Source organism: Priestia sp. 40, from assembly GCF_049368575.1.
GTDB classification, from domain to species: Bacteria; Bacillota; Bacilli; order Bacillales; family Bacillaceae_H; genus Priestia; species Priestia zanthoxyli.
On record NZ_JBMPZA010000005.1, the window covers coordinates 1208120 to 1323462 of the forward strand.

At 38.8% G+C, this 115343-nt stretch carries 122 protein-coding genes, 1 other RNA gene and 3 other annotated features (2 of these 126 running past the window's edge); of the genes, 14 read left to right on the top strand and 109 right to left on the bottom strand.

The genetic code is table 11. The features are described from left to right. From rpoD to gpr, 31 genes are all read right to left on the bottom strand, one after another. Window positions 1–991, bottom strand: partial view of an RNA polymerase sigma factor RpoD gene (rpoD, locus tag ACO1DI_RS07355; RefSeq protein ID WP_014458197.1) — the 5' portion only. Its footprint begins 143 nt before the window's first position; 991 of the gene's 1134 nt are visible here — the first part of the coding sequence; it begins with the start codon at window positions 989–991; its stop codon lies beyond the left edge, outside the window. Between the two features lie 65 nt (window positions 992–1056). Beyond that, complete coding sequence (gene dnaG, locus ACO1DI_RS07360; protein WP_014458196.1) at window positions 1057–2865, bottom strand: DNA primase; 1809 nt, start codon at window positions 2863–2865, stop codon at window positions 1057–1059. A gap of 41 nt (window positions 2866–2906) precedes the next feature. Further along, entirely contained in the window at window positions 2907–3377 is a 471-nt protein-coding gene (locus ACO1DI_RS07365) for a YaiI/YqxD family protein (protein ID WP_080564741.1), read from the bottom strand. Window positions 3378–3688: 311 nt separating this feature from the next. Further along, the gene (locus ACO1DI_RS07370) at window positions 3689–4492 is read right to left on the bottom strand and encodes a pyruvate, water dikinase regulatory protein (RefSeq protein ID WP_014458195.1); all 804 of its coding nucleotides are present in this window, start codon (window positions 4490–4492) and stop codon (window positions 3689–3691) included. A gap of 33 nt (window positions 4493–4525) precedes the next feature. Beyond that, window positions 4526–5164, bottom strand: coding sequence for a helix-turn-helix transcriptional regulator (locus ACO1DI_RS07375; RefSeq protein WP_025750542.1), 639 nt, complete (start codon window positions 5162–5164; stop codon window positions 4526–4528). 258 nt (window positions 5165–5422) lie between these two features. Continuing rightward, complete coding sequence (gene recO / locus ACO1DI_RS07380; protein WP_014458194.1) at window positions 5423–6187, bottom strand: DNA repair protein RecO; 765 nt, start codon at window positions 6185–6187, stop codon at window positions 5423–5425. Between the two features lie 27 nt (window positions 6188–6214). Next, window positions 6215–6358: a YqzL family protein gene (locus ACO1DI_RS07385; protein ID WP_014458193.1), complete on the bottom strand. Its 144-nt coding sequence runs from the start codon at window positions 6356–6358 to the stop codon at window positions 6215–6217. A gap of 155 nt (window positions 6359–6513) precedes the next feature. Beyond that, a complete protein-coding gene (gene era / locus ACO1DI_RS07390; RefSeq protein WP_013059225.1) occupies window positions 6514–7419 on the bottom strand; it encodes a GTPase Era in 906 nt (301 codons plus the stop codon). Continuing rightward, window positions 7412–7810 carry a cytidine deaminase gene (locus ACO1DI_RS07395; RefSeq protein WP_014458192.1) on the bottom strand — a complete coding sequence of 133 codons (399 nt, stop codon included), beginning with the start codon at window positions 7808–7810 and terminating at the stop codon, window positions 7412–7414. Before ACO1DI_RS07395 ends, era begins: the two co-directional genes overlap by 8 nt. A 91-nt stretch (window positions 7811–7901) precedes the next feature. Continuing rightward, on the bottom strand, window positions 7902–8273 hold the full coding sequence (locus ACO1DI_RS07400; RefSeq protein WP_016765589.1) for a diacylglycerol kinase family protein: 372 nt from the start codon (window positions 8271–8273) through the stop codon (window positions 7902–7904). Continuing rightward, window positions 8257–8727 carry an rRNA maturation RNase YbeY gene (gene ybeY / locus ACO1DI_RS07405; protein ID WP_014458190.1) on the bottom strand — a complete coding sequence of 157 codons (471 nt, stop codon included), beginning with the start codon at window positions 8725–8727 and terminating at the stop codon, window positions 8257–8259. The genes ACO1DI_RS07400 and ybeY overlap by 17 nt, the downstream gene beginning before the upstream one ends. After that, window positions 8724–10832: an HD family phosphohydrolase gene (locus ACO1DI_RS07410; protein WP_035335158.1), complete on the bottom strand. Its 2109-nt coding sequence runs from the start codon at window positions 10830–10832 to the stop codon at window positions 8724–8726. The genes ybeY and ACO1DI_RS07410 overlap by 4 nt, the downstream gene beginning before the upstream one ends. A 63-nt stretch (window positions 10833–10895) precedes the next feature. Next, window positions 10896–11870 carry a PhoH family protein gene (locus ACO1DI_RS07415; protein WP_014458188.1) on the bottom strand — a complete coding sequence of 325 codons (975 nt, stop codon included), beginning with the start codon at window positions 11868–11870 and terminating at the stop codon, window positions 10896–10898. Between the two features lie 3 nt (window positions 11871–11873). Further along, window positions 11874–13061, bottom strand: a complete 1188-nt coding sequence (yqfD, locus tag ACO1DI_RS07420; protein ID WP_014458187.1) for a sporulation protein YqfD — start codon at window positions 13059–13061, stop codon at window positions 11874–11876. Between the two features lie 16 nt (window positions 13062–13077). Continuing rightward, on the bottom strand, window positions 13078–13362 hold the full coding sequence (gene yqfC / locus ACO1DI_RS07425) for a sporulation protein YqfC (RefSeq protein ID WP_013059232.1): 285 nt from the start codon (window positions 13360–13362) through the stop codon (window positions 13078–13080). Window positions 13363–13421: 59 nt separating this feature from the next. Further along, a complete protein-coding gene (locus tag ACO1DI_RS07430; RefSeq protein WP_014458186.1) occupies window positions 13422–13883 on the bottom strand; it encodes a hypothetical protein in 462 nt (153 codons plus the stop codon). A 31-nt stretch (window positions 13884–13914) separates the two neighbouring features. Further along, window positions 13915–14898 carry a flotillin-like protein FloA gene (gene floA, locus ACO1DI_RS07435; protein ID WP_013059234.1) on the bottom strand — a complete coding sequence of 328 codons (984 nt, stop codon included), beginning with the start codon at window positions 14896–14898 and terminating at the stop codon, window positions 13915–13917. Next, window positions 14898–16229: an NfeD family protein gene (locus tag ACO1DI_RS07440; RefSeq protein ID WP_014458185.1), complete on the bottom strand. Its 1332-nt coding sequence runs from the start codon at window positions 16227–16229 to the stop codon at window positions 14898–14900. Before ACO1DI_RS07440 ends, floA begins: the two co-directional genes overlap by 1 nt. Before the next feature lie 178 nt (window positions 16230–16407). Further along, the gene (locus ACO1DI_RS07445) at window positions 16408–16851 is read right to left on the bottom strand and encodes a GatB/YqeY domain-containing protein (RefSeq protein WP_013059236.1); all 444 of its coding nucleotides are present in this window, start codon (window positions 16849–16851) and stop codon (window positions 16408–16410) included. 15 nt (window positions 16852–16866) lie between these two features. After that, window positions 16867–17040: a 30S ribosomal protein S21 gene (gene rpsU / locus ACO1DI_RS07450; protein ID WP_013059237.1), complete on the bottom strand. Its 174-nt coding sequence runs from the start codon at window positions 17038–17040 to the stop codon at window positions 16867–16869. A gap of 226 nt (window positions 17041–17266) precedes the next feature. Beyond that, window positions 17267–18625, bottom strand: a complete 1359-nt coding sequence (gene mtaB, locus ACO1DI_RS07455; RefSeq protein ID WP_013059238.1) for a tRNA (N(6)-L-threonylcarbamoyladenosine(37)-C(2))-methylthiotransferase MtaB — start codon at window positions 18623–18625, stop codon at window positions 17267–17269. Between the two features lie 5 nt (window positions 18626–18630). Then, on the bottom strand, window positions 18631–19383 hold the full coding sequence (locus ACO1DI_RS07460; protein WP_014458184.1) for a 16S rRNA (uracil(1498)-N(3))-methyltransferase: 753 nt from the start codon (window positions 19381–19383) through the stop codon (window positions 18631–18633). Window positions 19384–19402: 19 nt separating this feature from the next. After that, on the bottom strand, window positions 19403–20344 hold the full coding sequence (gene prmA / locus ACO1DI_RS07465) for a 50S ribosomal protein L11 methyltransferase (RefSeq protein ID WP_042992417.1): 942 nt from the start codon (window positions 20342–20344) through the stop codon (window positions 19403–19405). 117 nt (window positions 20345–20461) lie between these two features. After that, entirely contained in the window at window positions 20462–21592 is a 1131-nt protein-coding gene (gene dnaJ, locus ACO1DI_RS07470) for a molecular chaperone DnaJ (RefSeq protein ID WP_014458182.1), read from the bottom strand. 235 nt (window positions 21593–21827) lie between these two features. After that, window positions 21828–23645 (bottom strand): molecular chaperone DnaK, encoded by a 1818-nt coding sequence (gene dnaK / locus ACO1DI_RS07475; RefSeq protein WP_014458181.1) that lies wholly within the window; start codon window positions 23643–23645, stop codon window positions 21828–21830. 30 nt (window positions 23646–23675) lie between these two features. Then, window positions 23676–24236 carry a nucleotide exchange factor GrpE gene (gene grpE, locus ACO1DI_RS07480; RefSeq protein WP_014458180.1) on the bottom strand — a complete coding sequence of 187 codons (561 nt, stop codon included), beginning with the start codon at window positions 24234–24236 and terminating at the stop codon, window positions 23676–23678. A gap of 105 nt (window positions 24237–24341) precedes the next feature. Then, complete coding sequence (gene hrcA, locus ACO1DI_RS07485; protein ID WP_377572776.1) at window positions 24342–25370, bottom strand: heat-inducible transcriptional repressor HrcA; 1029 nt, start codon at window positions 25368–25370, stop codon at window positions 24342–24344. 91 nt (window positions 25371–25461) lie between these two features. Next, window positions 25462–26601, bottom strand: coding sequence for a radical SAM family heme chaperone HemW (gene hemW / locus ACO1DI_RS07490; RefSeq protein ID WP_014458178.1), 1140 nt, complete (start codon window positions 26599–26601; stop codon window positions 25462–25464). A gap of 175 nt (window positions 26602–26776) precedes the next feature. Beyond that, on the bottom strand, window positions 26777–28600 hold the full coding sequence (lepA, locus tag ACO1DI_RS07495) for a translation elongation factor 4 (protein ID WP_013059246.1): 1824 nt from the start codon (window positions 28598–28600) through the stop codon (window positions 26777–26779). Between the two features lie 128 nt (window positions 28601–28728). Beyond that, entirely contained in the window at window positions 28729–29064 is a 336-nt protein-coding gene (locus ACO1DI_RS07500) for a DUF3679 domain-containing protein (RefSeq protein ID WP_014458177.1), read from the bottom strand. A gap of 84 nt (window positions 29065–29148) precedes the next feature. Next, window positions 29149–30261 carry a GPR endopeptidase gene (gpr, locus tag ACO1DI_RS07505; protein WP_013059248.1) on the bottom strand — a complete coding sequence of 371 codons (1113 nt, stop codon included), beginning with the start codon at window positions 30259–30261 and terminating at the stop codon, window positions 29149–29151. A gap of 256 nt (window positions 30262–30517) precedes the next feature. On the opposite strand from gpr, the gene rpsT reads away from it, so the two are divergent. Then, complete coding sequence (gene rpsT, locus ACO1DI_RS07510; protein ID WP_013059249.1) at window positions 30518–30784, top strand: 30S ribosomal protein S20; 267 nt, start codon at window positions 30518–30520, stop codon at window positions 30782–30784. Between the two features lie 34 nt (window positions 30785–30818). Here rpsT and holA read toward each other — a convergent pair whose 3' ends face one another. Then, window positions 30819–31835 carry a DNA polymerase III subunit delta gene (holA, locus tag ACO1DI_RS07515; RefSeq protein ID WP_042991883.1) on the bottom strand — a complete coding sequence of 339 codons (1017 nt, stop codon included), beginning with the start codon at window positions 31833–31835 and terminating at the stop codon, window positions 30819–30821. A gap of 327 nt (window positions 31836–32162) precedes the next feature. Between holA and ACO1DI_RS07520 the strand changes: the two genes are divergently transcribed. Then, on the top strand, window positions 32163–32297 hold the full coding sequence (locus ACO1DI_RS07520) for a YqzM family protein (RefSeq protein WP_013059251.1): 135 nt from the start codon (window positions 32163–32165) through the stop codon (window positions 32295–32297). A 57-nt stretch (window positions 32298–32354) separates the two neighbouring features. On the opposite strand, the gene ACO1DI_RS07525 is transcribed toward ACO1DI_RS07520, so the two are convergent. The 3 genes from ACO1DI_RS07525 to ACO1DI_RS07535 all read right to left on the bottom strand — a co-directional run bounded on the left by ACO1DI_RS07525 (window position 32355) and on the right by ACO1DI_RS07535 (window position 36022). Continuing rightward, on the bottom strand, window positions 32355–34613 hold the full coding sequence (locus tag ACO1DI_RS07525; RefSeq protein WP_264195616.1) for a DNA internalization-related competence protein ComEC/Rec2: 2259 nt from the start codon (window positions 34611–34613) through the stop codon (window positions 32355–32357). Between the two features lie 101 nt (window positions 34614–34714). Next, window positions 34715–35281 (bottom strand): ComE operon protein 2, encoded by a 567-nt coding sequence (locus tag ACO1DI_RS07530; RefSeq protein WP_014458174.1) that lies wholly within the window; start codon window positions 35279–35281, stop codon window positions 34715–34717. A gap of 96 nt (window positions 35282–35377) precedes the next feature. After that, window positions 35378–36022 (bottom strand): helix-hairpin-helix domain-containing protein, encoded by a 645-nt coding sequence (locus ACO1DI_RS07535; RefSeq protein ID WP_014458173.1) that lies wholly within the window; start codon window positions 36020–36022, stop codon window positions 35378–35380. 87 nt (window positions 36023–36109) lie between these two features. On the opposite strand from ACO1DI_RS07535, the gene comER reads away from it, so the two are divergent. After that, window positions 36110–36940: a late competence protein ComER gene (gene comER, locus ACO1DI_RS07540; RefSeq protein WP_042991880.1), complete on the top strand. Its 831-nt coding sequence runs from the start codon at window positions 36110–36112 to the stop codon at window positions 36938–36940. Between the two features lie 40 nt (window positions 36941–36980). Here comER and ACO1DI_RS07545 read toward each other — a convergent pair whose 3' ends face one another. From ACO1DI_RS07545 to ACO1DI_RS07580, 8 genes are read right to left on the bottom strand one after another with little or no spacing between them, the layout of a single operon-like run. Next, window positions 36981–37739 carry a class I SAM-dependent DNA methyltransferase gene (locus ACO1DI_RS07545; RefSeq protein WP_014458171.1) on the bottom strand — a complete coding sequence of 253 codons (759 nt, stop codon included), beginning with the start codon at window positions 37737–37739 and terminating at the stop codon, window positions 36981–36983. After that, complete coding sequence (gene rsfS, locus ACO1DI_RS07550) at window positions 37736–38089, bottom strand: ribosome silencing factor (RefSeq protein WP_013085071.1); 354 nt, start codon at window positions 38087–38089, stop codon at window positions 37736–37738. The genes ACO1DI_RS07545 and rsfS overlap by 4 nt, the downstream gene beginning before the upstream one ends. Beyond that, on the bottom strand, window positions 38082–38654 hold the full coding sequence (yqeK, locus tag ACO1DI_RS07555) for a bis(5'-nucleosyl)-tetraphosphatase (symmetrical) YqeK (RefSeq protein ID WP_423145189.1): 573 nt from the start codon (window positions 38652–38654) through the stop codon (window positions 38082–38084). Before yqeK ends, rsfS begins: the two co-directional genes overlap by 8 nt. Then, window positions 38641–39213: a nicotinate-nucleotide adenylyltransferase gene (locus tag ACO1DI_RS07560; RefSeq protein ID WP_013059259.1), complete on the bottom strand. Its 573-nt coding sequence runs from the start codon at window positions 39211–39213 to the stop codon at window positions 38641–38643. The genes yqeK and ACO1DI_RS07560 overlap by 14 nt, the downstream gene beginning before the upstream one ends. Window positions 39214–39273: 60 nt before the next feature. After that, the gene (gene yhbY / locus ACO1DI_RS07565; RefSeq protein WP_013059260.1) at window positions 39274–39573 is read right to left on the bottom strand and encodes a ribosome assembly RNA-binding protein YhbY; all 300 of its coding nucleotides are present in this window, start codon (window positions 39571–39573) and stop codon (window positions 39274–39276) included. 18 nt (window positions 39574–39591) lie between these two features. Further along, window positions 39592–40431, bottom strand: a complete 840-nt coding sequence (aroE, locus tag ACO1DI_RS07570) for a shikimate dehydrogenase (protein ID WP_016765605.1) — start codon at window positions 40429–40431, stop codon at window positions 39592–39594. A gap of 19 nt (window positions 40432–40450) precedes the next feature. After that, window positions 40451–41557, bottom strand: coding sequence for a ribosome biogenesis GTPase YqeH (gene yqeH, locus ACO1DI_RS07575; RefSeq protein WP_014458169.1), 1107 nt, complete (start codon window positions 41555–41557; stop codon window positions 40451–40453). Window positions 41558–41560: 3 nt separating this feature from the next. Next, entirely contained in the window at window positions 41561–42073 is a 513-nt protein-coding gene (locus ACO1DI_RS07580; RefSeq protein WP_013059263.1) for a YqeG family HAD IIIA-type phosphatase, read from the bottom strand. Between the two features lie 549 nt (window positions 42074–42622). Between ACO1DI_RS07580 and ACO1DI_RS07585 the strand changes: the two genes are divergently transcribed. Next, window positions 42623–42763, top strand: coding sequence for a sporulation histidine kinase inhibitor Sda (locus ACO1DI_RS07585; RefSeq protein ID WP_013059264.1), 141 nt, complete (start codon window positions 42623–42625; stop codon window positions 42761–42763). A gap of 73 nt (window positions 42764–42836) precedes the next feature. Here ACO1DI_RS07585 and ACO1DI_RS07590 read toward each other — a convergent pair whose 3' ends face one another. Beyond that, entirely contained in the window at window positions 42837–43619 is a 783-nt protein-coding gene (locus ACO1DI_RS07590; RefSeq protein ID WP_014458167.1) for a phosphatidylserine decarboxylase, read from the bottom strand. A gap of 114 nt (window positions 43620–43733) precedes the next feature. On the opposite strand from ACO1DI_RS07590, the gene pssA reads away from it, so the two are divergent. Then, window positions 43734–44273, top strand: a complete 540-nt coding sequence (pssA, locus tag ACO1DI_RS07595; RefSeq protein ID WP_013059266.1) for a CDP-diacylglycerol--serine O-phosphatidyltransferase — start codon at window positions 43734–43736, stop codon at window positions 44271–44273. Window positions 44274–44449: 176 nt separating this feature from the next. Here the strand turns inward: pssA and ACO1DI_RS07600 are convergent, their stop codons facing one another. Then, on the bottom strand, window positions 44450–44599 hold the full coding sequence (locus ACO1DI_RS07600; protein ID WP_014458166.1) for a hypothetical protein: 150 nt from the start codon (window positions 44597–44599) through the stop codon (window positions 44450–44452). Window positions 44600–44815: 216 nt separating this feature from the next. Here ACO1DI_RS07600 and sigK point away from each other — a divergent pair, with 216 nt between their 5' ends. After that, window positions 44816–45544, top strand: coding sequence for an RNA polymerase sporulation sigma factor SigK (gene sigK, locus ACO1DI_RS07605; protein ID WP_013059268.1), 729 nt, complete (start codon window positions 44816–44818; stop codon window positions 45542–45544). A gap of 170 nt (window positions 45545–45714) precedes the next feature. Here the strand turns inward: sigK and ACO1DI_RS07610 are convergent, their stop codons facing one another. From ACO1DI_RS07610 to ACO1DI_RS07635, 6 genes are all read right to left on the bottom strand, one after another. Further along, window positions 45715–45855 carry a YrzI family small protein gene (locus ACO1DI_RS07610; RefSeq protein ID WP_014458165.1) on the bottom strand — a complete coding sequence of 47 codons (141 nt, stop codon included), beginning with the start codon at window positions 45853–45855 and terminating at the stop codon, window positions 45715–45717. A gap of 388 nt (window positions 45856–46243) precedes the next feature. Next, on the bottom strand, window positions 46244–46474 hold the full coding sequence (locus ACO1DI_RS07615; protein WP_028411668.1) for a YrhC family protein: 231 nt from the start codon (window positions 46472–46474) through the stop codon (window positions 46244–46246). A gap of 81 nt (window positions 46475–46555) precedes the next feature. Continuing rightward, on the bottom strand, window positions 46556–47689 hold the full coding sequence (locus ACO1DI_RS07620) for a bifunctional cystathionine gamma-lyase/homocysteine desulfhydrase (RefSeq protein ID WP_042991879.1): 1134 nt from the start codon (window positions 47687–47689) through the stop codon (window positions 46556–46558). 1 nt (window position 47690) lies between these two features. Continuing rightward, window positions 47691–48614, bottom strand: coding sequence for a PLP-dependent cysteine synthase family protein (locus tag ACO1DI_RS07625; RefSeq protein WP_042991878.1), 924 nt, complete (start codon window positions 48612–48614; stop codon window positions 47691–47693). Between the two features lie 143 nt (window positions 48615–48757). Next, window positions 48758–49453: a 5'-methylthioadenosine/S-adenosylhomocysteine nucleosidase gene (gene mtnN / locus ACO1DI_RS07630; protein ID WP_028411671.1), complete on the bottom strand. Its 696-nt coding sequence runs from the start codon at window positions 49451–49453 to the stop codon at window positions 48758–48760. A gap of 17 nt (window positions 49454–49470) precedes the next feature. Beyond that, window positions 49471–50112 carry a class I SAM-dependent methyltransferase gene (locus ACO1DI_RS07635; protein WP_014458163.1) on the bottom strand — a complete coding sequence of 214 codons (642 nt, stop codon included), beginning with the start codon at window positions 50110–50112 and terminating at the stop codon, window positions 49471–49473. A gap of 138 nt (window positions 50113–50250) precedes the next feature. Here ACO1DI_RS07635 and ACO1DI_RS07640 point away from each other — a divergent pair, with 138 nt between their 5' ends. After that, window positions 50251–50466, top strand: coding sequence for a YrzA family protein (locus ACO1DI_RS07640; protein WP_014458162.1), 216 nt, complete (start codon window positions 50251–50253; stop codon window positions 50464–50466). A gap of 12 nt (window positions 50467–50478) precedes the next feature. Here ACO1DI_RS07640 and ACO1DI_RS07645 read toward each other — a convergent pair whose 3' ends face one another. From ACO1DI_RS07645 to cymR, 21 genes are all read right to left on the bottom strand, one after another. Further along, window positions 50479–51144 carry a YrrS family protein gene (locus ACO1DI_RS07645; protein WP_226701632.1) on the bottom strand — a complete coding sequence of 222 codons (666 nt, stop codon included), beginning with the start codon at window positions 51142–51144 and terminating at the stop codon, window positions 50479–50481. A 117-nt stretch (window positions 51145–51261) separates the two neighbouring features. After that, window positions 51262–53028: a peptidoglycan D,D-transpeptidase FtsI family protein gene (locus ACO1DI_RS07650; protein WP_014458160.1), complete on the bottom strand. Its 1767-nt coding sequence runs from the start codon at window positions 53026–53028 to the stop codon at window positions 51262–51264. A gap of 122 nt (window positions 53029–53150) precedes the next feature. Continuing rightward, complete coding sequence (locus ACO1DI_RS07655; RefSeq protein ID WP_372462484.1) at window positions 53151–53708, bottom strand: isochorismatase family protein; 558 nt, start codon at window positions 53706–53708, stop codon at window positions 53151–53153. Between the two features lie 119 nt (window positions 53709–53827). Next, window positions 53828–54304, bottom strand: coding sequence for a transcription elongation factor GreA (gene greA, locus ACO1DI_RS07660; RefSeq protein ID WP_013059279.1), 477 nt, complete (start codon window positions 54302–54304; stop codon window positions 53828–53830). 218 nt (window positions 54305–54522) lie between these two features. Continuing rightward, on the bottom strand, window positions 54523–55158 hold the full coding sequence (gene udk / locus ACO1DI_RS07665; protein WP_013059280.1) for a uridine kinase: 636 nt from the start codon (window positions 55156–55158) through the stop codon (window positions 54523–54525). 7 nt (window positions 55159–55165) lie between these two features. After that, window positions 55166–56428, bottom strand: a complete 1263-nt coding sequence (locus tag ACO1DI_RS07670; RefSeq protein WP_013059281.1) for a peptidase U32 family protein — start codon at window positions 56426–56428, stop codon at window positions 55166–55168. Between the two features lie 39 nt (window positions 56429–56467). Continuing rightward, window positions 56468–57397, bottom strand: a complete 930-nt coding sequence (locus ACO1DI_RS07675; protein ID WP_014458158.1) for a peptidase U32 family protein — start codon at window positions 57395–57397, stop codon at window positions 56468–56470. Next, window positions 57394–58050 carry an O-methyltransferase gene (locus ACO1DI_RS07680; RefSeq protein ID WP_042991876.1) on the bottom strand — a complete coding sequence of 219 codons (657 nt, stop codon included), beginning with the start codon at window positions 58048–58050 and terminating at the stop codon, window positions 57394–57396. The genes ACO1DI_RS07675 and ACO1DI_RS07680 overlap by 4 nt, the downstream gene beginning before the upstream one ends. 181 nt (window positions 58051–58231) lie before the next feature. Then, complete coding sequence (gene mltG, locus ACO1DI_RS07685; protein WP_014458156.1) at window positions 58232–59335, bottom strand: endolytic transglycosylase MltG; 1104 nt, start codon at window positions 59333–59335, stop codon at window positions 58232–58234. Window positions 59336–59747: 412 nt separating this feature from the next. Next, window positions 59748–60032 carry a DUF1292 domain-containing protein gene (locus ACO1DI_RS07690; RefSeq protein ID WP_013059285.1) on the bottom strand — a complete coding sequence of 95 codons (285 nt, stop codon included), beginning with the start codon at window positions 60030–60032 and terminating at the stop codon, window positions 59748–59750. Window positions 60033–60186: 154 nt separating this feature from the next. Next, entirely contained in the window at window positions 60187–60603 is a 417-nt protein-coding gene (ruvX, locus tag ACO1DI_RS07695) for a Holliday junction resolvase RuvX (RefSeq protein WP_014458155.1), read from the bottom strand. Beyond that, window positions 60604–60873, bottom strand: coding sequence for an IreB family regulatory phosphoprotein (locus ACO1DI_RS07700; protein ID WP_013059287.1), 270 nt, complete (start codon window positions 60871–60873; stop codon window positions 60604–60606). An 84-nt stretch (window positions 60874–60957) separates the two neighbouring features. Next, entirely contained in the window at window positions 60958–63591 is a 2634-nt protein-coding gene (gene alaS, locus ACO1DI_RS07705) for an alanine--tRNA ligase (RefSeq protein WP_116742518.1), read from the bottom strand. Window positions 63592–63716: 125 nt separating this feature from the next. After that, window positions 63717–63928 (bottom strand) — a binding site (T-box leader). 51 nt (window positions 63929–63979) lie between these two features. Next, window positions 63980–65041, bottom strand: coding sequence for an AI-2E family transporter (locus ACO1DI_RS07710; RefSeq protein ID WP_013059290.1), 1062 nt, complete (start codon window positions 65039–65041; stop codon window positions 63980–63982). Window positions 65042–65155: 114 nt separating this feature from the next. Next, window positions 65156–65290 carry a YrzQ family protein gene (locus ACO1DI_RS07715; RefSeq protein WP_013059291.1) on the bottom strand — a complete coding sequence of 45 codons (135 nt, stop codon included), beginning with the start codon at window positions 65288–65290 and terminating at the stop codon, window positions 65156–65158. A 25-nt stretch (window positions 65291–65315) separates the two neighbouring features. After that, window positions 65316–65507: a hypothetical protein gene (locus tag ACO1DI_RS07720; RefSeq protein ID WP_013059292.1), complete on the bottom strand. Its 192-nt coding sequence runs from the start codon at window positions 65505–65507 to the stop codon at window positions 65316–65318. A 141-nt stretch (window positions 65508–65648) separates the two neighbouring features. Continuing rightward, window positions 65649–68006, bottom strand: coding sequence for an ATP-dependent RecD-like DNA helicase (locus ACO1DI_RS07725; RefSeq protein WP_423145190.1), 2358 nt, complete (start codon window positions 68004–68006; stop codon window positions 65649–65651). Between the two features lie 24 nt (window positions 68007–68030). Then, on the bottom strand, window positions 68031–68690 hold the full coding sequence (locus tag ACO1DI_RS07730; RefSeq protein ID WP_013085089.1) for a tetratricopeptide repeat protein: 660 nt from the start codon (window positions 68688–68690) through the stop codon (window positions 68031–68033). Between the two features lie 157 nt (window positions 68691–68847). Further along, window positions 68848–69960 (bottom strand): tRNA 2-thiouridine(34) synthase MnmA, encoded by a 1113-nt coding sequence (mnmA, locus tag ACO1DI_RS07735; protein WP_014458148.1) that lies wholly within the window; start codon window positions 69958–69960, stop codon window positions 68848–68850. A gap of 106 nt (window positions 69961–70066) precedes the next feature. After that, complete coding sequence (locus tag ACO1DI_RS07740) at window positions 70067–71209, bottom strand: cysteine desulfurase family protein (protein ID WP_042991874.1); 1143 nt, start codon at window positions 71207–71209, stop codon at window positions 70067–70069. Window positions 71210–71232: 23 nt separating this feature from the next. After that, entirely contained in the window at window positions 71233–71649 is a 417-nt protein-coding gene (gene cymR / locus ACO1DI_RS07745; protein WP_013059297.1) for a cysteine metabolism transcriptional regulator CymR, read from the bottom strand. A gap of 225 nt (window positions 71650–71874) precedes the next feature. On the opposite strand from cymR, the gene ACO1DI_RS07750 reads away from it, so the two are divergent. Beyond that, complete coding sequence (locus ACO1DI_RS07750; protein WP_014458146.1) at window positions 71875–73152, top strand: replication-associated recombination protein A; 1278 nt, start codon at window positions 71875–71877, stop codon at window positions 73150–73152. A 46-nt stretch (window positions 73153–73198) separates the two neighbouring features. On the opposite strand, the gene pstA is transcribed toward ACO1DI_RS07750, so the two are convergent. The 8 genes from pstA to ACO1DI_RS07790 form a co-directional block, all read right to left on the bottom strand. Further along, window positions 73199–74128, bottom strand: a complete 930-nt coding sequence (pstA, locus tag ACO1DI_RS07755; RefSeq protein WP_014458145.1) for a phosphate ABC transporter permease PstA — start codon at window positions 74126–74128, stop codon at window positions 73199–73201. Then, on the bottom strand, window positions 74125–75012 hold the full coding sequence (gene pstC / locus ACO1DI_RS07760) for a phosphate ABC transporter permease subunit PstC (RefSeq protein ID WP_013059300.1): 888 nt from the start codon (window positions 75010–75012) through the stop codon (window positions 74125–74127). The genes pstA and pstC overlap by 4 nt, the downstream gene beginning before the upstream one ends. Before the next feature lie 124 nt (window positions 75013–75136). Beyond that, a complete protein-coding gene (locus ACO1DI_RS07765) occupies window positions 75137–76021 on the bottom strand; it encodes a phosphate ABC transporter substrate-binding protein PstS family protein (protein ID WP_014458144.1) in 885 nt (294 codons plus the stop codon). Between the two features lie 422 nt (window positions 76022–76443). Beyond that, window positions 76444–77208: a tRNA threonylcarbamoyladenosine dehydratase gene (locus ACO1DI_RS07770; RefSeq protein ID WP_098626985.1), complete on the bottom strand. Its 765-nt coding sequence runs from the start codon at window positions 77206–77208 to the stop codon at window positions 76444–76446. A gap of 162 nt (window positions 77209–77370) precedes the next feature. After that, a non-coding RNA gene (gene ssrS / locus ACO1DI_RS07775) (6S RNA) lies at window positions 77371–77552 on the bottom strand. Window positions 77553–77670: 118 nt separating this feature from the next. Continuing rightward, window positions 77671–79449 (bottom strand): aspartate--tRNA ligase, encoded by a 1779-nt coding sequence (gene aspS / locus ACO1DI_RS07780; RefSeq protein WP_013059303.1) that lies wholly within the window; start codon window positions 79447–79449, stop codon window positions 77671–77673. A 12-nt stretch (window positions 79450–79461) separates the two neighbouring features. Continuing rightward, on the bottom strand, window positions 79462–80730 hold the full coding sequence (gene hisS, locus ACO1DI_RS07785) for a histidine--tRNA ligase (RefSeq protein WP_014458141.1): 1269 nt from the start codon (window positions 80728–80730) through the stop codon (window positions 79462–79464). 68 nt (window positions 80731–80798) lie between these two features. Continuing rightward, window positions 80799–81031 (bottom strand) — a binding site (T-box leader). A gap of 87 nt (window positions 81032–81118) precedes the next feature. Next, window positions 81119–81295, bottom strand: coding sequence for a hypothetical protein (locus ACO1DI_RS07790; protein WP_013059305.1), 177 nt, complete (start codon window positions 81293–81295; stop codon window positions 81119–81121). Between the two features lie 148 nt (window positions 81296–81443). On the opposite strand from ACO1DI_RS07790, the gene ACO1DI_RS07795 reads away from it, so the two are divergent. After that, entirely contained in the window at window positions 81444–82346 is a 903-nt protein-coding gene (locus tag ACO1DI_RS07795) for an N-acetylmuramoyl-L-alanine amidase (protein ID WP_182420468.1), read from the top strand. Here the strand turns inward: ACO1DI_RS07795 and dtd are convergent. The 6 genes from dtd to ACO1DI_RS07825 all read right to left on the bottom strand — a co-directional run bounded on the left by dtd (window position 82337) and on the right by ACO1DI_RS07825 (window position 90877). Next, window positions 82337–82798: a D-aminoacyl-tRNA deacylase gene (gene dtd / locus ACO1DI_RS07800; protein WP_014458139.1), complete on the bottom strand. Its 462-nt coding sequence runs from the start codon at window positions 82796–82798 to the stop codon at window positions 82337–82339. The genes ACO1DI_RS07795 and dtd overlap by 10 nt on opposite strands. Window positions 82799–82813: 15 nt before the next feature. Then, on the bottom strand, window positions 82814–85012 hold the full coding sequence (locus ACO1DI_RS07805) for a RelA/SpoT family protein (RefSeq protein ID WP_014458138.1): 2199 nt from the start codon (window positions 85010–85012) through the stop codon (window positions 82814–82816). Window positions 85013–85197: 185 nt separating this feature from the next. Further along, window positions 85198–85710, bottom strand: coding sequence for an adenine phosphoribosyltransferase (locus tag ACO1DI_RS07810; protein ID WP_013059309.1), 513 nt, complete (start codon window positions 85708–85710; stop codon window positions 85198–85200). A gap of 15 nt (window positions 85711–85725) precedes the next feature. Then, on the bottom strand, window positions 85726–88068 hold the full coding sequence (recJ, locus tag ACO1DI_RS07815) for a single-stranded-DNA-specific exonuclease RecJ (protein ID WP_423145191.1): 2343 nt from the start codon (window positions 88066–88068) through the stop codon (window positions 85726–85728). 140 nt (window positions 88069–88208) lie between these two features. Continuing rightward, window positions 88209–90446 (bottom strand): protein translocase subunit SecDF, encoded by a 2238-nt coding sequence (gene secDF, locus ACO1DI_RS07820; RefSeq protein WP_014458136.1) that lies wholly within the window; start codon window positions 90444–90446, stop codon window positions 88209–88211. A gap of 137 nt (window positions 90447–90583) precedes the next feature. Next, window positions 90584–90877 carry a post-transcriptional regulator gene (locus tag ACO1DI_RS07825; RefSeq protein ID WP_025750585.1) on the bottom strand — a complete coding sequence of 98 codons (294 nt, stop codon included), beginning with the start codon at window positions 90875–90877 and terminating at the stop codon, window positions 90584–90586. Window positions 90878–90941: 64 nt separating this feature from the next. Here ACO1DI_RS07825 and spoVB point away from each other — a divergent pair, with 64 nt between their 5' ends. Then, window positions 90942–92552 (top strand): stage V sporulation protein B, encoded by a 1611-nt coding sequence (spoVB, locus tag ACO1DI_RS07830; protein ID WP_014458134.1) that lies wholly within the window; start codon window positions 90942–90944, stop codon window positions 92550–92552. A gap of 20 nt (window positions 92553–92572) precedes the next feature. Here the strand turns inward: spoVB and ACO1DI_RS07835 are convergent, their stop codons facing one another. Beyond that, a complete protein-coding gene (locus ACO1DI_RS07835; protein WP_423145192.1) occupies window positions 92573–93226 on the bottom strand; it encodes a DUF421 domain-containing protein in 654 nt (217 codons plus the stop codon). Window positions 93227–93372: 146 nt separating this feature from the next. Here ACO1DI_RS07835 and ACO1DI_RS07840 point away from each other — a divergent pair, with 146 nt between their 5' ends. Beyond that, a complete protein-coding gene (locus ACO1DI_RS07840) occupies window positions 93373–93756 on the top strand; it encodes a TIGR04086 family membrane protein (protein ID WP_014458132.1) in 384 nt (127 codons plus the stop codon). Between the two features lie 35 nt (window positions 93757–93791). Here the strand turns inward: ACO1DI_RS07840 and yajC are convergent, their stop codons facing one another. The 7 genes from yajC to ACO1DI_RS07875 form a co-directional block, all read right to left on the bottom strand. Continuing rightward, entirely contained in the window at window positions 93792–94055 is a 264-nt protein-coding gene (gene yajC, locus ACO1DI_RS07845) for a preprotein translocase subunit YajC (RefSeq protein ID WP_013059316.1), read from the bottom strand. A 72-nt stretch (window positions 94056–94127) separates the two neighbouring features. After that, a complete protein-coding gene (gene tgt / locus ACO1DI_RS07850; protein WP_013059317.1) occupies window positions 94128–95267 on the bottom strand; it encodes a tRNA guanosine(34) transglycosylase Tgt in 1140 nt (379 codons plus the stop codon). Window positions 95268–95290: 23 nt separating this feature from the next. Beyond that, a complete protein-coding gene (gene queA, locus ACO1DI_RS07855; RefSeq protein WP_042991871.1) occupies window positions 95291–96319 on the bottom strand; it encodes a tRNA preQ1(34) S-adenosylmethionine ribosyltransferase-isomerase QueA in 1029 nt (342 codons plus the stop codon). Between the two features lie 23 nt (window positions 96320–96342). Beyond that, the gene (locus ACO1DI_RS07860) at window positions 96343–96543 is read right to left on the bottom strand and encodes a DUF2905 domain-containing protein (RefSeq protein ID WP_028411697.1); all 201 of its coding nucleotides are present in this window, start codon (window positions 96541–96543) and stop codon (window positions 96343–96345) included. Then, window positions 96540–97541, bottom strand: coding sequence for a Holliday junction branch migration DNA helicase RuvB (gene ruvB / locus ACO1DI_RS07865; protein WP_013059320.1), 1002 nt, complete (start codon window positions 97539–97541; stop codon window positions 96540–96542). Before ruvB ends, ACO1DI_RS07860 begins: the two co-directional genes overlap by 4 nt. 16 nt (window positions 97542–97557) lie before the next feature. Next, entirely contained in the window at window positions 97558–98169 is a 612-nt protein-coding gene (ruvA, locus tag ACO1DI_RS07870) for a Holliday junction branch migration protein RuvA (protein WP_013059321.1), read from the bottom strand. A gap of 297 nt (window positions 98170–98466) precedes the next feature. After that, entirely contained in the window at window positions 98467–99003 is a 537-nt protein-coding gene (locus tag ACO1DI_RS07875) for a BofC C-terminal domain-containing protein (protein ID WP_014458131.1), read from the bottom strand. A 291-nt stretch (window positions 99004–99294) separates the two neighbouring features. Here ACO1DI_RS07875 and ACO1DI_RS07880 point away from each other — a divergent pair, with 291 nt between their 5' ends. Continuing rightward, a complete protein-coding gene (locus tag ACO1DI_RS07880; protein WP_014458130.1) occupies window positions 99295–100374 on the top strand; it encodes a YsnF/AvaK domain-containing protein in 1080 nt (359 codons plus the stop codon). Between the two features lie 103 nt (window positions 100375–100477). Here ACO1DI_RS07880 and ACO1DI_RS07885 read toward each other — a convergent pair whose 3' ends face one another. The 6 genes from ACO1DI_RS07885 to nadB all read right to left on the bottom strand — a co-directional run bounded on the left by ACO1DI_RS07885 (window position 100478) and on the right by nadB (window position 107213). Continuing rightward, window positions 100478–101137 (bottom strand): YhcN/YlaJ family sporulation lipoprotein, encoded by a 660-nt coding sequence (locus ACO1DI_RS07885; RefSeq protein ID WP_423145193.1) that lies wholly within the window; start codon window positions 101135–101137, stop codon window positions 100478–100480. Window positions 101138–101231: 94 nt separating this feature from the next. Continuing rightward, complete coding sequence (locus ACO1DI_RS07890; protein WP_423145194.1) at window positions 101232–102212, bottom strand: phosphotransferase; 981 nt, start codon at window positions 102210–102212, stop codon at window positions 101232–101234. Further along, the gene (gene safA, locus ACO1DI_RS07895; RefSeq protein WP_014458127.1) at window positions 102187–103467 is read right to left on the bottom strand and encodes a SafA/ExsA family spore coat assembly protein; all 1281 of its coding nucleotides are present in this window, start codon (window positions 103465–103467) and stop codon (window positions 102187–102189) included. Before safA ends, ACO1DI_RS07890 begins: the two co-directional genes overlap by 26 nt. 214 nt (window positions 103468–103681) lie before the next feature. Then, window positions 103682–104782, bottom strand: a complete 1101-nt coding sequence (nadA, locus tag ACO1DI_RS07900; RefSeq protein ID WP_042991870.1) for a quinolinate synthase NadA — start codon at window positions 104780–104782, stop codon at window positions 103682–103684. Beyond that, window positions 104739–105632, bottom strand: a complete 894-nt coding sequence (gene nadC / locus ACO1DI_RS07905) for a carboxylating nicotinate-nucleotide diphosphorylase (protein ID WP_209367904.1) — start codon at window positions 105630–105632, stop codon at window positions 104739–104741. The genes nadA and nadC overlap by 44 nt, the downstream gene beginning before the upstream one ends. A 36-nt stretch (window positions 105633–105668) precedes the next feature. Next, complete coding sequence (gene nadB, locus ACO1DI_RS07910; protein ID WP_014458126.1) at window positions 105669–107213, bottom strand: L-aspartate oxidase; 1545 nt, start codon at window positions 107211–107213, stop codon at window positions 105669–105671. An 89-nt stretch (window positions 107214–107302) separates the two neighbouring features. On the opposite strand from nadB, the gene ACO1DI_RS07915 reads away from it, so the two are divergent. Both ACO1DI_RS07915 and ACO1DI_RS07920 read left to right on the top strand, forming a co-directional pair. After that, complete coding sequence (locus ACO1DI_RS07915) at window positions 107303–108439, top strand: IscS subfamily cysteine desulfurase (protein ID WP_209367909.1); 1137 nt, start codon at window positions 107303–107305, stop codon at window positions 108437–108439. Window positions 108440–108454: 15 nt separating this feature from the next. Next, window positions 108455–109000: a transcription repressor NadR gene (locus ACO1DI_RS07920; protein ID WP_047932161.1), complete on the top strand. Its 546-nt coding sequence runs from the start codon at window positions 108455–108457 to the stop codon at window positions 108998–109000. 28 nt (window positions 109001–109028) lie between these two features. Here the strand turns inward: ACO1DI_RS07920 and pheA are convergent, their stop codons facing one another. The 9 genes from pheA to ACO1DI_RS07965 all read right to left on the bottom strand — a co-directional run. Next, window positions 109029–109901, bottom strand: coding sequence for a prephenate dehydratase (pheA, locus tag ACO1DI_RS07925; protein ID WP_014458123.1), 873 nt, complete (start codon window positions 109899–109901; stop codon window positions 109029–109031). Between the two features lie 28 nt (window positions 109902–109929). Beyond that, window positions 109930–110379: an ACT domain-containing protein gene (locus tag ACO1DI_RS07930; RefSeq protein WP_013059332.1), complete on the bottom strand. Its 450-nt coding sequence runs from the start codon at window positions 110377–110379 to the stop codon at window positions 109930–109932. A 33-nt stretch (window positions 110380–110412) separates the two neighbouring features. Beyond that, a complete protein-coding gene (obgE, locus tag ACO1DI_RS07935) occupies window positions 110413–111699 on the bottom strand; it encodes a GTPase ObgE (protein ID WP_013059333.1) in 1287 nt (428 codons plus the stop codon). A 51-nt stretch (window positions 111700–111750) separates the two neighbouring features. Next, window positions 111751–112287, bottom strand: coding sequence for a Spo0B C-terminal domain-containing protein (locus tag ACO1DI_RS07940; RefSeq protein ID WP_423145195.1), 537 nt, complete (start codon window positions 112285–112287; stop codon window positions 111751–111753). Window positions 112288–112458: 171 nt separating this feature from the next. Further along, the gene (gene rpmA, locus ACO1DI_RS07945) at window positions 112459–112752 is read right to left on the bottom strand and encodes a 50S ribosomal protein L27 (protein WP_013059335.1); all 294 of its coding nucleotides are present in this window, start codon (window positions 112750–112752) and stop codon (window positions 112459–112461) included. A gap of 16 nt (window positions 112753–112768) precedes the next feature. Continuing rightward, window positions 112769–113101: a ribosomal-processing cysteine protease Prp gene (locus ACO1DI_RS07950; protein ID WP_013059336.1), complete on the bottom strand. Its 333-nt coding sequence runs from the start codon at window positions 113099–113101 to the stop codon at window positions 112769–112771. 9 nt (window positions 113102–113110) lie between these two features. Beyond that, window positions 113111–113419 carry a 50S ribosomal protein L21 gene (gene rplU / locus ACO1DI_RS07955; RefSeq protein WP_013059337.1) on the bottom strand — a complete coding sequence of 103 codons (309 nt, stop codon included), beginning with the start codon at window positions 113417–113419 and terminating at the stop codon, window positions 113111–113113. Between the two features lie 14 nt (window positions 113420–113433). Then, window positions 113434–113505: a sequence feature (ribosomal protein L21 leader region), on the bottom strand. A gap of 78 nt (window positions 113506–113583) precedes the next feature. Next, on the bottom strand, window positions 113584–115053 hold the full coding sequence (locus tag ACO1DI_RS07960) for an Rne/Rng family ribonuclease (RefSeq protein ID WP_115654955.1): 1470 nt from the start codon (window positions 115051–115053) through the stop codon (window positions 113584–113586). 83 nt (window positions 115054–115136) lie between these two features. Further along, on the bottom strand, window positions 115137–115343 hold the final stretch of the coding sequence (locus tag ACO1DI_RS07965) for a M50 family metallopeptidase (RefSeq protein ID WP_014458119.1). It continues 660 nt past the right edge of the window; the window shows 207 of its 867 coding nt (coding positions 661–867); the start codon falls outside the window, past its right edge; its stop codon occupies window positions 115137–115139.

Sequence of the window (115343 nt, forward strand, 5' to 3'; positions counted from 1 at the left end):
CCAGACCAAATCGGAGTCTAAGAACATTTTCTTCGCGATCTGTTAACGTGTCAAGAACGTCTTCTAACTGCTCTTTTAATAATTCATATGCAGCATGTTCAGAAGGTGATGTTGCATCTTGGTCTTCAATGAAGTCACCTAAATGAGAATCATCTTCCTCACCAATTGGTGTTTCAAGAGAAACCGGCTCTTGAGCAATTTTTAAGATTTCACGAACTTTTTCTGGTGTTAAGTCCATATCTTCTGCAATTTCTTCAGGAGATGGTTCGCGACCTAAATCTTGTAGAAGCTGACGTTGAACACGAATTAGCTTGTTAATCGTTTCAACCATATGAACGGGAATACGAATCGTTCTCGCTTGGTCAGCAATTGCACGAGTAATAGCTTGACGAATCCACCATGTCGCATACGTACTGAATTTATAACCTTTGCGATAATCAAATTTTTCTACCGCTTTAATAAGACCCATGTTTCCTTCTTGAATTAAATCAAGAAACAGCATACCGCGCCCAACATAGCGTTTAGCGATACTTACAACAAGACGTAAGTTTGCTTCAGCAAGACGACGTTTCGCTTCTTCATCGCCTTCTTCAATACGTTTTGCTAAATTGATTTCTTCCTCTGCTGACAATAAGTCAACGCGTCCGATTTCTTTTAAGTACATACGAACTGGATCATTAATTTTCACACCAGGAGGTACACTTAAATCATTTAAATCAAACTCTTCTTCTTTTGACAGTTCTTGAATATCGGGATCGGCATCGTCATCATTTGCTTCAGATTCACTCATTACTTCAACACCTTGTTCTCCAAGGTATTCATAATATTCATCCATTTGATCGGATTCAATTTCGAAGTTCGACATACGCTCTGCAATTTCTTCGTATGTGAGTACACCACGTTTTTTTCCGATTTCGGTCAATTGATCTTTTACTTGTTCAATTGTTAAATCTGAATCAAGTTGTTTTGATTGAGCTGATTTTTCAGCCATCAGATCCCCTCCTTCCAAAATTTTAAGGAAAACCTTCTAAAAGTGGGACTAATACGCAATATCGTTTATTTTAACGTTTTTTTCAACTGTAAAATTTCCATTGCTATTGTCGCAGCTTTTAAATAATCTTTTTGACGCTCTGCTTCTTGCTTTTCTGCTTCTTTTTTTTCTATCGCTACCCTTTGTGGATAAACCAATATCGTTTGGATATAATCATTCAAAGCTTGCTCCGACAATTCATCATTGATTGACATCATCGCCAATTCTGAAGCTAGACTAGACAACGAAGACTCGGGCAACCGTTCGATAAATCCGCTCGGATTAGGCTCGTGTCCTTCCTCGTAATAAGCATACAAATATAGAACAAGCGCACGATGTTCCTCGACATTGAACTGACCTTGAAGTCGGTCTTGAATTCTAAATGCTACATCCTTATCTTTCAACATATGAGCGATCAAAAAACGTTCTGCATTTTGATAAGCCGGTAATAAGCTTTTCTTTACGACTGGTTGTCTATTTATATTATTTCGATTTGGAGAATCATTATCCTTTTTCTTTTTTTCAGTTCGATACACTTGATACTGCTGTTCTTTAAGCGCATCTAATGAAATGGAAAACTCTTGGGCCAATTGGCGTAAATAATGATCTCGCTCTACGGCTTTCGTAAGGAGGCTTATTTCTTTCAAAACGTCTTCAATGTACTGCATACGTTCAGATTCATTTTGTAGATTTCGTTTTCGGCGGAGATACCTCATTTGAAATGCCATAAAGGTCAAGCTGCTATTAATAACATCATTTTGAAACTTCTCTGCCCCGTATTCTTTAATATAATCATCCGGGTCATAACCATCCGGCATCACAGCAATCTTAACGGTACAACCCACATTTGTTAAGATAGCAGTTGCTTTGTGCGCTGCTTCAATTCCGGCAGAATCTGCATCATAGCAAATGATAACGGACTCTACATTTCGGCGAATAATCTTGGCTTGTTCTTCTGTTAAGGCAGTTCCCATTGTTGCAATTGCGTTCGGGCACCCCGCTTTAACAGCCGAAATAACATCTGCAAATCCTTCAAATAAAATAACCTGCTGATTTTTGCGTATATGTTTTTTAGCGCGGTGAAAGTTGTAGAGTGTGCGACTTTTGTTAAAAATAGAAGTTTCGGGACTGTTTAAATATTTAGGCTGCCCTTTTATCTCTTTTAGCAGGCGCCCTGAAAATGCAATTGTTTTGCCTTGCAAGTCAGCAATAGGAAACATAATTCGATCGCGAAAACGATCAAAGTACGTTTCATCTTGGTTGCGTTTAATGATTAAACCTGCATGTTCCATCTCTTGCGGATCAAACCCACGTTTTGTTAAGAACTTACTTACAAATTCCCACGAATCTAAAGCAAAACCTATCTCAAATTCATCGATAATTTCTCGTGAAAACCCTCGATTTATTAAATAATCATAAGCATCTTGGCCTTCTTTTGTATTTACCAATAAATGATGGTAAAATTTCTTTAAAAGCTCGTGTGCTTCAATCATTTTATTGCTAGGCTTTTGATTATCTTCTTCATGAGGATGTATCTCATGTTCGAAAGGAATATCTCCTTTTTCAGCAAGCTGCTGAGCTGCTTCTGTGAAGGACAGTCCTTCTAATTCCATTATGAATGAAAATGAATTCCCTCCTGCACCGCATCCAAAGCAATGATAAATTTGTTTATCAGGCGATACTGAAAAAGACGGTGTGCTTTCCCCATGAAACGGACAGAGTCCAAAATAATTGCGCCCTTGTTTTTTTAGTTGTACATAATCGCTTATGACGTCGACAATATCTACTGAATGCCGAATACGGTCGATTACTTCATCAGGAATTCGATTTGCCATAGTAACAGCTCCGTATTTCATATAATATTCTTCACTAAGTGCTAAATTCCTGCAAGTTTCGACAACATTTTTTCAAAAGCTTGAATGAAATGCTGGCGATCTTCTTCACTAAATGCCTTTGGGCCTTTAGTATGACGCCCTGACCGTCGCTCTTTTGCAGAAACATAGCGAAAGAAAAGCACCGTATTCATTTCGTCGTCATTATAGTACTTTCCACGAGGAGACAGTGCGTAAACCCCTCGACTTACTAACATGCTTGCTAAGCCAGTATCTTGAGTTACAACAATATCCTGCTTGACTGCGTGATTTAAAATGTATAAATCTGCGGCTTCCTTTTCTGCATCCACATAGACCCATTTTCCTGGTGTAGGATTTGTTTGCATGTGAGCATAGGAAGCAACAAACACAAGCTCGATGTCATATGTATGTGTAAGTTCAACGATTTCTGCTTTAACAGGGCACGCATCAGCATCGACAAAAACTTTACTTTTTCTTTTGCTATAACTCTGTATTCTACATCCCTCCAGAGATTCCTTCTAACAATTTGTTATTTCCTGTAGATGGCATTTGTCGAATACTTTTTTCGATTTTGACTTGACTTTTATATAAATAGTTTATTCGTTCTTAACAAAGTCTAAACCTAAAACTATTCTTTTTTATCACAATTTTTTATTATAATATAAACAACCTATATTTTCTATACAAAAGTCACTTGTTTTTAAAAGTTCTGTCATATTCATATTACGTATATCTTCTTAGGCTTACAGTCTATAAACATAAGAAAGCAATCTCCTTTCTGTCACGCACAGAGGAGATCCATCGTTTATTTCTTTTTGATGGTATTAAGAATGATACCAGCTGTTTCTTCTACGGCTCTGTTGGATACGTCAACTACTTCACAGCCAATCTTATCTACAATCCCTTGGAAAAATTCAAGTTCTTCTTTAATACGGCCAATATTAGCATAAATTGCTTTATCGTTTAGCCCAAGAGACTTCAAACGCTCTTTACGAATATCGTTTAATTTTTCAGGACTAATAGTAAGCCCTATACACTTCTCAGGTGATACATGAAACAGCTCTTCTGGTGGATCTACCTCAGGTACAATTGGAACATTGGCTACTTTCAAACGCTTGTGTGCTAAAAATTGAGAAAGAGGTGTTTTAGATGTTCTTGATACACCGATTAATACGATATCTGCTCTAAGAATACCTCTCGGATCACGCCCATCGTCATATTTCACTGCAAATTCAATCGCTTCTACTTTCTTAAAATAATCTTCGTCTAATTTTCTAGCCATTCCAGGCTCATAGCGAGGAGAAAGTTGATAAGAAGATTGAATTTTATCAATTAAAGGTCCAATAATATCAAATACCTCTACCCCGTTCTTGGACGCTTCTTGAATTAAAAATTCTCTCATTTCGGGCTTTACTAACGTAAAGCCAATAATAGCGTTGTTCAACTTCGCTACTGAAACCACTTCTGAAAGTGTTGCGATGTCCTCTACGTAAGGTACTCTTTTAATTACAAAGTCCGTCATATTGAACTGACTTGATGCAGCCTTTACAACTAGTTCAGCTGTCTCACCTACAGAATCCGAAATGACATAAAGACATGGGTTGTTCATATTTTGTGCATCCCCTTTTTAATCCTTTTTCACTTATAATACTTCATCGTTTGCTAATGCTACTAGTAATTTTGTAATATTTGTTTTGGTAATGCGTCCCACCACTTCAAAATTGCCGTCTCCCTCTTTAATAACGGGCATAGCATCAATCTGTTTTTCAATTAAGATCTTAGCAATATCAATTAACAAATCTTCGCGATAGCAATATGTAATGTTGGGCATTCTCGTCATGATAATATGAACAGGAATAGATGTGAGCTCTTGCTTTCCGATACTTGCGCGCAATAAATCTTTACGCGACAGTACTCCCACTAGCTGGGATTTCTCATCCACTACAAAAAGGGTCCCCACGTCTTCTAAAAACATTGTACAAATAGCATCATATACCGACACATTTTCGTTCACGACTACCGGGATAGACTGATATTCTTGCACCTGTATTTTTTTTATTTTATCTGTAAGAAGCTGTGCTCCTGTTTTACCTGTGTAAAAGTAACCGACGCGCGGTCGCGCTTCTAAATAACCAGCCATTGTTAAAATAGCCAAGTCCGGTCTTAGTGTTGCCCGCGTAAGGCTAAGCTGATCTGCAATATGTTCGCCTGTAATAGGGCCTTCGTCTTTGACAATTTGCAAAATTTGTTCTTGTCGTTTGTTCAGTTCGATTGTACTCACCACCTAATCATTAAATGTGACATACTATTTATAAAACATTATATACTTTTTAAGCAAAAGTAAAAGCTATAACTTATTAATTTTAGCATTTTATCTTTTTAGAATGCCGTTTATTTTACCACGGCTTCTCAAAAAAAGCAGGCATTACGCTTACAATAAGCGAAACTATCCCTTCGCTCCACAGTAAAAAGGGTGTCCTCTACACACTACGAGGCACCCTAGCGACAGCAATTCCTTGCATATCACTGATTATCTTTTCTATTTCTCATCAGAGAGCGATTGTTTTAAAGACTCCATCTGATTCAAAAACCGCTTTGTTTTTAAAAACAATCCTGAATATTCTTCGTAATATTGATCAATTACAAACTTTAATTGTTTTTTTGTTTCAGGCTTAACAGAAATAGAACCTAACCGCTTTAAATCAATGTAATAAAATAGTCTTAATAGTTTAACCGTCATCGGACTAATTTTCAAATGATAAGGATCTTTTTCTAAGCATCGATGACAAATAAACCCGCCTTCTCGAATGGAAAAATGAAATGTTCCTTCACCTCGATGGCAGACTGCACATTCATTTAATGTAGGATGAAGACCTAGAACGTTTAACATTTTCATTTCATAAATAAATGTTAAGATCTCTGCATCATACTCTTCGTTCATATAATGAATAGTTTGGTGCAGCAACTCAAATAGAAATGGATTTGGTTTATTGTTCTCAGTAGCTTTATCCGTTAATTCAAGAATATAAGAAGCATACGCTGTTGTGAAGATATCTTCGCGTATGCTTCTCATAGATGAGATAACTTCTCCTTGATGGAGAGTACCCATTCCCGAACCTGCTTGTATAAAAAAGTATCCATACGTAAATAATTGTGTGACGGAAGCCAAGCGACTACTGGGCTTTTTTGCCCCTCTTGCCATGAGACCCACTTTTCCGAGTTCACGTGAATAAATGGTGACAATTTTATTTGATTCACCGTAATCATTCGTTCGAATGACAATTCCTTCACACTTTTTAAACAATCATCATCACCGCCATCTTACAGAAGGCTAAGACAAGGGAGAATTGAGACTTTCGCTGTTGTCCTCATATGTTTCGGGTCTTTCTTTCACTTCATTTTCAAGTTCCTTAAAAATGAGATAAGTATCAATGCTACCTGTTTGTGAAAAAATGTTCCAAGTAAAATTCAACATAGAACTCCCACCTTTCTAACCATAAAGATCAGATACATATTTCAATTCCTTATGTTTAGAATAGCCTTCCGACGTAAAATCATGTAACACAATTTTTTACAAATTACCTTCTTTTATGAAAGGATATAAATCGACGTAAACTAGAACTTAAATGATTAATATTCGTCTTCTCTAAATCCAAAGTCACGGAGATGCGACGCTCGGTTTCGCCAATCTTTTTGCACTTTTACCCATAGTTCTAAAAATACTTTTGAACCTAAAAGGGCTTCAATGTCTGCTCTTGCTTTTCTTCCTACCTCTTTTAACATTTTTCCTTGCTTTCCAATTACGATGCCTTTTTGTGAATCTCTTTCGACGATAATTGTAGCGCCGACGTAAACAGCACCATTATCTCGTCTTTGCATAGAATCCATCACAACGGCAATAGAATGAGGTATTTCTTCCCTCGTTGCATGCAGTACTTTTTCACGAATCAATTCCGTAATAATAAAGCGCTCTGGATGATCTGTTACTTGATCTGCCGGATAATATTGCGGACCTTCCGGCAATCGCTGCTTAATTTGATCAAGCAAACGCTCCACGTTATTTCCTTGTAAAGCTGAAATTGGCACAATTTCAGCAAAAGGATATAAGTCTTTATAATTCGTGATAATTGAAAACAATTCGTCTGGATGAATTTCATCAATTTTATTAATCACAAGGAAAACAGGCGTTTTTGTATCCTTTAAACGCTCAATAATAAATTCATCGCCTCGACCTAAGCCTTCTGTTGCGTTAATCATAAATAAAATTAAATCTACTTCTTTAAGCGTATTTTGCGCTACCTTCATCATAAAGTCGCCTAATTTATGCTTTGGTTTATGAATTCCTGGTGTATCAATAAACACAATTTGCGCTTGATCTTCCGTATACACACCCTGAATTTTATTTCTAGTTGTTTGCGGTTTGTCACTCATAATCGCAATCTTTTGACCAATTACTCGGTTCAAAAAAGTTGATTTCCCTACGTTTGGTCTTCCAATAATTGAAACAAAACCTGACTTAAATTCATTATTACTCATGTAAATCCTCCGATGAAAATGCTCCTGGAAGTAATTCTTCCACAGTTAATTCTTGTATGTCATTTTTAAAATTGGTTAATATAACTTTCATTTCTTTTGGACAAAGCTCAGAGATTACTTGTCTGCATGCTCCACACGGAGAAACAGGACGATCAGTATCAGCTACTACAGCAAGTGCTGCATACTCTTTATCTCCTTCTGAATAGGCTTTAAATAAAGCCGTACGCTCAGCACAATTGCACATGCTATAAGCTGCATTTTCAATATTGCAGCCGCGATAAACCTTTCCATCTTTCGTCAATAAAGCTGCACCAACTTTAAATTTTGAATACGGTACATAAGCCATTTCACGAGCTTTTTTCGCCTCATCAATCAGTCCGGTCTTATCCATTTATCCGCTCTCCTTTTGCGCTTCTACATGTCTTTTAACTTGTCCTTTTTTATTATACCACGGGGGTGTAAAGAACAAAAAAGAATCCTTTTTAAAACAAATACTTTAAGAAAATAATTCCTCCTATAAGGACAGCAAAACACGCATAGACCAACACCGCGGCTGCGGCTGCATCTTTTGCGTGTTTGGCTAGTATGTGATATTCAGGAGAAACTAAATCGACAACTTTTTCAACTGCTGTATTCATTAACTCCAAGCTGAACATGCCTGCAATCAAAAGCAGCACAACCGTCCATTCACCAGCTGTAATTGACAGCACGGCGCCTAAGAGAAGGACGATGAAAGAAGCTGCTACGTGAATTTGCATATTTCTCTGTGTTTTACAAACATAGAGAAACCCTTCTATTGCATAACCAAAGCTACTGACAACTTTAGCTATCCCCTTTTTATCGCGAGAGTCCATATTGTTCTAAAATATCTTTTTGGCGTGTAAACATCTCTTTTTCATCTTCTGATGTTTCATGGTCATATCCAAGCAAGTGCAAGAAACCGTGAACCGTTAAGAATCCTAGCTCCCTCATAAACGAGTGATTGTATTCTTCTGCTTGCTCATGAGCTTTTGGAATCGAAATGACAATGTCCCCTAGGACTCTTGGCATCTCATCTCCGATAATTTGCATTTCATCTTCGCCCATTTCTTCTAGCGCAAACGATATTACATCCGTTGGCTGGTTTTTATGGCGGTATTGATGATTGATTTCTTGAATTCGATCATTATCCACAAATGTAACGGATACTTCTGCATCCTCTTGCAGATTTTCATATATAGCAGCAGCTTCAAGCAGCTGCTCAAGCTCTTTTTGCTGTTCTTCACTTACTTCGTTTGTTTCATCAATAAAATCAATAACTAAACTCATACCTTCACCTTCTCTTTTTTTATCTCTGGATATTCGATTCGGGAATGAAAAATCCCATTTAAAGTTTCACATAGTGCTTGGCGAATTAACTCTAGCTCTTTGAGCGTTACGTTACACTCGCTAAGCTGTTCATCCTGCAAGCGATCTTTAATAATATTTCGAACCAAGTTCTCAATTTTTTCCGGAGTCGGATTGGACATTGACCTTACGGCTGCCTCTACACTATCAGCTATGCAAATAACCGCTGCTTCTTTCGACTGAGGCTTTGGTCCAGGATAGCGATATTCTTTTTCATCAATTTTTTCTTCTGTCTGTTCAAGTGCCTTATGATAGAAAAACTTAAGCAGGGTCGTTCCGTGATGCTGCTCTGCAATATCTACAATCTCTTTTGGAAACTTATGATTCCGCAAAATAGTAGCTCCATCTGTAGCATGTGCGATTATAATATTTTTACTAGTCTTCGGACTTAGTTTATCATGCGGATTAGTAATATTCATTTGATTTTCAATAAAATACTGCGGTCGCTTCGTTTTACCAATATCATGGTAATAAGCCCCGACTCTCGCTAATAAACCGTTAGCTCCTATCGTTTCGCACGCCGCTTCAGATAAGTTTGCCACCATTACACTATGATGATATGTTCCAGGTGTTTCGGTTAAGATTTTGCGTAATAGCGGATGATTAGGACTCGATAATTCAATCAGCTTCATCGTAGATAGAATGCCAAATCCACTTTCAAAAAACGGAAGCAAACCTATAGTTAAAACCGAAGCAATAACACCAGATGCAATTGACATCATGCTGTAATAGCCAAGCTCTACAGTGCCGATTTGGCCATTTTTAATAAAAATAATCGCAAAGCTGATAATTACGTTTACCATAGCTACAAATAGACCTGCCTGCAAAATCCGTGAACGCCTGTGCTGCCTGCTTAAAAATAAAATAGCAGCAATATTGCTAATTAAAAAGTAGATCCCGATGTTCATATTAAACGAGGTTGTCAATTCACCATTAAAAATAATGCTTCCACAAATAGCAAATACAATGCTTGATAAAATAGCAATGCGTTCATCCATTAAAATTCGAATCAGCAAACCTCCCACCGCAACAGGAGCTAAGAAACCAATTTCCGATAAATCAATTTGCTGAAACAAGCTTAAGATTTTCATGAGGCCAATCGTAATGGTTGCTACCAATACATACAACAGCAAGGGCTGATATGTCTTGGTGTGAAATTCACGTAAATAGTAAATGAGGCCCGCTATCATCATTACAATCAGCAAAGCTAACCCCGCAAAAGGCTGAATAGATCCTTTATTATTCAACAATCCCGCGAGCTGGAGCTGACGATATATATCAGGATTAATAAGCTGATTTTCTTCTACAATAATCTGGCCTTGTTTGATTCGGACAGGCTCCACTTTTTCCACAGCTGCTTGACGGTTTTCAGCTGTTTTTTGTGGATCATAAATCACATTTGGAATGATAGCGAATTTAGCAATTGCATTCATTGAATCCTTTAGGGAATTGCTGACATTGGTGTAAACAAGCTGACTTTCTACCTGGTCTTTTTTCTCTTCTACATCGCTAATCTTCACTTGATCTTTCATCACATGATGAACGGCCGTGACTACAGCATCTTTTGCAATCGATAAATCACTGTTAGAAGACTGAAGCAGCTGCTTAATGGTATCCTTTGGCAAGTTTTTTTGAATGTCTTCAGGAAGCTTGTCCTCTAGCATTTTTTGTTTGGTTTTTAATACGGCATCGATACTGTCATCTTCATGATCTTCTTTTTCATATTCTGTATTAACTTCCATCATCGCATCAAAAATAGATGCAACAAGATCGACTTGGTTCTGTGCGTATTCTGTTTTTTGTGTATACACATCTTCAACGGCTTGTTCTGCCTCTGCCCGTTTTTTCTCTGTACTCTCTTTATCTTCAATGGTAACGGGTGAGTAAATGGTTTGCGGGGAAATAGACAGTAATCTGAGATCTAATTCCTGCGGCTTTACATTGCTATACATAGACGCAAACATCATTACACCTAGCAAGGCATATAACCCAATTTGAATTAACCGTAATCGCTCGATCTGTGCCATTGTTTGCTTGATTATCCGAAACGTTGACACAAACGTACCCCCTTTTACAAAAAATAGACCCTATTAAGAAAGGGTCTTTTGGTCAGCTTGTTCGTACGCTTGAATGATGCGTCCCACAAGTGGATGGCGCACAACATCTGACTGTTCTAGATGAACAAATGAAATACCTTTAACATTGGTCAGGATTTTCGAGACAGCTGCTAGACCAGACTGAGCTCCTTTTGGTAAATCAATTTGTGAAATATCTCCTGTAATCACCATTTTGGACCCAAATCCTAGTCGTGTTAAAAACATCTTCATTTGCGCCATCGTGGTGTTTTGCGCTTCGTCTAAGATAACAAACGCATCATCTAGTGTACGACCTCGCATATAGGCAAGGGGTGCTATTTCAATAACTCCGCGTTCGATTAGGCGTTGCGTGTGTTCTGTTCCTAATACATCATGTAATGCATCGTACAGAGGCCGCAAGTACGGATCTACTTTTTCTTTCAAATCTCCTGGCAAGAAGCCAAGACTTTCACCTGCTTCAACAGCAGGACGTGTTAAAATAATACGCTGTACGTGACCATTTTTAAGAGCATTAACGGCCATGACAACGGCTAAATACGTTTTACCGGTACCAGCAGGCCCAATTCCAAATACCAAATCATTTTTCTTAATAGAAGAAATGTATTGACTTTGTCCTAATGTCTTAACACGAATAGTCTTACCTTTTACATTTTTACCAATCTCTTCTTCATATACATCTTCAAAAAACTCGAGAGAATTTTTCTTAGCTAATTGAATCGCATACACAACATCTCGTTCAGATATGGAAATATTTTTTCGGATAATGTTCAGTAACTTTTTAAGCATTTCTTCCACTAGCTGAACATTTTCTGTACTTCCCGAGACTACAACAGTCTCACCTCTTGAAATGATAGAGACCTGCATTTCTTCTTCAATTCGCTTTAAATTCGCATCTTGTACGCCAAATAATGAAATGGCTTCGTTTGAATCATCAAGTTGTACGTTAATTGTTACTAGCTGTTCTGACATTCATCAATCTCCTTGAATAATTGGTTGAGTGTTCGCAATATTTTCTATAACTTGGTAATGTATTGATAATCTAACTTTACCATTGTCCTGTTCTTGGTGCAAAACTTTTTCACCTTTTATTTTAGCATCCTCACCTAAAGTTGATAGTAATTTTTTTCGACCGATTTCCAAAGCTTTTTCCACCGCCTCTTGTTTAGAATAGACGCGCTGAGAGTTCTGTTCTTCTCGTACAGCAACTTTCTCATACGACAGAGGTAATTTCCATTTAAAAAAATAGAGTGGATGCTCCACTTTTTCTGTCACCCTTGAGCTGTATTTTTCTTTGTTAAAAGCCCAAAGAGGCATTTTAAAAGCTTGAAAATCTAAATAGTGCTTCGTATATCCATTACCCGTTAATACCTGAAAATCAGTTTTTAAAGGCACTTCTACCTCAGACTTGTACCATGTTTCACCGTAGACTTTCCCTTTAGCAGCTACTACTTTTTTATTTTTTTCGTTTCCGATAATACCGGAAACCAAGACCTCGCCTTCATTGACAAAATCATTAACCTTGACTAAAGGTTGTCCTTTTTCGACAAACAAATTCGTAATAATGGCTTTCTTTTTAGCAATTAAATGTTGGTAAGGTGTTTTTTGCTGAGGCTTGGGCTCATTTTTTTCAACCACTTGGAAGTGATAAGAAGTGCCGCGCACTTCTACTCCCACCCAGGTAATATTGTTCATATTATCCGTTAAATAGCGCTGAATTTTTTCAGGACTCTCTAACAGAAATTGAAACTCTCCTCTTTTTACACCTATTTTGGCAAGCTGCTTAGTCATTTGATGTTCTGTTTGTGGTTCTGCACCACTAATTTCCACTTTCCACACCATGTTGGAAAGCAAACCAAGAATAATAAAAAAAGAAAGAAAACCTAAAGCAAATCCACTATTTTTGATCACTCGCTTTGTTAAAAAAGGAAAACCTCTGCCTCTTATAAAATAAATTTTACAATCTGCGTTGCGAATTAGTATACGAATTTTCTTTACATCTTTCAATAATATCGTTGCTGTCGCTAGCTGACCGTCAACTTTATGGACATTCGAAATCATAATCTGTTGTCTCACACAATTATTTAAGAAACGTTCAATTCCTTTTCCAACAATTCGAATACGTACGGTACCAATAACAAAGTTTGTCCATCCATTCTTCATCTTTTTCCTCCTTGTGTTATTGTTCTAAATAAAGAACTTGATTGATTTTACCTTCTAAAACCAGTTCTTCTGGCAGTATTACTTTAATGACCAGTCCTTCACCTCGAATTAACATTTGTCCCTGTTTTAGTAACACGCGTATTTCAGTATCAGAAAAGGCTAATAAACCTTTATGATTTTCAATATAAATGTGTATTTGTCCAACTAACGTAATACGGGGAAGATCCATTAATACATCAGCGGGTAGTTCCATTGTTTTTGTCATCCATCTTTTCATTTGGTGTCTCCACTTTTTGCTCATAAAAAGAACCCCCTTTCATCTCATGTTTATGAGAAAGGGGGTTAATGTATCACATCTATTTATCGTTTATATTTACGTTGTTTCGATTTTGGCGGCCCCAGAATTTCGGACCATACCACTCCTTGAACAGCTTCTTTACGAGAAATGGGCTTGAGAACGTTTTTCTCACCCGTGATTTTTGGTTTGTCAACCGTGATTTTCTTTTGAATAGACGGTTCATGATGCGGACGATTTTTTAGCTCTTCCAATTTTTCTTGCAAAGGATTTGTTTCTGCTGAAGGAACAGTTTCCGGCTCCATACGAGCTGTTTTTGGCTCTTCTTTGACAGGACGATATCTAGGTCTTTCCCGCCTTGAAGGATTGTTTACAGGAGGCATAGGAGCTCTTTTAGAACGCTGCTGTTCTTCCTCTTTTGACTGAGCCATAAAACGCTGCACAACGTTAAAAATAATCCCTCCAATGATGACAAAAATGAAAGCATTATTAATAATTAGTTTAATAAGCGTTTCAACGATATTCATTAGGAGAAAACCTCCTTGTTAAGCTGATTCATTATTTCTCATCGTCTTCTTTAGACATTTTTCCAATTGAATCACGCATATCCGTATCAGCAGTCAAGTTTTGAATATTCATATAATCCATGACACCAATATTGCCAGAGCGCAGTGCTTCTGCCATCGCTAACGGTACTTCTGCTTCTGCTTCTACTACTTTTGCACGCATTTCCTCTACTTTTGCACGCATTTCTTGTTCTTGAGCAACGGCCATGGCACGACGTTCTTCGGCTTTTGCTTGTGCAATATTTTTATCTGCTTCCGCTTGGTCTGTTTGAAGAACTGCCCCAATATTTTTACCAATATCGATGTCAGCAATATCAATGGATAAGATTTCAAACGCTGTTCCTGAATCCAGCCCTTTTCCTAACACCGTTTGAGAAATCATATCAGGATTTTCCAATACTTTTTTGTGATCTTTTTGCGAACCAATTGTGGAAACAATCCCCTCGCCAACACGGGCAATAATCGTTTCTTCTCCAGCTCCCCCTACTAGTCGATCAATGTTTGCACGAACGGTAATTCGGGCTTTTGCCTTGACTTCGATTCCATCCATAGCCACCCCTGCAATAAAAGGTGTTTCAATAACTTTTGGATTAACGCTCATTTGCACAGCTTCGAGCACATCACGGCCCGCTAAGTCGATAGCTGCTCCGCGCTCAAATGTTAACTCAATATTTGCTCGGTGCGCTGCAATCAACGCATTTACCACGCGGTCAACGTTACCGCCTGCTAAATAGTGGCTTTCTAATTGATTAATGGTAATACCTAAACCTGCTTTACTTGCTTTAATTAACGGGTTCACAACGCGAGATGGTATCACTCGACGAAGTCTCATTCCGACCAGTGTGAAAATACTAATACGAACGCCTGCTGCTAATGCTGAAATCCATAGCATAATCGGTACAAAAGTGAAAAAAACAGCTAAAGCAATGATTGCTAGACCAATAACTACAAAAAACAATACGCTACCTACTTCCATTAATTAAGGTCCTCCTTTTTCAAAGGCTCTGTAAGCTTCCGCACCACAACCCTTGATCCCTCTACTTTTATAATATTTACTAACACATCTTTGTCTAAATATCCGCCTTCAGTGACTACATCCACATACTCTTCATCGATGAGCACGGTACCTGAAGGACGCAGCGGTGTTGTTGTTTTACCTTGTTTTCCTATTAATTCATAACGATTTTGATTCGATACATAACCAGATTCGGTATTAAGTGAATCATTAAGCACCATTTTTTTGAAAGGTGTAAGCTTTCTTTTAAAAAATTTCATCATCACAAACGCACCTCCCAGTGCCACCACTATTGCAATTACAAGAGAAATTCCCATTTCGACATTATTATCTGTTGACATAAAAAAACTTAAAATGATAGCTCCAAGCCCTAGTAGTCCTAAAATTCCGCCTGGTACTACAATCTCTAACAGAAGCAGTATAATTCCTGCTATAAATAAAACGACCGCTTCCATTCCTGCTAATCCTGCTACCATATGACCATAGAAAAATAAAAGAAGTGAAGCTACTCCAATAGAGCCCGCAATACCAAATGAAGGCGTAAACAATTCAATTACAATTCCTAAAGCACCAATGGATAATAAAATGGGCACAACAAGCGGATGGGTAAGAACACGAGCAATTTGTTCACTTACACTCATTTTTGCATACGTCAGTTTAGCATCTTCATAGCCAAGTACGCTCAGGAGATTATCTAAATTTTTTACAGTTCCTTCTGAATAACCAACTTGCTCGGCTTGCTTCGGAGTGAGCGTCAACAATTCGTTTCCTTTTAAGTTGAGCTCAGGTATTACCATCTTTGTGTTTGCCATCGCTTCTGCATATTTAGGGTTTCGGTTATTTTGTTCTGCTGCGCTCTTCATAGCCGATAACCAGTAGGACTGAGCTTTTTTTCCTGCTGCATTTCCCTGTTGGTCAATCACAGCTGCCGACCCCATTGTAGAACCGGGTGTCATATAAATTTGATCGGCGTTAAGTGCAATATACGCTCCGGCTGATAATGCTTTTTTATCGACAAAAGCAGCGGTAGGAATAGGTGTTGAGGTTAAGCTTTTAGCTATTTCAGAAGCTGCATCTACAGCTCCTCCAGGAGTATCTATGTCCAATATAATCAAGTCTGCACCGTCATTTTCCGCATCTTCAATGGATCTGTTTAGAAAAGAAAGCAGTCCATTTTCTACTGTTTTATTTACAGGAATAACGTGTACGCGCTTCACGTCAGCGGTGCTAATAGTGGGGAATAACCCAGTGGCTAAGATAAGAAAGCACACGAAAGAAAATAAGGTTTTCACCGAATACACTTCCCTCCTTCCATAGATAGTATGAGCATGTATCTGTATATACGAATAACTTTAACAATAGTTTCAAATTTTTTAAAATTTATCTATTTTATTCTTCACACTAGAAAAATAAAACATACGTTCGATTTCTATCCATATAAAAAACACCTTACACAAGGTAAGGTGTTTTTTATGATAAGTGTTGAAGGACAAGCTTATTAACAAGAGAGCCATCCGCTTTGCCTTTTACTTTCGGCATAAGCGCTCCCATAACTTTCCCCATATCAGCTTTAGAGGAAGACTGCGTTTCTTCAATCGTCGTTTTAATAATTTCAGATAACTCTTCTTCAGTTAGCTGTTTAGGAGCGTAAACTTCTAAAACCGCTAATTCAGAATGAATTTTATCAACAAGATCTTGACGACCTGCTTTCTCAAATTCATGGAGGGAGTCTTTACGTTGTTTGAATTCGCGAGAAATAACCGTCAACTCGTCTGCTTCAGTTAGGTCAGTTCCTAACTTAATGGCTTCGTTTTGAAGAGATGCTTTGACCATACGAATGACCCCAAGCTTCTCTTTCTCTTTGTTTTTCATCGCTTGTTTCATATCACTATTTAAACGCTCGAGAAGACTCATAAATCCACCCTCTTATTAGAACTTGCGTTTTCTAGCAGCTTCAGATTTCTTCTTACGCTTTACGCTAGGCTTTTCATAGAATTCGCGCTTTCTTGCTTCTTGTAACGTACCAGTTTTTGAAACTGAACGTTTGAAGCGACGAAGAGCATCTTCAAGCGATTCGTTTTTACGAACAACTGTTCTTGACATTCTAATTCCCTCCCTCCGAACAAAACCACTAACATCATAATGAAATGACATGTTAGACATGTCTTTTGCAATTATAATATAATGATTCCTTAAGGTCAACCGCTTTACATAAAGTAATGCAGTTATTCCCCCTTTATTTTATGAACTTTCTTGATAAAACATTACTCGTTCAGCTTTTTTATACGTATGAAAAAAGCTGCGTAAACACGCAGCTTTTCAATAAGTGTTATGAGCTCATTTTCACCTGATCTTGAAGATGAACCTCATCTAGCACGCGAACAAACTCACCTTCATTGTAAGGATATCCAGCTTTTGAAATTTTAACTTTTACAAGCTTTCCAACCATTTCTTCAGACGCTTTAAACACAACCTTTAAGTAGTTATCAGTATACCCTACATATAAACCACTTTCAGGATCTTCTTTATATTTTTCTTCCGGAATTACTTCTAGTACTTCTCCTTCAAACGTTGAAGCATATTCTTTTGCCAATTGATTTGAAAGTTCAATTAAACGATGCACACGTTCATTTTTTACTTCTTCATCAATTTGGTCGGTCATACGAGCTGCTGGCGTACCTGTACGTTTAGAATACGGGAATACGTGAAGCTCTGAAAAACCGTGCTCTTTAATAAAGTTATACGTCTCCATAAACTCTTCTTCTGTCTCACCTGGGAAGCCGACAATAACATCTGATGTAATCGCTAATCCAGGAAGAGCTTCTTTCAGACGGTTTAAGCGCTCACCAAAGAACTCCATTGTATACTTACGACGCATGCGCTTCAATACCGTATTTGAACCTGATTGAAGAGGAATATGCAAATGACGTACAACCATTTCTGATTGATCTAGTACCTCAATCACTTCGTCCGTAATTTGGCTTGCCTCAATTGACGAAATACGAATGCGTTTTAATCCTTTTACTTGCGACTCTAAATCACGAAGAAGCTGTGCAAGATTGTAATCTTTCATGTCTTCTCCGTATCCGCCAGTGTGAATACCTGTTAACACGATTTCTTTATAGCCTGCATCCACTAGCTGCTGTGCTTGTGCTACGACTTCTTTAGGATCACGAGATCGCATTAAACCGCGAGCCCATGGAATAATACAGAATGTACAGAAGTTGTTACAGCCTTCTTGAATTTTTAACGACGCACGCGTACGGTCTGTAAATGCCGGTACATCTAGCTCTTCATATACGCGTGTTTTCATAATGTTTCCTACACCATTAATCGGTTGACGCTCTTTTTTAAATTGTTCAATATAATCAAGCATCTTAACGCGATCTTGTGTACCTACTACGATATCAACACCAGGAATGGCCATAATTTCAGCTGGCGAAGTTTGAGCATAACACCCAGTTACACAAATAACCGCATCTGGATTTTTTCGCACAGCTCTGCGAATAACTTGACGGCTTTTTTTATCTCCTGTATTTGTTACCGTACATGTATTAATTACATATACATCGGCAGTTTGTTCGTATTCAACACGCTCATAGCCTTGGCCTTTGAACAATTGCCAAATTGCTTCTGTTTCATAGTGATTTACTTTACACCCTAGCGTGTGAAAAGCAACTGTTGACATAATCGTCACCTCATTAACTCAGTTTGATAAGATATAGCAGACAGCGCATATAAAGGAGCTGTTTCTGCTCGTAAAATTCGCGGACCAAATCCGCTTATTGTAAATTCATTTTCTTCTAATACTTCTACTTCCTGCTCGGTCAAACCACCCTCGGGGCCTACAACCACAAGCACGGAATTGCCGGGTTTTAAAGCTGAAAGAACAGCGTGTAGATGAGATGTTTCTCCTTGCTTTGCTCTTTCTTCATAGGCTACAACTTTATGAGTATAATCACCGCTAATTTCTACTAGTTTTTTAAAAGAAATTGGGGCTTCTACTGCTGGTACAATCGTACGATGAGATTGTTCTGCAGCCTCTTTAGCAATCTTGTTCCAGCGATCTAATTTTTTTTGACTCTTTTTATCATCCCATTTAACAACTGAACGAGCCGCAATAAAAGGGATAAACTTATATGCCCCAAGTTCTGTCCCTTTTTGGATAATAAGCTCGAGCTTATCCCCTTTAGGCAGACCGTTCACAATTGTAACATGGACTGGAAGCTCTTTTTCTTCGCTTATCCATTCTATAATAGATGCTTTCACTTCGTTAGCGGAAATATTTTCAATTTCACACAATGCAGCTTGCCCCTGTTCATTACAGGCAATAAACTGTGATCCTTCATTCATTCTCATGACGCGTGAGATATGATGGGCATCATCATGTGTCACTATGACACTTTGCTCTTGAAATTGATCATTTGGCAGAAAATAACGTTGCATCTTGACACCTTCTCACTTGTTAAGCTTGTTTTTGCGCAATAATTGCTACCCAGTCTTCCATAAGCGTTACTTCTTGAATAACAAAGCCCGCTCCCGTTAACGCTTTTTTGACATCTTCTTTTTTCGCACTAATAATACCTGATGTAATGAACATGCCTCCTGGCTTTAATACCTTTGCAGCATCGTCTACAAAACGAACGATTACCTCAGCAAGAATATTCGCCACAACAATGTCAACCGGTCCTTCTATACCTTGCAATAAGTTGTTTTGACCTACTGTTACGATATTTCCAACTTGATTCAGTTCAATATTTTCCCGGGCAGAACGTACGGCTACTTCATCAAGGTCTAGAGCTTGTATATCGCTTGCTCCTAACAGAGCTGCACCGATACTTAGCACGCCTGAACCTGTACCCACATCAATAACAGTATCTCCTGCTTTCACTGTTCTTTCCAATGCTTGAAGAGACATAACCGTCGTTGGATGCGTACCTGTACCAAAAGCCATTCCAGGATCAAGCTCGATAATCAATTCATCTGTGCTTACTTTTTCATAGTTTTCCCAAGTTGGTACAATCGTAAAACGCTCTGAAATTTTCACGGGGTGGTAATATTTTTTCCAAGCAGTGGCCCACTCTTCCTCGTTCACTTCACTGATCGTAACTTTGTTAGCTCCTAAATCAAAATCGTAAACAAGCAGTCCATTAATTTCTTTTTTAATACCATCCACAGTTTCTGCTAAAAAGCTGTTAACTGGAAGGTATGCTTTAATCACTACACCTTCCTCTGGGTAGTCTTCTACGTTTAAATCATAGATTTCACCAAAAGTTGTATCTCTGTCCTTCACTAAATCAGCAGGATCTTCAATGACTACCCCGCTAGCTCCTGATTCATGTAAAATATGAGAGATGGGTTCAATTGCTTCTTGCGCTGTATGAATACAAATTTCAGACCATTTCATTGCTACCAACTTCATCCTTTCTGCCTTCAGTAATATAGGATTTTAAATATGAACATGACAGATGACAGGTTGGCAAAGTACCTTTACCAACCTGTCTCTGTTTACTATGAAAGACAATTATTCTCCTTTAATTGCTCGTTTTACTTTTGCAAAAAAGGAATCATGCTGCTCATCAACGGCTTCTTGACCGCTCAGTTCAGCGAACTCACGCAATAATTGTTTTTGTTTTTCTGATATTTTTGTTGGCGTTACAACGCGAACGTGAATATGCTGATCTCCTTGACCATATCCTCGTACGTTTGCCACACCTTTTCCTTTTAAACGGAATTTCGTCCCCGTTTGTGTACCAGCAGGAATCTTCAGCTTCACCTTGCCGTGTAGAGTTGGCACTTCTACTTCATCACCTAGCGCTGCCTGAGCAAACGTTAAAGGCATTTCGCAGTAGATATCGTCTCCATCACGTTCAAAGAATTCATGAGTGCGCACGTGGAACACTACGTATAAATCTCCCGGAGGACCACCATTTACCCCTGGTTCTCCTTGAGCACTAACGCGCAGCTGTTGACCATCATCTACACCAGCTGGAATTTTAACATTAATTTTACGTCGCTTTGTTACTTTACCGTCACCGTGGCACGTTGCACATTTGTCTTTAATGATTTTTCCCGTACCATTACAATGATGACACGCACGTCGATTTACCACGCGGCCAAACGGCGTGTTTTGTTCAACGTTTAACTGGCCTGAACCATTACAGTGCGAACATGTATCGACTTTTGTTCCAGGTTTTGCACCTGAACCTTGACATGTTTCACACGTTTCTTCACGTGGAATTTCAATTGTTGTTTCTTTTCCGAAAACAGCTTCTTCAAAAGAAAGTGTCATCGTGTATTGTAAATCGGCACCTTGTCTCGGAGCATTAGGGTCACGTCTGCGACCACCACCACCAAAGATCGAGCTGAAAATATCTTCAAAGCCGAAGCCGCCAAAGTCTGAGCCGCCTCCACCAAAGCCGCCAAAGCCTTGATTTGGATCAGTATGACCAAATTGATCGTATTGTGCTTTTTTTTGGTCATCGCTCAATACTTCATATGCTTCTTTTACTTCTTTAAATTTGTCAGCAGCATCTTCCGCTTTGTTAATATCTGGATGATATTGTTTAGAAAGCTTGCGGTATGCTTTTTTTATTTCATCTTTTGTAGCGCTCTTACTGATACCGAGTACTTCATAGTAATCTCGCTTACTCATCAATACTCACTCCCGAATCGTTTCACATAAACGTAATTGTATCATTATTAATAATTCCATAGCAACATAAAAGTTACTTTCTATTGCTCTCATGCACGCAGAGAGCCAAGAGAAAAACTTTCCCTTTCGCTTTTCCACGTTAAAAAAGTCAAAGCCAAGAAATAAGCTTGACTTTGACTTTTTAAAAAGATGTGAATCGCACCATGGCGTCATTCACGTTAGTCGTCAAGATGCATTATTTTTTGTCGTCGTTTACTTCTTCAAACTCTGCATCTACAACATCATCATTTTGAGCGCCTTGTTCACCTGCTTGCTGAGCTTGTTGAGCTTGCTCATACAATTTTACAGTTAACGCTTGAACGATTTCTTGAAGCTCATCTTTTTTCGCTTTGATTTCTTCAAGGTCATTCTTTTCAATCGCAGCTTTTAAAGCATCTTTTGCTTCGTTAGCTTTTGTTACTTCAGCTTCTTCTACTTTTCCTTCAAGATCTTTTAATGTTTTTTCAGTTGTAAACACTAATTGATCTGCTTCGTTGCGTAGTTCCACTTCTTCTTTACGTTGCTTATCAGCATCTGCGTTTTCTTCCGCCTCTTTTACCATGCGTTCGATTTCGTCATCTGATAAACCAGTTGAAGATTTAATTGTAATAGCCTGCTCTTTGTTTGTACCTAAATCTTTTGCACGAACGTTTACGATACCGTTCTTATCAATATCGAATGATACTTCGATTTGAGGTACTCCGCGTGGTGCAGGAGGAATATCTGTTAATTGGAAACGTCCTAGCGTTTTGTTGTCTGCAGACATTGGACGCTCACCTTGAAGAACGTGAATATCTACAGCCGTTTGGCTATCTGCAGCCGTTGAGAATACTTGTGATTTACTTGTTGGAATTGTCGTATTACGCTCAATTAGCTTTGTAAATACGCCACCCATTGTTTCGATACCTAGTGATAAAGGCGTTACGTCTAGTAATACGACGTCTTTTACATCACCAGTTAATACGCCACCTTGAATTGCTGCACCAAGTGCAACTACTTCATCAGGGTTTACACCTTTATGAGGATCTTGACCAGTTTCTTTTTTGATTGCATCTTGTACCGCTGGGATACGAGTTGAACCACCAACTAAGATTACTTTATCAAGTTCGCTTGCAGAAAGACCTGCATCTTTTAAAGCTTGACGCACAGGAGCCATTGTACGCTCAACAAGACCTGCTGATAACTCGTCAAATTTAGCACGTGATAAAGATACCTCTAAGTGAAGAGGACCAGCTTCTCCAGCAGTGATAAATGGTAAAGAAATTTGCGTAGATGTTACGCCTGATAAATCTTTTTTCGCTTTTTCAGCCGCATCTTTTAAACGTTGAAGCGCCATTTTATCTTTGCTTAAATCAACGCCGTTTTCTTTTTTGAATTCAGCTACTAAATAATCGATGATTACTTGGTCAAAGTCGTCACCACCAAGGCGGTTGTCACCTGCAGTTGCGCGAACTTCAAATACGCCGTCGCCAAGTTCTAGAATAGATACGTCAAACGTACCGCCACCAAGGTCATAAACTAAAACTGTTTGATCTTCATCTGTTTTTTCTAACCCGTATGCAAGTGCTGCTGCAGTAGGCTCATTAATAATACGCTCTACTTCTAAACCAGCAATTTTACCAGCATCTTTTGTTGCTTGACGCTCAGCATCATTAAAGTAAGCAGGAACTGTGATAACAGCTTTTGTTACAGGCTCACCTAAATACTCTTCAGCATAACCTTTTAAATGTTGAAGAATGATAGCTGACATTTCTTGAGGCGTGTATTGCTTACCTTCAGCTTCCACCTTATGGTCTGTACCCATATGACGTTTAACTGAAATAATTGTGTTAGGGTTTGTAATAGCTTGACGTTTCGCTACTTCCCCAACTTGACGCTCACCGTTTTTGAATGCCACAACTGATGGCGTTGTACGGTTTCCTTCTGGATTTGGAATTACTTTTGGTTCGCCGCCTTCTAATACAGCGACACAAGAGTTAGTTGTACCTAAATCGATACCAATGATCTTACTCATTGACAATGACCTCCTTCATAATATGTAGTGTTATTGATTCACTTTAACCATCGCAGGGCGGATGATTTTATCTTTTAATTTGTAACCTTTTTGAAGCTCTTCTACTACCGTGTTCGGTTCGTATTCATCGTCCTCTACTTGCATCACTGCCTGATGCTCGTATGGATCGAATGTTTTCCCAACTGACTCAATTGCTTCAACACCTTCTTTTTGAAGTGCCTCTACCAATTGACGGTATACCATTTCTACACCTTGCAGCACAGATTTGGTTTGTTCGTCCGCTGTGTTAACTTGTAATGCACGTTCAAAGTTATCAAGTGCTGGTAAAATATCCGCAACTAATGATTGAGCACGGTATTTTTGAGCAGCTTCTGCATCGAGACGTGAACGACGACGGAAATTATCGAAATCAGCTTGTAGACGTAAGTAGCGATTCTCTTCTTCTTCAAGCTGTTGCTTTAATTGATCATTTTCTTGTTGAAGAGGGTTTACTTCCTCAGACGCTTCAGTTTCAGTTGCTTCAGTAGCTTCTGTTTGAACTTCTTCAACCACTTCTTCGTTTTGTTCTTCTACTTGCTTTTCGTTTGACAATTCATTCACCTCCCTTAAATGTTTACACACATTTTCACATTTTAAACAACGATTTTTATTTTATCACAGGGAAAGGATGGAAGTAATATATTCCACCCGATTCCTTTATTCTTTATACAAGTTTGTTAACACTTGAGACATATCTGATGATAGCAGTGTAAGCAAACTAATCACACGCGCATATTCCATACGGGTCGGTCCCAGTATAGCAATTGTGCCAAGCTGTTCGTGACCAAAAGAATAACTAGCTGTAATTAAGCTGCACCCTACCATTTCATTCAACTTATTTTCATGACCAATTTTCACGTGTATGCCAGCCTCGTTTGGGCTTAGCAGCTTATAAAACTGCTGTTCATGTTCAATAATGTTGAACAGCCCGCGAATTTTATTAAGATCATGAAATTCCGGCTGAGCAAATATATTCGTTTTGCCGCCAACTACTAATTTGCCATTCATGTTGAGCTTTAATGCATCATTGAGTATATCCATCGTCTGCTCATACCCTTGAATGTGGCTTTTTAAGAGCGTCGCTACTTCTTTGTACATTTTATCATGTAAATCAGTAATGCGAACGCCGATGAGCTTTTCGTTCAAAATGTTAACCATCTTTTCAATATCGGAAGGTTGAATACTGCTCGGCAGCGTAATCGTCCGACTTTCAACGTGTCCTGTATCGGTCACAATAATGGCAACAGCTGACTGAGCCGTTAAAGGTAAAATCTGCAGCTGTTTTAATTTATGGCTGACCGCTTTTGGCCCTAGCACAATGGACGTTAAACTCGTTAAATCAGATAAAATTTGCGCTGACTTTTGAACGAGCTGCTCCAGTTCTACAATGCGTTCAGCAAATACTGAACGTACCGTCGAGACGTCGCTTGCTTTCAAATGCTGCGGGGACACTAGATGATCAACATAATAACGATAACCTTTCTCAGACGGAACGCGCCCTGAAGAAGTATGAGTTTTTTCAATAAATCCAAGTTCTTCTAGGTCTGACATCTCATTGCGAATCGTAGCCGAACTAAAATTAAACTCTTCTTTCTTAGATAATGTTCGAGAGCCTACCGGCTGCGCAGATCGAATGAAATCATCAATAATGACTTGTAAAATTAATAACTGTCGATCAGTAAGCACGCTTCATCACCTCTGTTAGCACTCTAAAACTCTGAGTGCTAAATCTAATAATAAATTACCAAATCACTATAGCGATGTCAACGATTTGATATTAGATTATCCCAATAAAGGCTTGAAAAACTTCATTCCCCAAAAATCGACCATTGTGTGTTAAAAAGACTGAGCCATTGTCTTCACCCAAAAGTCCTTTCTCTTTGTATTCTTGAATAGGTTCTCCAAATACATCTTTTAATTCTCGATTGAATTTTTTCTTAAACTCCTCTTTTGAGACTCCTTTTGTTTTACGAAGGCCCAAAAACATTTCTTCTTCCATTTTTTCAGCCTCGGTCACGCTCACTTCATTGAGATATGCATTTCCGTTTTGCTCGACCGAATCAATGTACTTTTTTAATGGTCCAATATTTGCTCGTCTTATTCCGTCTATATAGCTATGTGCGCCTGCCCCAATTCCGTAATAATCTTCGTTGTTCCAATATGTTAGATTATGAATACTCTCGTAGCCTGGCTTTGCGAAATTACTGATTTCATATTGATGAAAACCTTGTTTGTCCATTTCTTTCATAAGCAGCTCATACATAGCTGCTTCTTCTTCTTGAGCAGGCAGAGGCAGCTTTCCTTTATTCATTAAATTATAAAATACGGTTTTAGGTTCAATAATTAACGAATAGGCAGACATGTGCTCTACCTCTAATGAAAAAGCGGTTTGAAGCGTAGAAGAGAAATCAGCCACCGTTTGTTCCGGCAGGCTATAAATTAAGTCTAAGCTTATATTCGACATTCCAATCTTTCTCGCTTGCTCAACACAATCAAATACCTGTCTATTTGAATGCACACGTCCAATTTTCTCCAATAATCTTTCATTAAACGTTTGTACACCAATGCTTAAACGATTCACGCCATAATCATGAAGAAGCTGAAGCTTTTCCTTTGTCAATTCATTCGGATTCGCTTCAAATGTAAACTCACCTTTTTCGTCATAAGGAAGATACATACGAATGGATTCTAAAAAATACTCTAGCTGCTGTTCATCTAACGCTGTGGGCGTGCCGCCTCCAACGAATATTGTGTTTAAATTGGTTGTTGGATAACGTTCCACTGTTTGTTTCATTTCTTCCCGCATGCTTTTTAAATATGGCATAACAGGCTGATTTTTGAAAAACACTTTATTAAAGTCACAATAGTGACAAATATGATGACAAAACGGGATATGCAGATATGCTGCCTTCACCATGGACTTTCACCTCAATCACATTTATAAATGATAAAAATACCGCAGAGTCTCTCTGCGGTATTTTTATCTATGTTCGTTCACACTTATTTACGGCGCTCAAAACTCTTTACTATCGTATCAGATTAGCTTCATTTTCAAAACTAATTCGACATGTTAAATAATAGAATTTCAGCTATTAATCTTCGTCCATGCGAAGCACAGCCATAAATGCTTCCTGCGGTACTTCAACCGATCCGACCTGCTTCATACGTTTCTTACCTTCTTTTTGTTTTTCAAGAAGTTTACGTTTACGAGAGATATCTCCTCCGTAACATTTTGCTAAAACGTTTTTACGAATGGCTTTAATTGTTGAACGCGCCACAATTTTTTGACCGATTGCCGCTTGAATCGGCACTTCGAACTGTTGACGTGGAATAAGCTCTTTAAGCTTTTCTACGATGACTTTACCACGATCGTAAGCTGAATCTCTGTGTACGATAAACGACAGCGCATCGACCGTTTCACCATTTAAGAGAATATCCATCTTCACAAGCTTCGAAGGCTGATATCCAATAAGCTCGTAATCGAATGACGCATATCCTTTTGTATTTGATTTTAATTGATCAAAGAAATCATATACAATTTCCGCTAGCGGAATTTCATACACAATACTGACGCGATTAGCATCCAAGTACTGCATATCAATAAAATTGCCTCGCTTCTTCTGACAAAGCTCCATCACAGCACCAACATAATCGTTTGGTACCATCATCGTTGCCTTCACATACGGTTCTTCTACGCGTTCAATCTTTTGTGGGTCCGGCATATTAGACGGGTTATCTACAGACAGATGAGTCTCGTCTGTTAAATACACGTCATAAATAACGCTTGGAGCTGTTGTAATTAAATCAATTTTAAATTCGCGCTCAATACGCTCTTGAATAATTTCCATGTGAAGCAACCCTAAGAATCCACATCGGAAACCAAACCCTAAGGCCTGAGACGTCTCTGGTTCAAACTGAAGTGCAGAGTCATTTAGCTCTAACTTTTCTAGTGCTTCACGAAGATCGTTATACTTCGCTGTATCAATTGGATACAGTCCGCAGTATACCATTGGATTCAGACGACGATAACCAGGAAGAGGTTCACTTGCTCCGTTTTTAGCAAGAGTAATCGTGTCCCCTACTCGCGTATCTCCAACGTTTTTAATAGCTGCTGTTAAAAACCCTACGTCGCCAACAGAAAGTTCATCTTTAGCCACGGCTTTTGGCGTTAACACACCTAGCTCCGTTACTTCAAACTCTTTTCCTGTTGCCATCATTTTAATTTTGTCGCCTACTTTTACTCGTCCCTGTACGATACGAATAGATGCAACTACACCTCGGTATGCATCATAAAATGAATCAAAGATTAGTGCTTGAAGCGGTGCATCTGGATCCCCTTCAGGAGCAGGAACTTTTTCAACAATTTGTTCTAAAATTTCTTCGATTCCAATTCCTGCTTTAGCTGAAGCTAATACAGCTTCCGACGCATCTAATCCAATTACGTCTTCAACCTCTTGGCGCACTCGCTCTGGCTCTGCGCTCGGCAGGTCAATTTTATTAATGACAGGTAAAATTTCAAGGTTGTTATCAAGCGCTAAATATACGTTTGCTAATGTTTGAGCTTCAATACCTTGAGCTGCATCTACTACTAGAATAGCACCTTCACACGCGGCTAAACTTCGCGACACTTCATATGTAAAATCGACGTGTCCCGGTGTATCAATTAGATGAAAAGTATACTCTTCTCCATCTTTTGCTTTGTATTGAAGCTGCACAGCATTTAATTTAATGGTAATTCCACGTTCACGTTCTAAATCCATCGAATCCAAAAGCTGAGCTTTCATTTCTCGCTGTGTTAACGCATTTGTTTTTTCTAAAATACGGTCTGCTAATGTTGACTTACCGTGGTCTATATGAGCAATAATCGAAAAGTTTCTGATTTTCGATTGTCGTTTCAATCTTGCTTCTCTATCCATATTTTTTTCACTCCTACTGAAAATCGGCAAAATACACTAAATTAAATTATAACAACACATTCGTCAACATTCAATAAGCATTCCATTGGGGATTTTTCCATACAAAAAAGCAGAAAGAGATTCTGCTTTTAATTAAGAAGATGATGGATAGCCTTAAAAGCTTTTCCTATTGTACTTTTCACGCCTTCCGCTAGACTTTGACCTAGCGAGGAGAAAAAGTTAAAAGCCTTTCGTTTTTCTAAAAACTGCTGTTTTTCATCAATGTTCACGACTTTTTTTGAACCTAAAACAGCAGCTTCCACCTGACCATCTGACGTTTTAGACACATTAATAACATGTTCAATCGAAGGATCATTATATCCCTTCATTTTAATCAACCCTTGCTGAGCCGTCTGCATCCCTAAAAATACGACGCACAGTAAAAAAATGGTTAGCACTACTGATTTTAAAGTAAATTTAATCATATTATTAGGCCCCTTACTTCTTTATCTTCTGTAGTACTAACCATTATGACTATATTCTGAAGAACTCATTCATCTAAAAGCGTATTAATGAGTATATGCCCCAAAGTTCTCTTGATCCACTTCATGATGCAAAGCAGCGTTAAGTCCTCCTGCAACTACATTAGCCATATCTTCAATAAACATATCCACTTCTTTTGGTGTAACCATCAAATTATGGCCTAAAGGTGCAAGCACTTCATGAATAAGACGTCTTTTCTCTTCATCGGGAAGGGTGCCAATCATACCGAGATACGTTTGACGCTGCTCTTCGTTGGGTAAATCATCCTCGGTGAGCTTCTTTTTTTCTCCAAACGTCATACCGGACGGAAGCAGCGACTTAGACGGCTTTCCCTGCTCTTTCATTTCTCGGCCGAAATGTTTTAAGATAAAGTCAATTGTATCGCTTGTAATGGAAACAGCATCCACTACCGTTGGAATACCTATTGCAATAACTGGAATGCCAAGTGTTTCATAACTGATTTCTTTGCGTTTGTTTCCAACCCCAGACCCTGGATGAATACCTGAATCTGAAATTTGAATGGTAGCATTTACCCGTTCAATCGAACGAGCGGCCAGTGCATCGATTGCAATGATAAAATCTGGATTCACTTTCTTTACAACGCCAAAGATAATATCACTTGTCTCAATACCCGTCATTCCCATTACTCCCGGAACAATGGCGCTAACGGGTCTAAAGCCATCTTGCACGCTTTCAGGCTGTAGCTCAAACAAATGTCTTGTAATCAACAAATTATCTACTGCCTTTGGTCCAAGCGCATCTGGTGTAACACTTAAGTTTCCAAGGCCCACTACAAGACAGCTAGCATCATCTGGAATGTTGAGGCTTTTAATAAAAAAATTCAGCTCTTTAGCAAATACTTCTTCCATGGCCTCTTGCTTTTCAGTATCCTGCTCGCGAATGCCTACCGATTCGAGGGTTACATATCGGCCTTTTTTCTTACCGATTGCTTCTGCGCCCTCTTCCGTAATTTCTACCATTGAAATTTTGACACCTTGTTCTTCTTTTTCTTTTACAATTACGCCTTTGATTTCTGACTGGTTATTCGGTTTAGGCTGATTTTCTAACGCTATATCTTTTGCTTCGACAGCTAAATCCGTGCGCACGCTATATTGACTTAAATCAAGTTCTTTTTCCATTTCTTAACCTCCTAGACAATCTTTGTTGAAATTATTGTCACCGAGGACTGGCAGATTCATGCATTTAAGAAATGAAAAGTAGAAGGAAGGGCGCAATATCAGCTACAAGCTTTTAAAGAGAGGTCTGTCATATAAAATTCCTTGTCAAGGCTATTGCATTCTGTCCTTGTGTTTGATAAAATATCTTTTGTTCTTATTGTGAAGAATGTCGAGTTCTATATAATCTCGATTGTTATCATTTCGGGAGGTGAAACGGATGCCAAACATTAAATCAGCTATCAAACGTGTAAAAACTACTGAAGCTCGCCGTGCTCATAACATTCAAGCTAAATCAGCTATGCGTACTGCAATCAAAAACTTTGAAGCTTTAGTTGAAAACAACGATGTAGATAACGCAAAAGCAGCATTTGCTGTTGCTTCTAAAAAATTAGACAAAGCCGCACAATCTGGTATTATCCACAAAAATGCTGCAGCTCGTCAAAAATCTCGCTTAGCAGTAAAACTTAACGGTTTATCTGCATAATTGAGACAAAAACGATCCCATTAGGATCGTTTTTTTATTGCGCTCTTTTTAATAAAAATAGCTGTAAAATAAGCGCTTTATCCATTTTCCCCGTCTTCATTTCATAATCTGCCTCTGCTAAATCCTTTAAAATTTCTTTAAGCTGCTGTTCCTCAAAGCTTCTGCTCTGCTGCAAAGCAATTTTCACCCGAAACGGATGAACCTTAATCGTTTGAGCAATTTGCTGCTGACCGTATCCTTGACTAGACAGCTGCTTCGTATGATAAATCAAACGAAACTGCGTCGCTAACAAAGATAAAATTTTAATAGGCTCTTCGTTGTTACGCAGCAAATCCTGATACATATTTAAAGCGATAGAAACCTTTCGCTGAATAACAGCGTCAATAAGCGTAAATACGTTTTGTTCAAGCGTTTTTGCCACAAGCTTAAGCACAACTTCTTTTGTGATGACTCCTCCTTGTCCAACGTATAACACCATTTTTTCAATTTCATTTGTCACAAGCGTTACATTAAGACCCACAAGCTGAATAAGCAGTGTTTCAGCATCTTCATCCATATTCACTGCATCTTTTGAAAGTAAATTATGAATCCACTGCTTCATTTCTTTTTCACCAAATTCGTTCGCTTCGATGTAAGCTGCTTGTTTTTTTAATAATTTTGTTATTTTTTTTCTTTCATCCAGCTTTTCATAAGGGGCTAGAAGAATTAACGTTGAAAAAGACGGGGGCTGTTCGACATATTGCTGAAGTTTTGCCAGATCATGCTCGACTTTATCTTTTGATTTTTCAGCCGTTAAAAATGCTGCATTTTTCGCAACCACTACACGCTTGTCTCCTAAAAAAGGAAGCGTTTCAGCATCTTCTAGAACTTGATCAATCGATGTCTCTTCTAAATCGTATAGTGACAAGTTAAATTCTTTATCTTCTTCATTCAACGTATAGTCGACGATTTTATCTCTAATCTTTTTACTCATAAATGCATTAACCCCATGTATTAAGTAAACGGGGGCTATATTATTTTTGGTAATACTTTTTAAGCTATCAACTGCCAACGTATATACGCTCCTCTTTTTTTATTCATCTATATTGATTATGTATAGTTATTGATAAACAAAATACAATTTCTATCGTAAAGGTGTTACGAGTTTTTGGCAACAATACAAAAGGAATTGTCTTAAAACGACAATTCCTCAGTTTATGATAAACATCAACAATATAAGCCCTAGGTTACTTATTTGTTAATGATTAAACCCTTATCTCTATTTTCTCCTCATGCTCATAAAGTATAGTTGTTAACTGTTGTCAGTTTGTGAAAACGCTTTTAAATTGTCTAGATTTTTAAAAAAAGTTAGATTATACTGTAAACAGGAGGGGTGTTAATGAACCAATTTGAAGAAAGTGTCCAAAGTAAACGCAACGACGCTGTCGATTCTGCCGTAGGATTTGGTGTTTCATTTGGCTTTTTCACTGCCTTATTTGTTATAGCAACTGTGATTCACTACTTGGGTTCGTAAAATTGCTTCAAGGCTGCTTCTTAGCAGTCTTTTTTAGTTCGTTTTTCTTACTATAGACTATGGAAGTTGCTGCGAAAACGTTCCTGACTTTTTTGTAAATTCATACATTACCCCACCATCTTCATCCGTTCTATAAATATAAATCCCGTAGCTTTTCAGAAGCTCTAATATTTCTTGATGGGGATGACCATAACGATTTTTTTCCCCCGCTGAAACAAGCGCTACTTTAGGATTTAAATGTTGAACAAACTCTTCTGAAGTTGAGGTTTTACTGCCATGATGTCCAACTTTTAATACATCTGCTTTAAGGTTGGGAAAGTCTTTCAATATTCTTTGTTCTCCTTCCTTTTCTAAATCTCCGGTGAATAGCCATCTTAAATTTCCTAACTTAGCGTCTATTACAATTGAGCCGTTGTTGTTCGTTTCTTCGAAACCTGTCGGAGAAATAACTTGAAATAAGACACCTCCTTCTTGCCAGCTATCTCCTTGTTGAACAATTTGAACAGGCACGCTTTGTTTTTGAGCAGCAATCACCAAGCCATTCTCTACGTCATTTAATTCGGCTTTTTTCCCAAGCACCAGCTCTCCGACAGCCACTTGTGAAAATAAATGCTGTGCCGCCCCTGCGTGATCATAATCGCCGTGTGTGATAATCATTTTATCTATCTTTGTCATTCCTTTTGAATGCAGAAAGGGAACAAGTACGTCTTCTCCCACGTCAAAAGAAGAACGACGTTTTTGCCATGGTTCTTTTGGAAATGAAACCGTTCCTCCGGTATCGATCATATACACACCTTTTCGGTAAGGAAGTTCAATGATAAAGCAGTCTCCCTGCCCTACATCGACCATTGTGACCGTTCCTTTTGGATTCAAATAAGGATACATACATTGTGCGGCTAACAATGCCACGAGAAGAAACATATAGCGAACGAAAAATTTCCCGTCTTCGACCGCCACGAATAAAGCATAAATGCATAAGTACATGCCCAAAAACAGCACAATGTGGGGTTTTCCCGTTACAAAATCAGCGGGAATCCACTCAAAAAAGCCAAGCAATTTTTCACAAAAAAGTAAAAGAACGTGAAGAATTTGCTCCAGCAGTGCACTCACTCCCGGCAAGAGGATACGAACAAAAAGAATGAGCAAACAAAGAGGTAATACAACAAGAGAAAACAACGGGACAAAAACCATATTTAATGGCAAACTGAGGAGAGATACTCCATAAAAATAGTACAACAATAAAGGAAGTGAACTGACTTGTGCAATCGCTGAAACAGCCATGAGCTGGCTGAAAGAAGAATGAAAACGAGGTAAAATCGTCTGACTCGATAAAATCAATGCAAAACTAACGGCAAAAGAAAGCTGAAATCCTACATCAAATAAATAGTATGGCTTAAAAAGCAGCATGGCTATAAAAGCAAGGCTGATGCTATCAACCAAAAGAATTTTTCTTTGTATCTTTATCGATATAAGCATCAGCATACTCATAAAAACAGCTCGGACAACTGAAGCGCTGCCACCGGCCAAAACCATGTATACAGGAAGAAGCAAAAGTAAAAGCGTAGTGGCTCGCTCGCGCGTTATTCCAATCCGAATGAGCAAATAAAAACACATGGCTGTCAGCAGTCCAACATGAAGACCTGATATGGCAAGCAAGTGTATTAAACCAAATTGCTGATAGCGCTTGATACTCTCTTCTTCGATGCCAGTGCGCTCGCCGTAAATTAGTGCCTGCATAAACCCAGCGCCTGGATCCGACATATTTTGTTGAATATAATTAATTCCTTTTTGACGAATAAAGGTAAGGTACGTAAGTGGAGTTAAAGTGGGGAGCTGGCATTTTACCAAATCAAGTCTCTTAACGTTAAGCTGCCAATGAATAGACTGATGGTACAAATATTGCTGATAATCAAATGCATGAAGATTGCGAGCAGGTGAAGGGGAAGTTAATTGCCCCGCTAGTTGACAAACTTGATGAATCGTTAGCTTTTCGAGCTGCTGTTTCTCTTCCAACGTTTTTAGTTTATAAAAAGCCATGACCTCTTCATTTTGAACCGTAAACTTAAAAGTAAGCTTGTCGCCGTCACTATGCGGCACAGATGAAATTTCGCCTGTAAAAGTAGAAGATTCAGCTAAAAGAACCGTTTTGTTATGCTTGTTTGTCTCAGCTAATAGATAGACGCAAAAAACGCTCAACAGTGCAGAAGCAATGACTACTTTCCTCGGGCATTGTAGCCATTGAAACATGAAAAGTACGATTAGCAAAAACAGGCTTACAGCGGAATGGTTATCATATACATATAAAGCTAGCATCATGCTAAAAGCACAGTAAATATAATATCCTTTCACTTTTAGCTCCTTTCTTCTTAAAAGAAAGAGGCTTTTTACTGTTACCGAGTAAAAAACCTCTTCTATCTTTAGTTTGCCGTAAACAAAGCGAGAGCCTCACGCTGTAAATTCATCACTTCAGCTTCGTCCGCTCCGCTTTTTTCTAAACGAGCGAGAACATCCGTCACAAATTGAAGCTTCTCTTTACTTTTTAAGTCAATGACTGCTTCATCAAGTTCAACTTTTGCTGTTTTCACTCCCGCCTGTTGAAATAACTCAACAGCATACGGATGATTTTTGTAATCATTAGCGTAATAGACTGTTTTAATTCCTGCTTGAATAAGGGCTTTACAGCAGTTTAAACAAGGAAAATGCGTGACGTATACTTCCGCATCTTCCGTTTTCACGCCAAACTTAGCACACTGCAGCAGTGCGTTCACTTCTGCGTGTACAGTCCTTACACAGTGTCCATCAATCACATAACAGCCTTCATCAGCACAGTGCACCCCTCCGCTAATCGAGCCGTTATATCCTCCAGCTATAATACGTTTATCACGCACAACTGTAGCCCCAACAGCTAAACGTTCACAAGTGCTTCTTAAAGCTAGCAAATGGCTTTGTGCCATAAAATATTGATCCCATGAAATCCGGTTCATCTCATTCCCTACCTTTTTATTTAAAACTGAATGGTTATAATCATACTTGTCTCTTTCATAGTGTAGCGTTTCTTTTCCTTTATCGTCAATAAGTCTCTACTGTACTGTAATTTCCGCTTTAATTTTTTCTAGCGACTTCTCGCCAATACCTGATACTTGCCCCAAATCCTCTACTTTTTGAAACAAGCCATTTTCTTCTCGATAGGAAACGATGGCACTGGCTTTTGAAGGGCCAATCCCATTTAACGTTTGCAGTTCATCAGTAGTTGCTGTATTGATATTAACAAGGGGCTGATTATTTGAAGTTCCTGAGGAAGAGATTGAGGAAATAGGAGATGAAGGGGGGATTTCTTCTCCAGCAGCTGGAATATAAACAGCCATTTCATCTTGTAGTTTGCTAGCTAAATTGAGCTGTCTTAAATCCGCTTCCTTCGTAGCACCTCCCGCTTGTGCTAAAGCATCTTTTACCCTTGCATCTTTCGGAAGTTGGTATACCCCAGGCTTCTGAACAGCTCCTTTAATATCGACCATCACAAATGGGGAGTCTTGACTTGAAATTACTTGGTCAGACGACTCTCCTTCTTTTTTTGCAGCAGAAGGTTCTGCCTTTATCATATCTGAGGTTTGAAGAGAACTTTCCGGTTTCTCTACGCCTGTACGATAGATATAAAACGCCAATCCAACTGCTAAACAAATGCACCCAATTAGCCATTGTTTTTTTGAAAAAGTCAAATTGTACACTCCTTTGAATTTTGAAGTAACGTCATAAATTCCATTATGTCTTCATAGTGTTTAGAAGAAAAGGCTTTTGAAGGAGGGAATGAATCAGTGAACATAGGGTTTATCGGAACAGGAAACATGGGGAAAATATTAATTGATGCGTTTATTGAATCAAAAGCCGTACGTCCTTCTAAAATTACTATTATGAATCGCACAAAAAAAAGAGCCAAAGAGATTCAACAGCAGCATAAAAAAATTCATGTTGCTGATACAGCTGAAGAAGTTGTTCACGCATCCAAAGTCATTTTTATTTGTGTTAAGCCATTGGATATTCACCCCCTTTTAATAAAATTAGAACCACTGCTGACGAAAGAACACTGCATTGTATCCATTACCAGTCCAATTAGCGTAGAACAAATCGAACGCCTCATTCCGAGTCAAGCAGCTAGAATTATCCCTAGCATTACGAATCGGGCATTAGCCGGTGTTTCTCTTTTCACGTTTGGAGAAAGATGTACGCCTTTTTACCAAAATTATTTACATGAATTATTTTCATCTATGTCAAAGCCTGTGGCTATTGATCAAGCGATTACGCGCGTATCATCCGATATCGTAAGCTGCGGTCCTGCATTTTTCAGCTTTTTGCTTCAACGCTTTATTGATGCAGCAGTTCAAGAAACAAATATTTCTGAAGAAGAAGCTACCGTCATGGCCAGTGATATGATTATTGGAATGGGAAAACTGTTGGAAAAAGAAATATTTACGCTTCCTACCTTGCAGGATAAAGTATGCGTAAAAGGCGGTGTAACCGGAGAAGGTATTAAAGTTTTAGAAGCTGAACTCGGAGAGATGTTTGTGCACGTATTTCAAAAAACACATGAAAAATTTGACGAAGACATTGAGCTTGTTCACAATCAGTTTGATAGTCTTATTCCATAATTTCTGTAAAAATCCTGCTTTGAAACAAAAAAAGAAGCCTCTACTCGGCTTCTTTTTTTTGCGCAGAGAAAAAGATGCGCTCACTGTTTGAAGTAGGCTTACTCATTTTGAAATCTGCACTCACTTCTATATTTATAAAACCAGCTTCGCTCAGCCATGATTGATAATGGTCAATCGACCAAGTGCGCTGAGCATGCACCTCATCAAAGCGATGATATGCATCGATTTCTTCATCATAAGCAAAAAACGTAATATCATGCTCTACGCGCATGTCTGTATCGTTATAGGTGCAGTTCCAAATATACGACACCTCTTCATCTACGTAAGAAAAAGATTGATTTCCAAATACGTCCTTCATCTTATGCACTGAATGAACATCAAATATGAAGAGCCCACCTGGTTTTAAGTGCTTATATACACGTTGAATGGTTTCTTGAACTTCTTTATCACTTTGCAAATAGTTCAAAGAATCACAAAAGATTACTACACAGTCGAACTCTTTCAATAACTCAAGTTCCGCCATGTTTTGCTGAAAAAGAGATAGCGTTACCCCTGCTTCTGCCGCTTTTTCCTGGGCTACCATAAGCATATCATCAGACAAATCAACGCCTACTACGGAGAAACCTTCTTGTGCAAATCGAACGGAGAGTTCTCCCGTGCCACAGGCAAGGTCTAATATACTGTCAGGCTTTGTTTTCGCTTTTGCCACCTGCTGATTAAAAAATTCAGCCCAATCGTCATACGGAACGTCTGCCATTAGCTGATCATATACGTAGGCAAATTCTCCGTACCTGCTCATAGCTGTAGCTCTTCTGAACTTACAAATGGTGCATCTCCCCATAAGCGTTCTAAGTTATAATATCCGCGCTCATCTTTATGGAAAATGTGAACCACAACATCTCCAAGATCAACAAGAACCCACTTAGCCTGCTCAAATCCTTCTAAACGCTTCACAGAAATGCCTTGTTCGTGTGCTTTTTCTTTAATTTCACGAGCGATTGCCTGCACTTGTTTATCTGAGTTACCGTGACAAATAACAAAATAATCTGCCACAAGTGAAATTCCTTCCATATTTAACGCTACGATATCGATTGCTTTTTTATCGTCTGCTGCTTCTACAACAAGAGATAGCAATTCACGTTCAGTCATGTGTTTGACCTCCTAAGATTAAATCATCATATGTCATCATCGTATCAGGATAAACGGCCTGATGTTTAGTCATTAAAAAAGAAATGGTGTTTTTCAGTGATTGAATAAGTGCTGCATTTAAGTCGGTTTTAGCTAACTCCCGCACTTCATCAACCCCTGGAAATTTCCTTCCGGGTTCAATGTAATCAGCAACGTACACAATTTTTTCAAGTAACGTCATGCCTGGTCTTCCGGATGTATGATAAGCAATTGCATCCAATACTTCTTTATCCGTAATCCCTACTTCATTTCTCACTAAAAACGCGCCTACTGGAGCATGCCATAATTCGGTATTGTATTCCAATAAAGAAGGGTTCATGTTTTGATCAATAATAATTTGCTTCATCTCTTCCTTTGGACGAAACTTGGCGTAGTCATGAAAAATAGCAGCCAGTTCTGCTTTTTTTTCGTCTACTTCAAAACGCTTAGCTAATTCAATTGCTGTTTCCATTACCCCGACAGTATGAATATAACGACGTTCTGTTAACTGTTTCTTTACGATTTCTAATGCCTCAGTTCGATTCATATAATTGATTCTCCTCGATATATTGTTTAACACCAGCAGGTATAAAATAACGAATGGTTTCTTTCTTTACTACTCGTTCGCGAATAAAGGAAGAGGAGACATCAAACTGCGGAACTTCTACTTCTTTTATCGGGTAAGGGGAGGTAATGGTATACCCCGGGCGTTTTACACCTACAAATGTAACCAAATTGACTAATTCATCAATTTCATACCACTTCGGCAAATATTCTACCATATCAGCACCAACGATGAAATGAAACTGATACGTTGGATATTTCTCTGTTAGTATTCTCATCGTATCATATGTATATGAAGGCTCTTTGCGCTCAAATTCAATCGGCTGCAGGGTAAATTGATCATGTTCTTCAATAGCTAGCTTTAGCATTTGTAAACGATGATATGGCTCAATAGGCTCTTTGATTGTTTTATGAGGTGGAATATACGACGGCATGAACCATATCTCATCTAATTTCAAGGCATGCAAAACCTCATTTGCCATCATTAAATGCCCCAAATGAGGCGGATTGAATGTTCCACCTAAAATTCCAATACTCTTCAACAATCCCCGACTCCTTTAATTTACTTCATCTTTAAATAGAGCGGGTTTCCCCGCTCTATTTCATTTCACTTTTGGAAGCATTAACTGCTTATTTTCGCGTGATTCTTTATATAATACAATTGTATTTCCAATCACTTGTACAAGCTCTGCTTTTGTTCCTTTTGTTAATCGAGCAGCAACCGTGTCACGATCTTCGTCACAGTTTTGCAGAATGCTTACTTTTAATAATTCTCTTGCTTCTAATGCATCAGCAATTTGACCAATCATATTTTCATTGACTCCACCTTTTCCTACTTGGAAAATTGGATTTAAATGATGTGCTTTTGAACGTAAAAAACGTTTTTGTTTACCTGTTAACATAAAAACCTCCGTTGTATCTTATCTCTTAGTTAGTGTTGAAAGAACAATGTGTTCCATTGCCTCTTCGTCAGGACGGACGTTCGTCCACTTTTCAAATGCAAGTGCACCTTGCAGTACAAACATACCGACACCGTTATGAGTGCCTGCCCCTTTTGCTTCAGCCTCTTTTAAAAGCTTTGTTTTTAAAGGGTTGTAAATAATATCGCTGACTACGGCTTCTTTTTGCAATAAAGTAAGTGCTAAAGGCAGCTCATCAACATTAGGATACATCCCCACTGAAGTGGTATTAATAATAATATCAAATGTATCTAATTGTTTTTCTGCATCAGAAATAGACATCGCCGCCGTTTTCGTCGAAAAAGGCAGCTCGTTAGCTAATACAGCTGCTTTTTCGACGGTACGATTGCATATCGCAATTACCTCAGGAGCATGCTGAGCTGCAATTGTATAAAAAATAGCTTTTGCAGCTCCTCCAGCTCCAATAATTAAAATTCTTTTTTGGGATAAGCTGCCTTCTACTGCTTTGAGTAAAGACGTCACATACCCCTCTCCGTCGGTATTGTATCCAATATAACGGCCATCTTGATTAACAACTGTATTTACAGCGCCAATTGCCTTTGCTAATGGATCGACTTCATCCAAATGCTTCATAATATCAACTTTATAAGGAATCGTGACATTAAATCCTTGAATGTTTTTATCTTTTAGCTCTCCAATGGCTGACTCAAAATGAACAGGTTCAATTGGAAAAGCTTCATAATGAGCATCCATATTCAGACGTTTAAAGGCATCATTTTGCATCAATGGCGATAGTGAATGCCCAAGCGGATAACCAACTAGCCCATATAATGTACTCAAGATTTTTTCCCCTTTTTGTTTAAATTAAAGAATCGCGCACAAATACGCCGACTCCTTTTGGTGCATGCGCCACAACTTTTGAACCTGACTCATTAACCGTCACCCAGCCAAGCCCTGAAAAAACGATATCCGTTTTTTCATTTTTTATTGTAAATTCATGTGCAACAAGTTCAGGAAACTCACTCATTTGCTCTGGGCGCGGCGGCTGAAGCAGTTCACCTGCTTGCTTTTCATACAACTCATCTGCTTTTTCAAGCTTTGTACGATGGATATGCAAATCATTCGATACATAACATGTTAATGACTTGCGTCCTCCCTGTACATAATCTAAGCGCGCCAGTCCTCCAAAGTATAGCGTTTGCCCTTCATTTAGCTGATAAACCTTCGGCTTTATTTCTTTTTTAGGAGAAATTAACTTTAAGTCTCGTTTATCTACATAGTGAGCCATTTGATGGTGATTAATAATACCAGGCGTATCATATAAAGACGCGCCGTTATCAAGCGGGATATCAATCATATCCAGCGTTGTGCCCGGATATTGAGATGTAGTAATAATATCTTTTTCTCCCGTTACTTCTTTAATAATGGCATTAATAAATGTTGATTTACCAACGTTTGTACATCCCACAACATATACATCTTTACCTTCGCGGTAATGTTCAATGGCTTCGGCAATTTCACGAATTCCTTGTCCTTTTTGTGCGCTCATGAGGAACACATCCACTGATTTTAGCCCAAGCTCTTTCGCTTCTCGCTTCATCCAATGAATTAGTTTATTTTTCTTTATAGACTTTGGCAGTAAATCTGCTTTATTTCCCACTAAAAGAACCTTGTTATTTCCAACAAATCGATGCAAACCAGGTAACCAGCTGCCGTTAAAGTCAAAGATATCTACAACTTTTACAACCAAACCGTCCGTTTGACCAATTCCATTTAAGATTTTTAAAAAATCATCGTCTGTTAAGGAAACATCTTGTACTTCATTATAATGCTTCAAGCGAAAGCATCGCTGACAGATAATAGCTTCTTTTTCTAGCGCTGATTTTGGAGCATAGCCAAGTTCATTCGGTCGTTCTGTTTGAATCTCCACTCCGCATCCTACGCACTGTAATTTTTCTTCACTCACGTTTTAATCCTCCCAGTTAATCATACCTTTTCGTTTCATCCAACCTAGAATTCTTCGTTCCATTTTACGGTTAAATTTCGTTACAAATCCATCTGTTTGCGCAACTGGTACAACCAAAACCGTATATACGCCTAGGCGATTTCCTCCTAATACATCCGTTAAAAGCTGGTCGCCAATAACTACAACCTCATCTTTTTGCAGCTCCATATCACGAAGAGCTCTTCTAAATGCTTTACGCATCGGTTTGCGTGCTTTATATACAAATGGAAGTCCAACTGGATCTGAAAACAGCTTGACTCGTTTCTCCACATTATTCGATACAATCGTAATTTTAATTCCACTATCTTTCATTAACTGAAACCACTCAATTAATTCCGGAGTGGCATCAGGGCGATCCCATTCCACCAACGTGTTATCTAAGTCGGTAATAATTCCTTTTATTCCGCGCTCTTTCAAATCGTCTGGCTTAATTTGAAACACGTTTTTCACATGTTCATTTGGTAAAAAAAGTTTCAACACGTATCATGCACCTCGAATATATAGTTACATACTAAAATTAACGCCGTCTATCATTATAACGACTTCTTGTTATTTTCCAACCTAAAATTTTATTCTCTTCAAAAACAGGTCTTTTCTTAGTATAAAGGATATGACTTGTGAATGCTTTAACTTTATACAGAAAGTTATTGACAAAAGGCAGTAAACCTCCATTTGTTCGTGGGCTTACGATATATTCACTCTCTGCAAACTTAAAATAAAAAATAGTGCAGAAAACGTTTATTACTTATCAAATAGGGTAAGTGGTAAACAAATTCTGTTAAAAGTTTTCGACAAAAAATGATAAGCCTAATTATGTGGATAAGTTTATACACATTATCCTCTGTTATAGTTCAGTAATTAATGGTAATTATAAACAACATACCCACATTTTATCCACCGAAAGCTGTGGATAACAGAACGATTGTTCCTTTATTTGATTCATGTTAGATTATAAATAAGGAATTTATTAGCATTTAAATATAACTTTTTAGGATATTTATTTTAGTAGGAGGTGGCGGCAATCTTATGAGAAAATTATCAGATGAGCTGCTTATTGAATCATACAGCAAAGCAACCGAACTGCAATTAAGCCCTGATTTTATAAAATTAATTGAAGAGGAAATTGAAAGAAGATCATTAAAGATTAGCATACAAATTCCTTCTTAACGAATAAAAGAGCCTTCTTAATAAAAGAAAGCTGCATCTTTATTTATCTATCTACTCTTTTATTATATAGGCTCTATTTTTTCAAATGAGCAATTGGTTCTCCACATTTTACGTAAGAACCTGAGTGAACGTTAGAATCAAAAGTGATTGAGTTCTTCTCAAATAATAAAATGACAGTCGAGCCAAACGTGAAGTAAGCCATTTCTTCCCCTTTTTCGACTACTTCTTTTTTAGAAACCGCTTCAATGCTGTTTATAAACATGGCTCCTACTTTTACCATCAGCATGTGACCATTCTCAAATGTTAACTCCGTGAGCTTCCGGAAATTTTTCACAAGCGGTTCTTTCCCGTATTTGATTCCTAATGAATTTACTGGATAAGACTTTTGTCCAACGGTCCACGTATTCCCTACTTGGGCTTTAAGAGGACTGTGAATGCGATGATAGTCTTTCGGACTAAGATAGAGGATAATAAACTGTCCTTCTATATATTTTTCAAGAATGAGATCATTTGAAACCATTTCCTGTATAGAATAAGGTTTGTTTTTTACAATCATTTCTTTTTGAGGCGTAATGACTCCATATGCTTCTATCTTTGCATCTACAGGACTGACAACGCTATCTTTCTGCTGATCGACCGGACGGGCAGAAGGCTTCAAACGGCGAATAAATAGCTCGTGTAAGTTTTGATAGTGATGCAGAGGCTTGTCCATTTCTTCTTTATTTACTTTAAAAACTTTTGTATAGGAGGGTATAACAAACCGACTCCATTTAGAGAAAGTGAATTTTCGAATGAGCTTCGATGATCCTTGGTGATTCGTAAGCTCAATAAACGTTCGATACAGGTGCTGCAACAATAATTTTACCTCCACATACTGAATAGTTCTTTACTAGAATAAGGTTTGCGTCTACAATGAAATTACCATTATTTTTACCTTTAGTTCATTCCATCCTTTAAAGGAGTGAGGAAATTGTTTTTATTAGACTATCTAGATCATACAATTAAAAAGCTGAGATCCCAAGCGGCAAACTCCTTAACTATTGTTAATTTAAGTTTAGGAAGCTTTGCTATTTTATTTGTCATGAAAAATGAATTGAACTTAAGTTTATTACTAATTTTTTTAGCAGCGTTAGCAGACCGATTCGACGGCATGGTAGCCAGAAAGCTGCAAATTGAATCAGAACTTGGAAAACAACTGGACTCCATGTGCGATATTATATCATTTGGCATCGCTCCAGCTCTACTACTTTATCAAAGTATTTTGTCTCACTTTGGTGCTGCAGGGTCAATTGTTACCATCTGTTACATTGCTTGCGGAGCACTTCGTCTTGCCCGTTTTAACATCACAGAAAATACTGGGTATTTTACAGGGCTACCTATTACTGCAGCAGGTTGTTTATTAACTCTTAGCTACTTGGGCGTCCCTTATTTGCCTTCACACTTTTATATGTTTTTAATTATCGTACTCGCTTGCTTGATGATTAGTACTTTCAAGCTAAAAAAAGTATAGAGCTGCACTTACTTTTACAGAGGAATATTATCATCTTGCTTCTTTTCTTAATTATAGAATAAATCATCTTCTTTAAGAAACAAAGCGAAAATTCCTTAAGAATTCTTAAAAATGAATGGTTCTATTCGGTAGGATATGTCACCTAAAAAAAACTCATGCACATGCATGAGTTTTTTTTAACACCAGCAGCTAAAAAACCAATAGAAGCTTCCGAAAATTAATAACAGAACAAATAGAACAATCAACAATCCAAGTCCCCAGCCGAAGCCTCCTCCACATGGGTAAGCTGGATAATTAGGATAACAGCAGCCTCCGTAACCGTACATACTCTCCCTCCTTACACTATGAACTACTACTAGCGTATGTACATACTTTTTCTCTGTATAGGCTGGTAACTATCTCTAAGGAAAAATCTGTGGACTTTTTCAAACTCTCTTGTCCTCGGGGGGAATTTTAAACGTACAGGCAAAGACATCCTTCTTTTTACATATAGTGTAATGTTAGTCTCTCACAGGTTGATATCCCCTTATGGAGGTGAAGAGATGTCTGCATTATTTACCGCACTAGGCTATTTCTTTAAAGAATTGGTTTTCCTTGTTTCCTACGTAAAAAACAATGCGTTTCCTCAACCCTTGTCTGCTGCTGAAGAAAAGAGATATTTATCTTTAATGGAACAAGGAGATCAAGAAGCGCGAAACCTTCTTATTGAACACAATCTCCGACTCGTTGCGCATATTGTTAAAAAGTTTGAAAACACGGGAGAGGATGCGGAAGATTTAATTTCAATTGGGACAATCGGTTTAATTAAAGCAATTGAAAGTTATTCTCAAGGAAAAGGCACAAAATTAGCTACTTATGCCGCGCGCTGTATTGAAAATGAAATATTGATGCATTTGCGAGCGCTCAAAAAAACAAAAAAAGATGTGTCGCTGCATGATCCAATCGGCCAGGATAAAGAAGGAAATGAAATCAGTTTGATTGATGTATTAAAATCAGAATCGGACGATGTAATTGATATGATTCAACTAAATATGGAATTAGAAAAAATAAAAGAATACATCGATATCCTCGATGATCGAGAAAAGGAAGTAATTGTCGGCCGCTTCGGTTTGGATCTGCAGGATGAAAAAACCCAGCGAGAAATTGCAAAAGAATTAAATATTTCAAGAAGTTATGTTTCGCGAATTGAAAAGCGAGCGCTGATGAAAATGTTTCACGAATTTTACAGAGCCGAAAAAGAGAAAAAAAAGAGCGGAAAGAAGGAGAATTAATCCTTCTTTCCGCTCTTTTTTTAAAATAATTTCCAAATGATAATTCGCAGCAAACACATCATTACTCCCCCTACTAGTCATTTAGGTGGAATCTTTCTCCACAAGCAGCCATACAACGATATATCCTTTTTGATTAATCATCATTCATCCACTCCTTTCCACTGTTCAAATTAGAAATGACGATAAAATTCATACTTCCGGTCTTTTATTTCTTCTTCTAATTGTCTTACATACTGTTCATGCTTAATTTCTTCCTCTGAGTATTGACGGGACTTTATGGTAATAGTTAAAAAGAAAATATTCAGTGTCATTACAATCACCTCCTTATACAAAAAAACCACAGTTATGCATAAGCATCCTGTGGCTGAAAAACAATAAAAACCACAGGGCTACTATTCGCACCTGTGGTGAATTAACGTGTTTTAACGATCAAGGTAAGAAAGTTACTTGATACAGGAACACGGCCGAATAGTATACGTATATAGACGATTTTTGAACATAGTTGAAGCTGGATGATCCATACCTGATAAACGTCTTAACATATGACTCGACCTCCTTTTAATAAAGTATTTTCCTTACAATGGTAATTATATCCACGAACTTATAAAAAGTAAACTGTTTTTTTGAAAAATAGGGAATTTTTTTATTTTTTTAACCCTCATAAAAAAAAGACGATGAATCATCGCCTTTTTGTATCTATTATTCTTTTTCTTTCATTAATTCTTTTTTTAGTTTTTTAGTTTGATAACTAAAATAAAAAGCAAGGGCGGTAAAAAGAATAACGATCGCTTCCATTATTCCAAGCTGCATATCACTTTTTTCACCTTGGCCAATCATAACACCAATATACAAGAATGTACTTACGGCTAGAAGGACGTAAATAAAGCGGCTGTAATCTTCAATTTTTGCTTTGATGTGTTGAGCTTTCATACAATCACCTTCTCAGTAGAATGTTATAACTCTACTCTATCATAGATCTATAGGTCTATAAAAATCCTATTTTTACCACATTTATTCCAATGCTCTTTCTAAGTCTTCAATTAAATCTTCTACATCTTCAAGACCTACAGAAATACGAATTAATCCATCTGTAATTCCTAGCTCTTTACGTCGGTCGCTCGGTATAGAAGCATGAGTCATTTTAGAAGGAATGGAAATGAGGCTTTCGATGGCTCCTAAACTTTCTGCTAATGTAAAATACTTCACTTTGCTCAGTACTCGTTCCGCTTTCTCTTCGCTTCCCACATCAAACGAAACCATTCCCCCAAAACCTCTTGCTTGCTTTTTAGCAATGAGGTGGTTTGGGTGGGTTTTTAATCCTGGATAATATACTTTTGCCACAGCAGGATGGGCAAGTAAAAATTCTACTATTTTTCCAGTGTTGAATTCATGTTCTTCCATTCGTATTCCTAATGTTTTAATCCCTCTCATTAAAAGCCAAGAATCCTGAGGTCCTAAAATGCCTCCAGTCGCATTTTGAATAAAATGAAGGTCTTCAGCTAATTTAGGCGAATTCACCACTGCTAGCCCTGCTACAACGTCACTGTGTCCCCCTAAATACTTAGTTGCACTGTGCAGAACAATATCTGCGCCTTTTTCGATAGGATTTTGCCAATACGGCGTACTGAATGTGTTGTCAACGACGGTAAGTAAATGGTGTTGTTTAGCTACTGAAGAAGCATGCTGCAAGTCAGTAATTTTTAGAAGAGGATTCGTTGGAGTTTCAATAAAAATGGCTTTTGTGTTAGGGCGAATTTCTTTCTCGATATTTTGGATATCGCTTGTATCAATAAAAGTAGCTTCAATGCCAATACGGCTCAGCACTTTTGTGATCACTCGATACGTTCCTCCGTATACGTCATCTGTAATTAACACATGATCTCCGCTGTTAAACAGCATGAACACGGCTGTAGTAGCGGCCATACCAGAGCCAAACGCAAACCCAGCATACCCTCCTTCAATTTCTTTGATAAGTTCTTCTAGGGCGTGCCGTGTAGGGTTACCGGTTCTCGAATACTCATATCCCGTATGTTTTCCTGCTCCCTCTTGTTTATAAGTACTCACTTGATAAATAGGAACAGAGACAGCACCCGTCTGTTCATCGCCAACAATTCCACCATGAATCAACTGTGTTTTACGTTTCATCTTATCTTCCTCCACTGTAAATATTTTTACTTAAGTACCGTTCACTACTATCCGGAAAAATCGTGACGATATGAGCCCCTTTTTCTGCATTTTTTGCTTCGATCAGGGCTGCTTCGAAGGCTGCTCCTGAAGAGCTCCCTACTAGTAATCCCTCTTTTAAAGCCAACTCTTTCACTCTTTGAAAAGCATAAACATCTTCAACAGTATGAATAGCATTAAAATAAGACCGCTCCATATAATCAGGGATGAACTCCATTCCAATTCCTTCAGTTAAGTGAGGGCCGGATTTCCCTCCGTTTAAAATTGAACCTTCTGGCTCCACAATGACTGTTTTTAGAGAAGGATTTTTTTCTTTCAAAAATTTCGCTGTACCCATAAATGTTCCCCCTGTACCTGCCCCAGCTACAAACACGTCAACTTTTCCATCAAGCTGTTCATATATTTCTGGCCCTAAGGTTTTGTAATAAGTCATAGGGTTGGCCGGATTAGCAAACTGCTGAGGACAATAAGAATCAGGTATTTCACGCAGCAGCTCTTGAGCTTTGTTTATAGCACCTTTCATACCAGCTTCAGTAGGCGTTTGAACCACCGTTGCCCCCAAAGCTTTCATAAGCTGCTGTTTTTCAATACTGAATTTTTCTGGAACACATAGTATGACGTTTATGTCGTGCTGAAGAGCAGCTAAAGCGAGCCCGATCCCCGTATTCCCAGCAGTAGGCTCAACCACCGTTCCGCCTCGCTTCAGTCTTCCAGAGCCAAGAGCTTCTTGCAGCAGTTCTTTTCCTAAACGATCTTTTACACTTCCTCCTGGATTAACATATTCCAGTTTGGCAAATATCCTGATTTCCCTAGGTAAATCAAATTGTGTAATCTCAATCATAGGTGTGTTTCCAATCAATTCATGAACGTTTTTGGATACCTTCATAATCTTGAACACCTCGTTATCGAAATAATATAACTTAACCTATAAATAAAGTAGGAATTAAGATAAAAATATAGTCTACACCCCATGTTATGACAAACGATGAAGAGTGTAGACGAAAACAAACTCTATATTTTACGAACAGCTTATTTTAATTTTGTAATAAAATTCAATACTAATTTCGTTGAATTAACAGCTGCTTTTTCTAAAAATTGCTCAAAAGAAACATTTGATTCTTTGCCGGCGATGTCAGAAAGAGCACGAAGAATAACAAACGGTACGCCAAATTGATAACATACTTGAGCAACAGCCGCTGCTTCCATTTCAGCTGCATAAAGGTCTGGAAACTTAGAGCGAACAAACTCTACGCGCACAGGATCGTTCATGAACGAATCTCCTGTAGCAATTAATCCTTTTACAATTTTCATATCCGTTACTTCAAGAGCACTTTCCTCAGCAAGACGAACTAGTTTTTCATCTGCTTTAAAAGCTGCAGGCAAGTTTGGCACTTGACCGTATTCATAGTTGAATACCGTTACATCTACATCATGATGACGAACTTCTGTTGAAATAACCGCATCCCCTACGTTTAACTCTGGATGGAAGCCGCCTGCTGATCCTGTGTTAATAACGTAATCAGGTTTGAACTTCTCTAGTAAGATGGCTGTAGATAACGCAGCATTTACTTTTCCAATACCTGATTTTAATAATACAACCTCCACGCCGCTGATTGTTCCTGTCGAGTATTCACATCCTGCGATTACTGTTTCTTGACGATTCTCAATTTTATCGCGTAAAATCGTCACTTCTTCTTCCATTGCTCCAATGATTGCTACTTTCATTTTAAAACCTCTTTCTACTATTGTTTCGTTGCCTCAAATACCCATACAAAGTGATTAAATTGTGTAAAGGTTATATGAAAACCATTGCTTTCAAAGATTTGCTTTAAGACGGGAATCGTTGTATAGTATTCCCTCTCGAGATCTTCTGCTAGTTGCGTATACCCTTTTTGTTTTGCCTGAACAATGGTATCAGCAAATGAATCTGCTGTTTCAAACATTGTATCAGCAAACACTATTTTACCACCGGTTTGAAGTAACTTTCCATAGTTTATCACAGCTTCTTCTTTTTCTTTATCTGTTAAATGATGAAAAGCATACGTACTAACTAAACTCTCTGCTGGAAACAATGATGTATCAAATTGTAAAAAGTCTCCTGGTGTGACTAAAACATCTGCCCCTAATTTCTGGTGTGCCAATTGCCTCATTGGTACTGAAGGTTCAATTCCTACTACAGTCAGTTTTTTTTCTAACAGTTTTTTTGTTAAGTTTCCAGTCCCTGTTCCAAATTCTATCACATGCCCTATTGAACGGTCTGCTACATATTCTAAGATTTCATTATAATTGCGAAACACTTCTCTATACTGTTCATCTTTCCCGCTTACCGATGCATCATACTCATTCGCCCACTTTTCAAAGATATCTAAAAACTCTAGACCCATAAAAAACGCCTCCTCATAACTAATAATTCTTATGGATATAGTATGTTTTTAGCTATCGTTTGTTCTTCATTTACAAATATTTTAAGCTTTTAACTTTCTATTTGCTATACTATAGTAATGAGGTAAGGAGGTCGTAAGATGAACTTTGAATTTGAAATGATTGAAGATAAAATAGAATTTTTTGAAGCGCCTGATGTTAAAGTACTTGAGAAACAAATTGCTGAAAAAATTGATCAAAATAAAGCGATTTTACTTGAGGTGCATAGCGTATCTCATCAAATGTCTGTGGACTATGAACAAGGTAAAAAACTGTACTCTGCAGTTGTTCATTTCAAAATAAAAAAGCAGCGCTAGCGCGCTGCTATTTTATTGAAGCTTATCCACTACTGCGGGCTTCCAGCCTTCTCCATCTACCCATTCAATTTGAACGCGGTATTTTGTTGAGGAGTTGCCTTTAGGACTAACCGTAGCTACCGCTTTACCTACGCCACCGTTATTCCCTAAACGCCATACGGTCATATTGCTTGGGCTAATGCCTGACCCTTCGCCTACAGCTTTTAGCATTTCGTTCCAATCCGTTGATCCTTTTTTATATGTTGCTGCAGGAGCATCTTGTGACGTACCTACTGAATCCCATGAAGGATCTACCTTGCGTTCTGCCACGCCAGGCTCTGGATTTTTCTCTACTTCAGCCTGTGAATCTGAGTCGTTTGATTCTTCATCTGTTGCTTGATCATCTTCAGAGCTTTGGTCATCTTCAGAACTTTGCTCTTCCGTTGCTTGATCATCTGTTGCTTGATCATCTTTCGAAGAATTATCGTCTTTTTTAGCCGTCTTGTCCGTTTTTTGGTCATTTGTTTGCGGATTGTTTTGAGTTGTTTCCGCTTGGTTATCCGATTTATCCTTGTTTCCAAGAATCATCGTACCACCGACAAATACAATTAAAACTGCTACGACAGCAATTAACAGATTATATAATCGGTTTACTTTTTTTTCTTTGTTTTCGTGTCTTGAAGAACGATTGTTATTCATTGCTACAATTTCCTCCAACTTTTATAATGCTTTATTCTAACATGTGTTTTCTTATACATGAAGCATCAAAATTTATTTGAAGTATATTTGTAATATTTTTTACAAATTCTTCTTGTTTTAACGTGTATTTAAGTCATACATCCCTTTAACAATATCATAAAATACGCTGTTTGTGGGAGATATCGCACTTTTTGTATTTAAATCCACTACTACCATTGCATATTTTGGATCATCTGCAGGAAAGTAACCCGCAAACCATTTATTGACGATATCGTCTTTCACATTGATTTCAGCAGTTCCTGACTTTCCTGCCACTTCATAAGGAAGCGTTTGAAATCTTCTTCCTGTTCCTTTTTCGCTCTGTACGACACCTTTTAAAAGCTGCTGCATAGAAGCAGCTGTGGCTTTATTAAGGGTATCTCCTTTTAGCTCATGCTCTTTAAACGTATACAATGACGTGTTGTTTTTATACTCTAGCGCATCTACAGCTTTTACCTGTTTCTTTTCTCCTCCGCGTGCAATTGTCGCCATCATATTTGCTACTGCAAGCGGAGTCACTTTTACGTCAAGCTGTCCAATTGCCGTTTGCGCTACAGCATTTGGTACTTTTTTTTCTCTTGTATTTGTCCAAACTCTTCCCGATTTTTCTCCTAAAAACTGCTTAAAATGTTCAAAGTGGAACACATCACCTGTCCATCCTACAGGCTGAAGAAGCCCTAACTTATCAGCATATTGTTCAATGATATCCGGATTAGATATTATCATTTCTTTTGCTAGCTGTGCAAACGTTGCATTACAGCTTTGCGCGAAGCTTTCTTTAAACGTCAGCTGCCCTTTCTGATGATCTTCTTCTACATTATTGCCATAAATACTTTTATCGCAGTTATAGGTAAAAGAAGGCTGAATTTTATTCTGTTCAAGCGCTGCAGCTGCTGTTACGGTTTTAAATATAGATCCAGGAGTTTGTGGCGTCAGCAAACGATTTTCTACGCTGTCTGAACCGTTTTGCTTTTTAAATGGATCTTTCTTATTAATCGAAGGCCTACTGGCCATCGCAATTACTTTATTGTTTTTTATATCGATTAAGACGGCTCCTCCGTCTTTTAACTTATAATGATTTAATGTATTCTCCACTAGCTCCTGAGCAGCCAAATCAAGCGTCGTACGCACACTGACTGGATAATAAGGGTTAGCTGTGCCCGTATATTTTACATCGATGCCAAACATAGGCCCACCTAGGCGATCAACATGATAAAGGAGCTTAGACTCCTGTTCAGGCAGCAAAAACTCGTCAAAAGCCCTCTGCATTCCTGAGATACCTACAGGCGTAGTTGATTTAATGGCTCCATTTTTCAATTTGTCACTATACTTCTCTTCAATTATTTGTTTGCTTTGTGCCTCTAGTCCGATTAAATGTTCAGCAAGAGGAACTAGACGCTCGTCTTTTAGAGGAATTCCAAATACGCCAGGCACCTTTAATGCATTTATTTTTTCGACTTGTGCATGGGATAATTCTTTTGTAATAATAACCGGTGTTTTAGCATTCGCTAGTCTGTTCGTTAGTTCCTTTGGTTGCATTCCCACGATTTCGCTTACTTGCTGAACAGGCCACTTCATTTTTTCTAAAAATGGAAACAGGACTAAGCGATTATGCGTGATAGATGTTAAAGACTGTCCATTTTTATCTTCAAATTTCCCTCGTCCGTCGTCTACCACCATTTCCTGCGTACGCTGTTTTACGCTTCCTTCAATTAAGTTGATCTTTTTGTCAGTAAAAGATTCTGTGCTGACAAGCTGGAGTTGAACAAGCCGTGCTCCCAGTCCGCTAATTAATAATAAAATAAAAATAAGAGTAATATAAATTCGCTTGTGAATTATTTTCATGACTACACCTCACTCTTTACAAGTGTCGACGTTGCCATTACTTTTAAAACCATTATCTTAAGAAATATTCATTCTTTTTTTCATTTCACAAAAAAACTTGCTGAATCAGCAAGTTTTTATTATTAATTTTCCGTTAAAAATTGTTGAGTTGTTCTTAGCTTTCCTATTTTCGGAAAGATGTAAGAAAGAGTTGCTTCATGCTCTTCCTTTGTAAATGTCGCCATGGCATCCGTGATAAAAATTTGGTTATACCCATACTGAAATGCTTCACGAGCTGTGCTTTCCACACCAATATTTGTTGCAATTCCGCAAAGGACAATTGTATCAATTCCTCTTCGGCGAAGCTGAAGATCTAAATCTGTCCCAAAAAAGGCTCCCCACTGACGTTTTGTTACAATGTAATCACTCTCTTGAACATTAAGTCTTGGATCGAATTCCGACCAGTCTACAGGTCTTTCTTGAGGAGCAGATGGCTTTTGATCCGTTTCTGGCGTCAATGCATCTTTTCCGTCTTGAAAATCTACTCGTACAAAGCTAATAAATCCATTTTGTTCGCGGAAACGATTCACAAGCTGAACAGATTTCTCCACAATTTCGTCTCCTCCAATTGGAACAATCCCTTTTTGTAAATCAATTAAAACAAGCGCTGTTTTAGTAAAATCGATATCTTTCATCTTCATCTTTCCTTTCTTACATATCTTTTCTATTCTCTCTGCTTTTTAAAATCATATAAAAAAAGCTGACGCGTGTCAGCTTTTTTACTTACGAGCATTCAGTAGAACGCTTCCAACCATATGTTTTACTTAACAGATACAATTTTCACTGACATATCTCCACCAGGAGTTTGAACAGTTACTTGATCTCCAATTTGTTTGCCCATTAGACTTTTAGCAATTGGCGAATCATTTGAAATTTTCCCTTCAAACGGATCTGCTTCTGCACTACCTACAATTGTATACGTTTCTTCATCACCATCTGGCAATTCTACAAATGTTACAGATTTACCTAATGATACAATAGAAGAATTTTCTACATCTTCTTCAATAATTTTTGCATTGCGAATCATATTTTCAAGCGTTGTAATACGGCCTTCTACGAAAGCTTGCTCGTCTTTTGCAGAATCGTACTCAGAGTTCTCCGATAAATCTCCAAAACTGCGGGCGATTTTGATACGCTCTACAACTTCTTTACGTTTTACTGTTTTTAAATATTCTAGCTCTTGCTCTAGCTTTAGTTTTCCTTCTTCTGTCATTGGAAATACTTTTTCTTGTGCCATAATCCCTTCACTCCTTCTTGAACTCAAAATCTCTAGTGTATACAGTCGATTTCTGTATGTACAAAAAATTTTCCACTCTGTGGAAAAATCAGTTAATAGAGAAATGACAGCTTCAAAATAGAAGCTGCTCGTTTCTCTATTCTTTATAATGTTTGTGTTTAGTTAGCAGAATATGTCTGCATTGTCTTCAAAAAAATTCCTGCATCTATGCTATGTTATTATAAAATGGCATTTTGTTCAAGAATTGTTTGAATTTTAGTAACCATCAAGTCGATCGCTACGTGGTTTTGACCGCCTTCAGGAATGATAATATCTGCATAACGTTTTGTTGGTTCAACAAACTGATTATGCATCGGGCGAACGACAGATACGTATTGATCAACAACTGACTCAAGCGTACGCTCTCGTTCTTTAATATCACGAAGCATACGACGAATGATACGAAGATCCGCATCTGTATCTACGTATAGCTTGATATCCATTAAATTACGCAAGCGCTGATCTTCTAGTACAAGAATACCTTCTAAGATAATAACATCTTTTGGTTCTTCTCTAATTACCTTCTCAGAGCGCGTATGAATTGCGTAATCATATACCGGTTTGTCAATGCTCTCATAATTTAATAAGTTTTGCAAGTGTTCAATCAGCAAATCATTATCAAATGCTAAAGGATGATCGTAGTTTGTTTGCAAACGCTGTTCAAACGGTACATCGCTTTGATCTTTATAATAATAGTCTTGCTCAAGAAGCATAATAGAATGCCCTTTAAAATACTCATAAATAGCTTTGGTTACAGTTGTTTTACCAGAACCGGATCCACCAGCGATACCGATTACAACGGGCTTTTTCCCCATTTTATATTTAAATCCCCTTTCGCATCATGTTATATGAAAATAGAGGTTGGTCCACTTTAAATTTCACAATTTGCAGCGGATGACGCGCAGCATCTAGTTCATTGCCATCTTCGTCCCAAATTTTATCTATTTTTTGCGTAAAGTTTTTAATTTCCGGACCGAAAAATTCCACTTCTTCTCCCGGTTTAAAATAGTTACGCTGTTGCAATGTCACGATGCTTGTTTCTTCATCATAATTCAATACTAAACCAGCAAAATCAAATTTTGTTTTCTTGCCGTGTACGCCAAACATTTGCTCATCCACTCCAGGAACCCCTTCAAAAAAGGCAGGAGCCGTGTCGCGGTTTGCACATTTGTCTAGCTCATCAAGCCATTCTTTTTGAATCACAAAATTCTCAGGATCTGCACAATATGCGTCAATCACCTTGCGATATACGCTCACCACTGTTGCGATATAGTGAATCGACTTCATACGTCCTTCAATTTTTAAGCTATCAATACCCAGCTCAATCATTTGAGGAATAGATTGAATTAAATTTAAGTCTTTTGGACTCATTGCAAACGGATCGTCTTGCTCATCAAATAAAGCCGTTTCCGTTTTACCGTCTTCTACTTTAAATAAATCATAGTCCCAACGGCATGATTGACAGCAGCCTCCGCGGTTTGAATCACGCGCTGTCATATGGTTACTTAGCACGCAGCGGCCTGAATAAGCAATACACATCGCTCCGTGAATAAAAGCTTCAATTTCAATATCCACTTTTTCTTTCATTTCGCGCATTTCTTCAGCACCCGTTTCACGAGCAAGTACAACACGTTCTAATCCTTCTTCTTTCCAGAATTGAACGGCTTTCCAGTTTGAAAGTGATTGCTGCGTACTTAAATGTACTTCAAGCTTAGGTGCAACGCGTCGACAGGTTTCGATAATTAACGGATCAGCTACGATGATTCCAGAAACACCAGCGCGCTCTAATCCCATTAAATAATCTTCAAGTCCGTCCATATTTTCATTATGAGCAAAAATGTTTGTTGTAACATAAATACGTGCGCCGTATTTGTTTGCAAACTGAACACCTTCTGCCATTTCTTCAAATGTAAAGTTATCTGCATTTGAACGAAGGCCAAACTCTTTTCCTCCGATAAACACAGCATCTGCTCCATAGTGTACGGCAACTTTTAATTTTTCAAGGTTACCGGCTGGAGCTAACAACTCAGGCTTCTTAGTAATAACTCGTTTACCTTCTACTACAGTATCTATTTGAACAGCCATCGTTTGTACCTCCTTTGTTTATCTTTCTTTGCATGCTTTTTAATATACCGTTTCTTTAAAGAAAAACCCTGTGTCTAACGGGCGGTTAATTGGCTGCAAGCTTTCAATTTCTTCTAACAAATCGTCTTTAACGTTTTCGTATTCTTCACGGTCATCTACACATAAATCAATCGCTTGACGATATTTTTTTGTTACTTCTAAAATATATTGCGGTGACTTTAATACGCCGTCAATTTTGAATACGTCTACTTCAGCGTCAATCATTTCGGAAAGCTCATCGATAATGCACATATCATTTGGACTCATAATGTGCGTTCCATTTTCATCTTCGAAAATTGGATACTTATTGTTTCGCTCATTATCAAGTAAAAACATATCTTTTTCTACTTTACGATTTTCAATTTCCATGACTTTTCCTTGATACTCAAAGTAGTTGCCAAGAAGTGAACGTTTTGATTGGAACATACACGTCATGCCATGCACCTGAACTTCAATTTCTACTTCGGCTTTTTCTTTGATATCAATGATGCTATCCATGCTTAGCTCACGAGCAAGAACTGCACGCTTAGCTCCTTTGCGGCCCCAGTAGTTACATGAATACCAGTTTGTTCCCGTTGTCTCGGTACTCCAGTGCATCTTCATTTCTGGAGCTGTTTCACGCACTGCCATTAATACAGCAGGATCTCCAAATACAATCGCATCCACGCTTGCCTCTTTTAAGAATAAAATATATTCATTTAATTCGGCGATTTTATCATTGTGAAATAATCCATTCATCGCTACGTAGACTTTTGCATTATGCTGATGAGCAATATTTACAGCTTCTACGATATCTTCACGTTTGAATTCACCTGCTAAACGCAAACCGTAGCGCTGTTCACCAACCATAATAGCCGTTGCTCCAGCTTGTAGTAATGATTCGATTTCCGAAACTGCAGTTGGTGTCACTAATAGTTCTGGTTTTTTCATTCTTGGTCACCTCTTTTAATACTAATCGCGATTCCGTCTCCAATAGGGAGAATAGTTGTATAATAATCGGGATGATTCATCAGCCACGTATTGTATGCCTGAATTTTTTTAATTAAGCTGCGGCGTCGACGTGTTTCTACTTCCGCCAAATCGGTCGCTACGTGACCTTTAAATAGTACGTTATCCGAAATAATCATTCCTTTAGAAGATAGCATCGGCTCATAATGTTCGAAAAAACGCTGATACTGACCTTTAGCTGCATCGATAAAGACTGCATCATAAGGACCATGACGTTCAATTTCATCTCTAAGCTCAAGTGCATCTCCAAACAACGACACAATTTTATCTTGTTTTCCCGCCCGTTCAATAAACTCTTGCGCTTTTTGGTAACGCTCTTCATTTCGTTCTACCGTAACCACTCGTGACTCTGGAAGGGCATGGGTCATTCGAATAGACGAATATGCAATCGCTGTTCCAATTTCTAATATATGTTTTGGCTGATGAAGACGAAGAATTTGCAATAGCGTTTCAACACCAATCAATTCCATAATCGGAACGTGATGTTCTTTTGCATAAGCTTCCATTTCTTCAATAAGCTCCTGGCGCTTAGGAATAAGCTTTTCCACATACTGCTCTACGTTTTGTAAAAGCAAAACACTTCCTCCGTTCTCAGAAGTACATTTTACATTATGTTTTCATAACGTTTCATTACTGCAAAATAGTAAGACAACTAGTCTATTATAAGTTTTTTTCGTTTTTACGTAAACCCGATATATTTTAACATAAAAGATGGGGAATGCGAAGTATCGCGATTCCCCAATTTTAAATTTCCAATTATTTTTCGGTATTTTGCTTTTCTTTACCTGTAATATGCTTGGCTTTTTCTTTGTTATGTTCTTCTAACGTTTTGGTAAAAATAACTTTTCCTTCAGGTGTAGCCAAGAAGTATAAATAATCTGTATTGGCTGGATGTAACGCAGCTTTGATTGACATCAATCCAGAGCTGGCAATTGGTCCTGGAGGCAACCCTTTTACTTTATACGTATTGTAAGGAGAGTCCACTTCTAAATGCTTATAAAACACGCGGTCTTTATGCTCTCCTAAGGCATATAAGACGGTTGGATCCGTTTGAAGAGGCATGTCTTTTTCAAGGCGATTATAAAAGACGCTGGCAATTTTTTCTCGGTCGACTTTCGCAGTCGCTTCCTCTTCAATGAGAGAAGACATTGTTAACAATTTATGTGCACTAAATTTTTTCTTCTTCATTTGCCCACTGTACTGACCTAATACATTATTTGTTTTCCCTACCATTTTATCCAATATTTCATCTAACGACACATTTTTATCATAAAAATCATACGTAACGGGATATAGATAACCTTCTAGCGGATGTTTAATATCTTTTTGCATCACTTCATCCGTTACTAAATCTGGATATTTTTCTTTCATTTTATTGACGAATGCCTTATCGTCTAGCTTTTTCATGACTTCGTCTTTTGTAAACTTTGTATTTTTAGCAATGATATCAGCAATTTCGACAAGCTGGCGTCCTTCTGGAATGGTGACACGAATATCAGGTTGTTTTGAAACCTCGCCTTTTTCCATTTTTTCAACCATTTCCCCTAAGCTCATGGAAGGAGAAAATAAATACGTTCCAGCTTGAAATCCAGACACATGGGTTAATTTTACGTAATAGCGAAATGCACTTTTACTTTTAATTAAATCTTCTTTTTTCAATACCGTACCAATCGATTGGACGGAAGAACCTTGTGGAATGGTCACATTTACTTTTTTATTGCTGTTTCGATCCACGGGCGTTAAGCGGGATTGAGCATAGAAAAATGCACCGCCAACTAGTAAAAGAAGTACGATAATTGTAATAAAAATAAGTCGTTTTTTTCTTGAACGATTAGGTGGTAAAAATGTTTGTTGCGACAAGCAGCTTCCTGGTTAAATCTACTTCTGTAAAAGAAGATACAACCAGTTTCACCTCTTTTCTTCTTGGTTTTTTATAAGTATGAACAGAGAGGAGACATGAGATTGCGATTCATTCGTATCGCCTATAGGTGTGAGATGGTATCGCTTCCTTAAACTCTCGCCTCTTCTAAAATTTTTCCATGATTTATGTTATTGTCTGCCCAAAGTCTAGTTTCATCCGTTCAAACAATGAATTCTTTTATTAAAATGCACTCTCACACGCAGGAATTATTATACTACAATTTATCTTATTTTTCGTCATTATCATACAATCTGCCCTAAGAATGCAAGGAAAAACCTTTTTATATCTAAAAATAACAGCCGCTATGTAAAAAAAAGCTGATAACAATTGTCATCAGCTTTTTCACTATAATTATTCGCCTTCTTCGTCAAGGAATGTATTAACCATTTCCTCAACCATGTCCCACTCTTCTTCTGTTTCAATCGGTTGAAGCTCACCGTCTTGACCATCTTCACTTGGTGTGAAAGCAGATGCATGAATTTCAATTTCCTCTTCATCATCTTGGTCTGCTCCGATTGGATAGTAAATTACATATGATTTGTTATATTGATCAGAATCAAATGTGAATAAAATTTCGCATAGCTGCTCATTTCCATTCTCATCGACGATTGTAATTTTATTTTCTTCTACGCTCATGTTTGCACCTCATTTTATATTGTAAGCTCTTAGCTTAACTTTTTCTTCAGCGAAAAGCAAGCCGTTCAGTTATTTCACTTCCCTTTTACGTACAAAAGAATATGCAAAAGGGAAATTCATAACTTGTCAGCTAAGGCAAAGCCTGCTGCTTTTCTTACTGTTTGCTGTCTAAGTATCCTTGAAGAATCATAACAGCTGCCATTTTATCGATTACTTTTTTGCGTTTCTTGCGGCTTACATCGGCAGACAGCAGTACTCGCTCCGCTGCCATCGTCGACAAGCGCTCGTCCCACATCATCGTTTCAATGTTAAGTTTTTCTTTGACGTTGTCAGCAAACTCAATGCACGCTTCGCCTCGAGGGCCAATCGTACCATTCATATTTTTAGGAAGACCCACTACGATTTTCTCTACGGAATATTCGTCAATTAACTCCTGTAAACGAGGATATGATTGCTCCATCTGCTCATCTGCAATTTTAATTGTTTCAATTCCTTGCGCTGTCCATCCCATTTCATCACTAACTGCCACACCAATTGTCTTGGTTCCTACATCTAATCCTAATACGCGCATTTATGAATCCTTTCGATGCTGTTGTAAATAAGATTTAACAAGTTCTTCAATGAGCTCGTCTCGCTCTAACTGGCGAATTGTGTTTCTCGCATCGTTATGACGAGGAATGTAAGCAGGGTCTCCTGATAACAAATACCCAACGATTTGGTTAATCGGGTTGTAGCCTTTTTCTTGCAGTGCGTCATAAACCGTAAACAATACTTCATGTACGTTTGTTTCAGCTGGCTCATCTTGAAAATTAAATTGCATGGTTTTATCAAATGAACTCACGGTCCCACCTCACTCTCTTAATTTGTGAACACATTGTGCACTATGCTAAGTCTTATTTATATTGTACACCAAGAAAGAGGAGAATTAAACGGATTTAACCCATTCTTCTACAGTGCCAAGTGCTTTTTCAATTTGGCTAGCGTCTTTCCCTCCAGCTTGCGCCATGTCAGGGCGTCCGCCTCCGCCTCCGCCGCAAATCGTCGCTACTTCTTTGACAAGTTTGCCAGCATGATGGCCTTTAGCAATTAAATCTTTTGTTACACCAGCAATAATATTTACCTTTTCACCTTGTGGAGAAGCTAATACGATCACCGCAGATTCTAATTTTTGTTTTAAATCGTCGACCATTGCACGAAGGTTATTCATATCCGTTGCATTTACTTTCGCTGCTAGTACATTCACACCATTAATGTTTTGCACGCGGTCAACGAGATTGCCAGCTTCAATATTGCCAAGCTTTGTAGATAGTGAATCATTTTCACGCTGAAGGTTACGGATTTCTTCTAGTAATCCTTCTACGCGTCCTACTAAATCACGCGGATTGGATTTTACTTTTGCTGCAGCTTCTTTTAGTAAGCCTACTTGATCGTTCATTAACTGATAGGCAGCTTTTCCAGTTACAGCTTCAATGCGTCGAGTACCTGCACCGATTCCCGATTCTGATACAATTTTAAATAAACCGATAACAGATGTATTTGGCACGTGACATCCACCACATAATTCTAAGCTGTAGTCGCCTACTTGTACTACGCGCACGATATCTCCGTATTTCTCACCAAATAGTGCCATTGCACCCATCGCTTTTGCTTCGTCAATTGCTTTGTTTTCAATTTGTACAGAGATGCTGTCCCAAATCTTTTCATTAACGATTTGTTCAATTTTCTCAAGCTCTTCCTGTGTCACTTGACCAAAATGAGAGAAGTCAAAGCGCAAGCGATCCGCTGTTACTAAAGAACCCGCTTGATTAACATGCGTTCCTAACGTATCTTTTAATGCTTGATGCAATAAATGCGTTGCCGTATGGTTTTTCACAATCGCACTGCGGTTTTCTTCATCAAGCGTTGCCGTATATGTTTCACCTTTTACAAGCTCACCGTTTGTTACAGATACCGTTTGGACATTTTGGCCGTTTGGCGCTTTTTGAACGTCTTTTACTTCAGCTGTTCCTGAAGCACTTTGGATCGTGCCTTGGTCCGCAATTTGACCGCCGCTTTCTGCGTAGAATGGCGTGTGGCTTAAGATGACTTGCGCTTCTGTTCCAGCCTCAGCGCGATCAACAAGCTCACCGTCTACAATAATTGCTTCAACAACTGTTTTTACTTCATTTTTATCATAGCCAACAAACTCACTTGCAACGGTTACTTCACCAAGTACGCCGCCTTGAACTTGCATAGAACTAGAATCTTGACGAGCAGCACGCGCACGCTCACGCTGTGCTTCCATTTCACGTTCAAAACCTGCATGATCAATTTTCATGTTCTCATCTTCTGCATATTCTTCCGTTAATTCAACAGGGAATCCATACGTGTCATATAAACGGAATACATCTTCGCCTTGTACCGTATCACTGTTTTGCGCTTTTTCCTTTTTAATAACAGTTGCCAAAATAGCTAGTCCGTCATTTAACGTTTCGTGAAAACGCTCTTCTTCATTTTTTACTACACGCTGGATAAAATCCGTTTTTTCCTTTACTTCCGGATAGAAATCAACCATGATTTCACCTACTACCGGCACTAGCTCGTACATGAACGGACGATTAATGTTTAACTTTTTAGCATAGCGAACTGCTCGGCGTAACAAACGGCGCAACACATACCCACGGCCTTCATTTGAAGGAAGCGCACCATCACCTACAGCAAATGTTACCGTACGAATATGGTCAGCAATGACTTTAAATGCCGTATCTTGCTCATCATTTGTACGATATTTAGCGCCTGAAATGTTTTCAGTTGCTTCAATAATTGGCATAAACAAATCTGTATCAAAGTTTGTTTGCACATCTTGAATAACAGAAACCATACGCTCTAAGCCCATTCCCGTATCAATGTTTTTCTTTGGAAGCGGCGTGTACGTATTATCAGGATTATGATTAAACTGAGAAAATACAAGGTTCCAAATTTCTAAATAACGCTCATTTTCTCCACCTGGATATAATTCCGGATCAGTTAGATCATTTCCATATGCTTCTCCGCGATCATAAAAGATCTCTGTATTTGGACCACTCGGACCTTCTCCGATATCCCAGAAATTACCTTCCAAACGAATGATGCGTTCTTTAGGCACGCCCATTTTTTCATTCCAAATCTTAAATGCTTCTTCATCTTCAGGGTGAACTGTTACAGATAGTTTATCTGCGTCGAATCCAATCCATTTATCGCTCGTTAAGAATTCCCATGCCCATTGGATTGCTTCTTCTTTGAAATAATCACCGATAGAGAAATTACCAAGCATTTCAAAAAACGTATGATGGCGAGCCGTTTTACCTACGTTTTCGATATCGTTTGTACGAATAGATTTTTGTGCGTTACAAATACGCGGATTTTGAGGAATAACACGACCATCAAAATATTTTTTTAATGTAGCTACTCCACTGTTAATCCATAATAAAGATGGATCTTCATGCGGAACTAAAGATGCGCTTGGTTCTACATCATGGCCTTTTTCTTTAAAGAAATCTAAATACATTTGACGAACTTGTGCTGACGTCAGTTTTTTCATGATTGGTCCTCCTTTAATACTCTTCTTATTTATAGACAAAAAAATGATGACATAAAAGCATCTATTTTCCCTGTGTCCAAAAGTAATTGCTAGTTATTTGCACACAAAAAAACTCTCATCCCTGTAGCAGGGACGAGAGTTGAACTCGCGGTACCACCCTGATTATAAATGCCAAAAGCATTTATCACCTTCATAGCGTTAACGTTGCTGACACGGCAGGTTTTAGCCTGCACTCTGGACTAGCGTTCCGCTGCTCTTTGTTTAGCGCTTCTTTCAGCCAAGGAAGCCCTTCTCTAAAAACCAGTGTGCAACGTACTCGATCCATCATTGTGTTCAAAATATGTAGCGTTTTCTTATGGCGATATTATGACAAATTAACCGCTCTTTGTCAATGTTTGAGCGTATAAGAGCGGATATGCAAAATAGATATTTTAATGACTGCTAAAATTGGCACAGCCAAAATGAGACCCAATACTCCTCCAAACTCTCCTCCTAAAAGGAGCGCAAGCATGATAAACAAAGGATGAATATGAAGACTCTTTCCTACGATAAGCGGAGACAGAACATTTCCCTCTAGAAACTGCAGCACAAAGATAATAATCACAATGGTGATAACCAGTTTTATCGAGATTGTGGCTGCAATAATAGCTGCTGGAACCGCGCCAATAATCGGGCCAAAATACGGGATGATATTCGTTACGCCAATAATAAAGCCTAAAAGAAGTGCATAAGGTACATGAAAGAACCACAGTGCTGCTGTGGCAATCACACCAATAATGAGACAAACAAAAAATTGCCCTCTAATGTAATTGCCGAGCGATTCATTCACATCCGATAAAAAACGTTCGCCTGGTTTGTGCCACTTTTTAGGTGTAACATAAGCTGTTGCTTTCTTAATAGAGGAAAAATCCTTTAGCATATAAAAAACAATAAATGGAATAATGATTAAAATCAAAAAAGAGGTAATCAATGATTTTAATCCTTCCGCCACTTTTGTAAGCCACACGTTGAGCGTAGCCTCTACATCATCAATGCTGCCTTCAATTTTTTCATGTACACCGTTTGGAAGTGAAGTTGTACGATCATGAATCGATTCTACCCAATGTCTATATGTATTCGTAAAATGAGGCAGCTGCTCGTTTAAATCTTTTACTTGTTCCACAAAAATAGGGTACGACTTATAGGCTCCAAATCCGATTCCTCCAAAAAAGATGATGTAGATCAGTAAAATAGCTAGAGGACGAGGCACGCCTTTGTCATGGGTTTTTTCAATAAGCGGATGAAGTAAATATGTAATGAATGCCGCAATAAAAAAAGGCAGCAGTGCTTTTAAAAACATGTAAATAACAGGAAGCCATAAAAACTGAACTTTAAAAAAGACTAATATGCACAGCAGCGCTAATAACAGCAGGCCGAATCTATAGAACCATTTGAATGAGCTATCTTTCAACGTAAACTCCTCCTCTCTTCTATTTTTTGATAAAGAAAGGAGTTTATACATGCAGTTGTCTCTTCTGCCTGTAAAAAAGCACTATTGCAGCTCAGTGCAATAGTGCTTTTTTTATTAGTGAATAGCTTTCATCATACGTTTACGCATTTTTTTCATATTTCTTTTTGTAAACATCTCTCGATCATCTGCCATTTTAAATGCATAAGCTCCAAGACCGAAAGCGACTACTGACGGAATGATTCTGCCCATTGCTCTTCCTCCCGGTAAAAAAGAATTAGAAATTGATTGTACGCTCGTCGTCTGAGAACAAATCATCAAGCGAGCTCAATGTTCCATCTTCTTCTACTTGGTGAGTATTAATTTGTCCTTTTGAAATAGTCATTTCAATAAAACAATTCCAGCAGTAATACTGATTTACACCAATTTTGCCAACGTCAATACTTTTACAGTTTGGACATTTAAACAAAGTCGACACCTCTTTATACGTTCTACTTATATAAACGCATTATGTCCACTTCTTTCCATGTCCATACTTTATTTTCTGACAATTAGCAAAGAAGGATGGCAACAAAGGAGTTTATTTAACTCTTTGTTAGCATGCGAAAGGTTACATAAAATCATACGGCGTAACGTTTTCCATCCCAATATTTGCATCTTTCATAAATGGAATTTCGGGATCTTCTATATCGTTATCTAAGCTTTCTCGAAGCAAGGGCTGTAGGTTCGTTTGTCGGACGCTGTCTTCATTTCGGCTGACTCCAAGCTGAAACGCTTCGTCTTCGCCGCATAAAATTAAAAATTGTTTACTTCGCGTAACGGCGGTATAAAGCAAATTGCGTCGCAGCATTCGGTAATAGCTTTTGACAATCGGAAGTACAACAATAGGAAATTCACTTCCCTGTGATTTATGGATGGAACAGCAGTATGCATGGGTTATTTGATTAAAGTCTTGCTTTGTGTAAGTTACTTCATTTCCTTCATATGAAATAACCAGCATATCCTGTTTTTCCGTATTTTCTTTGGCAAAGAAAACCGAGACGATTTCTCCCATGTCTCCGTTAAATACGTTGCTATCCGGCTGATTTACAAGCTGCAGCACTTTATCTCCGACTCGGTACGTAATATCTCCGTGCTTAAGCTCTCTTCTTTGCTCAGAAGCCGGGTTAAATAATTCCTGAAGAACTTCATTCAGTTTATCAATCCCTGTAGGACCTTTATACATAGGAGCTAAAACTTGAATATCTTTAGCCGTATAGCCTTTTTTTAACGCATTCCCGCAAACTTGTTGCACGACGTTTGTGATGTGCTGTCCTTGACAACGAATAAAGGAACGATCTCCTTGCTGCCTCGATAAGTCTTCCGGAAGCTTTCCTTTTTTTATTTCATGAGCCAAATCAATAATTGACGATCCTTCCGCTTGCCTGTATACATCCGTCAGGCGGACGGTAGGAACTACTTCTGAACTCAGTAAATCTTTTAACACCTGTCCCGGACCTACTGAAGGAAGCTGGTCTTCGTCTCCAACTAAAATAACCTGTAAATTAGCAGGAAGAGATTTAAACAGCTGATGAGCAAGCCACAAATCTACCATTGATACTTCATCCACAATCAGTAATTTTCCGTCAATTGGATTCTCCTCATTATGATCAAATCCTTCTTGTCCGTTCCATTTTAATAATCTGTGAATCGTAACCGCCGGAAGTCCCGTCGCTTCGCTCATTCGTTTAGCAGCTCGTCCAGTAGGTGCGACAAGTAAAACAGGAAAAGCTTCATCTTTTTTATAGTCCCCTGGATTTAACGAACATCCATGAAGTTCTGCATAGAGTTCGACTATTCCTTTAATAACTGTTGTTTTCCCTGTACCTGGTCCACCTGTTAAAAGAAGCATTGGAGACATTAAAGCGGTTTGTATACCCTTGCGCTGAGACGGTGCATATTGCACGTCTAATCGCTCTTCTAGCTCACCCAGAGCTAGTAAAAATTCTGATTCTGGAAACTGCTCTTCGTACTGCGTTTGAGCCATAATTGTTTGAATAGCTTTAACCAGTCCTTTTTCAGCATAAAAAAGGGGAGGAAAATAAATTTTTTCGTCTTGAATAATAAGCTTTTTGTCTGCTTTTAATGCGTCCACTTCTCTTGTAAGATCCATTTCAGACAGATTCTCATGCCTGCTTTTCCGAAGAAGCTCTGCTGTTTTTCCATACAGCTGATCTGCCGTGACGTATACATGTCCCATTTGATTGCATTCTTGCTCAATGACGTATAAAATACCCGCACGCAAACGATCAGGATGATTGGTTGCCATACCAAGTCTCTTTCCAAGTTCATCGGCCCGGCTAAAACCAATCCCTTGAATATCTTCTACGAGCTGATAAGGGTTATTTTGAACAATTTCAAGCGCTTCTTGTTTGTACGCTTGGAAAATCTTCATCGAAAGCTGCGGTCCAAACCCGAGGTCCGTCAGCTTTACCATTACTTCTTCTAACCCTTGATGTTCACGAAGCTGAGTGACTAAAGCTTCTGCCTTGTCGGCTGAAAGCCTCGGCACCTCTTTTAGCACAGACTCATTTTGTAAAATACGAAAGATAGCGCGTTCTCCTAGGGCGTCCACAATATTTTCAGCGGTTTTTTTACCGATTCCGTGAAATAAATCGCTAGATAGGTACTGAACAACCCCTTGCCTTGATTGCGGAAGTTCTTTTTTAAACTGTTCAACATGAAACTGCAGGCCGAACTTTGGATGCTCTTTGAAGTCCCCGTAAAACGTGTATACTTCATCTTCATTCAACTTAGGAAAATAGCCTGTAACAACCGTTTCTTTATCTTCAATCTCTAAATTTGTTTTTTTGATCCGTATCCGCGTAACGTTATATAAGTTTTCTTCGTTATGAAAGACCGTTACAATTGACGTGCCGCTTATATAATGACGTTCTGGCTGTGAAGGGTTCACTTGTTCTTCGTTCATGTTATCCTTCCTTTACCCGCTTTCTTAATGTTCTAATGTAGACAGAACTTGTTTGGCATTTGCTGCCATTACGTGATCTGGCTGCACGTTTAAAGCTTCATCTAACATTTCAATCGCCTTGTCTTTGTCATCTTTCATGGCATATGCTACGCCTAAATTATAAAAAGCATCGGCATGTTCTGGCTCTTGATTGACTACCTTAAGAAATTCAGCAATCGCTTCATCTACCATTTCCAGCTGTGCTAAACAAAGGCCGTACTGAAATTTTGCTTCTACATCATGTTCGTTTAGTTCGACTGCTCGCTGAAGATAAGGCATCGCAAAACGAATTTCTTCCATATGAAACAGCGTTAAACCAAGCATAAAGTACGCATCGGATGAATCTAAGCCTTTTTTGATTGCTAAATCAAAGTAGTGCTTTGCCTGCTCAAGCTGCTCTGCGTTAAAGTAAATGTTTCCTGCTCCGTAATAAGCTGTTGCCGTTTCTTCATCTAATTCAATCGCACGCTCATAAAATTTTAAAGCACGGTCCATTTCACTAACAGCCGCTAATAAATTACCAAAATTCACATACACAATCGGATCTTTTGGATTATCTTCAATTGCTTCTGAAAATGTTTTAGCTGCCTCTTCAAATTTCCCTTCCTGCATATACTGAATTCCTAGCTGATTTTTATCTGTCATTTTTTTGTTCACTCCACTGTTTTAATTATGATTTAAAAGATTTTCGCGTCATGAAAATCTAGAATATGTAAGTTGTTAGTTTACCCAATAATTAGAGTATATCATAGAAAAACCTCAGCTATATACAGCCGAGGTTTTTCGTTCTTGCTTATATGAATTATACGTACCAAATTTGCTCTTCTTCTTGAAATACTTTGTCAATAGTTGCTCCGCCAAGACATTCATCATCTTTGTAAAACACAACTGCTTGACCTGGCGTAATTGCGCGCACGGGTTCAGCAAAAATAACTTTAATTGTATCATCATCGACTTTTTCAACGGTTACTGCTGAATCGGTTTGACGATAGCGGAATTTTGCTGTGCACGTCATTGGTGACGACCAGTCACGGTCGCTGACCCAGCTGATATTTGTTGCTGTAAGAGATGTAGAATAAAGCAGCTCATTGTGAAAGCCTTGATCGACGTATAAAACGTTTTTTTCTAAATCTTTTCCAACTACAAACCAAGGTTCGCCGCTGCCTCCGATGCCTAAACCATGGCGTTGACCAATCGTGTAGTACATAAGACCGTCATGCTTGCCTTTCACTTCGCCGTCAAGCGTTTGCATCACACCTGGCTGAGCAGGAAGATACTGACTTAAAAATTCCTTGAAGTTGCGTTCACCAATAAAGCAAATACCTGTGCTGTCTTTTTTCGTTGCTGTAGCAAGGCCTGCTTCTTTTGCAATTTCACGCACTTTTGATTTCTCAATTTCACCAATTGGGAACATTACTTTTGAAAGCTGATCTTGTCCTAATTGATTTAAGAAATACGTTTGATCTTTATTTCCATCTACGCCTCGAAGCATTTTATACTCCCCGTCGCGGTACGCAACGCGTGCATAATGTCCTGTCGCTAGATAGTCTGCTCCTAGCGTCATTGCATGCTCCAAAAAGGCTTTGAATTTAATTTCTTTATTACACATTACATCAGGGTTCGGTGTACGACCTGCTTTATATTCATCTAAAAAGTAGGTAAATACTTTATCCCAATATTGTTTCTCAAAGTTGACTGCATAATAGGGAATACCAATTTGATTACATACGCGAATAACATCGTTATAATCTTCAGTCGCAGTACAAACGCCGTTTTCATCCGTATCGTCCCAGTTTTTCATAAAGATTCCGATCACATCGTATCCTTGTTGTTTTAATAAAAGAGCTGCTACAGATGAATCAACGCCTCCGCTCATTCCGACTACTACACGTGTATCTTTAGGTGATTTTGTCAACTTCGCCACCTCCGTTTTCTTCATTTTAATTAAATTGTTCGCTAAAAAGCGAAAGAAACGACACAAACCATCAGTGAGGGATGAAGACCCTACTGATGGCTGCTATTTACATCGTTAGTCGCTTAACGATGTTTGCTGTTTGACGTGCGGTTTTTTCAATTTGCTCAGCAGAGTTCCCTAAGCCAAAGCTAAATCGAATAGAAGTTGTTAAACGTTCAGAACCTTTTCCAAACATAGCAACAAGCACATGAGAAGGATCGATTGCTCCCGCTGTGCAAGCTGAACCGCTCGATGCCGCAATTCCTGCTAAGTCTAAATTTACGAGCATCGATTCAACATTTGTTTTTGGAAATGATAAATTTAACACATGTGGCAGAGAATTTTCAAGATGTCCGTTAATTTCAAATGAAATACCTTCTTCTTTCAACACAGCTACCATTATTTCTTTGTATCTTCTATATTCATCTGCACGTGTTTGCAGCGTTTGTTGCGAAATTTTCACAGCTTCTTCAAACCCGACAATACTTGTCATGTTCTCAGTTCCAGCTCGTCGTTTGCGCTCTTGTTCTCCTCCAAATAGTAAAGGAGACAGTGAAACGTGAGCAGCTGCATATAAAAAGCCCATCCCTTTTGGTCCGTTAATTTTATGAGCCGAAACGGATAAAAGATCGACACCTAATTGTTGCACATTTAACGGAATTAATCCATAAGCTTGCACTGCATCCGTATGGAAATATGCTCCATGTTCTTTTAATAGAGCCCCAATTTCTCCAATTGGCTGAATAGCGCCTACTTCATTATTTCCAAACATCACCGAGACAAGAATTGTTTGATTCGTCAGGGCCGATTTTATTTCATCTACGGATACTTGTCCATACTCGTCAACCGGCAAATATGTCACTTCAAAACCTTGTGTTTCTAGATATTCACACGTATGAAGCACAGCGTGGTGTTCAATTTGCGTGGTAATAATATGATTTCCTTTATGGCGGTTTGCGAGAGCTACTCCGATCAGTGCCATATTATCTGCTTCTGTCCCACCACTTGTAAAAATCAGTTCATTTTCGTGTGCTCCAATACTTGCTGCAATCGTTTGGCGAGCTTCGTCTAAGTAACGTCGACTCTCCCGCCCGTAGTGATGAATACTAGACGGATTTCCGAAGTACTCATGCATAAAAGTCGTCATTTTTTCAACGACTGCCGGATGTATTGGAGACGTTGCTGCATGATCAACATAAATACGTTCCAAAATAAACGCCTCCTAGCTCATTATTAAATATAAAACATATAAGACGCTTGATCGTCATCAGAATGATTTGCTAAATCTTCAAGCGTCGTACTATCTAGAACTTCTTTAACCGCATCTCGAATACGAATCCACAGCTCGCGTTTTGCAGGCTCTTCATCTTCAATTCCTTCTACAGGACTAATAGGACCCTCTAAAACAGAAATAATATCACCAGAGGTAATGTTAGCAGGTTCATGTGCTAAGATGTAACCTCCATAAGCTCCGCGCACGCTTTTTACAAGCCCAGCGTTACGCAGCGGTGAAATAAGCTGCTCCAAATAATGTTCAGATAAATCGTGGGTTTGAGCAATAGTCTTAAGCGAGATAGGACCTTCGCCAAAGCGCTTTGCAAGCTCAATCATAATCGTTAAACCGTAGCGTCCTTTTGTTGAAATTTTCATACGATACACTCCTTCAATACACTTTTTTATTTATGAAAAAAATAAGACCCTCACGTTGTCACTGAATGCTGTGATGAGTCGTTTTTTACTAAGCTATATGAACTTCTCTATACACGTTTCTTGCAAATGTTACTGCTGATATTATAACATACTATGCCTATAAGATAAATTTCCACCACCTATTCACCTCTTGTGATACAGTGAAAGAAAAGAAAGGAGAAAAACATGGCTACAAAACCTCTCGCATTTCGAATGCGTCCGACTCATTTAGATGACGTTATTGGGCAGCAGCATTTAGTTGGCAAAGATAAAATGATTTATCGAATGGTAAAAGCAAATCACTTAAGCTCGATGATTTTATATGGACCTCCAGGCGTTGGAAAAACAACAATTGCCACAGCCATTGCAAAAACAACCAACACGGCGTTTCGTCAATTAAATGCCGTTGTAAACAATAAGAAAGATATGGAAATTGTCGCCGAAGAAGCCAAAATGTCAGGCAAAGTAATTCTGCTGTTAGATGAAGTGCATCGCCTTGACAAAGCCAAGCAAGACTTTTTGCTTCCTTATTTAGAAAACGGCATGATCATTCTAATCGGAGCGACAACAAGCAATCCTTATCACGCGATTAATCCTGCTATTCGAAGCAGGTGCCAAATCTTCGAATTAAAATCTCTTACGCCAGATGATATCAAAATGGCGCTAACAAGAGCACTCAACGACTCATCCAATGGATTTGGAGATAGAAAAATTATCATAGAAGATGATGCTATGAACCACTTTGCCAACAGCTGTAACGGTGACGTGCGCTCAGCTTTGAATGCTCTGGAACTGGCTGTTTTATCAACAGGTGAAAGCGATGGTAAAATCGTTATTACCTTACAAACGGCAGAAGAATGTCTGCAGCAAAAATATTTTTCACATGATAAAAATGGTGACGCTCACTATGATGTATTATCGGCTTTTCAAAAATCAATTCGCGGCAGCGACGTAAATGCCGCTCTTCATTATTTAGGACGGCTAATTGAAGCAGGAGACTTGATCAGCATCAATCGTCGCCTTTTAGTCATTGCCTATGAAGACATTGGACTAGCTGATCCGGATGCTGGCATGAGAACTCTAGCAGCTATTCAAGCAACCGAGCGATTAGGACTTCCAGAGGCTCGTATTCCGCTTGCAAACGCCGTCATTGAGCTTTGCCTATCACCGAAGTCCAACGCTGCTTACAAAGCATTAGATGAAGCAATAAGTGATATTAAAAAAGGGTTGTCCGGCGACGTTCCCCCTCATTTGAAGGATGCTCATTACAAAGGAGCAGAGAACCTTGGCCGAGGCGTTAAATATCAATATCCGCATGATTTTGATAACGGATGGGTCCTTCAACAGTATTTACCGGATCGCATCAAAAACAAACAATATTTTCATCCTAAACAAAATGGACAAGAAAAATACTTTTCAAAAGTTTTCAATCGTTTAGAAACATTAAAAAAAGAAAATGGCTGAAACTGTTGCTCAGTTTCAAAGCCATTTTCTTTTTTGTCTTTATCTATTAAGCTGCACTTTTAACGTCTTTTCGTTTTTTCGTTTTTGTTGAACCTTTAAAGTAGCTGTCTAAAAGTTTAGCGACTAAACGAGCGACTATGTTAAACAACAGAACCATAATGATTAGAATAGCTGCTGACTTTGTTGCAATCAATCTTGCATCAGGTACGATTCCTTCAGAGTTTAATTTCCAAATGTGGACGGCAAGCGTCTCTGCTGGTCGAAAAATATTAAACGGGTTTACAGGACTCGTTAAGTCAGCATTTGAATTTAACATCGGCGTCGTTAAGCCAGCCGTATAAATCAGCGCAGCTGCCTCTCCAAAGATTCGTCCCGCTGTTAAAATAACGCCTGTGATAATTTGTTGAATTGCTGATGGAATGACGACTTTGACAATTGTCTGCCATTTAGTCGCACCTAAACCTAAACTTGCTTCTTTTACACTCGCAGGAACAGATGCAATCGCACTTTCACATACGCGCGTTAAACCCGGTAAATTTAAAATCGTAATCACAAGTGCTCCGCCGATAAGCGTATAGCCCCAGCCTGAAAATGTAACGAAAATTAATAATCCAAATAAACCAACTACAATGGACGGTAACGACGCCATTGTTTCAATACACAAGCGGACGAAATTTAAGAAACGACCTTGCTTCGCGTACTCCGCTAAGTAAATTCCGGCTCCTAAACCAAGAGGAATAGAAATGATCAGCGTTAAAACAAGCATGTAGAACGAGTTAAACAGCTGGGGTCCGATACCGCCTCCTGCCATCGTATTGCTTGGCTTTCCAAATAAAAAGTTCGGATCCCAAAATCCCCAGCCTTTAGCGATAATTTCAACAACTAAATACACTAATAGCGCAACAACTAGAGCGGCAATACCATAAAAAATACCTGTCCATATATTATTTACTGTGCGTGCATTTTTGTTTCTCATTGATGAGCACCTCGTTTCCCAATTGCTCGGATAATTAAAATGAACACGAAAGAAATAAGCAGTAAAATCATGGCTAACGTCCACAATGCGTTATTCCATGCCGTTCCGTTTAACGTATTAGACATATCCATTGTTAAAATACCTGTTAATGTTGCGGTTGGGCTATATAAGCTTTCAGGAAGCTTAACCGTATTTCCGATAACCATTTGAACAGCTAGCGCTTCTCCGAATGCGCGAGCAAGCCCTAAGACGATACCTGTTAAAATACCTGTTTTAGCAGATGGAATAATGACTCGGCTAATTGCCTGCCATCTTGTTGAACCTAGTCCATAAGAAGCTTCTAAATATTCAGGTGCTACGCTTCGAATTGCATCGTCAGCAATACTTGCAATTGTCGGAAGAATCATGACGCTTAAGACAATAATTCCGGCAATCAAACTAAAGCCCACTCCGCCGAAGTTATCGCGAAGAAGCGGTACTAAAATGGTAACCCCTAAAAGACCGTATACCACTGAAGGAACTCCGACTAAAAGTTCTAAAACCGGTCGTAAAACCGTTGACCCAAATTTAGGCGAAATATAGTTGTTAAAAATGGCGATAGCAATTCCAATTGGAGCACTTATAATAACGGCTCCGATTGATACAAGCATGGAACCCAGTATAAACACAAGCGCCCCGTATTCTTTATTGTTTGGGCTCCATTTTGTTGAAGTCAACATTTCACCGATTGATATATTACTTTGTAAAAATGACTGTATGCCTTTTTCACAAATAAATACGATAATAGCTAACGTAACAAGTACAATTAAAATACCGCAAAATGTAGAAAGCGTACGGCCAATGTATTCGCTTTTTACATAATTAATGGATTTTTTCCCCTTCATCGCTCTGTCTCCTTACATATTCAGTATATATTCGCTTTTCTTTTTATTCGCTATATACTTTATTAACATTCAAATAGAATAAGACTGACTGTGTTAGTCAGCCCTATTCTTTTTAAAAACACTCTTATTTTTTGAATTCAGTCATTGGGATATAGCCCATATCTTCTACTTGCTTAGCAAAATCTTTACCAGCTACATAGTCAATGTACTCTTTTGCACCATCTTTTGGCTCACCGTTTGTAATCATGTACTCATAAGACCAGAACGGATATTTTTTAGAAACAATGTTTTCTGTTGTTGGCTCTACGCCATCGATATTAAGCGTTTTTAAACTTTCTTTTTTATCCCCAATTAAATACGACATAGCAAGGTAACTTACTGCTCCTGGCGTTGAGTTTACTGATTGCTCAACCGCTCCGTTTGAATCTTGAGCTGTACCAACGCTGTCATTTACTTTTGCGTCACCCATTAATGTTTTCTCAAATGTAGCACGCGTACCAGATGATGCTGGACGGTTAATTACGTTGATTTTTTCGTCGTTTCCGCCAACTTCTTTCCAGTTTTTAATTTCACCAGAGAAAATCTTTTGAATTTGCTCTTTTGTTAACGATTCTACTTTTACATCTTTATTTACAACAAGTGCGAACCCGATGCCCGCTACTTTCGTATCGACAAGTTTATCTGCTTTTGATTTATCTTCGATTTTATCGGCTGCTGGAACGTCAGAGTTTCCAATGTCAACTGCTCCTGATGCTACTTGGTTAACACCAGTTCCACTACCTCCGCCTTGTACCGTTACTGAAAGGTTTGGATATTTTTCAGTAATTCCATTCGCTGCTTCTTCTGCAAGTGGTTGTAAAGCTGTAGATCCCGCCGCTGTTAACGTACCTGAAACTTCTTCTTTGCTGCCCGAACCACTGTCGTTGCTCGCTCCGTCTTTACCACATGCTGCTAGTGCTCCTACCATTAAAAAAGCTGCTAATGTTACTTTAAAACCCTTTGTTTTCATTACATTACCCTCCAATAAATATATGTGTAATTAGTACTAGTCCTTTGTACTCGAACAACAGGTACAAGACACATTATACGAGTAGATTGTTGTCTTTATATGAATTGAATTTTAAGTTACTGTAAACTTACTTATTTGGGGTTTATTTTTTCTTATTTCTATCAAAACCCTTGATATATAAGACTTTCTGAATATTACTGTAGAAGATACAAAAGAAAGAAAGCCAAAACGTAAATTTTATGTAAATAAATCGTTAAATAAATTTACATAAATCTCTTTTTTTAATACAGTGTAAATCCACCTTCAAGCCATATTTTTCAATTTATTAGTACTTTTTATACATATCAAACAGAAAATTCCATCCAAAGCATAAATAGAACAGATATTTCCATAAAAAAAAGAAGGCTGCGATAGCCTTCTTTTTATTGATCACCTACGCGGCGAATTTTAATATCACTTAATAATTCATTGATAACATGACCGCCCATAATTAATCCTGCTACAGATGGAACAAAAGCATTAGAAGATGGGGGCATTTTCGCTTTTCGAATTTGCGCTTGATCGTTTCCTACTTCTTTGCGAACTTCTTCGCGAATAACGATTGGACGCTCATCAGAAAAAACGACGTTAATTCCTTTGCGAATTCCTTCTTTACGCAGACGAGTACGAACCACTTTTGCAATCGGATCTGTATGTGTCTTTGAAATGTCTGCAATTTTAAAACGTGTTGGATCCATTTTATTCGCAGCACCCATACTTGAAATAATCGGAATATCACGTTTTAAACATTCTTTCATTAAATGAATTTTATACGAAATCGTATCGGATGCATCCACTACAAAGTCCGGTTTGTAACTAAAGAACTCTTCATACGTTTCTTCCGTATAAAACATTTGAAGAGAAACGACGTCACAGTCTGGGTTAATATCCAAAATACGCTTTTTCATTAATTCTGTCTTGGGCTGACCTACCGTAGAAAGCAGCGCGTGAATTTGACGATTTACGTTTGTAATATCAACATCGTCTTTATCTACAAGAATTAAACGCCCTACTCCTGACCGAGCCAAAGCCTCAGCAGAAAATGACCCTACTCCTCCTATCCCTAAAATAGCAACGGTGCTGCCTTTTAAAGTAGCTAGCCCTTCTTTTCCTATCGCCAGTTCATTACGCGAAAACTGATGCAACATGTTAAAACACTCCTCTATTAAATACACCAACGTGTATGATTAATTCAAATAAACAACGAAATTGACTATACCATATTTTTAGCAAAACGAACATGAGCATTCGTTATTTATCCATAAAAAAACTCTATGCAAATAATTACATAGAGGATTTCTTATATGTATGCTAGTCCCGATCGTGCCGTCTCGAGTGCCTTCGTTTTGAACCCGCTCTCGGCAGGTGGGTGCTCTGCTTTAACCATTGTAAGTCCCCGAGATGGGGCATGTACGCTCGTTAAAAACTCCGAGCTCCCAAGCAAAAAATTGTTCGGTCAAAACTGGATTAAGGACGAACACATCAGGACTATTTAGTTCTTGAAAGTATCTTATCACAGAAAAAATCACTTTGCAATTAATAAGTAAAACAAAAAAATCGAGCCTGTCATGTTCCAGTGACAGGCTCGATTTAACAGACGGTTCAATCGATTACGCTTCTGTTTTTTGCTTTTTTACCTGCAAATGAAGCTCGTCTAATTGCGCCTCACTTACTTCACCAGGTGCGTTTGTTAATAGACAGCTTGCACTTGCTGTTTTAGGGAAGGCAATTGTATCGCGCAAGTTTGTGCGTCCTGCTAGAAGCATAACCAAACGGTCAAGGCCTAACGCAATTCCGCCGTGGGGAGGAGTACCGTATTCAAATGCTTCAAGTAAGAAACCGAACTGCTCATATGCTTCTTCTAATGTAAATCCAAGCGTTTTAAACATTTTTTCTTGAATATCACGCTCGTAAATACGTAAAGATCCTCCGCCAAGTTCGTAACCATTCAATACTAAGTCATATGCTTGTGCACGGACTTGTCCAGGATCGCTTTCTAACATTGGTAAATCTTCACGAACTGGCATTGTGAATGGATGATGAGCTGCGTAGTAACGGTTGTCTTCTTCGTCATGCTCAAGAAGAGGCCAATCAGTTACCCATAGGAAGTTAAATTTCGTTTCATCAATAATTCCTTGTTCTTTTGCAAGCTTTAGACGAAGAGCGCCAAGTGCATCTGCTACAACTGACTTTTTATCAGCTACAAATAAAAGTAAATCTCCTTCTTCCGTTTGAAGAGCTTCAGCAAATTGCTTTTGCTCATCTTCATTGAAGAATTTTGCAATCGGTCCTTTTAAGCCGTCAGCTTCAACTTTCAGCCATGCTAACCCTTTAGCACCGTAAATTTTCACGAACTCTGTTAGAGCATCGATATCTTTACGTGAATAGCTAGAAGCGGCACCTTTTACATTAATCGCTTTTACTTCTCCGCCGTTTTCAACTGCTGCGCTAAATACTTTGAACCCGCAGTCTTTCACAAGCTCTGATAAGTTGACTAGCTCCATTTCAAAACGTGTATCCGGCTTATCTGAACCGTAGCGGCTCATCGCTTCATCATATGACATGCGCGGGAAAGGCGTCGTTACATCTAAATCTTTTACACGCTTCATTACTTTAGACATCATTTCTTCCGTCATTGTCATGATGTCCTCTTGAGATAAAAATGATGTTTCAATATCGATTTGAGTAAATTCAGGCTGACGATCTGCACGCAAGTCCTCATCGCGGAAGCAGCGAGCAATTTGATAGTAACGCTCAACTCCGCTTACCATTAGCAACTGCTTAAAGATTTGCGGTGATTGAGGAAGAGCATAAAACTCTCCTTCGTGCACGCGGCTTGGCACAAGATAATCACGTGCGCCTTCTGGCGTACTTTTCGTTAGAATAGGTGTTTCAACATCTAAAAAGTCATTTTGATCTAAGAAGTCACGAATTGTTTTTGTAATGTCATTACGCATTTTAAGCGTGTTAAACATCTCAGAACGTCGAAGGTCTAAATAACGATATTTTAATCGAACATCTTCTGATACTTCCGTTTGATCCGCAATAGCAAAAGGAGGTGTTTTGGCTTTGTTTAATACCGTAATCTGCTCAGCGTGAACTTCAATTTTACCAGTTTTCAAGTTCGGGTTAACGGTTCCCTCTTCACGAGCTACAACAGTTCCTTGCACTTCCAGTACGAATTCATTACGTACATCTTCAGCAATCTTTAGCGCTTCAGCAGATTTTTCAGGATTAAATACAACCTGTACAACTCCGCCGCGGTCGCGTAAATCAATAAAGATTAATCCTCCTAAATCACGGCGTTTTTGAACCCATCCTTTTAATAGAACTGTTTCACCTGTTGCTTGTTCTGTTACATCTCCACAGTAGTATGAACGTTTTGTCATCATGGTTCCCCCTTATACTTGTTCTTGCAAATAGCCGACCAATTGATCAATTGATACTTCTTGCTGTTCGCCAGATTCCATATTCTTTACGTTTACAACTTGTTTTGCTAGCTCATCTTCACCTAGAACAACAACAAATTTTGCTTGTACACGATCAGCTGCTTTGAACTGAGCTTTCATTTTTTTATCTTGATAATCTTTATCGGCTACAAAGCCTGCACGTCGAAGCGTATTTACAATTGAAACGGATTTTTCTTTTGCTTCATCGCCCATGGTTACTACATAGCAATCTACGCCTGTTTCTACCGGCAGCTCAATTCCTTCTGCTTCCAATGCTGATAATAAACGTTCGATACTTAAAGCGAATCCGATACCTGGTGTTTCAGGTCCGCCTATTTCTTGAATCAGCCCATTATAACGGCCTCCGCCACAAAGAGTTGTAATGGCGCCAAATCCTTCTGCTTCACTCATTAGTTCAAATGCTGTGTGATTATAATAATCTAACCCGCGTACTAGCGTCGGATCTACAACATAGTCAATGTCTAAATCGGTTAAGTACTGCTGTACTTTTTCAAAATATTCTTTTGAATAGTCGTTTAAATAATCAAGAATAGACGGCGCTGTAGCCATCAGTTCATGGTCACGATCTTTTTTACAGTCTAAAATACGAAGAGGATTTTTCTCCAATCTGCTTTGGCAGTCGCTGCAAAACTCTCCAATGCGAGGTGCAAAGTGGTCAATAAGCGCTTGACGGTGAGCTTGACGACTTTCTGTATCTCCCAAACTGTTAACAACCAACTTTAATTTTTTCAATCCAAGCGATTGGTAAAAGCTCATTAACAGGGCAAGAACTTCAGCATCAATAGCTGGATCATTTACCCCTAATGCTTCTACGCCAAACTGAACGAATTGACGGAAACGTCCCGCTTGAGGTCGTTCATAGCGAAACATAGGACCGATATAAAACAGCTTGGTTGGCTGCGTTGGATTTCCAAACATTTTATTTGAAACAAATGATCGTCCAACTGCAGCTGTTCCTTCTGGGCGAAGCGTTAAGCTGCGGTCACCTCGATCTTTAAATGTGTACATTTCTTTTTGCACGATATCTGTTGTTTCTCCCACTCCGCGCAAAAATAATTCAGTGTGTTCAAACATTGGTGTACGAATTTCTTGGTAGTTGAACGCACGGCAGATTTCTCTTGCTCGCTGTTCAACAAACTGCCAATATTCTACTTTGCCCGGTAAAATATCTTGTGTGCCTCTAGGTATTTGAACTGACATAACGTGATATGCCTCCTATATTTAAAATTTACAATACAAAAAAACTCTCGCCTCTACTATTTTTCCATAGTAGGGACGAGAGTTAATCTCACGTGGTACCACCCTAATTGAAACATATGACATGTTTCCACTCATTTCGTTAACGCACGAACACGTTCATCTCCTACTAAGTTTCCCTTTTCAGAGTGAAGCCTCCTGAGTGTTCTTTCATAAAGTCATCATGTAGAAATGCTTTCAGCCTAAGACATTTCCTCTCTAGCCATGTGTCATCTTTACTACTTTTCTCAATCTTTGGCTTATCAATATAAAAATGTTATACATTCATTTTAATTTAGCAATTGCTTTCTATATTACGAATGAAATGAGCAGTTGTCAAGCACCTTTCATGTTAAGAGCGGTCTAATTGTTTTCTTAGTTTCTGAATATCTCGAAGCGTTAAACCAAATTCAGAAGCCAATTCAAGGGATGAAGCTTCACTTTCTCTGTCAATAAAATCATGAAAATGAATGCCAAATACCGGATTTACCTGCTGAAATGATTGTTCACCTTTTTCACTAAACTTCATCGTTTCTTCCTCCCTGCCTACACTTACTTATCCTTTTATTAGCATTGCCCAAAAAAGATGTTTTTACATAAGAGAAAGGATTTTTTTTATTTTCATCGAATACTCTATTTTGTTATAAAAAGGAGGTCTATCTATTCGCTATCTAAACATGAAGTCTGTATCTGTTTTGGCTGCAAGTATCCTTTTGTTACTGTGCTCTTCCTCATTTGAGCGCCCAAACGTACCGGTGCATCACCCCATTATTGTAACAGCTGACTCTCTTCATGTACGGAGCGGTCCAGGACGTTCATTTTCAATTACAAATAAATTGACGAAGAATACAAAACTATCCGTTTCAGACCTTCAAGGAGACTGGTACTATGTAGAAAGCTCGGATATTCAAGGCTGGGTGTTTAAAAAATTCACGAAAACCGTAGCGCTCCGCAGCGTTCAGCCTAGCATGCAGGTAGCGCAGCGCCAGCCTGTTTATACGCTGAGTAAAAGCTTCCGGCACCTAAAGGGCAAAACAATTATTATTGATGCAGGCCATGGAGGAAAAGACAAAGGAGCCATCGGCACACAGGGCACATATGAAAAAGACCTCACTCTCCGAACAGCACTTATTTTACAAAACAAACTTCAAAAAGAAGGCGCACACGTCATTTTAACCCGCACCCATGATGAGTACCTTCTACTTTCACAGCGCACGCTGCAATCGACTAAAGCTGATGCCTTTATAAGCATTCACTACAACAGTACGAACAGCTCACAGCTAACTGGCCTTATGACGTATTATTACCATCAGCATCAGGACAGTCCACTCACACATTCTATTCATCAGTCCCTTATTAATCATGCAAAATTGAAAGACAAAGGAGAACGTTTTGGAAACTATTATGTTCTTCGCGAAAATACACGTCCGAGTACATTAATTGAACTGGGCTTTTTAAGCAACGAACGGGAAGAAACGTATATTAATTCCATCAGTTATCAGCAAATGATTACGTCCGCTATCGCTGAAGGATTAAATCACTACTTTCAAGAAAAAGAAAAAACGCAGGCTCATCTGTGAGCCTGCGTTTTTTCTTTGCTTTCTACAATAAGTGTGACCGGTCCGTCATTCGTAAATGATACGTCCATCATTTCGCCAAATGCGCCGGTTTCTACTCGAATATTTTTTTCTGATAATACTTTATTAAAGTAATTGTAAATCGTTACAGCATGATCTGGCCTAGCAGCTCCCATAAAGTTTGGTCTTCTGCCTTTGCGGCAATCTCCGTACAGCGTAAATTGAGATACCGATAAAATTTCCCCTTCTACATCTAAAAGCGATAAATTCATTTTGCCAGACTCATCTTCAAACACTCGCAAATTCACAATTTTGTCCGCCACATACTCTGCATCAGCTTCAGTATCGTCATGGGTAATACCCACTAAAAGCATATACCCATGCTTAATCTCACCGACCGTCTCACCTGCAACAGTTACTTTTGCATTCTTTGCTCTTTGTACGACTACTCTCATGTATAACGACCTTTCTTAATGCATAATTCGGCGAACTGAATAAATGTCTCTAAGCTGCTTAATGCGCTCAACCACTTTATGAAGATGACTGATGTTATGAATAGAAATTGACATATGAATCGTAGCCATTTTGTTTCGGTCCGATTTTCCTGACACGGCTGATATATTCGTTTTAGTCTCGTTTACAACCTGCAGAACTTCATTTAGTAAGCCTCTGCGGTCGTATCCAGAAATTTCAATTTCCACGTTAAACTCTTTGCCTTCTTTAATATGTGTTTCCCACTCTACAGGAATAAGGCGGCTTTCAGCATCATCTGTGTGAACATTTAAACAATCTGCTCTATGAACAGATACTCCCCGCCCCTTGGTAATAAAACCAACAATCTCATCTCCGGGAACTGGATTACAGCATTTAGACAAGCGAATCAGCATATTCTCTACACCCGGTACGATAACTCCGGAATCTTTTCGTTTATGCTGGCGAACACGCTTAGCTGCAGTGTCGCGTGCAATATCATCAATTTGGATCTCTTGTTCTTGATCGCGCTGTTTTCTCCACTTCTCCGTTAAACGATTAGCTACTTGAGCCGCAGTTAATCCGTTATATCCAATAGCTGCATACATATCATCTTCATTTGAGAAATTAAACTTCTCCGCTACTCGTTTGATATTATCAGCTGTTAATACTTCTTTTAAGTCAAACTCCATTTGACGTATTTCTTTTTCAACCAGCTCTTTGCCTTTTTCAATATTTTCATCGCGGCTTTGCTTTTTAAAGAATTGGCGAATTTTATTTTTTGCTTGAGACGTTTGAGCAAGCTTTAACCAGTCCTTGCTTGGACCATATGAATGCTTAGACGTCAAAATTTCGATAATGTCGCCCGTTTTCAAACGGTAATCAAGCGTAACCATCTTGCCGTTGACTTTTGCTCCAATGGTTTTATTTCCGATTTCAGAATGAATGCGATAGGAAAAATCAATTGGAACAGAACCCGAAGGAAGCTCAATGACGTCGCCTTTAGGTGTAAAGATGTAAACCATGTCAGAAAATAAATCAACTTTTAGAGATTCCATAAACTCTTCTGCATCGTTTGCGTCATTTTGAAATTCTAAAATTTCTCTAAACCACGTTAACTTCTCTTCAAACGAAGCATGCTCAGCTGTTTTTCCTTCTTTGTAAGCCCAGTGAGCAGCAATCCCATACTCAGCAATTTGGTGCATGTCAAACGTTCGAATTTGAACTTCTAACGGATCACCTTTTGGTCCGATAACCGTCGTATGAAGAGACTGGTACATATTTTGTTTTGGCATCGCAATATAATCTTTGAAACGCCCTGGCATTGGCTTCCAGCACGTATGGATAATTCCTAACACCGCATAGCAATCTTTAATGCTATTTACAATAATGCGCACAGCTAGTAAATCGTAAATTTCATTAAACTGCTTGTTTTGCAGTGCCATTTTACGATAGATGGAATAAATATGTTTTGGACGTCCTGAAATTTCTACTTTAATCGACACTTCATCTACCTGCTCACGAACTTCATCAATCACTTCAGCCAAATATTGCTCGCGTTCCGCACGCTTTTTCTTCATCAAATTTACAATGCGATAATATTGCTGAGGATTTAAGTAACGTAAAGCTGTATCTTCAAGCTCCCACTTAATTTTTGAAATACCGAGACGATGAGCAAGAGGAGCAAAAATTTCAAGCGTTTCATTTGAAATGCGTCGCTGCTTTTCCTGCGGTAAATGCTTTAGCGTACGCATGTTATGAAGGCGATCCGCAAGTTTGATCAGTATGACTCGAATATCTTGAGCCATCGCTACAAACATTTTGCGGTGATTCTCAGCCTGCTGCTCTTCTTTAGACTTATATTTAATTTTTCCAAGTTTCGTTACGCCGTCTACTAGCATTGCTACTTCTTCGTTAAAAGCTTTTTCTAAATCTTTTAATGTTATCTCTGTATCTTCAACCACATCATGTAGAAATCCAGCTGCAATTGTTGCTGGATCCATATCTAAATCAACTAAAATTCCTGCGACTTGAATCGGGTGGATAATATATGGTTCACCCGACTTGCGATATTGTTCTTTGTGAGCTTCTTTTGCAAAATCATATGCTTTTTGTACAAAAGCCACATCTTCTTCACTTAAATACCGCTTCGTATTGTCAATGACCTGTTCCGCTGTTAGGACTTGCTCATTTGCCATGAAATCACCTTTTATCAACTAGCATTTTTAATTCATATTGTAACTATTATCTTGAAAAAATCCAAGGATGTAAAGCCTTTGCGTTTAATTTATGAAATTTACATCATTTCCATTTTACGTATTAACGTTTTTTAACGAAAAAAGAGCACCTGTATCAGGTACTCTTTTTTATGTGATCGTTCTTCTTAATACGTCATTAATGTGAATACATCGTAACCGTCTAGTTTGTCACGGCCATCAAGGTAAGAAAGTTCAATTAAGAACGCAGCTCCAACGACAATTCCGCCTAATTCTTCGACAAGCTTAATTGTCGCTTCAATTGTACCGCCTGTTGCTAATAAATCATCTGTAATCAATACGCGCTGACCTGGCTTAATTGCATCTTTGTGAATCGTTAATACGTCTTTACCGTATTCTAAACCATAATCTACTTTGATTACTTCACGCGGTAATTTTCCTTCTTTACGAACAGGTGCAAAACCGATACCTAACGCATATGCTACTGGACAACCAACAATAAATCCGCGAGCTTCCGGACCTACAATAATATCAACTTGTTTATCATTAGCATATTTTACAATCTCATCCGTTGCTGCACGGTATGCATCACCGTTATCCATTAATGTTGAGATATCTTTAAATGTAATACCTGGTTTTGGCCAGTCAGGTACAATTGTAATATAATCTTTAAAATTCATTCTAATGTTGCCTCCTCATTCAATCGAACGCTTAAAAATATCTTGAAATTGATTTTTAAGCTGTACATATGACGTATAAATAAAGTTTTTTTCTATTTCAATCTGCTGCTGTTTTTGGCGATAAGTCGCAGATTCTATTAAATCACGTTTCGCAGAATTTTTCACTAACGAAATTAAGCCATTGTTTATTGTAACAAATTCTAACTCAAAAAACACCTTTGCCATAAAATCAATCGTTTCTTTTGACCAGCCCTTATGAATCGCTAAATCCTCTTTGTAGCGTTTTAAATCAAATGGACCCTTTTTCGCTAAAAAGCCGTAAAACCATTTAAAATGATCGCGAGTTGGGATTGTATCAAAATAATGGTCTTCTTCCGTTAGGAAAATAGCGTATATCCTAGAAGGGATACCTTGAACAAACAAACATTCAAGCCACTTCTGTGAAGGAGGCAAATCTAATAAAACGATCTGTTCTCCTGCAAACATACACGCTTTTGCCTGTTCTTCATTTTGAATAAGAACAACATGCTCCATCGGCAGCAGCGACTTATATTTATCAATTGTTGAAGCGTGAAAAGCAACAACTTTCATTTGATCCGTAAATACCTGCTGAAAGAAACGTTTGACATCAACTGCACTGCGATAATCAAACATCTGCCATTCATCTACAGAAATATCTTCCACCATCAGCTGCGGCTTGCGCATATTGTTCCACTCATTAATAGATAGTTCACCTACTAATGATACTTTAGCTATAGGAGATACTTCATCTAATATATAGCCTAACCCAAATCCTACTGCATCAACCAATACGCCGCTGTCTTCAAATACGAGTTTTAAATGGTTTTTATTAGCACCAATTTTCCGCATAGATGTTGTATGAACATCTTTAATGAGAACTTTTGGCTTCGGGTTATGCATACCAAATGGAGCCAGCGCACTCATTTGTTCAATGTTTTCCAGCGTAATTTCCTCTGTTGTGCATACTGTATCAACTGATGTAATTGGAATAAAATCTTGTTGAGTTAACACGTTGCTTGCTTGTTCATTAAGACGTCTGCGCAGCTCTTCTACATCATCGCTGTTTAATGTCATGCCGGCTGCCATTGGGTGCCCTCCAAAATGCGGCAAAATGTCACGGCATTTAGATAAGTTCGCGAATAAGTCAAAGCCTTCGATACTTCTTGCTGAACCTTTGGCAATACGGTTTTCAGAGTCAATACTTAGTACAATTGTTGGTCTGTAGAACTTTTCTACGAGCCTAGAAGCGACAATTCCAACAACGCCTGCATTCCATCCTTCTCCCTCTACAATAAGAACGCTGTTTTCATCCGGAGGATACATACCTTCGACAAATTCAATGGCTTCTTCTGTAATATCGTTTACGATTTGCTGCCTTTCCTTGTTTAACGTATCAATTTCTTTAGCTAAACCTTTTGCCTCTTCAGCATTTGTCGTCATAAGCAAATGAACAGCTGGATCGGCATCTTGGAGACGTCCTACTGCATTAATGCGAGGAGCCATTGCAAATCCGATTGTATCCTCATTAATTTCTTCACGTTTTACTCCACATACGCTCAGCAGCGCTTCAATTCCGGTGCGCTTCGTCAGCTTGAGATAGTCAAGACCTTTGCGAGCAATTAAGCGGTTTTCGTCGACTAAAGGAACCAAGTCAGCAATCGTCCCAATTACTGCTAGTTCTAACAAATGTTCCGGAAGCTCCCCTAACAGCGCATGAGCGAGTTTAAAAGCGACTCCTACACCTGCCAGTTCTTTAAATGGATATGTACTTCCCGGCAGTTTTGGATGAATAATTGCATAAGCATCCGGTAAAACCGGTCCCGGCTCGTGGTGATCAGTAATAATTAAATCAAAGTTTAATTCACGTGCATACGCAGTTTCTTCGACTGCCGAAATACCTGTGTCTACCGTAATCACCAGCTGATAGCCGCCTGCGCTTATTTTATCAAATGCTGCCTTATTCGGCCCATAACCTTCTGTAAAGCGATTAGGAATATAAAAATCAACATCAGCGCCAAGCTGCTGTAAAGCAGATAACATAACGGAAGTGCTGCTGACGCCGTCAGCATCGTAATCTCCATAGATCATAATTTTTTCATTATGATCAATTGCTTGCTGAATACGAGCTACTGCTTTGTCCATATCTTGCAATAAAAACGGATCGTGGAACGTTTGTGCATCAACGTGTAAAAACTCACGTGCCGCTTCTACTGTTGTCATGCCTCTATTAAGTAATAACGAAGCTACTAGAGGTGTAATATTGAGGTTTTCTACAAATTCATTAACAAGTTGTTCATCACATTCTTGAACATTCCAACGTTTTTTTGACTGTAACATGTCTCTTCACCCCTTAACCCACATTATTATACTAGAGTGGATGAAATGGAGCAACGAAAGAAAATAAGCACATTTTTCTGACAGTACGGCTTGAATTTTCACGCACAAAAAAACGTGCGAACACTTCGCACGTTTTTGAATTACTTGCTTTCTACTTCTTTTTGTTCCTCACGCTTCAACTGTTTTCCTTTCCACACAAGCCATAGCTGAGCAGCAATAAACACAGATGAATATGCACCAAGGATTAAGCCTACTAACAGGGCAATTGAGAAGTTTTGAATTGACTCACTTCCGAATAGAAGAAGTGCTACAACTGCAATTACAACTGTTAACACGGTGTTCATTGAGCGAGTAAACGTTTCACGCAAGCTTAGATTGACGATAAATGCCAAATCGTCAAACGTTTTGGATTTAAATTTCTGCATATTTTCACGAATGCGGTCAAACGTAACGATCGTATCGTTAATTGAGTAACCAACAATCGTCAAGACAGCAGCAATAAACGTTAAATCAACCTCTAACTTCGTTAAGCTGAAGACCGTCACGATAAAGAACGCATCATGCAACAGAGCAAGCACGGCTGCAAGCGCCATGTAAAACTCAAATCGAATCGTTACATAAATGATAATTCCGATTGAAGCAATTACAATCGCCATCATTGCATTTTTCGCTAATTCTTTTCCAACTGTCGGTGAAACGGTGCTTACATTTGGTTCAGAACCGTATTTATCTTTAAAGTGATCTTTTAAATTGGCAATTTCTTTTTTATTCAAGACCCCAACTACACGTACGACACCCGTATCATTACTTTTTCCTGTAATAACTACGTCATCTGTTTCGATATCAAGAGACTTCATTTCGCGCTGTATCTCAGCCTGCGTAACGGTATGATTTGCCGGAATCTCTATGCGAGTTCCGCTCGTAAAGTCGATACCGAGGTTCAGCCTGAATACGGCAACCGAGATAATGCCGATAATGACGAGCACGCTCGAGAACGTGAAAAATGCTTTACGGTATTTAACAAAGTCAATTTTATCCCACGCTGTAGGTAAAACGGTTGTGCCGTCATCTTTGCTTAAATCGTGAATTTGCTCTTTCTTCACGCCAAAGTAGCCTGGTTTTTTATCAAACCAGCGGCTGTTTACTAAAAGACTCATTAGTAAACGAGTACCATAAACAGCAGTTACAAAGCTTAGCACAATCCCGATCATTAACGTTGTGGCAAATCCTTTTACTGAACTTTGACCATAAAAGAATAATACAAGAGCCGCTAACATCGTTGTAATATTGGCATCAAAAATGGTCGCAAGTGAACGACGATTCCCTGCCCGGTAAGCCGATATAACAGATCTTCCTGTTTTTAGTTCATCTTTAATCCGCTCGTAGGTAATGATATTCGCATCTACTGCCATGCCTACACCGAGAATAAGAGCCGCAATACCTGGAAGCGTCATAACCACGTGCATCCAGTCAAATACCACTAAGTTTAAGTAGATATAAAAACTGAGTGTAATAACGGCAATAAGCCCCGGTAAACGATAGAAAAACAGCATGTAAAGGAATATAACTCCAATCCCGATAATACCCGCTAGTATAGTCGTGTGAAGAGCTTCTTCTCCAAACTGTGCTCCAACGGATGTAGAGTATAGCTCATCTAATTTAACCGGGAGCGACCCGGCATTTAGCAATTCCGCCAGCTGCGTTGCACTTTTCACTGTGAAGTTGCCACCTGAAATCTCAACATCTGGCTGTGTTAACACGCTGCTAACAGAGGCTGCAGATAGATACTTCGGATTTTGTTTTGTCGCTTCTTTTTGGTACGAGTCTTTTCCTTCCTCATAATCCAGCCAAATGACAATTAAATTGTTAGGTGCTGGTTTTTGAGAAAGCTCTCGCGTGATCTTTTCAAATTTTTTCGCATTTTTTAACTTTAGTGAGACGCTAGGCTGATTGCTTTGGTCAAACGATTGCTTTGCTCCGCCTTGCGCTAAGTCTGTACCATCCATCAGCACCTTATCGTTCACGTCACGGAACGTTAAGTTTGCTTGAGTTGATAACAAATCCCTGGCCTGCTTTTGATTCGTGACACCAGCTAGCTGAACGCGGATACGGTCGTTTCCTTCAATTTGAATGCTGGGCTCACTAACTCCCAGTACATCGACACGTTGACGCAGCGCTTCAACCGTGCTGTTAAGTGCCTTTTTGTCAATGACATCGCCTTTTTTAGCTGGACTGACTTTATATAAAATTTCAAATCCACCTTGAAGGTCGAGGCCAAGTTTAATATCTTTTGTAATTCCAGTCATCGTTGTTCCGATTGTACTAAACACAAGCAGTACTAAGAGGAAAAAGGCAACGATACGTCCTCTTTTAACCATCGACAGAAAATCCTCCTTCTTATGTAAAAAACATGAAATGATAACAATAGATAAATGACCAATCTAATTATCATTCATAACCTAATGTCTGTCAAATAAAGACCTTATCAAATTTTAATACATGTATTTTACAAGCTTTACTTTAATAATTCTTTCCAGTCTTCTCCATTATTAACACTTGAGAACATATCAGATTTATAAGATTCAATTGTTACATAACTCATCACCTGCGTGATCTTAACAGATAAAATATCATTTACAACTTGATGGAGAGATAGCTCCTTTTCTTTTTTCCATTTTTTCATTTCTAAATAACTCAATAAATCGTTCTCCGTTACTTCTTCATATCCAAGCATATGAAATTCTTCCATTTTGCTGGATAAGACAGGCTGTATAAGTTCTTTCGAAGCTGAAATAAATGGATGTGTCATATCGATCCTCCTTTCCGTTTGACATTTTGCGTAAAATTTCTTTCTCGTATGAGGAATACTTGTCATGCTTGGACACCGGGGGCGCATATATTCACTGTATAAACCTCAAGAAAGCAGTGAGTATATGTCTAAATTTTTACAGGGAACTATTATTTTAATAATTGCTGGCTTAATTACACGTGTACTCGGGTTTGTCAATCGAATTGTGGTGGCTCGAATGATTGGAGACGAAGGTGTGGGACTTTATATGATGGCGGTCCCCACGCTGGTATTAGTAATCACCTTAACACAGCTTGGGCTACCGGTTGCCATATCCAAGTTAGTGGCAGAAGCAGAAGCTTTAGGTGACAGGCATAAAATAAAAAAAATACTTGTCGTCTCTTTAAGTATTACGTGTACGCTGAGCGTTTTATTTACGCTCGGACTAATATTATTCGCTCCCGTTGTAGCAAAAACCTTCTTTACAGATTCACGTACGATCTATCCGCTGCTTGCGATTATTCCAGTTATTCCAATCATCGCCGTCTCGTCTGTCATCCGCGGATATTTTCAAGGAAAGCAGCAAATGAAGCCTGCTGCTTATTCTCAAATTATCGAACAAGTGGTGCGCATTACGTTAATTGCCGTATGTACAAAAGCATTTTTGCCTTATGGAATTGAGTACGCTGCGGCTGGCGCTATGCTCTCTTCCGTATTTGGAGAACTAGCTTCACTGTTTTATATGGTGTTTATGTTCAAGCGAAAGAAGAAAATAACGGTAAGACGAAAATTTTTTGCTTCTTTACATGCGGGCAAAGATACGTTCTTTGACTTAATGCGAATCGCTCTTCCTACGACTGGAAGCCGCATGATTGGGTCAGTTTCTTGGTTTTTAGAACCGATTGTAGTAGCTCAAAGTTTAGCAATTGCAGGAGTAGCGACAGCTGTAGCAACGAAGCAGTACGGAGAATTAACAGGCTTTGCACTCCCTCTCCTGATGTTGCCTTCTTTTGTAACAGTTTCTCTGTCCACTTCTTTGGTTCCCGCAATCAGTGAATCTCTTGCACAGAATCAAATGAAACAAATCGAATATCGGCTTCATCAAGCTCTCCGCTTGTCGTTTGTAACAGGCGGACTGGCCGTTGTTGTTCTTTATGTATTTGCTAATCCGGTAATGGAATTGATGTACGGTTCTGACAAAGCTGCTATTTTTGTCAAGGTAATGGCGCCTTTTTTTATCTTTTACTACTTTCAAGGGCCGCTTCAAGCTGTTTTGCAGGCACTAGACCTTGCAAAAGCCGCCATGATTAACAGTTTTATAGGAGCAGCGGTCAAAACATCTCTTATCTTCTTACTCGCAACTCAGCCCAATCTAGGCATTATGGGAGCTGGCCTTGCAATTGTTGTCGGAATGATGCTTGTCACTCTTTTACACCTGTCTACGGTCATGAAAAAAATCACGTATAAGCTTCATGTGTTTGAGTATCTTCGCAGTTTTGCTGTAATGGGAATATCAGGTTTTATCGGACACTTCGCTTATATGAATCTTTTCACTTCCATTCCTTTAAGCTTACGAACCGTTTTATCAATTGCACTGACAAGCTTTGTATATGTCCTGTTTTTGCTTCTTTTTAGACTGATAACAAAAGAAGAATTAAACCGTTTTTCTGTTTTACGTTATTTTAAACGAAAATAAAACGCGGAGCAATCCGCGTTTTATTGTTTTACATCTACTAAATCTATAAAAAACTTTCCATTGTCATAGCTGCAATATGAAATTTTATCCAAGTTTGAATACCCACGTTTTTTCAGTTCTGTCCTTAACCATTCCGTTGTTTTATGTTCATGCAGCAGATGCTCTTCTTGAATAACGCCGTCAATGATAAAAGGCAAATTTAAATTGCCTTTTTCACCTGATTGCTGATCTTTTTGAAACACGGATAGCCTTCCTGAAGATTCTAAAATGGCAAATTCAACATCAGCTAAATTTTTTATATTTTTATCTCGCAGCTGCACGAGCAAATCATTGAAGTTATATCGCTGCCTTTTCATTTCATGTTCGTTTATTTTTCCATTTTCAATAATAATGCTAGGTTTGCCATCAATAAAATTTCGCATTCGATTGCTTTTAAGAGACCATATAGCTAAGCCGATTTGAATAATAAGAAGCGTTAACATCGGAAGAATTGAATGCAGCAAAGGATCTTTTGGATTTTCAATAGCCATTACTGCCATTTCAGCAATCATAATAAAGACCACTAAATCCAATATGCTCAGCTCCCCTATTTCCCTTTTGCCCATAACGCGAAAAATAATTAAAACTACTACATATAAAAGAACGGTTCGCGCAACCATGATCAATAGTTCCACTGCAAAGACCTCCTTTATGTATTCCCTTGTAGTTTGTACCATTTATTTTAAAATAGCCTTACTTTTATGCGTCTATTTTGAAGTCATCCCGAATATGCTCGTACTAAGGGTTCACCTATCTTTTTATTTCATGAGGGGGAAACAAGTTGGGTGCAAAACGAATGAGCAACGCTGTATTTGCAGGAGTAGCAACAATCTTGGTAATGGCCTTAGCGATTAGCATTATCTTTTCGCTTATTTTAAAATTCACATCGCTTGAAGAACAATCCGTACGTTTATTTTTGCTTATTCTCTCATTTATTACACTGTTTATCGGAGGATTTATCGCGGGAGGACGAAACGGTTCAAAGGGACTTCTTGTTGGAGGAGCCACTGGTATTTCTTATTCTTTTTTAATGTTTTTACTACAATTCCTCGGCTATAGTCACCTGTTTTCTGCACAGCAGCTTTTATTTCACGCTGGATTTATTGGAGTCGCTATTCTCGGGGGAATTGTTGGCGTAAACATTGCCGGTTCACGAGAAGCATAAAAAAACGTCACGTACATGTACGTGACGTTTTTTTATTAATCTACGCTTCTTACTTCACGAATAGCATTGCGGTCAAACGTTAATTTTGAACCGTCAGTGCTGCGAACCACAACTTGTGACTCATCAATTGCGTCTACCAAACCGTGCATACCGCCAATTGTAACAACCTTATCACCTTTTTTAAGTGCTGATTGCATTTGCTGTACGTTTTTTTGACGTTTTTGCTGTGGACGGATTAACAAGAAATAGAAAATGACAAACATTAAAAGTAATGGCCAAATATTTTGTAAAACACCCATGAAAACTCCTCCTTTTATTTATATTATCAACAGGTACTCATTCATAAATTTGATGAAAATTCCTGTAGTGACCTAGAAATTCTTTGCGTCCGGGCCGTTAAACCCATATTTTTCAAAGAACTCATCGCGGAAATCGCCAAGTCGGTCTTCGCGAATGGCTTCACGGACTTGCTCCATTAAGTTTAGCAGAAAATATAAGTTATGGTAAGATGTTAAACGAATTCCAAACGTTTCATTACAGCGAATTAAGTGGCGAATATACGCTCTTGAATAATTTTGACACGTGTAGCAGTCACAGTTTGGATCAATCGGACCGAAGTCTTCTGCATATTTTGCATTTTTAACAACAAGACGACCTTCGCTTGTCATAAGCGTTCCGTTACGTGCAATACGCGTTGGTAATACGCAATCAAACATATCAATCCCGCGAATCGCTCCATCAATTAACGAGTCAGGTGATCCTACTCCCATTAAATAACGTGGTTTGTCAGTTGGTAAGTATGGCGTCGTAAACTCAAGCACACGATTCATTACATCTTTTGGTTCTCCAACTGACAGCCCTCCCACAGCATAACCTGGGAAGTCCATTGAAACTAAATCAGCTGCACTTTGACGGCGTAAATCTTCAAACTCTCCGCCTTGAACAATCCCAAAAAGACCTTGGTCTTGAGGGCGGCTGTGAGCCTCAAGGCATCGCTCTGCCCAGCGGCTTGTGCGTTCAACTGAACGTTTTAAGTAGTCATATTCTGCTGGATAAGGTGGGCATTCATCAAATGCCATCATAATATCAGACCCAAGCGCATTTTGAATGTCCATCGCTTTTTCTGGAGATAAGAAAAGCTTGTCTCCATTCAAATGGTTGCGGAAATGAACGCCTTCTTCTTCAATACGGCGCAAATCACTTAAGCTAAAAACTTGGAAGCCGCCTGAATCCGTTAAGATGGGACGATCCCAGTTCATAAATTTATGAAGGCCTCCCGCTTTCTTAACAATTTCATGACCTGGACGAAGCCATAAATGATACGTATTACTTAAAATAATGCCTGCCCCCATTGCTTTTAAATCTTCCGGAGACATTGTTTTTACTGTAGCTAATGTGCCTACTGGCATGAAAATAGGCGTTTCAAATGAGCCGTGAGGCGTATGGACAATCCCTAAACGCGCTCCTGTTTGTTTACAAGTTTTTATATGTTCGTAACGAATTGCTGTCATTGATGTATTCCTTTCATGTTAAATTACAAAATTAGCATCGCGTCGCCGAAGCTGAAAAAGCGATACTTCTCTGCTACAGCTTGTTCATAGGCAGAAATGACGTTTTCTCTTCCTGCTAAGGCACTTACAAGCATAATGAGCGTAGATTTTGGAAGATGGAAATTTGTAATCATTCCATCAATTGCTTTAAATTCATACCCCGGGAAGATAAAAATATTGGTCCAGCCTGAAGAAGCAACAAATTTGCCGTTATGCTCAGTCGCAATCGTTTCAAGGGTACGGGTAGAAGTTGTGCCTACTGAAATAATGCGACCGCCTTTTTCGCGTACGCTGTTTAGTAAAGCAGCGGTTCCTTCACTCACTTGATAAAACTCTGAGTGCATATCATGCTCTTCTAAGTCGTCAACGCTGACTGGACGGAATGTACCCAATCCAACATGAAGCGTTAAAAATGCAATATGCACACCTTTTTCTTTTAACTGTTCAAGCATCTCTTCTGTAAAGTGAAGACCTGCTGTTGGCGCTGCTGCAGAACCTTGTTCGCGAGCAAAAACCGTTTGGTAGCGTTCTTGATCATCCAAGCGCTCTTTAATATAAGGAGGCAGCGGCATTTCTCCCAGTTGTTCTAGAACCTCATAAAAGATGCCTTCATAGTTGAATTCTAACAAACGTCCGCCTTGGTCGCTCGTTTCTTTACATACAGCTGTCAGACGTCCGTCACCAAACGAAATAACCGTGCCTTCTTTTACTCGCTTAGCCGGTTTTACAAGTGTCTCCCACGTATCGCCTTGTGTTTGTTTTAAAAGCAATACTTCAATATTAGCACCTGTATCTTCTTTTGTCCCAAATAACCGTGCAGGAAGAACACGCGTGTCGTTTAACACTAAACAATCTCCTGCTTGCACATAATCAAGAAGGTCATGAAACATATGATGCTTCACACTTCCTGTTTCTTTGTTTAATACCATGAGCCTTGACGCATCTCGCTGCTCAAGTGGTGTTTGCGCAATCAATTCTTCTGGTAAATGAAAATCAAATAAATCTACTTTCAAAATGTTCACCTGTTTCTACTTAATTATTTAAATCTGCCAATTACATAAAAAATAAGTGATAACACAACGCTTACTAGAATACATGTCACAATCGGGAAATAAAAGGTTGTATTTCCTTTTTTGATAAAAATATCGCCAGGAAGCTTGCCAACAAACTGCCATAACAGCCCAATGACGACTAAAATGCCCCCTAATGTGATAAGCATCTTAGGCATATCATTCACTGATCAGGCACCTCCAGCTGAAAATGATCATAAACCAAAGGCGTCACAATTCGTCCTCGCGGCGTCCGCTGCAAAAAGCCGATTTGCAATAGATACGGCTCGTATACGTCTTCAATTGTGTGAGACTCTTCACCAATAGTAGCCGATATTGTGTCTAACCCTACAGGTCCGCCCCTAAATTTTTCGATAATCCCTCTTAATAATTTATGGTCAATATGATCAAGACCTAAACGGTCCACCTGCAACATTTCTAATGCTTCGTTGGCAAGCCTTTCGGTTATGGCTCCGTCTCCTTTGACCTGAGCAAAATCTCTGACTCTTCGAAGCAAGCGATTCGCAATACGCGGAGTTCCCCTAGCACGCCTAGCCATCTCAAACGTAGCTTTCTCATCAATCTCTACATCTAAAATAGCGGCTGTCCTTTCTACTATCGAAGCAAGATCTTCTTCTTGGTAATATTCTAAACGGCTTAAAACGCCGAAGCGATCACGCAAAGGAGAAGATAAAAGCCCGGCTCTTGTCGTTGCACCTACTAGCGTAAACGGAGGCAAATCCAGACGGACGGAGCGTGCACTCGGTCCTTTTCCAATAACAATATCCAAACAGAAATCTTCCATTGCTGGGTATAGTACTTCTTCAACCGAACGATTTAATCGATGAATTTCATCAATAAAAAGCACATCTCCAGGCTCTAAGCTGGTTAAAACTGCGGCTAAGTCGCCTGGACGCTCAATGGCTGGCCCTGAGGTCGTTCGGATTTGCACGCCCATTTCATTAGCGATAATAGTAGCAAGGGTTGTTTTCCCCAATCCTGGAGGACCATATAAGAGCACGTGATCTAACGTTTCGCTTCGCATTTTGGCAGCTTTAATAAAAATGTCCAGATGGGATTTTACTTTATGCTGACCAATATACTGCTGTAAGGTTTGCGGCCGCAAACTCTGCTCGATGATTTCTTCTTCACCAAGAACATCTCCCGTTACAATACGATCGTCCATTTTACTCCTCCCTTACTTATTGTTTCAATAATCGTTTTAGCGCTTCTTTAATATACTGATCCGTTGTCATCGTTTCCTTCATTAAAGCCGGAACAATTTTTTTGATTTCTCTTTCTGCATAACCTAATACTTTAAGTGCTTCAATCGCTTCATCAAGGGCTTCTGAACTTTGAGATTTGACTTCTTGTGCGTCCAAATCTGCAAATAAAGAAGGGACGGCATCTGGTACAATATCATGCAGCTTTCCTTTTAAATCTAGAATCATCTGTCGAGCTGTTTTTTTACCTACTCCTGGAAACTTAACTAAAAACTTCTCGTCTTCCTCTTCCACAGCTTGGACAACCTGCGCTGGATTACCTGACGCTAAAATAGCTAAACCGCCTTTTGGGCCGATTCCTGACACGCTAATTAACTTCATAAATAAATCCTTTTGTTCTCGGGAAGCAAACCCGTAAAGTGCAATTACATCTTCTCTTACATATTGATAGGTGTAAACCGTCTTTGGTTGTTCATCAATTGAAAATACATATGGATTCGGCGTAAAGACTTGATAACCTATCCCGTTGTTTTCGATTACTACATACTCAGGATTTATATATGTAACAGTGCCTTTGATATAATCAAACAATAAGCTCTCTCCTTAATCACGTACGCGCGGGCAGTGACCTTCAACTTTGCCTACGAAGAATCCTGCCCGCATCGTTCTCTATTTTCCTTTAAAGTTGCTTTTTAAAAAGACGTTCAAGAGAACGTTTGCCTCTTTTCATCTTTGTCAACCCACTTTTACAATAGCTGTAAATAATAGAACCGCCCACTTGTATTGATGAATGACCTTTTAAAATATATACAATACTAGACTGCTGAATACCATTTTAACATACCGCCAAAAGCAAATAGAAGCAATTTAGAATGTTGAATTCAATAATTATTTTACCATACTAAAAAACGGCTGCTCGATTGAAAGCGGCCGCTGCTGGAGCTGATAGATTTTATAGAAATTAATGAGGGAAAGATATTCATCTTTTGATTGAACGCGAATACCTTTCTTTAATTGTTCATGCTGATAGCTTTCAAGCCTTTTGATGTCAATTTGAAAAAACGACTGTATAATGTGCTGCGACGAAGCTGGTTTGCCTTCAAATGCTGAGAGAATACCGTTAACAGAAAGCCCTACGTAACCGTTCTCTTTTAAAATAGGTGAAATATCGTCTATGCTCGTTCTAAAAACTAGCTCTTGATCCGTTTCTTTAAGCAGTCGCCAATTTTTATATTTTTTCATTAATTGTTTTTTCGTCATAGAAGGGCTTTTGATCATCTCTTGACTTACGACTCCATCCACATACACGCGCTCAAGAAATAATGTCATCGGCTCCTTTTCATTCGCATCTGCACGGTATGGCATTATACAAAGCACAATACTTACTAGCATTAAAAAAGCTGCTTGATGAATGACTTTCTTCACTCACCTTCACCTCACACGTTAATCATACTCTTTTTAGTATTATCTAAAAAGGTTTTGTGAAAATCTACACTAATAGTTTGACCTACTTATTTTCTTTTATCCTCTTATTTTATTAAGCAAATCCTTTTCACGATATTATGTTAAGAAAACATGGATTATTTGTTACATTTGCACACTATTTGTAAAATTTTCTCTTGAACGTTTTAATTAAATTTTCGCAGGGTATGTACATAGTGGAAGTAATTGTAAGGACTTCTATTATCTATTTTCACAAAAAAGGGAGCTGAAGTAATGAGAATGAATAAACGTGTAGTCGGAACTTTTTTTTCAGAGAAAGAAGCTTTAGATGTTATCCATAGTTTAAAACGTCAAGGTTATCGAGAAACAGACATTATGGTTATTTCTAACAGTAAAAGCAATACATTTCAAATAGGTCATGATACAAATGTAATTATTGAAGCTGGTTCACCTGCCGTAAGTTCATTAGCTGGCGTCATGATGGATAACTTTTTTACCATGATGACAGGCGGCATGGGACTCAAACAAGGCAACGGCTTGAAATCAAAATTAATCCGAATGGGCATACCAGACATCTCAGCCGTGCAGTGCGAGACAGATGTAGCTGCTGGTAAAATTCTAATCTTGATAGATGCCGTAAGCTCTGAACAAACTCCAGCGTACGGAACCTATACGGAACACAACGAACATAGAGCCGTCCAACTGCGTGAAGAAAAATTAGATGTCTTAAAAGAACGCGTCCAAGTCGGTGAAGTAAAACTCCACAAAAAAGTAATAGAGGAAGAAAGAACTGTACACGTTCCTGTTACAAGAGAAGAGTTTTATATTGAACGCCGCCCTGTAGTTGACGGAGACTATAACGCTGGGCCACTTACAGAAGATGAAATTATTCGTGTTCCAATCATGGAAGAACGAGTAGAAATAACCAAAAGACCAGTTATTGTTGAAGAAGTCATTATAGGAAAAAAACTTATTCAAGAAACAAAAGAATGGACTGAAACGATTAAGAAAGAAGAAGCAAGCGTAGAACCTGATGGACTCGCGAGCCCTGAAGTGTACGAAAATATGATGAACTATACAGACCATACTTACGCTCAAGTTTCTGCAGCTCTAGCAAGCGACGTGGAAGCTGAATACGATAATAGTCAGACAACTAACAACGAGAAGCCAAACACACAAGCTAATGAGACAAGCTCTTCTGCAAAAAATGTAAAAAATACAAAGAGTGTCGCTACGGCACCAGCAGATACGAAAAAAAGAGAAGGTCGCCTCAAACAAAATGAAACTAACGCTCAAAAGGAAGAAGCGGAATCCAAAACAACAAGCAAATCTGCTTCTAACAAGAAAAATTAATAGTTACATGTTCGAGGAATAGCTGCCTGGCTTCAATGGCAGCTTTTTTATATGTCTTCTCATCAAAAAAACAGCCGTCTTTCACAGACAGCTGCTTCTTTATTTAACGATGTTTATGATTGACATTCTCATCAACTGATTCAAATAGACCATTGAAATTAGTTTGAATCGTATTTCGGTCTTTTCCATTTCGAATATCGTCATCAAGAGAGCGAGCGTTCATAAATACATCATGATCTACTTTTACTTGAACATTGTAGTCCTTTGCAATAGGCTTTACTTTATCGAGCACGTTTTGTTTTAAACGGCCGTTATTTATGTCTTTGGCCGGATCTACAGCAACTAATAGCTGATCTCCACGGACAACGGCGCGGCTATTTTCTACACCTTTAACGCTTGCAGCTCGATCAGCCACTTTTTCCGTAAAGTCTCTTGGATAATCTTCACCATAATACATATTAGCAACGCCATTTGTACGATCATTTGTATTATTGGTGTTTCCATAAGGGTTTGTCGGATTGTCAAAACGTCCATCACTTACGTTTAACGGATAATTAGGTGTTCCATTTCCATCTAAAACTTCAGTCATTGGACCTTTCGGATTATCTACGCGATGTTCATTCTCTTTTTCATTTGTATGATACCCAACAGGCTGTGTCGTATCTGTATAGCGCTGCTCCATACCTTGGTCTTTGTTATTGCAAGCACCAAGTCCCATCATACATGCAAAAGCTAAAGAAGTTGCTACATACCTATTCAACATAATCGCCCCCTAATTTAAGCTCTATTTACTCTGAGCTTACTCTTAGGATTAAAAGACGAGCCGTTTCTTATTCGATGAAGTGTTTATAAACTCTTTACATGTCATGTAGGTTTTGTAAGTGCTGGTAAATCACTCGATAAAAACGTGTACGCTGTGACCATTCTTCAACTGATTGCTGCATTAACTTTTGGCGGTTTGCCCATGATAAAGCAGAGGCGTTTATATTCCAGTTTCTCATCAGCATCGATGGAAAGAGCAAAGAAGCAAGGAAAAAACGCTGCTTGCTTAATTCTTTTATTTTCGAGTGTTGAAGTAGTTCTTTCATCGACCACTGGACATAAGGCAAAAAGCGCTGGACGAGCTGAACATAGTCATAAAGAGCAGGAGCTTTAGCCGATAAGTCAAAATCAATCATAACAATACCCAAGTGGTTTGTTTTCAAGAAATTATGTGAAGCAACGTCACCATGAATAATGGAGTGGTTCAACTGACTATCTCTGAAACGCTCCATTAAAACTAAAGCTTTTTCCCCCCAAGTCACAATATCTTTATATACATGAAATTGATTACACTCTTTAAATATATACGACGTTTCTCGAAAAGAGGAAAGCCGCTTTTTCCATTTTAAAACAAGATCATATTCAGGAAGCTTTGTATACGCAGCTATTTTCTTTTTACGAACTTCTCCATGATAGCGGATCAATGTTTGTAATACCTCTTCCCGATCCTGAAAACTTTCGTACGTTATCTCTTTTACTTGCTTAACAAAGGGCATCATCGCCCAATACAAATGACGGTCCTTTATATAAAGTTCACCTTCTGGGTAAGTTTCAAAATTAACCGCATACCCCTGCTTAATTTGAGATAAAACGTGATAAACATGTTCAATTTTACCTTTGTCTCTGTATGCTTTTATTACTTTTCTTCCTTTATTCGTATCCGCTATGATGACATGAGGCTTTTTCATACGGTAGGTCTCAACGTGAATATCTCTTTTTTTCAAATAGAGAAAGAGACGATTTAAATTAAAATCGTCTCGTCTATAATAATCAATCTTCATCTTCGTCGTACTCATCATATTCTGGAATACTAAATGCATTTGGGTCAAACGCAGGATACGGAGGTACACCAATCATGCCATATGGGGCTGGATAGAGTGCCCTTGGATCCTGAAAGCCGTAAGGTACCGGCTGCTGATACTGTGGATAAGGCTGCTGTGTGGCATAGTCGTCAGGTCTTGGTTCACCGCAGCCGCAGTCTCCTTGCTGCTGTGGGGCATAGTGCTGCCCATAATGGTAAGGCACGTTTCCAAAACCTTCGGAAGAACTTTCATAATGTCCACCTGTCATGGCTCCCTGCACTTGTGGATACATTGGTGCTTGATGATAGGCCGGATAAACGGGCTGCTGATATCCCCATGGAGGCGGACAAGGAGAGCATTGTACCGGTCCATAGCAGCTGTGTGGCATCATTGGATACATTGGCATAGGGGACATATGAGCACCCATTGCATGTTCTTCAAACGATTCGTTTTCATAACCGTGATGATACATTGGAGCCTGTTGATACATTGGCATTGGATACGGCTGTGGTGCATACATTGGCGGATGACACGGCATATAATTAAATCCGTAGCCTGGCATCACAGGCGATATCGGCGTGATTGGATAACATGGCATTTGAGGAGGCATTTCGATACTCTCCATTTCAGGACTTTCTGGCGATTCATGCTTTGGCAGTTCTTTTGGCGCTTCTTTTTTTGGAGCCTGCATCGCCATATTAACCGTGTAATAGTTGTTAATATCAATCTCAGGTGCAATCGGCTTTAATTTAGGAAGCTTTGGTGCAACAGGCATTTCTTTTTTAGGCTGCGCAATTGGTGCCTCTTTTTTAGGCTGCGCGACCGGCGCTTCTTTCTTTGGCTGCGCAATGGGCGCTTCCTTTTTCGGTTGAGCAATCGGTGCTTCTTTCTTTGGCTGCGCAATTGGTGCTTCTTTTATCGGCTGCATAAACGGCGTCTGAGCAGGCTGATTAGCTGATTTATTGTCATCTGAACTTTCATCAATTTCCGTTACTGGATAAGCTTTAGTGGATTGGTCACTATAAGGGTGTTGAATTTTAGGCATTTCTTTTATACCAGGTGAAGGAGCTCCTTCTTTTTGAACAGGCACTCCGCTTGTCGGCACTTTAATTTTCATTCCAGGCATGATCATGTCTGGATTGCTTAATTGAGAATTCGCTTTTTTTAACTCTTCAAAATTAACCCCATACTTTTCAGCGATTTTCCAAAGGGTATCCCCTTTTTGAACGATATGGATTTTCAACGTCATTCCCCTCCCGAGTAGAGTCTCTGCCATCTATATGTGCAAAATCAAAGTAAGTTCTGTTTGTTCATCACAAGATATGCCTTGAACCATTTTTTTATTCATTTTGCCCACAGTTTGGTTCAAGTTTTTATGATAAAGAAAAAAAGACTTATCAACACAAACAATATGTCAATAAGTCTTCTTTTAGACCTTCTCTTTTCAATTGTCTTAAAAATCTTTATGCTCGTTCTAGCATATTCGTTAGCGCTTTGATTGCACCTTGCGCTGTATGCTTATCTACCTTGATTTGATTTACTTCTATTCCTTCTTCAATGCTTTCTAAAGCCCACAGCAAGTGAGGCAAATCAATTCGGTTCATCGTCAAACAAGGACACATATAGGGATTAAGCGAAACAATTTCTTTATCCGGATGACTGTTGATAATCCGTTTCACTAAGTTCATTTCCGTGCCAATGGCCCATTTAGAGCCTGAAGGAGCTTTTTCAATTGTATCAATAATATATTTTGTAGAACCTGCATAATCTGATTTTTGCACCACTTCATAGGAACACTCCGGATGAACAATAATATTCATCTCAGGCTGCTTCTCGCGTAAATAATCAATATTTTTAACCGTGAAATTTTCGTGCACAGAACAGTGACCTTTCCATAGAATCACCTTGATGTTGTTTATATCGCCTTCATATTCGAGCATTTCTTCAATAGGATTCCAAATGGCCATTTCATCTAGTCCAACACCTAAATCATAAGCTGTGTTTCTGCCCAAATGCTGATCTGGTAAAAAGAGAATGCGCTCTTTTTTAGAAAATGCCCACTCCACCATATTTTTTGCATTTGAAGATGTTACTGTTGCACCATCATGTTCGCCTACAAAAGATTTAATTGCAGCTGTAGAATTCACATACGTAAGCGGAATAATTGTATCTCCGAAAAGATCCTGTAAGACAGGCCACGCCTTTTCTGTTTGCTGAATAGTAGCCATATCAGCCATTGAACAGCCAGCTCGCATATCGGGTAAAATGACTTTTTGATTTTCAGCAGTTAAAATATCAGCTGTTTCTGCCATGAAATGAACGCCGCAAAACACAATATGCTCAGCTTCTCTATTTTCAGCTGCTATTTGAGCCAGCTGTAAGGAGTCTCCTACCGCATCTGCAAATTCGTACACTTCGTCTTTTTGATAATGATGGCCGAGCAGAAACAATTTGCTTCCGAGCTTTTTCTTGATTTCTAGTACTCTTCTTTTCATTTCATTTTCTGTGAGCTGCGTATATTTAGCGGGCAGCGTTTGCTGCTGAAGCGTTTGTAATAAACTCATGATTTCCTGTTCCCCTTTCTGTTAATAAGTCCAAGCTGATATCGATAGACCCTGCTGAATGCGTTAAAGCTCCAAGTGAAATATAGTCCACTCCGCTGTCTCTAAAAGAATGGAGCGTACCAAGCGTAATTCCACCGGATGCTTCTGTGACAATATGAGCGGGAACCAGTGGTATCCAATCTTTAATGACTTCTGGAGAACAGTTATCGAACATAATGACATCTGCTCCTGCCTCTATTGCTTCTAGCAATTGACTTTTGTTTTCAATTTCTACTTCCACCTTAACCATATGTCCAACCTGCTCTCTTACTTTCACAACAGCGTCTAGAATAGATCCTGCATGTGCAATATGGTTATCTTTTAACATGACGCCATCGTACAATCCAAAACGATGATTATAACCTCCTCCAGCACGAACAGCATACTTTTCTAACATTCGCATACCAGGCGTTGTTTTTCGCGTGTCACATATGCGCGTATGTGAGCTGCCAAGCAGCGCTACGGCTTTTTGCGTCATCGTGGCAATGCCACTCATTCTTTGAAGTAAGTTTAAGATTACCCGTTCACCGGTCAAAATAGATCGCACGGGTCCTGAAACGGTAGCTATTTTATCGCCAGGCTTAAGAACATCTCCATCTTTTTTCTCGACATTCACTTTCACGTCAGGGTCTATTAAATGAAATCCTTCTTTAATCAATTCCACTCCTGCGATAATACCTGATTGCTTTGCCGTGAACACAGCTTTCCCTTGGTCAGACGGAGAAAAAATAGCTTCACAGGTTATATCTCCATCTCCAATGTCTTCTATAAAAAAAGACTGCAATAGTTTTTGTAATTTCAACGTGTTCATTGTGCTACCTTCACCTTTCTTTTTAAATTTCCTTGCTTATAAAATCAATGACTGTTTTGTTGAAGCAGCAGACTGCTTAATAATTCGCTTATGCTCCCATTCTTGCTTCTCATGCGGAAAGTCACTTCGGTAATGACCTCCTCTACTTTCTTTTCTTGCAAGAGAGGACTCGGCAATAAGCAGACCTGCAGTTAGCATATTGCAGATGGTCGCTGCTTCCCTCGAATATATAACTTCTTGATCAAGAGGTATTCCATCCAGATAATTTGTGAATTCATGCACAATAGTGGCCAATTCGTTTTCATGACGAATGATTCCTACACAATCCATCATTTTATGCTGAATTTGTCTTGTGGCAGGCAGTATTTTAGGCATGCCTTTATAGACGTAACGAACGGGAGTATAACGAGATACCGTTCTCGCTTTATGTAAAATATGACGCCCTGTCCGTTTTCCAAATACAAGACACTCTAACAATGAATTGCTTGCTAGACGATTTGCTCCATGAACGCCTGTAGAAGAAACTTCCCCCACGGCATACAATCCTTCAACATTTGTTTGTCCATAAGCATCTACTTCAATTCCACCCATTAAAAAATGTGCGCCGGGAGTAACAGGTATTCGTTTTTTGTCCAGTTGAATTTTATACTTTCGACACAGTGCCGTAATCGTAGGAAATTTTCGTTCAAAATGAGCCACTTTTTCAATGTCTAAAAATACGGATCTTCCTTTTTTCATTTCATTAAAAATCGTCCTTGCTACAACATCTCGCGGTGCTAAATCCTTAAAGAGATGAACGCCTTCCATTATGCGTTCATTCCATTCATTTACCAGTACGCCACCTTCACCTCGAACCGCTTCGGATACTAAACCTTTCGCTTCCTTTTGATACAAAAGCGTCGGATGAAACTGAACAAATTCTAAGTCCGCTAATTTTGCTCCAGCCCTGTACGCAAGCGCTAGGCCATCTCCTGTCGCAAGCGGCTGGTTAGATGTATGCTTGTACAAAGCGCCGATTCCTCCGGTAGCTATAACAGTTTGGCGAGCATGATATATAGTAATTTTGTTGTTTTCATCTTGTCCGATAGCGCCTCTGCACGTTCCATCTACAGTTACTAAATGCTGAATCATTTCGTTTTCAATCACTGTAATATATGGGAGTACTTCTTTTTTCAAAAAAGCGAACAGCGCTTGTCCTGTTGCATCCCCACCTGCATGCAGAATACGATTGACACGATGGGCTCCTTCTTTTCCAAAATGGAGCGTACCATCTGGATTTTTATCAAACTTCATTCCTTTATGAATCAATTCATTTACTACAGCCGCACCTTCTTCCACTAAAGTGCGTACCGCTTGTTCATTGCAATGCTTATTGCCCGCAACCAACGTATCATAGAGATGTTCACTCCAGTGATCGCTGCTTCCAATAGCTGCTGCTACTCCGCCTTGAGCAAGAACTGAGTTATTGCGGTCAAGTTTCCCTTTCGTTACCATTACAACTCTGTTATGACGACACAGTTCATAAGCTGCAGAAAACGCTGCTAATCCGCTTCCAATAATTAAAACATCTGTCTCTAACATTTTACACCTCTTTATTTACATGTGTCTTGACACCTATATTTACATATTATTAAATGAAAGACAAGAAGTTTTTTTATCGGAGGGAGAAAATGATTTATCTGGACTATGCGGCAACAACGCCAATGAGACAAGAAGCAATTGAGGTATATACTGAAGCTGCAACAAGCTATTATGGAAACTCCAGCAGTCTTCACACACTTGGAACACAAGCAGAGAATTTACTTACGCTATGCAGAAAAAAATTAAGCCTGTTAGTAAATTGTCGAGAGGATGATCTTTTTTTTACAAGTGGAGGAACAGAAGCTAATTACTTAGCCATTCATTCTTTTTTGAAAGGAAAAACGAACGAAAGAAAACATTTAGTTACAACGAAGCTTGAACATTCTTCGGTTCTTCATACATTGCAGCAGCTCGAAAAAGAAGGCTTTACCCTATCTTACGTACCTGTAGATCAAAACGGCGCTGTGTCTGTAGAAGACTTAAAGAAGACGATTCGACCTGACACTGCGCTAGTAGCTATTCAGCACATCAATCATGAGCTCGGTACAATTCAGCCAGTTGAGGATATTGGCCACTTTTTATCTGAAAAAGAAATTCTCTTTCACTGTGATTGTGTTCAATCTTTCGGTAAGCTTCCTATTGATGTTAAAAAGCTGAAAGCTGATAGCATCTCAGTTTCTAGTCATAAAATTTACGGACCAAAAGGTGTAGGAATGGTATACATGAATTCAAGTTCTTCTTGGAAGCCTATTTATCATAAAGCAACTCATGAAAAAGGCTTTCGCCCTGGAACTGTAAATACAACGGGTATCGCTGCCTTTACTGCAGCAGCTGAATGCGCATATGCAGAAATGCAGGCGGCTCGAAGTCATTATGAGCGCTTAAAATCGTACTTATTAGAAAAGCTAAAGCCTCTTGCTCCTTTTATAGAAGTAGAAGGCCTTGGGAACTCGCATTTTCCTGGAATTATTGGACTGACGTTTTCAAACATACAGGGTCAATATGTTATGTTACAATGTAATCGTCACGGAATTGCTATTTCTACGGGAAGTGCCTGTCATGTAAATCAGCAGGAACCATTAGCTTCTCTACTTGCGATTGGCAAATCGACTGCGAATGCTAAGAACTTTGTACGTATTTCATTTAGTCAACATTCAACGTTTAAGCATATTGATCGACTCATATCCGTTTTTCATTTATTACAGCAAGAATTTATGACAGTGTAAAAGGAGGGACTAAAGGTGCCAGGAACTCAAAAGAAAATTCTTGGAGAAGAAAGAAGAGAACTTATTCTACAATGGTTAAAAACAGAGAATAAACCAATGACAGGCAGTGAGCTTTCAAAACGAACAAACGTTAGCCGCCAAGTCATTGTACAAGATATTTCGCTGCTTAAAGCTAAAAATGAGCCCATTATCGCAACAAGTCAAGGATATATTTATATTCAAAATCCATCTCAAACTACCGTGCATCAGCGAATTATTGCCTGTCAGCATACGCCAGAAGATGCTGAAAAGGAGCTTCTCCTGCTTGTTGACCACGGCGTTCTCGTGAAAGATGTAACCGTTGAACACCCTGTGTATGGTGAATTAACGGCTTCCGTTATGATTCAAACCCGAAAAGAAGTAGAAACGTTCATAGAAAAAATCCAAGAAACAAACGCAACTTATTTATCTCAGCTAACAGATGGGATTCACCTTCATACAATTGAAGCAGATACAATTGAAAAACTGAATGCTGCCTGCTTAGCTCTTGAAGCGGAAGGCTATTTAGTTTCGAATGAGTAAAAAGATGTTATAACAAAAAAATCCCGCTTTAAAGCGGGATTTCTGTTTCAAGCAGTGTATGAGGGTAGCTTCCTAAAAGCTCTACGCTACAGCCTAGTGCCTCAAGTTCAGCCATAGCCCCAGGGATTAATACTTCATCCATTTTTTGTTCAATATCAACGATAAAGAAATAGTTTCCAAGCCCTGTTTTCATGGGACGGGATTCAATTTTAGACAGATTTAGCTTACGCCAGGAGAAAGCTGAAAGCACTTGATGAAGCGCTCCTGCCTGATCAGATGGAAGTGTAATCATTAACGTTGTCTTGCACCCGTTTCCAGCTAAAAATGGCACATCTTGCGCTCCATCTTTATGCAAAATAACAAATCTTGTTGTATTATGATCATAATCATGAATGTTCGGGCAAGCAATATGTAATCCATATTCACGGGCTGCTAATCCATTCGCAATAGCTCCAATATTAAGCTCAGGGTGTTCGCTTACATACTTAGCAGCAAACGCCGTTGATGTCATCTCTTCTACTGCAGTTGACGTACATTCTCCGTGTAAAAATTTATGACACTGCGCAATTGCATGAGGATGAGAATAAATCGTTTCAATGTTTTTCCACTGTTCTGCGTGAGATGGATGAACCATTAAATGCTGACGAATGGGAAGCACAATTTCTCCAACAATTGGCAGACGACGTTCATGAATAAGATAATCAAGTGTTAAATTTACAGATCCTTCAAGTGCATTTTCTAACGGTACAATTCCATACTCAATTTCTCCTTTATCCACTGCATCGATACATGCTGGAATTGTTTTGTATGGAATATGGTCGTGCTGTTTAAATACGCCTTGGACGGCCACATGTGTAAATGTTGCCTTTGGTCCTAAATATCCTACTTTCCCCACAATCATGCCTCTCCTTATCTATATCTGTTTACCATTATGCCCCTGAACCAAGCACGTCCACTTTATCTACAAACTCTAAGCTTTTCAGTCTTCGCAGCATTTCATTTAATTCAACATTCATGCTTGCTGTATCTAATGAAAGAGTTACGTTGGCACGCCCTTGTAAAGGGATGGTTTGGTGAATTGTTAACACATTGCATCCCGATGATGCAACGGTGCTTAATAAATGTGATAAAGTACCTGATCGATCTTCAATATGAAAAAATAGTGAAATAATTCGCTGTTTGACAACCGTCTGAAACGGAAAAACCGTGTCGCGGTACTTATAAAAAGCACTGCGACTCAAGTCTACGGCTTGTACGGCATCTGCTACCGATTCAGCTTTTCCCCGTTCAATTAACAGCTTCGCATCCAATGTTTTTTTCATCGCTTCTGGTAATACATCTTCGCGAACTAAATAAAACTGCTTATCGCTCTTATGCAAGTAAAGCCCCTCCCCTTATCCTATGAACAACAATTAGTCAATAAATTCAAATTCATATTCAAACAGCTTTACAATATCGCCATCTTTTGCTCCTCGTTCACGAAGGGCTTCATCGACGCCCATGCCTCGAAGCTGACGCGCAAATCGACGAACCGATTCTTCACGTGAGAAGTCAGTCATCTTGAATAATTTTTCGATTTTTTCACCACTTAATACGTATGAGCCGTCGCTATCACGCGTAATAACGAATTCCACTTCTTTCTTTTCATGCTTGTACAGTACGCGGTGCATAGATAGATCTTCCTCTTCTTGCATTGGGAATTCAGGCGTAGTTTCTACAAGATCAGCTACTGTAAATAACAGTTCGCGGATTCCATCACGTGTTGCTGCAGAAATTGGAAAGACTTTCACTTCGTCCCCTACTTTTTCTTTGAATGCAGCTAGATTCTCTTCGGCTTGCGGGATATCCATTTTATTTGCTACCACTACTTGCGGACGTTCTGTTAAACGCATATTATACTGACGCAGCTCTTCATTAATGGTTAAGTAATCTTCATATGGATCACGGCCTTCTAAACCTGACATATCGATTACATGGACAATAACGCGGGTACGTTCAATATGACGTAAAAACTGATGACCTAACCCTACACCTTCATGTGCACCTTCGATTAGCCCTGGTAAATCTGCCATCACAAAACTGCGATTATCTTCTGTTTCAACTACTCCTAAATTCGGATTAATTGTTGTAAAATGATATTCAGCAATTTTTGGCTTTGCAGCAGACGTTACGGATAATAACGTTGACTTTCCAACACTTGGGAAACCAACTAATCCTACATCCGCTAATACTTTTAATTCAAGGATTACATTTCTCTCTTTACCCGGCTCTCCATTTTCTGAAAGCTCCGGTGCTGGATTTGCAGGTGTAGCAAAACGCGTATTCCCACGCCCTCCGCGTCCACCTTTAGCAATCACTGCGCGCTGGCCGTGCTCAACTAAATCAGCAATCGTTTCGTTCGTATCTTCGTCTAACACAACCGTACCTGGTGGAACTTTTACAACCATCGGCTCAGCGTTACGTCCGTGCTGTCCTTTTGACATTCCATGTTCACCGCGGCTTGCTTTAAAGTGACGCTTATAGCGGAAATCCATCAGCGTACGTAATCCTTCTTCTACTTCAAAGATGACATCTGCACCGTGACCACCGTCACCACCTGCAGGACCTCCTTTTGGTACGTACTTTTCGCGACGAAAGGCAACCATTCCATTTCCTCCGTCGCCACCTTTTACATATACCTTGACCTGATCTACAAACATTTCTTTTTCACTCCGTTCTATATCTTAGCTCCTGCAATAGCAAAAGCGCTGTTAACTTATTCTGAGCATAAGGCTAAATTCATCTTCAGACATATGCTGTTCAACCAATGCAACTCCTTGAGCGCACTCATAACATTGTAGCTTGTTTTGTAGCTTCTGTATATCTGTTAGTATTCCACTAAAGTCAAAAAAGAAACGAATTCCCTGTTCTTCAATGCATACTGAAATACTCAAATAGTTTTCTGCATGATAATCAACATACTTTTCGAGTGCTTCTGTCAAATAGCAACACCAGTTGTATACGAACTCATCGTATTGTGATAAATCCTTCAATTCTCCAAGCACTTCCACATCTAAGCGAACAGCATGGTTATTCCAATGATAGGTCATAACAAAGCCCGCAAACAGTCGCATATTAATGTTTGTTAACTTGGATTCATGTTTGGATTCATTTACAATTTCTTCAATGATTTCATTCGCTCGATCAAGCCAATTCAACGCTAGATTGCCTTTGATTAATTGCAGCTTATTTAACCAATCATGCCGCGCGTATCTTAATACCTCTACGACATCCCATTCTTTTTCCATCTTAGCACTCCTAACTTTGACTCGAGCATAAGTATTTCACAACGCTGACAAACATCTCGTATCAATCTTCTTAGATATGTTCGATTATAACAAATTCCAATGGGTAATAGGTGAAATATTCTACAAAAAGAAAACTCTAACCTACTTGGGTTAGAGTTTTCTTTTTGTATCTTATGCTTCTTGAGCAACAGGGTATACAGATACTTTTTTACGGTCACGACCGAAACGTTCAAATTTAACGATACCGTCGATTTGAGCGAATAAAGTATCATCTCCACCACGACCTACGTTTGCACCTGGGTAAATTTTAGTACCGCGTTGACGGTATAAAATTGAACCACCAGATACGAATTGGCCATCAGCACGTTTAGCACCAAGACGTTTCGAGATTGAATCACGACCGTTTTTAGTACTACCTACTCCTTTTTTAGAAGCGAAGAATTGAAGGTCTAATCTTACTAACATGACATCCACCTCCTGTTTAGTTGTCGTTAATTTTTATATAATTACTGTAATCTAATTCGATCGTTTTCAGTGAAACAACCATACCTTCTAATAGCAATTGAATCTGTTCCAATGTGAACGAATCCACATCTTTTGGAATCTCACAACGGAGATACCCACCATCTCCACCTTGCTCTAAGTGCGGTTCAACCCCACTTATTGAAAAGATAGCATTAATTGTCCCAAATGAAACTGCAGATGCTCCCGCACAAACAAGATCTTTTCCGTGTTCGGAAAAGTCAGCATGTCCACTCATCGTGAACCCGTCAACTTTCTTATTTGCATCACGAGAAATCGTCACCTTAATCATTTGTTATAATTACGCGTTGATAGCGTCGATTACAACTTTTGTGTAAGGTTGACGGTGACCTTGCTTACGACGATAGTTTTTCTTTGCTTTGTATTTAAATACAGTGATCTTTTTAGCGCGACCTTGTTTTTCAACTTTAGCCGTAACTGTTGCACCTTCTACGAAAGGAACACCAACTTTCACGCTGTCGCCACCTACAAATAATACTTTGTCAAAAGTAACTGTTTCGCCTTGTTCACCAGCAAGTTTTTCAACGTAGATTGCTTGACCAGCCTCTACTTTAATTTGCTTACCACCAGTTTCAATAATTGCGTACATTCTCTGCACCTCCTCTAAAAACTAAGACTCGCCATCACAGGTGTTCAAGTGAACTTAAAACCTGTTCTGAGCGGTTGTAGCACGGGTGCTACAAACCAACATATTAAATCTTACTACAAATCAAAGGTTAGTGTCAATTGGAATTCATGTTTTCTTCTAAAATTTTATATAGAAGCAGAGACCCTTTTTTGAATCTGCTCATTCGACCCCAATTGACGCAAAACAAATGCGTTTGTATAATCATCGCTTGGCGTAAGATATACGGTTTTTTTCACCATTTTCTCTAGAGCGTTGAGAAATCCTTGAGCCTTCATTTCATTTATAACATCACTTCGCGTCTCAATCCAAATGGCCTCTTCTTCCGCGCCGCGATGTTCCCAAATTATGCGTTCAATTTGAAAAGCAGCCGTTTTGGAATCAATCATTTTACCGGTTCCTTCACATACTTCACAAGGCATAGTTAATGTTGACCCAATACTATTGCGCACTTTCTTCCGCGTTAATTGCAATATGCCGAGCTCTGTAAAGCCAACTACATTCGTCCGCACTTCATCTTGTTCACATAGCTTTTTCATGTACCTTTCTACTTCTGTCCGATCTTCTTTATGAGGCATATTTATAAAATCAATTAAGATCATGCCGCCTAAGTGACGTAATTGCATCTGTTTGGACAGTTCATACGCAGCTTCCATATTTGTTTGAAGCATTGTCTTTCTAATATTATCTTTTCCGGAAAACTTCCCCGTGTTCACGTCCACGACCGTCATCGCTTCCGTTTCGTCAATAACGATATAACCTCCGCTTTTGAGCCACACGATTCGCTTTAAAAGCTTTTCTATTTGCCGTTCCACATCATAAAAGGAAAAAATATTTTCATTTCCTTTATAGTACTCTATTGACGAGTTAGGGTAGGTAGTTTGAAGATGCTGATATAGGTCAAAGTCATCTACTACTATCCCATCAATTCCTTGTTGAAGTGCAGCTTGCACTCTTGTTTGGAGAAAATCTTGTCCTTTGCTGACTAGGGCAGGAGCTTTCATTCCCTGTGTCTGTCGTTCAAGATGCTCATATTTCTTCTGTAGCTCTGTTATTTTATGTTGGACCGCAGCTTCTGATTTTTCCTCAATCGCTGTTCGAAATAAAAAGCCTTCCATCCCCTGTTTTAACCGCTCACCAAGCTGTTTCCACTGTTGGCGTTTTGGCTCAGCTATTTTTTTGGATACAGCGACATAGTTTCCGTGCGGTAAATATACAAGCTCATCAGAAGAAAATTCAATAATACCCGTCAGCTTTGGCCCTTTTGTCCCAATGCCTTCTTTTACAACTTGAACCAGTACTTTTTCTCCTTCACGAATAAAAGCAGACATCGGCTGCTGATCTTTGTGAGGATTCTCTGACTGCTGATAGGATACAAGTTCATTTCGATGAATAAATCCGTTCATTGATAAACCGATATCGATAAAGGCTGCTTGCATATGTGGAAGTACTTTTACGACTTTACCCCAATATATATCACCAATAATTTGATTCTCGCTTTGTTCTTCTAAATAGATTTTTTCTAGTGTTTTATCGTTTATCACGGCTATACGTTTTGAAGAAGTAGCCGCGTTAATAATACATGCCTTCACATACATTGCCTCACTTTAATCTAAATTCATAGGAAAAAGTTCGGTCAGTGCAACCGAACTTTTTTCATTCTATTCTATGTTACTAGAAATCAGTAAACTGTTACAAGTTCGTCTAGCTGGCTATTTGTTCTTTTTTCTACAAAGTAAGCGTGTAAAAGTTCATTTTCATCAATTTGTACATGCTCGCCTGTTTGAGATGTAGCAATAATCATATGCTTACAGCCTCTTTGGAACTTTTGCAGGACTTGATGGAGCGTCTCACTGGTTGAGACACTTAGCGTTTTTAAAGCTCCAAT

Coding starts and splice junctions, on each gene's coding strand:
- ACO1DI_RS07795 (WP_182420468.1), top strand. CDS start 81,444: ATGAAGTCTGTATCTGTTTTGGCTGCAAGTATCCTTTTGTTACTGTGC.
- gpr (WP_013059248.1), bottom strand. CDS start 30,261: ATGGAAAAAGAACTTGATTTAAGTCAATATAGCGTGCGCACGGATTTA.
- pheA (WP_014458123.1), bottom strand. CDS start 109,901: ATGATTGTGGGGAAAGTAGGATATTTAGGACCAAAGGCAACATTTACA.
- ACO1DI_RS07395 (WP_014458192.1), bottom strand. CDS start 7,810: ATGGATAAGACCGGACTGATTGATGAGGCGAAAAAAGCTCGTGAAATG.
- dnaJ (WP_014458182.1), bottom strand. CDS start 21,592: ATGAGTAAGCGAGATTACTATGAAGTACTCGGTATCAGTAAGAGCGCT.
- yajC (WP_013059316.1), bottom strand. CDS start 94,055: ATGGGTGTTTTACAAAATATTTGGCCATTACTTTTAATGTTTGTCATT.
- ACO1DI_RS07715 (WP_013059291.1), bottom strand. CDS start 65,290: ATGGGCAGAATCATTCCGTCAGTAGTCGCTTTCGGTCTTGGAGCTTAT.
- ACO1DI_RS07730 (WP_013085089.1), bottom strand. CDS start 68,690: ATGACAGATAAAAATCAGCTAGGAATTCAGTATATGCAGGAAGGGAAA.
- nadC (WP_209367904.1), bottom strand. CDS start 105,632: ATGAACACGTTGAAATTACAAAAACTATTGCAGTCTTTTTTTATAGAA.
- hemW (WP_014458178.1), bottom strand. CDS start 26,601: ATGGTGAAGGCAGCATATCTGCATATCCCGTTTTGTCATCATATTTGT.
- ACO1DI_RS07655 (WP_372462484.1), bottom strand. CDS start 53,708: ATGAAGATGAAAGATATCGATTTTACTAAAACAGCGCTTGTTTTAATT.
- ACO1DI_RS07950 (WP_013059336.1), bottom strand. CDS start 113,101: ATGATTAAGGTGACGATTTCTCGTGATGCAAATAAGAAAGTTGACGGG.
- ACO1DI_RS07810 (WP_013059309.1), bottom strand. CDS start 85,710: ATGAATTTTAAAGATTATATTACAATTGTACCTGACTGGCCAAAACCA.
- rpsT (WP_013059249.1), top strand. CDS start 30,518: ATGCCAAACATTAAATCAGCTATCAAACGTGTAAAAACTACTGAAGCT.
- ACO1DI_RS07885 (WP_423145193.1), bottom strand. CDS start 101,137: ATGTTGAATAGGTATGTAGCAACTTCTTTAGCTTTTGCATGTATGATG.
- yqfD (WP_014458187.1), bottom strand. CDS start 13,061: ATGAAGAATGGATGGACAAACTTTGTTATTGGTACCGTACGTATTCGA.
- ACO1DI_RS07625 (WP_042991878.1), bottom strand. CDS start 48,614: ATGAAGGTATCCAAAAACGTTCATGAATTGATTGGAAACACACCTATG.
- ACO1DI_RS07615 (WP_028411668.1), bottom strand. CDS start 46,474: ATGAAAGCTCAACACATCAAAGCAAAAATTGAAGATTACAGCCGCTTT.
- rsfS (WP_013085071.1), bottom strand. CDS start 38,089: ATGACTGAACGTGAATTGCTATCTCTTGTTGTAGAAGCAGCAGACGAT.
- dnaK (WP_014458181.1), bottom strand. CDS start 23,645: ATGAGTAAGATCATTGGTATCGATTTAGGTACAACTAACTCTTGTGTC.
- greA (WP_013059279.1), bottom strand. CDS start 54,304: ATGGCACAAGAAAAAGTATTTCCAATGACAGAAGAAGGAAAACTAAAG.
- ACO1DI_RS07385 (WP_014458193.1), bottom strand. CDS start 6,358: ATGTTGAATTTTACTTGGAACATTTTTTCACAAACAGGTAGCATTGAT.
- ACO1DI_RS07750 (WP_014458146.1), top strand. CDS start 71,875: ATGGCTACAAAACCTCTCGCATTTCGAATGCGTCCGACTCATTTAGAT.
- ruvB (WP_013059320.1), bottom strand. CDS start 97,541: ATGGACGATCGTATTGTAACGGGAGATGTTCTTGGTGAAGAAGAAATC.
- safA (WP_014458127.1), bottom strand. CDS start 103,467: ATGACGTTGAAAATCCATATCGTTCAAAAAGGGGATACCCTTTGGAAA.
- ACO1DI_RS07650 (WP_014458160.1), bottom strand. CDS start 53,028: ATGAAAATAATTCACAAGCGAATTTATATTACTCTTATTTTTATTTTA.
- ACO1DI_RS07960 (WP_115654955.1), bottom strand. CDS start 115,053: ATGTATGTGAAGGCATGTATTATTAACGCGGCTACTTCTTCAAAACGT.
- ACO1DI_RS07790 (WP_013059305.1), bottom strand. CDS start 81,295: ATGAAGTTTAGTGAAAAAGGTGAACAATCATTTCAGCAGGTAAATCCG.
- ACO1DI_RS07600 (WP_014458166.1), bottom strand. CDS start 44,599: ATGTACGGTTACGGAGGCTGCTGTTATCCTAATTATCCAGCTTACCCA.
- rplU (WP_013059337.1), bottom strand. CDS start 113,419: ATGTACGCAATTATTGAAACTGGTGGTAAGCAAATTAAAGTAGAGGCT.
- ACO1DI_RS07460 (WP_014458184.1), bottom strand. CDS start 19,383: ATGCAACGTTATTTTCTGCCAAATGATCAATTTCAAGAGCAAAGTGTC.
- ACO1DI_RS07770 (WP_098626985.1), bottom strand. CDS start 77,208: ATGTTGCATCAGTTTTCGCGTAATGAACTGGCGATAGGAAAAGAAGGG.
- ACO1DI_RS07670 (WP_013059281.1), bottom strand. CDS start 56,428: ATGGCTGTTCAAATAGATACTGTAGTAGAAGGTAAACGAGTTATTACT.
- rpmA (WP_013059335.1), bottom strand. CDS start 112,752: ATGTTAGTAAGATTAGACCTTCAATTCTTCGCTTCTAAAAAAGGAGTA.
- nadA (WP_042991870.1), bottom strand. CDS start 104,782: ATGAGTTTATTACAAACGCTTCAGCAGCAAACGCTGCCCGCTAAATAT.
- pstC (WP_013059300.1), bottom strand. CDS start 75,012: ATGAAGGGGAAAAAATCCATTAATTATGTAAAAAGCGAATACATTGGC.
- ruvX (WP_014458155.1), bottom strand. CDS start 60,603: ATGCGCGTATTAGGATTAGATGTAGGAACCAAGACAATTGGTGTGGCA.
- udk (WP_013059280.1), bottom strand. CDS start 55,158: ATGGGGAAAAAGCCCGTTGTAATCGGTATCGCTGGTGGATCCGGTTCT.
- yqeK (WP_423145189.1), bottom strand. CDS start 38,654: ATGAATCGAACTGAGGCATTAGAAATCGTAAAGAAACAGTTAACAGAA.
- recJ (WP_423145191.1), bottom strand. CDS start 88,068: ATGTTACAGTCAAAAAAACGTTGGAATGTTCAAGAATGTGATGAACAA.
- prmA (WP_042992417.1), bottom strand. CDS start 20,344: ATGAAATGGTCTGAAATTTGTATTCATACAGCGCAAGAAGCAATTGAA.
- ACO1DI_RS07445 (WP_013059236.1), bottom strand. CDS start 16,851: ATGAGTCTTCTCGAGCGTTTAAATAGTGATATGAAACAAGCGATGAAA.
- lepA (WP_013059246.1), bottom strand. CDS start 28,600: ATGGATAGAGAAGCAAGATTGAAACGACAATCGAAAATCAGAAACTTT.
- pstA (WP_014458145.1), bottom strand. CDS start 74,128: ATGAGAAACAAAAATGCACGCACAGTAAATAATATATGGACAGGTATT.
- ACO1DI_RS07525 (WP_264195616.1), bottom strand. CDS start 34,613: ATGATGCTAGCTTTATATGTATATGATAACCATTCCGCTGTAAGCCTG.
- ACO1DI_RS07585 (WP_013059264.1), top strand. CDS start 42,623: ATGAGAAAATTATCAGATGAGCTGCTTATTGAATCATACAGCAAAGCA.
- ACO1DI_RS07610 (WP_014458165.1), bottom strand. CDS start 45,855: ATGACACTGAATATTTTCTTTTTAACTATTACCATAAAGTCCCGTCAA.
- ACO1DI_RS07370 (WP_014458195.1), bottom strand. CDS start 4,492: ATGAACAACCCATGTCTTTATGTCATTTCGGATTCTGTAGGTGAGACA.
- yhbY (WP_013059260.1), bottom strand. CDS start 39,573: ATGTTAACAGGTAAACAAAAACGTTTTTTACGTTCAAAAGCACATCAT.
- ACO1DI_RS07940 (WP_423145195.1), bottom strand. CDS start 112,287: ATGGAAAAAGAATGGGATGTCGTAGAGGTATTAAGATACGCGCGGCAT.
- ACO1DI_RS07805 (WP_014458138.1), bottom strand. CDS start 85,012: ATGGCAAATGAGCAAGTCCTAACAGCGGAACAGGTCATTGACAATACG.
- ACO1DI_RS07890 (WP_423145194.1), bottom strand. CDS start 102,212: ATGAGTACGACGAAGATGAAGATTGATTATTATAGACGAGACGATTTT.
- ACO1DI_RS07725 (WP_423145190.1), bottom strand. CDS start 68,006: ATGAACGAAGAACAAGTGAACCCTTCACAGCCAGAACGTCATTATATA.
- dtd (WP_014458139.1), bottom strand. CDS start 82,798: ATGAGAGTAGTCGTACAAAGAGCAAAGAATGCAAAAGTAACTGTTGCA.
- mtnN (WP_028411671.1), bottom strand. CDS start 49,453: ATGAAAGTAGCAATCATTGGAGCAATGGAAGAAGAAGTGACGATTTTA.
- dnaG (WP_014458196.1), bottom strand. CDS start 2,865: ATGGCAAATCGAATTCCTGATGAAGTAATCGACCGTATTCGGCATTCA.
- ACO1DI_RS07545 (WP_014458171.1), bottom strand. CDS start 37,739: ATGAGCAGGTACGGAGAATTTGCCTACGTATATGATCAGCTAATGGCA.
- nadB (WP_014458126.1), bottom strand. CDS start 107,213: ATGTTAGAGACAGATGTTTTAATTATTGGAAGCGGATTAGCAGCGTTT.
- ACO1DI_RS07825 (WP_025750585.1), bottom strand. CDS start 90,877: ATGACACATCCATTTATTTCAGCTTCGAAAGAACTTATACAGCCTGTC.
- ACO1DI_RS07400 (WP_016765589.1), bottom strand. CDS start 8,273: ATGGACTCTCGCGATAAAAAGGGGATAGCTAAAGTTGTCAGTAGCTTT.
- ACO1DI_RS07410 (WP_035335158.1), bottom strand. CDS start 10,832: ATGGCACAGATCGAGCGATTACGGTTAATTCAAATTGGGTTATATGCC.
- ACO1DI_RS07520 (WP_013059251.1), top strand. CDS start 32,163: ATGAACCAATTTGAAGAAAGTGTCCAAAGTAAACGCAACGACGCTGTC.
- ybeY (WP_014458190.1), bottom strand. CDS start 8,727: ATGAGTTTAGTTATTGATTTTATTGATGAAACAAACGAAGTAAGTGAA.
- ACO1DI_RS07645 (WP_226701632.1), bottom strand. CDS start 51,144: ATGAATAACAATCGTTCTTCAAGACACGAAAACAAAGAAAAAAAAGTA.
- rpsU (WP_013059237.1), bottom strand. CDS start 17,040: ATGTCAAGAACAGTTGTTCGTAAAAACGAATCGCTTGAAGATGCTCTT.
- cymR (WP_013059297.1), bottom strand. CDS start 71,649: ATGAAAATTTCAACAAAAGGACGCTACGGTTTAACGATTATGATTGAG.
- ACO1DI_RS07690 (WP_013059285.1), bottom strand. CDS start 60,032: ATGAGCGTAGAAGAAAATAAAATTACAATCGTCGATGAGAATGGAAAT.
- ACO1DI_RS07430 (WP_014458186.1), bottom strand. CDS start 13,883: ATGAATATCGTTGAAACGCTTATTAAACTAATTATTAATAATGCTTTC.
- ACO1DI_RS07765 (WP_014458144.1), bottom strand. CDS start 76,021: ATGAAAACAAAGGGTTTTAAAGTAACATTAGCAGCTTTTTTAATGGTA.
- ACO1DI_RS07880 (WP_014458130.1), top strand. CDS start 99,295: ATGAGAATGAATAAACGTGTAGTCGGAACTTTTTTTTCAGAGAAAGAA.
- obgE (WP_013059333.1), bottom strand. CDS start 111,699: ATGTTTGTAGATCAGGTCAAGGTATATGTAAAAGGTGGCGACGGAGGA.
- tgt (WP_013059317.1), bottom strand. CDS start 95,267: ATGACAGCAATTCGTTACGAACATATAAAAACTTGTAAACAAACAGGA.
- aspS (WP_013059303.1), bottom strand. CDS start 79,449: ATGACAAAACGTTCATACTACTGTGGAGATGTAACAGAACAAGCAACA.
- ACO1DI_RS07500 (WP_014458177.1), bottom strand. CDS start 29,064: ATGATTAAATTTACTTTAAAATCAGTAGTGCTAACCATTTTTTTACTG.
- secDF (WP_014458136.1), bottom strand. CDS start 90,446: ATGGTTAAAAGAGGACGTATCGTTGCCTTTTTCCTCTTAGTACTGCTT.
- sigK (WP_013059268.1), top strand. CDS start 44,816: ATGTCTGCATTATTTACCGCACTAGGCTATTTCTTTAAAGAATTGGTT.
- mtaB (WP_013059238.1), bottom strand. CDS start 18,625: ATGTCAACAGTTGCTTTTCACACGCTAGGGTGTAAAGTAAATCACTAT.
- alaS (WP_116742518.1), bottom strand. CDS start 63,591: ATGAAAAAACTGACGTCAGCACAAGTTCGTCAAATGTATTTAGATTTC.
- spoVB (WP_014458134.1), top strand. CDS start 90,942: ATGCTTGGACACCGGGGGCGCATATATTCACTGTATAAACCTCAAGAA.
- ACO1DI_RS07675 (WP_014458158.1), bottom strand. CDS start 57,397: ATGAAAAAACCAGAACTATTAGTGACACCAACTGCAGTTTCGGAAATC.
- ACO1DI_RS07620 (WP_042991879.1), bottom strand. CDS start 47,689: ATGAAACGTAAAACACAGTTGATTCATGGTGGAATTGTTGGCGATGAA.
- ACO1DI_RS07415 (WP_014458188.1), bottom strand. CDS start 11,870: ATGTCAGAACAGCTAGTAACAATTAACGTACAACTTGATGATTCAAAC.
- ACO1DI_RS07635 (WP_014458163.1), bottom strand. CDS start 50,112: ATGGGTCTAGAGTTTTTAGATATCTTTGAAAAGTGGGCGAATGAGTAT.
- floA (WP_013059234.1), bottom strand. CDS start 14,898: ATGGAAGTAGGTAGCGTATTGTTTTTTGTAGTTATTGGTCTAGCAATC.
- hisS (WP_014458141.1), bottom strand. CDS start 80,730: ATGTCAGTTCAAATACCTAGAGGCACACAAGATATTTTACCGGGCAAA.
- ACO1DI_RS07915 (WP_209367909.1), top strand. CDS start 107,303: ATGATTTATCTGGACTATGCGGCAACAACGCCAATGAGACAAGAAGCA.
- ACO1DI_RS07530 (WP_014458174.1), bottom strand. CDS start 35,281: ATGAACCGGATTTCATGGGATCAATATTTTATGGCACAAAGCCATTTG.
- yqfC (WP_013059232.1), bottom strand. CDS start 13,362: ATGAGCAAAAAGTGGAGACACCAAATGAAAAGATGGATGACAAAAACA.
- ACO1DI_RS07640 (WP_014458162.1), top strand. CDS start 50,251: ATGAACTTTGAATTTGAAATGATTGAAGATAAAATAGAATTTTTTGAA.
- era (WP_013059225.1), bottom strand. CDS start 7,419: ATGAGTAATAATGAATTTAAGTCAGGTTTTGTTTCAATTATTGGAAGA.